We start from the raw sequence: 115,343 nt of genomic DNA, 5'->3' as shown, positions 1-115,343 counted from the left end.
GTTTGTCCATGGTGCGTCATTGGGGTTAAACACCTTAAAGATGCCGTAGTTAAAAACAACTGGCAAGATCGTATCGATATTGAATGGTATCCGTTTGAGTTAAATCCAGATATGCCACCAGAAGGCGAAAATTTACGTGAGCACATTGCGAGAAAATATGGCGCTTCAGCCGAAGAAAGTGAACAAAACCGACAACGTTTAATCGAGTTTGGACAATCTGTCGGCTTCGAGTTTAACTTTACCGACGAAACCCGAATCTACAATACTCGCAAGTGTCATATTCTATTAGACTACGCCCATTCCGTAGGATTACAAACTCAGCTTAAAATCGCCCTTTTCACCGCTTACTTTACTGATGGAAAAAACATTTCTGATACTGACATATTATTGAGTATCGGTGAAAAAGTGGGCTTAGAAGTCAATGAAATGATCGCCTACCTACATGATAATGCTGAACACGATAAGCTAGATGTAATTGAAGACCAATGGCGTGAAATGGATATTTCTGGTGTGCCAACGATTGTGTTTAACAATCAAAAAGGCTTAACTGGTGCGCAAAGCGTCGAAAGCTATGAAGAAATATTGAAGCATTATCTTGATGACGGTTCTTCTGAAAAATAACCTCTCCAGACAATAGCTACGATTCAACTGAATATTAATAGACCAATTGCACTCATTATCTGATCATTCTTGCTTGCTAAAACTCCGATAACTTCGTTATAAATTTTGATTGTAGAGTACTTATTGAATATTTATACCTTGTTCTCAAAGCTTTTTTTACGCAATTTCTGACTCGCTGATTAATTTGATTGGTATTACTTTCTTTTGACGATAAAATCCATCGCGCGGGTGGCAAACTTCCCGTAAGGCGGCGCCATAAACTTCATAAAAGAGAAATTGGCTTGATAGAACACTGGACGCATTTTGGAAAAAGTTAAAAAACCTTCGTAACCGTGATAATGCCCCATCCCGCTGCCACCAATACCGCCAAACGGTAAATCATGCTGAGCAACATGGAACAGCGCATCATTCACACTCACCCCTCCAGACAACACCGATTTTATATAACGCTCCACCAGCACCTTATCATTACTAAATGGATAGAAAGCTAACGGGCGATCACGTTGTACAATGTAATCAATCACTTCTTCCGGTTGCTGGTAAGTTTTCACCATCAAGATAGGTCCAAAAGTTTCTCTTTGTGCAATGCTTGTATCATTACGGGCATCTAAGATAAGCATCATAGGAAATTTACGAGTCGTGGCATCCGCATCCTGTTCGCTTAAGTTGATGACGATTGAACCTTTGGCTTTAACCTCTTCCACCGTATCAATTAAACGTTGGAAAGCGGTATCATCAATGATTGATGTGAAGTCTTTATGCTGAATATCAGGGCAATGTTTCTTCACCCATTTTTGTGCCGTCTTGATAAAGTCTTCGCGTTGGCTTTGATGCACAAAAACATAGTCAACATTGGTACAGATTTGTCCGGCATTGAATTGTTTAACGAACATAATGCGTTCTACGGCTTTTTTCATCGAATAATTAGGATCGATAACCGCTGGTGATTTTCCACCTAATTCAAGCGTGACTGGGGTAAGATTTTCGGCACAGGCGGCCATCACTTTACGCCCTGTTGCACCTGATCCTGTAAACATCAAATGATCAAAAGGAAGTTTCGAAAACTCAATCCCGACTACACCCGTTTCAGTGAAGAACTGGAGTTTTTCTGGTTTAAAGTATTTTGGTGTTAACTCTTTCAATAGCTCCGTTAAATGCATCGAGTTTTCCGACATTTTAACCATGGCACGGTTGCCCGCAGCAAAAGCAGCAGATAAGCCAGCAAAGCTTAAATTAATCGGAAAGTTCCAAGGCACGATAAAACCCACGACCCCAACAGCTTGTGGAATCACTCTATTTTTCGCTCCAAAATATACCGTATGATCCACTTTACGCTTTTGAACCTTCATCCATTTTTTGAGATGTTTAATGGTCGATGAAATATCATCAGCAACCGTGATCACTTCAGCAAATAAGGTTTCATGGTGAGAGCGATTGCCATAGTCTTTATTAATCGCATCAGAAATGGCCTGACGATTTTCCATTAATAGACGTTTTAAGTTTTCTAAATAGGCTTTACGCTCTTCGTAACTTTCTTGCCCATGCTGATTAAAAGCTTGTTTTTGATCATGCAGCACTTGTTGTAACATGGTTCGAACAACTTGATGACTGTCATTGGAAAATGCTTCAATTTGCTTAGCTTCAATTTGCTTAATAGTTGGATGCATTCTTTATCTGCTCCTTGACTGAATTCTTATATTCTTCGTACCTGAAGCTACTGCTTTGTTGACAGCGTTCACTCACCCCAATTACTTTGGATATATACTAATAACTATGACTACGGCTGCCACTTAGCTTTCATTTTGGCGATGGTAGTCATCTCTATATCGTGAATACTGCCATAGTTTCCTTTGCATACATGGATCACTAGTTCAACCTGACAATGCTTAGCAATCTCTTTATAGGCTTTCATTTCCCAGTGACAAACAAAGGTATTCGACACAATCACTGACTGTCCTTGTTTTAAATAGTGTGCGGTTTGTTGCTGACACCATTGATGCGCTTGTTCGAGCTTTAACGGGTTAAAACGATATTCGCCATCCGCCTCAACAAAGTACATATCTGTTTCTAAATGCACAGAGCCTTGCTCTTGAGATAATTGCTTCGCTAATGTGGACTTCCCCGAACCCGGCAAACCTCGAATAAGCATTAATGTTTGGGCGTTCTTTGATTCTGACAACGGATTAATCCCAACCTTCAAGTTGATACTTTTCGATTAAAGCATCAATATCTTCTTGAGTCGACATTTTGCCATAATTGATAAAGCCACTCTTTGCATTGCATTTTCTGCTCGATCAATTCACTATCAATCAAAGTTTTTACAGTAAAATCATTAATGGTTTGAGACATAGTGACCTACTAATATGGTCTATACCCAAAGTAATTGAAGTTGCAGTGAGGCGACAAGTGAATGAGGCCCTATGAACATAGCTCGTCTATGTGATTAGAGCGAATGAACACCGTTAACAAAGCTACAGCTTCAAGTACGAAGGGTATAAACTTCAATTTGGATGAAAAACGACATGGATAAACAACAAATCACCATCTGTGGCTGCGGCTGGCTTGGGCTTGCATTGGCAAAATCTCTGGTCCAGCAAGGTTATAATGTCTATGGCACTAAGCAATCTCATATCGACGCTCAAGCATTAGCGACCTTTGGCATTCAAGGTTTGCCTTTAGTTTTACCTGTGGATGAAAACCAGCTAAACAATCAACAGCAAACCGCTCTGCAACAGACTTTTGCCTCAGATCTACTGGTGATCAATATACCACCAGGTCGCAACCTTAATAGTGCCGAAGATTTCAAACTAAAAATACAGAGCTTATCGCATATTGCCAAACAAGCTGGTGCTAAAAAGGTATTGTTTATCAGTACCACAAGCGTTTATGCCGATTGCCAAGGCGAGATCACCGAAAACACACCAACCGCACCGAATACGAAATCTGGTCATGCTCATGTATGGTTAGAAAATTGGTTAAGGGAAGAGTGGCAAGAAAACCTAGTCGTGCTGCGTTTATCCGGTTTAATTGGGTCAGATCGTCATCCAACCAAGCATATTGTCAAACGCTATGAATCCACAGGTCAACCTTTAGAAAATGGATTAACGCCAGTAAACTTGATCCATCAAGAAGATGTAATCACCGCCATTCATTCGATCATAAATCACTGGCCATCTCAAAAAATACTTCACTTAGCAGCTTATTCGCACCCTAGCCGTGAAGAATATTATCAAGCCATGGCGAAACAACTTGGTTTACCGGCTCCGCTGTTTGTCAAAAATGGCGAAGACAATAAAAGAATCAATGCACAGCAAAGCATTGAATGTCTTGATATTGCATTAAAATATTCAGACTTACTAGCATTGAACCCTCACCAGTAGTCTAGGTAACGTAAATAGCCAATGTTGAAATAAAATCATAAAAGAGCGGCTTCGGCTTAACCGTTATATTTACCGCTTAAAATCATGACTAACGACTAATATTCACTTTATAGCGGTAATAATCTTCGTTAAAAAATAAGCTTGTGCATCAATCAATGGTTGAATTTGCCTACATTCTTGGTCAAAAATCAAACTGCAATAACCATGTAAAGATGCCCATACAAAGTGTGCTTGTAACATCACATCCTCCTGCTTGACGACACCCTCTTTCTGACATAGCAACAAAAGATCACAAAGAAATTGGAAAGACTCTTGTGAGTTCTGCTCAAGCTCAGGATCCGAAGAATATTGTAAGTTCGATAAACTAAACATCAGTTTATAATATTCCGGATATTGAGCTGCAAATTCGTAATAAGCTTTGCCAACCGCTTGTAATTTTTCTTGAGGTTGAGACTCTGGATATAAATCACTGGCTTGTTTGAGCTTTTGTGTAAAGCGAGTATAGCCCTCACTAGCAATAGCGCAGAGCAAGGCATGTTTATCTTTGAAATGGCGATATGGTGCAGTGCGAGATACACCTAACTCCGCAGCAATACCACGTAATGTAATAGATTGAATTCCATCAGATTTTAACTTTTTCACACCTGCAAGAATAATCTTAGAACGCAAATCATCATGATGATAACTCGATGTATTTTTCGAACCTTTTTTCTTCTCAATAAACTCTGGCAATGTTCGTTCCTTACTAAAAATCCCCAATAATCACTCTACAAAAAGCTGCCGTTAACTCACTCCTATTGCTCACCGTGTTTAATTAATACCCTTACCAATGTTGACACTGTCAACATTTACTTATATTTTTATTTGAGATGAACTTTATTAAGACTCAGAACATGGAAATTCACCTCAAGTAATGGCAAGTAAACACTTGCTAAGGAAAGCACCCAATGAAAATTTGTACTACAATATTCGTGATGACAGCTTCTGTCTCAGTACTCTCTGCATGCACCGAAAGTGATCCTGAACCGCCTACTACTTCTAAAGCTAACTCTTACACTACAAAGCATAATCAACCAATGGCAGTAGCTGTCTCAATTTTACACCAAGAAAACAGCTATTCCATTACTAATCGTTTTCTTGGCTTGGTTTCTGCTAGTCAACAAGCAAATTTAGGCTTTGAACGTAGCGGAAAAATATCAAGCATTCACGTACAAGTCGGTGACAAGGTGTCAAAGGGACAGGTATTGATAAAACTTGATACCGATATGTTAGAAAGTCAACAAAAGCAAATTCAGGCTCAGCAAAGTAGAATCAAAGCTGAGTTAGATTTGGCTAACAAAAAACTTCAGCGTCAAAACCACTTAAAAAGTAAAGGATTCAGCTCGGATGCAAATATTGATGATCTGACAAGCCAAATTGATGTCCTAAAAGCAAATGCCCTAGAACTTAATGAAAGACTCAAAGCAAACTTATTAGAACAAGAAAAATCGATTTTAACCGCCCCCTACTCTGGTGTGATTAGCTCCCGTTTTATCTCATTAGGTGATATTGTCACTCTTAGCTCACCTACTATCACCTTACTCTCCGATGAAAAGCCCGAATTGCATGTTGGCATTCCCACTAAATACCGCTCAGCATTGGCTAAACAGACTCAATTTGAAGTTGATATAAATGATCAACATTACTCAATTGAACGAATTAACCCCGAGGCCGAAGTTAATAAACAATCCAGAACTGTAAACTTACACTTCGAGTTGCCAGAAACTCAACATTGGATGAATGGTCAAATTGGCTACTTAATTTTTCAAGAATCACAACCCATCAGCGGCTTTTGGGTACCGTTATCTGCATTGACTAATGGCATCAGAGGGACATGGAACGTATATGTAATAGTGTCGAATAAAGATCACTTAACCACAGAGCGACGCAGCGTTGAGATTATTTACGCCAATAGCCATCAAGCCTATATTCGTGGAGCAATTTATAATAATGAAAAACTTGTCACTGAGGGACTACACCGCATAGTCCCTGGGCAAGACATTTCTATTGCCACTAAAGAGCCAGTGTTGTCATCAGTATCATCAAATCAAGGTGCATTGGAGGCTCAACAATGAAAGCCATATTAGCCAATTCTCGCCTTCTCATATTACTCATTGCTATACTGATTGTATCAGGCAGTGCCGCCTTATATTCACTACCTAGAATTGAAGATCCCATCATCAGCAATCGCTTTGCCAACGTTAACATCCTATTCCCAGGAGCAACGGCGCAACGAGTTGAAGTGCTGGTTACCGAGCCAGTCGAAACCATATTAAAAGGGATCAGCGAAATAAAAGAAATCTCATCAGTATCAAAAGACGGGGTCTCAAGTTTAACGATTGAGTTACATGACCAAGTCACGGCTCCAGAACCTATATGGTCGAAAGTTCGAGATAAACTAGATGATGCCTCAAGAAAACTGCCTTCAGGTGTGAATGAACCTATATTCAGTAGTGACCACACCTATGCATTCACCATACTCACAGCCTTAACATGGCAGCATGATAGTCCCGCTAATTTACTAACGATTAACCGTTACGCAAAAGAATTAGCAATGCAAATGCGTAATCTAACAGGTACTGATTTTGTCGATGAATATGGCAATCCCGATGAAGAAATCCTCATCAATATTCATTCATCGAATATCAGTCAGTTGAAAGCCTCAGCCTTAAGTTTAAGTCATCAAATTCAAAGTGGTGATGCAAAAAATTCCGCCGGTGAAATATTTAATAGACAGCACCGCTTTTCATTAGAATTAAATACCGCAACAGACTCACTGGATTCATTAAGAAGGCTCCCTATTAATACCACTAAAAATGGTGACATCACTCGCTTAGGTGACATTGCAACAATAAAGCATGACGCTCGTTATCCCAGCACCAATATTGCATTAATCGATGGTAAACCAGGTATTATCGTCGCCATTCGCATGCTACCAGAATGGCGAGTGGATTTATGGACTAATATCGTCAACGAGAAACTCACTCAGTTTGAACAATCCTTACCGAGTAATATCAAGCTAACACAGCTGTTCAGCCAACAAGGTTACACTGAAACGAGATTATCTAACCTGATACAAAGTATGCTGTTAGGACTTAGCCTGATTTTATTAGTTCTCCTTTTTACCTTAGGGTGGCGAGGTGCTGTCATTGTCGCAATATCGTTACCACTCACAACGCTTTCAACATTGGCAATGATGAATTTCACCGGTATTCCGATTAATCAAATGTCTGTCACAGGGTTAATTGTCGCGCTCGGGATCATGGTTGATAACACTATTGTAATGGTCGATACCATACAGAGCTTACGGCAAAAAGGGGTAACTCAATTACAAGCTTCATATCGAGCGGTTAAAGCACTCTGGGTTCCATTATTGGGCTCCACATTAACCACTGTTTTAGCTTTCGCCCCCATATTTTTAATGCCAGGTGCCACTGGTGAATTTGTGAGTGCCATTGCCATGACCGTCTCATTTTCATTAATCAGCTCTTATATCATCGCCCATACAATAATTGCGAGCTTGGCTGGTCGATTTTTCCCTCAAACAATGAAAGTAGATGGGAAAAGTATCGCATTTAAATGGTATCAAACAGGGATATCGACACCTTCTCTTAGTCATTGGTTTGCTCGATCGATTCACAGGTCATTAACCTCACCATTTAAAACCATCATTATTATGCTTATTTTACCGCTTTCAGGCTTCTATTTTATGGGGCACCTCACTACGCAGTTTTTTCCACCAGCCGATAGAGACATGTTTGAAATTCAAGTTTATATGCCACCTCAATCCACCATTTACGCTACTCAGGATACTGCTAAAGAAGTCAGCAAATTACTAAAAATCAACCCTGAAATTGAACAAGTAAATTGGATGATTGGAGAGAACTTTCCGGCGTTTTATTACAATATGCTCAGCGGTAAAATGAACACGCCTAATTTCGCCCAAGCGATGGTGAAAGTCAGTGATTATCAATCTGCCAATCGCTTAATTCCGATCATTCAAAGTCAAGTAAACAAAGCATTTCCACAAGCACAAATTCTAGTGAGAAAACTTGAGCAAGGTCCTCCATTTAATGCCCCTATCGAAGTCAGAGTGTTTGGTCCCAATCTTGACCAACTTAAAACCTACGGAGAAAATATCCGACGACTAATGGCACAAACACCATTTGTCACCCACACCAAAGAAACCTTATTAACCGGTGCCCCAAAAATAAAAGTAACCATTAAAGATGAAGCAGATATTCAAGGCTTTACTTTAAGAGGGATCGCTCAGTTATTAAATGCTTCTTTAACCGGTATAAAGCAAGGTTCTTATATCGATGGTACCGAATCAATACCCATAAAAGTACGAGTAAATGACACAGAAAGGGAGAACTTGTCTCAACTAAAAAATCTCTATTTTCCACACCCAAATAATGATGTAGGGATCAGTTTGTCGTCATTAGCCGAATTTACTTTAGTACCCACGACAGGTGAAATCCCCCACCTCAATGGCTTACGCTTAAATACGATTGAAGGCTATGTTGAATCTGGCGTGATCCCACAAGCGGCACTAGATTTATTCACACCAAAACTGAACAAATACATTGAAAGCCTCCCAGCTAACTATTGGGTAGAAATTGGAGGTGAGTCTTCAGAGCGCGATGATTCCGTGGCCAAACTAATGTCAAATTTATTAATGGTTTTCACCCTAATGTTTGTCGTAGTAGTCATCTCATTTAATTCTTTTAAACTCAGTGCAATCATCTTCTTAGTTGGGTTTTTATCATCAGGATTAGGATTATTTTCTATTTATATTTTTAACTATCCATTTGGCTTTACCGTAATTATTGGTCTACTCGGAGTGGTCGGGTTAGCCGTCAATGCTGCAATTGTCATACTAGCAGAGTTAAAACAAAATAAAGAAGCTTGCGAAGCTAATAAACCTGCCATTGTTCACGGTGTTGTATCTTGTGGTCGACATATTAGCTCAACCACCATTACTACCGTCGGTGGTTTCATTCCATTAATTCTCGCCGGTGGCGGTTTCTGGCCGCCATTTGCCATTGCAATAGCCGGTGGAACCGTACTCACTACCCTATTATCTTTTTATTTAGTACCAACCTTATTTTATCTTGCACATCGCCAGTCGAAAAAATAACGGTAAGTACCTAACATAAGCAGTGTTGAATCTGTAGATAAAGCTAAATAATATGACACAGAAGGTATATTTTCTTTATATTATGCCTAAGTGACTGACTACGATGCAGAATTCAACATGCCAACTTTGATGACTTTTATTATTGCACTACTCGGTGGGTTAATTGGCTATTTAACCCACATCCCTATTGGCGAAATGCTCGGGGCAATGCTGGCGGTTTTGATTGCCGGTCGCGTGTATCCAAAACTCTCATTTCCCAAACAGATGCTCACGGTGATTCAAATTGTGCTAGGCATCAGCGTCGGTGCAATCATCAATATCAATGATTGGTTTTCAAGTTTAAGTATTGGCGTCTTAATTGGTCTTTTATGTTGCATGACTAGCCAGATTATTATTGGCTATTTCTGGCTAACCAAACGTTGTAACTGGAGTCGTACAGAAGCTTTTCTCGGCGCAGTTCCCGGTGCTCTGGCTGCAATAATTGTGATGACCGATGCGCAAGAAAAACCATCTTATCGAGTAATTTTCACCCACTCAATTCGATTGATCTTTTTAATGGTTCTCGCCAGTATTATTGCAATATTTAATCATGCGTCAACCGAGGTTCCGACAGAGTTACTCACCCAACTACACAGCGCTTCTTATCTGCTGTTATTTGGAATTAGCCTTGCCGCGCTTGCCGCTGGAATACTACTCGATAAAATCGGCATACCGGCGCCATTTATGTTAACTGCTATGCTGCTCACCGCAGGGTTAAATTCAGTATTCCCCCAATACACTTACCAAGTACCGGAGTTCTTCTTACTGATTTCAATGACTCTGATTGGTGGCTTTGTGGGACTCAGAATGCAAGGAATTACACTGCAAGAAACCATCGATAGTGTTCGTTCGGGCGTGATGGTGACGCTACTCAGTTGCGGTGTCACTTTAGTGATGGCATTTATCTTTAGCCAACTGCTCAATACTTCCTTTTCGGTACTGGCTCTATCTTGGGTGCCGGGCAGCTTAGAGTCGATGACCGCAGTCGCCATACTTCTAGGATTAGAACCGGCTTTTGTAATGATGAATCATATTATTCGACTCACCCTACTCTATTTACTGCCAGCCTTTTTAGGTCACTCTTTGCTATCGGAAGATAAAAGAGTTTGAGGGTAGATTTACTCAGTTTGATAATTGAAGCCTTATCGCGAGAAAGGTTTGTTAATAACATTACGATTTCTGATTCACTGAATACAGCGCACCAATCAAATCAGACTGAGTAATGATGCCACATAGCTTCTGTTCAGCATCCAATACCGGAATATGATGCAAGCCGATATCAGAAAGCAAAGGCACCAGCGCTACAATATGGTCGGTATCTTTCACGGCGATCACATCCGTTACCATCAAATCCTTTACTTTATTATTCACTTCTTTTCGGTGCTTACGTTTAACCAGCATACGGTTCAAGTGTTTCAGTAATCCTGCATAGCTTGGCACGGATAAGTTTTTCAAAAAGTCGACACTAGAGATCACACCAAGCAATTCACGTTCCTCATTCACCACAGGTAACATACTGATTTTATGCTTGTGTAAGATTTTCCACGCCAAACCAAGTGATGTATCTTCCTTTACCGTGATGACATCAGCAGACATAATATCTCGACTTAAAATCTCACCACTACGACGTTGATAAGCGAGTTTCTGTGCTTGTTGGTAAATCGATTCTAATTCTTCTTGGCTGACCGCTAATACACTGTCAAAACTGTTAATCGCTTGCATTAAATCTTCGGATTGTAGCCCTAGGCGTTTCAATGGTGTGTGGTCGTTATGCAGATGTACCGGATCATAATGCGATTTAGGTACTAGCCAACGCCTTTTCATAATCAAACGATTAAGCAACTGACTGGTGATGAAAAACACGGCGATATTAATCAGAATGGGATAGAAAATATTAATCTCGACATCCATATATTGATCGGCAAGCACGGGCACTAAAGCGGTGGCTGCTGCTGGAGGATGCATACATTCAAAGATGTACATCACCATTAACACACAAGCAATAGTTGACGCAGCTAGCAAAGCTAAATCAGATATGAAAAACGTTAAAACAAAACCAATCATCGCCGATATGGAGTGACCCACCAAAAACGGCCAAGGTTTAGCTAACGGACTACTAGGAAGAGCAAATAAGATAACAGAGGAAGCCCCCATTGAACCGAGTAACACCAACATGGCATCTTGGCCTTGAACTTGCTGACTCACCAACACCACAATGAAAATAGCAATGAATGCGGTTAGTGCAACTTTCATTCGCTCAGCAAGAGGAATAGTTGAAATAGCCTGAGTACTAGCATGATTAATACCAAGTTGTAGTAATAATCGAGAAAAAACTTTTTGACTATGATAAGAAAGCTTCTGAACGAAAGAGTGCATTTAAATGTATCTATTTTTGAATAATGCACTATCTTATACAATCTAGTAACACATCATCAACAAAAATGCATACTAAACAATTTTTCATCCATTATTTCAGGCTGATTTTGTTGTAAATTGCCCTTCTCTATAAAACCTCTATTCCAGAAACCACTCGGCATTGGGATCATTATCTTGCACCCATTGCGGATTTTGTCTTGCTTCAAAATATAACTGCAAACCGTAATAATTTAAGTAACATTGTGGGCCACCTAAGTGAGAAAAATCGTCAAAAAATGCGTCTTCTTGCTGACATAATACCGGTAATGTCATGATCTGATTTTTAAGTGCCCATTGAATGGATTCCACTGTTGCCATGCCATCTCCCACGTGAACAGCTTCTACTCGGGAGTAGTCCCCAGCGAAACTGGCTTGTCTTTCGATCTCTTGTTGATCGTCAAGCTGTTGGCGAACTTCATCGAGAATTTTGTCTCGTTGGTAACCAATAATCGCTTTATTAAGTTTGGCAATTCTTAGCGCGTAATCGAGTTTTTCAGGCCCTAGCAGGTCTACTAAGCTTGGTAATAACTCTTTATCCAAGCGCAATGATTTGATCAGGTGTTCGATACAAGTATTAAGCGACATATAACGTACACCATCGAACTCAAAGCCGTAGGTTTCATCTTCACCTTCTACCGGAATACTATCAATCGCGACGGTCCAACCTTGATAAGAAAGGCGATCTCTGGCGATTTCATACATCTTCCAAGCACTTTCGCCAAAACCACCAAGTAATGCGCCTGAGAATTCAGATTCTTGCAGTTCTTGTTCGGTCCAATTTTGTCCGATAGCAAGGTGATCTGAATACTTATCCATTAAAGAACGCTTTACGTGATCTCGCACTGCCCAAATCGAAGATACGTCACTGGCGACTCGAATGGCTGCACATTCCTCACAAGCAGGGATGCTCATTGGTCCATGGGTTAAGAAGTGAATATTTTTCGGATTTCTCGGTAAATCAAAAGCCTTGGCAGCTGGCTCGCCACAAAACCAGCAGGTATGTCTGAAATTGAATGGGATATCGATGTAAGTATATTGAGACATAAGAAAAGCCTATTGAGAGACTGAAATGACAAAGGGCTGAAGTCACCTGAAAAAATGCAGGTTATCAGCCCTTAAATTTAGATCCAAGTACTGGAAATACAATACTTCTTAATCTTCAAACTCAGCAGTATGTTCCGGGCGCAATTGACGCTGCACACCAAACAAGAAATTACGTAAAATTTGATCTTTACACTCACGGTAATGCTTGTTGTCCGGCTTGCGGAAAAATGCGCTTAGCTCGTGCTTGCTTAAATTGAAATCGACCAATTTCAGCGTCTCTAAAATATCTTCTGCTTTCATATTCAATGCAATACGCAACTTCATGAAAATCATATTGTTAGTTAAACGGTTTTCCGGTTGAGGCTGATCACCTTCCCGCTTACCGCGTTTAGTATTAATTAAACCATTGAGGAAAACTGCTAGCTCTTTATCGGTGCACTTTACAAAATCCGCATCTTCTTCTTTCTTTAGCCAAGCACTGATTTGTGAACGTGAAACTTCATGATCAGCAGCAGCGTAAATGGCAATCATCTCAGCATCTTTAAAATCAAAAGCGTAGCGGATACGGCGTAAAATGTCGTTATTAGTCAAAATCGTTCCTAAGGTAAAATAGTCATTTCAATCAAAGAAGGGCTGCACATCTGACAGCCCTAGAATACTCCTTCATTTTAACAGAGTTACAGATAGCTACCTATCTATTTAATAATAAGCCCGCTAATGAGACCCCTCTTTGCAGCAGTAAACTTATAAGATCCCTGTAATGGCGATCCCTAAACCTACTCTTTGTTGGTTTTGGTTGTAGTCAATTAAGCTACTGCCATAGCCAGAAGAATATTTCGCATAGCCACGAACTTTACCCCAAATAGGAAAGGTTAAACCTAATTCAGCATAGCCTTTATGGGTCGAAAAGTTCTCACGACCTAAGAAAGAAAACTCTAAATCATTCCATTTATACACGCTAGTTAATTCAAAATGTCCCATGAAGTCTTCAATATCGGGATTATCATCACCACTTGAATCATTAGGGTCACTTTTCTCACTTTCAGGAATACGCCACCAAGGTCGCAACACAATTAAGAAGTTATCTTTAGCAAAATAAAATTGAGTATAAATGCGATTCCAACTACGAGATAAATCCTGCCTTTGTCCGTTAGATTCATGTTCTATACCCACGCCAAATGCAGTGGTGCTACCAAATGGTGTCCAAGCGGTTGGAGTCACATAAAAAAGCTCTGGTCGGTAATTGGTTTCACGAAATGGGCGAGAAATATCATCGGCATAAACCTGCCAGAATGATTTCAATGTCATGCCAAAGAATAAGCCATCGCCTTCAAACATTAGGTCCGAATAATTTAAAGGCACTTTGAAACTAATTTGAAACTCCGCTTCTGCATGCTCAAGCCCTTCCGACCAATCAGTACCTTCATAAGCCTTGTCATTGATATTATCGCTGTAAGTCATAGGTAAAAGGTAATTCAAACGGTGAGCGGTGATCACAAAAGGTTCAAAGGCAGTTTTACGCTCGGTTTCGAAACGATTAACCGCTAAGTTTTCTTGTTTGTTATCCGGCGAATCAGTTTGAGAAACCACGTCCAATTGGCATTCATCACGGATGCTTTGAACCGTTTGATCGCCTTGTTGCTGTTTAATTTTATCTAATAAACACAAATCATATCCGCTCGGCACACGATTTTCCGACACTTGACTTAATGGTTCTAGATCTTCTGCCCATACCAGTGACACACAACACACATTGAACAACAACACTTGCAGCGAGTTCAGTCTCATGACTTATCCTTGTTCAGTATTTAAAAATCAAATCAGCATATCAAGTCAGATTAATAAATTATATAAATGACCGTTATTTATCACAAAAGACAAACATTATTTTACCTATTATTAATAGGTAACTTGTGAAGTTAATCGCTACCAAAGCATGGACAGTTTTACTTCACCGTTTTTTTAAAGCAAATTAAAGTTGTAAGGCGAATAAAACACAATGGAATGTGATTAGGATTTTCCAATGAAAAATAGAAACTGGTTATTAATTGTTGCAGCCGCGACCATGACCTCGACAACCGCTCATGCTGATATGATTATTACGCCAATGGTTGGCTATACACTAGGCGGCGAAGTCAAAGACTCCAATGGCAATGAATATGATCTAAAAGGAAGCGAGAGCTACGGCTTATCCATTGAAGTGCCGGTTGAAAATGGCCAGATCGGACTATTCTATTCCTATCAAGATAATGAGTTGGACTCTTTGGATCATGACTCTTCAATCCAATATTTGATGCTACAAAGTCGCTTGAATATGCCAATCAATAATGATGCATTAGGTTATGTTGGGGTAGGTTTGGGTGGTTCTTATACCGATGTGGATTGGGCAGATAACAAGTATGGTTTTGCAGCCAGTATTTACACTGGATTAGAGTATAAATTTACCGACAACATTGCGATAACTGGACAAATACGTTGGTTAGGCACAATCGTCGATAACGACTCACAAAGTGCCTGTTATGCAAACCAAAACTCAAGCAATTGTTATATTAAATTTGAGTCCGACTGGATGAACCAATTCCAGTCTAACGTTGGTATGGTATTTCGTTTTTAAACGTTTTCTATTAAACGAACGTTTATACCCAAAGTAGTTGAAGTTACAGTGAGGCGACAAGTGAATGAGGCCCCATGAGCATAGCTCGCCTATGGCTTTCTTTCATAAAGACACAGAGGGGTGAATGAACGCTGTCAACAAAGCTGAAGCTTCAAGTACGAAGGGTATAAGCCTTATAAGCTAAATCACCATAAATATACGTCGCATGTACGGTTCGGTCATCACCTAGGCTCATTAATACGAATAGCTTCTCTTCCAAGGTTTTGGCCTGCTGTATGCGAAACTTCATTAATGTGGTAGCACTGGGTTCTAGCACTACAAAATCCGCTTCTTTTCCAACTTCTAAACTACCAATTTTATCATCGAGATATAAAGCTTTCGCGCCGCCGAGTGTGGCTTGATAGAGCGATTTAACCGGGTGCAGTTTCTTTTGTTGTAGCTGCATAATTTTGTAAGCTTCACTCATGGTTTGCATCAATGAAAATGACGTACCGGCGCCCACATCCGTTCCCATTCCAACTCGAACTCCAAACTCTTCAATGCGATTTAAATCAAACAAACCTGAGCCTAAAAATAAGTTTGAGGTTGGACAAAACGCAATCGCAGAACCCGTATCTGACAAACGCTGACATTCGCAATCCGATAAATGTACTCCGTGAGCAAAGACCGATCTTGGGTGCAATAATCCGTGGTGATCATACACATCCAAATAGCCTTCTCGCTCTGGAAATAAAGATTTCACCCATTCGATTTCTTGTTTGTTTTCCGATAAGTGCGTGTGCATGTAAACACTAGGGTATTCTTGCAACAATTTACCCACCATATCGAGTTGTTCTGGCGAGCTGGTCGGTGCAAAGCGTGGTGTTACCGCATAAGATAAACGGCCATTGTCATGCCATTTTTCGATCAGTTCTTTTGAATCTTGATAACCGCATTCTGGTGTGTCGGTGAGGTAGTCTGGTGCGTTGCGATCCATTAATACTTTACCGGCGATCATCCGTAGATTACGGCGCTTGGCTTCTTGGAAAAACACATCAACCGATTGTTTGTGCACGGTACCAAAAACTAATGCAGTGGTCGTGCCGTTGGTGGCTAGTTCATCTAAAAATATTTTCGCTACTTTAGCGGCATAATCAGGATCTTTAAAACGCTCTTCTTCAGGAAAAGTGTAGTTTTCTAGCCAATCAAGAAGTTGCTCGCCATAAGAGGCAATCATACCGGTTTGAGGATAATGAATATGGGTATCAACAAACCCTGCTGTGATGATTTTATCTTGATAGTTGACCATCTCTAGCTCGCCATTTTGCTTAGCCAGCGTTTCAACATAATCACCGACATCGGTAATCAAACCATTTTCAACCACGAGCAAACCGTCTTCAAAATAACGGTAAGCCTGATCGACACCCACTTCACCTGGGTCAGCAATCAGTTGAATAATAGAACTGCGATAACCGGTTTTAACTTGTGACATTCATTGATTCCTTTTCTTCAATCCTTTGCCTATTGCTTAGCTACTATTTTGCTTATTAGGCGCTTTCTTGCTTATCGCCCGATATTCTCATGCGCTATTTTTCATTAGCTGACCATCTAATGCTCGAGACGTTATTGGTCGTTTGGCTTCCAATGTTTCGCCTTGATAATGGGCAATTAACTCACCCGCTACTGAAACCGCAATTTCCGCAGGATGCTTCCCTTTTACCATTGAAATCCCAATTGGGCATTGCATTTTTTCAATCATATCTTGCTCAAAGCCGCGATGACTTAACCGCATATCAAACTTTTTGCGTTTCGTTTGAGATCCAATCATTCCAAAATACTGAAAACTATCTTGCGTTAAAATTTCACGCGCTAAATCAAAATCAAGCTGATGATTATGCGTCATCACTAGGTAGTAGCTATTGGCTGGCATATGCTTAATTTCACCTACCGGATCATCACTGACTCGCTTATGAACATTCGGGGCAAGCTGCGCTGGAAACTCAGCTTCACGCTCATCAATCCAAGTAATTTTGAATGGTAAGGTTTGCACAATGTTCACTAACGCTTTAGCGACATGCCCTGCCCCAAACAACACGAGATGATGTTGATTAAAACCAATTGGTTCAAAGCTCAAGGTTGCCATACCGCCACAACATTGCCCTAAGCGTGCGCCTAGATTAAAGCGTTCGATATGGATTGTATTATCCGTTTGTCCATTACCAATTTTCATCAACATTTCACGTGCCATTTTTGTGGCAAGGTGCTCTAAGTGACCGCCACCAATCGTGGCATAAAGCTCTTTGCGAGTGACGATCATCTTAGTTCCAGCGTCACGAGGCACTGAACCTTTGTCTTCCAATACGGAAACCAAAATACACTCTTCACCTTGTTGCTCTAACAAGGCGAGTTGTTGGATCCAGGAGACTTGACTACCTGGATTTTTGTGCTTTTGATGGTCGCTCATAATAATTTCCTTATTATCGTGTCTCGAAGCTAAGCTTGCACACGATAAGTATCAGTCGCAATACTTGTCGCCGACGTAGAACTCCCTGCTCTCGCCTTCTCCATTGCCCATAGCACTCGCTCTGGTGTGGCTGGCGTATCAAGGTGTACAGTGACTCTTTCACCTTCTTGAGCATTCTCAAGGGCTACCGCATGCACGGCATCTTTAAGTGCGCTCCACACTGACATGCCTAGCATAAATGGTGGTTCACCGACGGCTTTCGAGTTAAACACGGTATCTTCTGGATTGCTGCGGTTTTGCACGATATTGGTTCTAAAATCGATTGGCATATCAGCAATGGCCGGAATTTTGTAGCTTGCCGGGCCGCTGGTCATTAAGCGCCCTTTTTCATTCCACACCAATTCTTCGGTCGTCAGCCAACCCACACCTTGTATGAAGCCGCCTTCTATCTGGCCAATATCTATCGCAGGGTTTAGCGATGCACCAACATCATGCAAAATATCAGTACGTAGAATTTTGTACTCGCCGGTTAAGGTATCGACAACCACTTCTGAGCATGATGCACCATAAGCAAAGTAATAGAATGGACGACCGCGAGCTTTTTCATGATCATAATGAATCTTCGGTGTGCGGTAGAATCCCGTACTCGACAGCGATACTTGGTTGAAATACGCCTGCTGGACAAATTCAGCAAATGGGATCAATTGGTCGCGTACTTCCACCACACCATTGTTGAATATGACTTCTTCTGGGGTTACTTTGTAGTGATTTGCAGCGAAATCAACCAAACGTGCTTTAATCGTCATCGCCGCATTTTGCGCTGCTTTACCGTTCAAATCCGTACCCGATGACGCTGCGGTTGGCGAGGTGTTTGGTACTTTGTCGGTATTGGTTGCCGTGATTTGAATTTGGTCAATATCGACACTGAACTCTTGCGCGACAATCTGCGCCACTTTGGTATTCAAACCTTGCCCCATTTCTGTACCACCGTGGTTCAGGTGAATACTGCCATCGGTATAAATATGAATCAGCGCACCGGCTTGGTTTAAGAACGTTGCGGTAAATGAAATACCAAACTTCACAGGGGTTAATGCAATCCCCTTTTTCAAGATTGGACTATTGGCATTAAATTCCGCTATTTCTTTACGGCGTTTTTGATATTCACTGGTTTTTTCTAGCTCTTCTGTGATGTCGAGTAAGCAGTTATCTTCTACTTTTTGATAGTAGTGAGTGGTATCTCGCCCTTCTCCGCCGTAGTAGTTTGCTTTACGAATTTCCAGCGGATCTTTACCGAGATAGTGGGCAATTTCATCCATGATGTGTTCAATGGTCATCATGCCTTGCGGGCCACCGAAACCACGGTAAGCGGTATTGGAAGCGGTATTGGTTTTACAGCGATTACCCACTACCTTGGCATCACCTAGGTAATATGCATTGTCCGAGTGGAACATTGCACGGTCGACAATTGAATGTGATAAATCAATCGAATAACCACAATCACCTGAATTGATTAATTCTGCGCCATGAATGCGTCCATCCTCATCAAAGCCAATACGATACTGGTTATAAAATGGATGACGTTTACCGGTCATGATCATATCGTCATTACGCCACAAGCGAATCTTGGTCGGCTTTTGAGTCAAGCTCGCAATTACCGCGGCAATACAAGCTGGCGCATTGGCTTGGGTTTCTTTCCCTCCAAAGCCACCGCCCATACGACGCATATCTACCACGACTTTGTGCATCGCAACGCCCAATACTTCTGCCACCACTTTTTGGATTTCAGTTGGGTTTTGCGTTGAGGTATAAACGATCACCCCACCATCTTCGGCAGGTACGACGCTACTGGCTTGGGTTTCTAAATAGAAATGCTCTTGACCACCAATATTTAGCTCGCCTTCTAATACGTGTTTGGCTGAGGCAAGCGCACCTTGGTAATCACCACGCTGTTGCACATGGGTTTCATGTACGAAGTGTTTTTTCTCGAGCGCTTCTTTAACATCTAAAATAGCCGGTAGTGGTTCGAATTCAATCTCAGCCGCTAAGGCCGCTTTACGTGCGGTTTCCATATCTTTTGCTGCCACCGCAATGATCGGTTGGCCGTAATATTCCACGACCCCATCTGCTAATAATGGATCGCCAGAAAATACTGCACCGATATCCAACTCACCCGGCACATCTTTACTGGTGATGGCAATTTCAACACCCTCAAATTCGTAACAAGGATCGGTATTGATGCTGACAATCTTGGCATGCGCTTCGGTGCTTAAACGGCAATAGACATGCAGCTGATTTGGGAACTCTAAACGGTCATCAATATAAACCGCTTCGCCAGACACTTGCTTATCGGCACTATCATGTTTAACGGCTTTACCTACGCCGGTTTTCAGATCTTGATTATATTGTGCGAGTAGCTCGTCATAGCTTAATTTTGGAGAATGATTAGACATAAGACGTGACCCTCGTTTCAATACTATGTTGCTTAAAGTTATGACTGTTTTGCTGTGACATGACCTTGGTTTGTTGCTCTAGGAAAAAACGTAGAAGCATATTGCAGGCGGTTTTAGAGCGATATTCTTTACTGGCCCTAAAATCAGACAGTGGCTCAAAATCTTGATCTAACTGCACCATAGCTGCTTCGACAGTGGCTTTATCCCATGCTTTTCCTATTAAAGCTTTTTCACATAACTCGGCCCGCTTTGGCGTTGCTGCCATTCCGCCAAATGCCACGCGAGCATCCATCACCACATCATTTTCAATGGTGAAATTAAACGCTCCACAGACTGCAGAAATATCATCATCGATGCGCTTTGATAATTTATAGGCGCTGAAAAACTGCTGCTTATTATTATTTTCAAGATCATCAGGCTTAGGAATAATAATTTGTTCGATAAATTCAGATTCTTGCTGAATCGTTACTTTGTAATTAATAAAGTATTCATCAATTTGAATTTCTCGAACCTGCTGCCCTTTTCGTAATTTCAGGCGGGCATTAAGCGCAATAAGGAGAGGGGGCGTGTCACCAATAGGAGACGCATTGGCAACATTGCCCCCAATAGTGCCTTGGTTACGTACTTGTAATGATGCAAAGCGATGCAGTAGGTGACCAAAATCAGGGTAATATTTGGCTAGTGTGGCGTAACAATCGCTAATCGGCATATTGGCACCAATCACGATATCTTGTTCAGTTTCATGAATAGTTTTCATATCCGTAACGCCAGTAACGTTAATCAGTGTTTCAATTTCACGGTGGAATTGCGTAACTTCTAGAGCGAGATCAGTACCACCAGCGACCAGTTTTGCTTTTGGATGGCGATCATACAATTCGGCTAATTCATCAATGGTCGTTGGTGAGAAACTCGTTAAATTGCCCAATACTAACGGTGCGGTTTTGGATTCAATCTTCTCAAGTTTGGCGATGGTTTTTTGCTCAAGTTCGGCAAATTGATCAAGCAAAGGTTGGTCTGAACTTAGCGATAAAGCTGCATCAACAATAGGACGATAACCAGTACAGCGGCAAAGGTTGCCTGCCAATGATTCCATCACATCTTCTTTATCCGCACTTGGTTTGTTCTTACTCAAAGCAAACATCGACATAATAAAGCCCGGTGTACAGTAACCACATTGCGAACCATGAAAGTCCACTAATGCCTGCTGTACTGGGTGCAGTGATTGTTTGTTTTTAAGATCTTCGACCGTAATTAATTGCTTTCCGTGTAATGATGACACAAAGGTCAAACATGAATTGACACTACGGTATTGCAACTTGCCATCCACAAGCTCGCCAAGTACCACAGTACATGCGCCACAATCACCAGAACCACACCCTTCTTTGGTGCCAGTTTTATGTAACTCGGTACGTAAGTAATTTAACACTGTCATATTTGGTGAAATATTGGTTTCACGCTTCAGTGTTTGATTGAGTAAAAACGTAATCAAAGTGCTTCTCCTGTGCTCACTTATTCGCTATTGGAGAACGGTTTTTTATCGTGCCGTTTAACCTATAGCTCACTTCCTTTGCATTAAGTATTGGATTTCTTGACTCAATGGTCAAGTTTTGGTGATCACATTTTTTAAACAATTTTGCAACACTTTGATTTTAAGATATAAAAAAACCGCTGATAGACAGCGGTTTTGTTGACTACTCGATTTTTAATCAATATTACAATTCTGAAACCGTTTGATGTTGTGCTTTTGAAGCATTCACCAACAACACACCAACAACCAGAACAATAGAACCACATAATAAGAACAACATACGTCCTGTCATTTCATTTGGTAGTAGCGCCATTGCTAAGACACCAAAACCAGCAATACAAATTAATCGACCTAACATAGAACGCTGTTTAGTATCTAAATTATGTTGCTCCTCGCCGCTTGAAACAACCGGGGTATTCCAGTTTTCGAATAGTCTTTCTACTTCAACTTCACGCTCTGGAGTGCGACCTCTGTAAAAAAGCATCGTCAGTAGGAAGAAACCACCAGTAAAGACAACATGTGCAGCAAGGCTTATTGCTACTTTCAAGTCAGACCATTCACGCCCTGTTAAAGCTTGATCTAAGCCTAAAAAGCGTTCTACATCATGAGCTTGTAACGAGATGCCAAAAATCCAAGAAACGATACCGCCGACAATCAAAGTTGTCCAAGCTGACCAATCTGGTGTTTTACGGATCCACATACCCAATAGAATTGGAATCAACATTGGGAAACCAATCAAAGCACCAACATTTAGAACGATATCAAATAGACTTAAATGACGTAATGAGTTAATGAACAAACCAATTGCAATAATGATAAAACCCATTATTACGGTAGTTGTTTTACTCACCATAACCAACTCTTTTTGAGAAGCATTAGGGCGCACGATAGGACTATAAAAGTTCATTACGAAAATGCCTGCATTACGGTTCAAACCAGAGTCCATTGATGACATGGTTGCCGCAAACATAGCTGACATTAATAGGCCAACCATTCCTGCTGGCATCACATTTTGAACAAAGGCAAGATAAGCTGCATCACTCCCTACCGAAGCATAATCAGTGGCAAAGTTAGGCATAAATGCACCAACATACCAAGCAGGTAAGAACCAAATGACAGGGCCAATAATCATCAATACACAAGCAAGACCCGCTGCTTTACGAGCATTTTCACTGTCTTTTGCACATAAATAACGATAAGCATTAATCGAATTATTCATCACGCCAAATTGCTTGATGAAGATAAACACAACCCAAAGAACAAAGATGCTCATATAATTCAGATTGTTACCAACGAAGAAATCACCTTGGAAGTTACTTACAATGTTAGTGACACCACCACCTTGGAAGTAGGCTGCAACGGCACAAGTAATAGTTACCGCCATGATCACCAACATCTGCACGAAATCAGATGCAACAACCGCCCAAGAGCCGCCAGTTACAGACATCAGCATAAGCACTAAGCCAGTAACGATAATAGTGGCTTCCATTGGGATATCAAATACAGCCGCAACAAATATTGCAAGACCATTTAACCAGATACCTGCTGAAATCAAACTGTCTGGCATTCCACCCCAAGTAAAAAACTGCTCTGAAGTTTTACCAAAGCGTTGGCGAATAGCTTCAATACCTGTAACAACACGAAGTTGGCGGAATTTTGGTGCAAAATACATGTAGTTAACGAAGTAACCAAATGCGTTTGCTAAGAATAAGATAACAACAACAAAGCCATCGCTATAAGCACGCCCTGCTGCACCAGTAAAAGTCCAGGCAGAAAATTGAGTCATGAAGGCAGTAGCACCTACCATCCACCATAACATCTTACCTCCCCCCCTAAAGTAATCACTAGTAGAGGTAGTGAAAGTACGGAACATCCAACCAATCGCAATTAAAAAGAGGAAGTAGGCAGCAACAACAATAGTATCGATAGTCATTTTTTTGGGCCTTTAAAATAATTAAATTAACTGATTGCTAGACTACCTACTTCACCAACCATTTTGTAGTACAAATAACATTAAACATGATCTAGTGCATATTTTTAATGTGCGGTAGATCAATGCATGAAAACAAAAATATCAATACCTTACAAATATGTGTGAGGCAACCTTCATAAAATCAAACATTTATTGTATTACAAATATAAAGAGGATCATTTTAGGAAATATCGATGTATTGACATAAAAAATCCGATATCAAGTGGTTTTTGATATCGGATTCATCATGAAGTTAAGGTTAAGCGAGTTAAAGAAAGTTGAAACCAGAATAAATACGCCAAACGAGAATGAAGCAACTCAATCAATACAATCCATCACTTGTCGTATAAGCACTTGTTTATATTGAAGAGTTTATTTAAAAACAAATTGGCCAATAATAGTGGAAACATATCTCCTTAAGTGTTGCTTGCTGAATAAACGCCACAGCCTTTTAAGATCATTGAGATTAAAAACTGTGCTGCTTCATCATAATCTTTGCGGACCAATTTCTTTTTGTTCATCACCCGACAAATCTGCCAACCGAAGTCCGCATACGTTTGCGTCGCCGCCCATATAGTAAACATTAAGTGGTGTGGAGAAACCGCATCCATTCTGCCCTGCTCAATCCATGACTGAAACTTAGTAATGATCATTTCAGACTGCTGTTGCAATTCATCTTCAATATCTTTGGGTAAAGATTTTCCGCCCGACATCACTTCATTAGCAAATACTTTGGAAGCATATGCATGATCGCGAGAGATAATCAGTTTGGTCTTAATATATTCGGTTAACGCTTCGATAGGATCATCAAGCTCTTGAATAGGCTTGGACGATTGCAGTAAGGGCACAGTGACACTTTCAAGTACCGCACGATAAAGGTTATCTTTGGAATTGTAGTAATAATAGATATTTGGCTTAGGGATGTTGGCTTCTTTGGCAATATCTGCCACTTTGGTTGCCGCGTAGCCATATTTGGCAAAATGCTGGCTGGCCGCTTCAATAATGACGCTTTGATTTCGTTCTCTCACCTTTGCCACTTAGTCACTCCCGTCTTGTTACCAAAATCCGTTGTGATTAGTGTTTTATCATAGCGAGCGAGAAATTCATCCTTTTTTTCCAATCCATAGCTAGAAATGGAGATGTAACCAGAAATACGCTTTACGTCACTTGATGTCTTATGTGTCTGAGTATAGGAATGGGATTAAAAAGTCCCGAGCGGCATCATTACCTCATTAATCCGTCGCACACAAAACTAAGATTAATTTTTCAACCACTCGGGGCGCACTAAAGGAGACAAAAAGTGCGGTAAAAACTGAGTCCTTGCGGAATGAAAGGTTTATTCCCAAATACAAACCAAACATGCCAGTTAAATGCAAACACTCAGCTATACCCTTCGTAATTAAAGCTGCAGCTTTGTTGCCAGCGTTCATTCACCTCAATCACATAGGCAAGCTATGCTCATGAGGATTCATTCACTTGTCGCCTCGCTGCAACTCCAATTACTTTGGGTATATAACGAAAATAGAAATTCAAAGGTATCTAAAGCCGATTCCTCTAAATACCAACAATACTACTCACCACGAATATTATGTTTGCCGCGTGCTTCAATGGCTTTGATTAAGGCAGAGTGATCCCAGTTCGAACCATCCATCTCAGCACACTCGCCAAACAATTGTTGAGCGGTTGCAGTATTCGGTAGATCAAGACCTAATTGCTCAGCGCCGGTTAACGCAAGGTTTAAGTCTTTTTGGTGAAGTGCGATTCTAAAGCCTGGGTCGAATGTACCTTTCACCATACGCTCGCCATGTACTTCCAAAATCTTCGAGTTAGCAAACCCCCCCATTAATGCATTACGTACGCGCGCAGGATCCGCACCGGCTTTTGAAGCAAAGACAAAGGCTTCGGAAACTGCTTCAATATTTAACGCGACGATAATTTGGTTGGCAACTTTACAGATTTGACCTGCGCCATTATCGCCCACTAGCGTAATGTTTTGTCCCATCACTTCAAATAGAGGTTTGGCACGTTCAAAGGCCGCTTCACTACCACCGACCATGATCGTTAGCGTGGCATTAATTGCTCCCACTTCACCCCCCGAAACCGGTGCATCTAGGTACTCGGCGCCACATTCTTTAATTTGTTTAGCAAACTCTTGAGTTTCAATTGGCGCAATCGAGCTCATATCAATCACTAGTTTACCTGCTGATAAACCTTGTGCGATACCATTGTCACCAAATAGTGCATCGGCAACATCTGGCGTATTTGGCACCATAGTAATAATCACATCAGCTTGCTGTGCGGCTTCTTTACCGCTGTGTACAACGGTCGCACCACCATCGACGAGCTCTTGAGGTGGCGCAACAAAGTGGTCTGAAACCACAATCGAGTAACCAGCTTTCTGCAAGTTAACCGCCATTGGTTTGCCCATGATACCAGTGCCAATAAATGCAATTGTTGGTGTAGTCATAATCTCATCCTTAAAATTTATTTTTTATGTTCAGTAAATTCAATTACGCCATTTCTTTTAGCCAAATTAGACCTTCTTGAGTGGTCGTCTTCGGCTTATATTCACAACCAATCCAACCGTCGTAACCAATGGTATCTAAATGGTTGAACAAAAATGGATAGTTAATCTCGCCAGTACCCGGTTCATGTCGACCTGGGTTATCCGCCAATTGAACATGTTGAATTTGACCAAGATGCTCACTCAAGGTTGGCGCTAGGTCGCCTTCCATGATTTGCATGTGATAAATGTCGTATTGGAAATTCAAATTATCACTGCCGACCTTCTCAATAATGTCGAGAGCTTGCTTCGTATTGGTTAAGAAAAAGCCCGGAATATCACGAGTATTGATCGCTTCAATAATCAAGCTGATGCCATTTTCTTTCAGCGCTCCAGCGGCAAAGCGTAAGTTGCTCACAAAGGTTTCTTCTGCTTGCTGCACTGTCACGCCATCTGGCACGATACCCGCAAGGCAGTTCACTTGGTTACAATCAAGTGCTTTGGCATATTGAATCGCTTTAGTGACGCCTTGTTGGAATTCTTCTACTCGACTTGGATCCACCGCAATACCGCGATCACCCGCGAGCCAATCACCAGCCGGTAGGTTGAATAACACTTGTTTTAGCTGGTTTGATTCCAATACACCTTTGATGGTGCTAGCTTCAAAATCATAAGGAAATAGGTACTCTACTCCCTGAAATCCAGCTTGTGCTGCTTGTTCAAAGCGTTGTAAAAAATCCACTTCGGTAAATAGCATTGATAGATTTGCCGCAAACTTAGGCATATCCTTCTCCTTTTTCTGCCACTAAAAATAGATATTCAAGCATTGAAGAAACTGCCAATGTGACAGCCCTTCAATGATGTTATTATTGGTTAAAAGTAATCGCAGTTGGGGCGTCTCCTTGCTCCCCAGCTAAGCTTTCAAACTCATTAATGCCGTCGATTTCCACACCCATTGCGATGTTGGTCACGCGCTCTAAAATAAATTCCACCACCACTGGTACACGGTGTTTTTCCATCAATTTCTTCGCTTCTTCAAACGCGGCTGGTGCATCTTCAGGAGTACGAACACGAATCGCTTTACACCCTAGCCCTTCCACCACCGCGATATGATCGACTCCATAACCTTCCATTTCTGGTGCGTTTTGGTTTTCAAAAGCAAGCTGTACACAGTAATCAATATCGAACTGACGCTGAGCCTGACGAATCAACCCAAGGTAAGAGTTGTTCACGACGACATGGATATACGGCAGATTGAACTGCGCGCCGGCGGCCAATTCTTCGATCATAAATTGGAAATCGTAGTCGCCTGAAATCGCTACAATCGGACGATTTGGATCGGCCGCGCGAACACCTAGCGCAGCCGGAATCGTCCAACCGAGTGGGCCCGCTTGACCACAGTTGATCCAATGACGAGGTTTATAAACATGTAAGAACTGCGCAGCAGCAATTTGCGACAAACCAATAGTGCTGACGTAACAGGTATCCTCACCAAACGCCTTGTTCATTTCTTCGTAAACCCGCATTGGTTTCATTGGTACTTCTTCAAAGTGAGTTTTACGCAGCATGCTTGATTTACGCTCAATACACTCGCCAACCCAGCTAGAACGATCTTTTAATTTGCCTGCCGCTTGCATTTCTTTCGCCACATCTAAGAACAGCGTTAATGCCGATTTTGCATCTGACACAATGCCAAGATCTGGGCAGAACACGCGGCCAATTTGCGTCGGTTCAATATCCACATGCACAAACTTACGACCTTGGGTATACACATCAACCGAGCCGGTATGACGGTTTGCCCAGCGGTTACCAATGCCTAATACAAAATCAGACGCGAGCATGGTGGCATTACCGTAACGGTGCGAAGTTTGCAGCCCAACCATGCCTGCCATTAGTTCATGGTTATCTGGAATACTGCCCCAACCCATTAATGTTGGAATCACCGGAACATTTAAGATCTCGGCAAGTTCTTGTAACTCGGCACTTGCACCAGCATTAATCACACCACCACCAGACACGATCAAAGGTTTGTCCGATTCGGTTAACATTGTCAGTGCTTTTTCTACTTGACTACGGGTTGCGGTTGGTTGATACGGCTCGAGCGGTTCATAAGTATCAATATCAAATTCGATTTCAGCCAATTGAACATCAATCGGTAGATCGATTAATACCGGGCCCGGACGCCCTGAACGCATGATGTGAAATGCTTGCTGGAATGCTCGTGGCACTAACGCGGGCTCTAACACAGTGGTCGCCCATTTGGTCACTGGTTTGGCAATGGATTCAATATCCACTGCTTGGAAATCTTCTTTATGCAAACGAGCACGTGGTGCTTGACCGGTAATACATAAAATTGGAATTGAATCAGCTGATGCCGAATATAAGCCAGTGATCATATCGGTGCCCGCTGGGCCAGAAGTTCCAATACACACCCCAATATTTTTATCATTGGTACGGGTGTAGCCTTCTGCCATATGTGAAGCACCTTCCACATGGCGCGCTAGTACATGATCAATACCACCAATTTTTTTCATCGCTGCATAAAATGGGTTGATTGCCGCACCAGGTACACCAAATGCGATATCCACCCCTTCTCTTTTTAATACTTCCACTGCAGCTTCAATCGCTTTCATTTTAGCCATAACTCAAGTCCCTTTTAATATTGTATACAATTAAAAATACACTACCCAGTCTAGACGCGACAATTTGAATTGTGCAAATAAAAAACAAAAATATTTTTAAATAAAGTGCTTATATTGAGTTAAACCACTGCTTACAAAGCAATTAAAACTGATCCGACCAAGTATTGTACATTTTGTTTAAGTGCACAAAACGTTAAATAAACTTTGATCTTTTGTGAAAACGAGGATATACCTAGACAAGAAATAAAACATTAATGTACACAATATTGTTTAGATAAACACAAATACAAGAAATATGTAGATAAGATTCATATCAATCAAATTAATGAGTTGATCATTAGTGAGATTGGTATTCAAAACTCAAAATCACCCCAACGCTTTTGGGTTTACCCATATTGACTGCTCGTACATGTTCATAAAGGAGACGATTATGCACAGCACTGAGGACCGAGAAACAGATATGCAATCCCAGCAATCGCGCGCGATTAATGTGGTTGGTGAATTATCCACAGAACAACAAAAGGCCATTCTTTCAGAACCTGCTTTGGATTTTCTGAATGCCTTAGTGACAACGTTCAGCGCGCCATTAGAGCAAGCGCTACACCTACGACGTGAACGTCAAAAACAATTTGATGCTGGCACACTTCCTGATTTCCGTGAAGACACCAAAAACATTCGCGAAGATAAAAGCTGGAAAGTCGCTCCGATCCCAAAAACATTACAGGATCGTCGGGTCGAAATCACTGGCCCTGTTGAGCGCAAGATGGTGATTAACGCCCTTAATTCAGGGGCAAAAATCTTCATGTGCTGTTTTGAAGATGCATCTTCTCCAACATGGGAGAACATGCTAGATGGGCAAGTCAATTTACGTGATGCCAATGCTGGCACCATCAGTTACTACGATGAGAAAAAAGATAAACAATATGATCTCGTTGCAGAGCCTGCGCAGTTACTGGCTCGCCCTCGTGGCTTGCATCTACCTGAACGTCATATTGAATATAACGGCCAGCCAATCCCAGGTTGTTTAATGGATTTTGCTTTGTACTTTTTCCATAACTACCAAACCCGCGCCAAACAAGGCGAAGGTGTGTACTACTACATTCCTAAGCTAGAAAGTATGGAAGAAGCCAAGTGGTGGGATGATGTATTCCGCTTTACCGAAGAGTACTTCAAAGTAGACATCGGCACGATTCGCGCGACAGTATTAATTGAAACTCTTCCAGCAGTATTCCAAATGGAAGAAATGCTGTATGTGATGCGTGAACATATTGTAGCAATGAACTGTGGCCGCTGGGATTACATCTTCAGCTACATCAAAACATTGAAAAACCATAAAGACCGCATCTTGCCAGACCGCCACAGCGTAGGTATGGACAAACCGTTCTTGAACGCTTACAGCCAACTATTGGTGAAAACTTGTCATGCTCGCGGTGCACTCGCAATGGGCGGTATGTCAGCATTTATTCCAAATTCCGACCCTGCGGTTATGCAACAGGTGTTGACCAAGGTAGAAGAAGATAAGAACCGTGAATCTTCTAACGGTCATGATGGTACTTGGGTTGCTCATCCGAAGTTAGTGGATGTGGCAATGGAGATTTTTGATAACAAATTGGGTGGGCAAGTCAATCAAATGGATTTTGACAGCAGCCATGTAGGTAACATTACTGCAGAACAATTACTCGCGCCATGTGAAGGACCACGTAATGAAGAAGGCTTACGTAAAAATATTCGTATCGCGCTTTATTACATTGAAGCCTGGATCAGCGGTGTAGGTTGTGTACCAATCTACGGCCTAATGGAAGATGCGGCAACGGCAGAAATCTCTCGTGCCAGCATCTGGCAGTGGATTAAACACGGCGTGAAACTAGACGATGGCCAAGTGGTAACAGAGGAGTATTTCCGAACTCTGTTGGCAGAAGAATTAATTACGATTAAACAAGAAGTTGGCGAGCAACGTTATGCTCAAGGACGATTTGAAGAAACGGCCAAGATGTTCGATACCTTATCGACCCAAGACGATTTTGCAGAGTTCTTGACTCTACCGAGCTACCCGCTTCTTTGTTAATAACCACAACTTGCCCCCTCGACTTTAACCGAGCCTTTAAAAGCCGAGGGTGGTAAGTTTTATTAATGAGGATCCTGATCATGAGTTTGACACTGCAACAAGCATTAAGTATTACCCAAGGTGCGTTTAGCACCGCATTAGACTTAAAAAGTGCTCCACTCACTGTGGCTGTTTTAGACAGTGGTGGTAAACTGGTTTCCCTACAACGGCAAGACGGTTCTAGCATGATGCGGCCTGATATTGCCATAGCAAAAGCGTGGGGAGCCCTTGCATTAGGATGCTCATCAAGAAAATTGGCGCAAGATGCCGATGACCGACCAGCCTTTATTTCAGCTATCAATGTGCTAGCTCATGGTAATATGGTTCCTGTGCCAGGCGGTGTATTAGTTCGCAATGAATCAAACCTGGTTTTGGGCGCAGTTGGTATCAGTGGCGATTTATCAGATTTAGATGAAAAATGTGCTCTGGAAGGCATTTTGCATGCAAAGTTGTATTCACCTGACACTTAGATAAACTATGGTCTATAATGTACAATCTATGGACGTTGTTATTATTTGTGTTGTTAACGCCCACCACTTTTCAGCAGATTAGACCATGACTAAATTAAGTAAGTTATCGAATACCAAAATTCAAGCGAAAGCCAATAATCAAACCCAAGATGATGTGGTGTACTGCCACATCTTTGATGCAATTCTAGAGCAACGCTTACCCCCTAGCACCAAGCTTAATGAAGAATCGTTAAGTGAAATCTTTGGTGTTAGCCGAACCATTATTCGCCGTGCATTATTACGTCTCTCTCTAGAGCAAGTCGTCGATATCAAACCTAACCGCGGCGCGACAGTTTCAGCTCCAACCATAGATGAAGCGACCCAAATTCTAAAAGCACGTGAAATTGCAGAACTTGCAGTAACAGAACTAGCAACCGAAAACTGTCACCCTCAACAGATGCAAGTTTTACGTAATCTCGTGACTAGTGAAGATGAAGCAATTGCCAATGGTGATATTGGTCGTGGTATTCGTTTATCTGGTGAGTTTCATATCGAACTAGCTAAAATGGCAAAAAACGCACCGTTATTGCACTTCTTGCGCAGCCTAGTTTCTCAAACCTCACTATTGATTGCTCAGTATGAAGGCAGTAATAACAGCAACTGTTCTCAAGATGAACACACCAACCTACTCAATGCCATTGAAGCTGGTGACAAGCAAACCGCTATTCATCTAATGGAACATCACTTACAGCACATCAAAGCCAACCTGAACTTAACCGATGATGCAACCTCAAGTGATTTACATGTAGTGTTCTCAAATGTGATTCGCTCAAGAGCATAATCAAGCGTTTGCTTAGCAGCATTCAATAAAATGATTAAAGGCAGAGTTTAATCGCTCTGCCTTTAATCATTTTGTAGAGAAGTATAAAGAATCATGCTGGTTGTCTTTGGCTACTTACTGAAACTTACTTTTATACAGAAACCGAGTCAATGGCTTTGCAAATTAGCATTTAACGGATTAGCTGATATATAGGAAAGTAAAACACGAACGAAAACCAATTACTTTAATTCCGTTTAGATGCCTTGTTAGCTTTTGACAACGTAACGGCTTGATATAGCAATTCGGTTCCATAAATTGATTACAACAGATAACCACTGAATAGCAGATAATTCCTTTTCAGATAAATATTTAGCGGCCTCATCATAAACATTATCTGGTACTTGCTTAGTGCTTATTAAGGTGATTTCTTCTAACAACGCAATACTCGCTCGCTCTTTCTCGTTAAAGTAATGGGTGTCACGCCACGCAGATATAATACTTATTTTATCAAAATCAACTCTCTCTTTTTCTGCATCTCGGGCATGTAAACGAATACAAAAAGCACAACCATTAATTTGAGAAGCACGAAGCCTGAGTAAATGAGAAAAACCTATATCGATTCCAGCCTCTTGCAGTAATTTTTCGAGCTCCTTTTCCATCATCACCGCTTGTTGGTACATATTAGGGCATGCTTTACCAATATTAATTCTATCGGTCATAATAAAACTCCTTAAGTTTGGATAAAAAGCTAGACATAATGACTCCCACGAAAGTGCTATCCTCCAATGTCGTGGCTTAGCGAAACCAGAGCCATCACTCGTTTGCTAAAAAACTAAATTAGGAGGCTAGCATAAATAACGATACCACCCTTTTTATTGAGTTAGATACCCATAAATCCTTCACTCAAGTCGCACTTTTAAAAGATAATTGGAGTAAAACGCGTGAGGAATTATGGTTTTTTACGAGGCAATGTCGAACATTACGACGGAAAATCCAACTATTGTTCATACCTAATTCTGCCCCATCGCTAGCTGAACCTAGTATTTTACGGAGCAAAGTCTCTCGGCTTTGCTCTTGCTGTCAGCATGAATGCCATGCGTTGGGATCACTCGAACGAGTTAGCCGAAAGGCGAAAATATAAGGATAATAGCGACCACTATAAAATGGAGGGCTAACCAAAGAAAGAAATCCATTTCAAATATTCAGCGCGTGATAAGTAGATTCCTGCTCTCGCCTAGGCTCGGCTGGAATGACGGTTTCAAAAGATACTCACCACGGACTGATTTATTGAGATAAAAATGAAAATAGCTGCGACAAAGACTAGCTCTTCCCCTTGATAGATGAAGCCACTTGGCAGCAGAAGTTAGTATAAGGGGAAATGGGAGCTACTTTTTGAGGGATTACCAAAGCAGATTCGACTCACCAAGAATCAAGAAAACCTCTTTCGAAATTCTCGTGGAGTTAACCCAACAATATTGATAAAAACCTTTCGACATGCACTAATATCTTCATAACCTACTTGGTTAGCTATCCATTCAAATGAACGATTTGTACTTTCCAAATAGTCGCATGCATTTTGCACTCTGAGACGCTGCAAATATTGATTTGGATTGTATCCCGTCGCCTTTAGAAACCGTCTTTGCATAGTACGTTCAGTTAGGTTCACTTGCTTCGCTAATTGATGTATCGATAACGGTGCAGTATAACTTTGATGCATTATTTGCTGAACCGAAACAACCATTAAATCGCCATGAGCAAACGATGGTTTAAATTGTTGATAATAACTCTGTTCTCTATGCGCGGTGTCGATAACAAGTGTTTTACCAAGTAGGCTTACAACCCTAGGAGAGGAATATTTAGAGATAAGCTCAAACCCGAGATCTAACCAAGACATCATACCGCCGGCTGTAACTATATCACCATGATCAATTAATATCTTATTGCTGTTAAGAGGTATTTCCGCAAACATTTTGGTAAATGTGTCTGCTAACGCCCAATGGGTAGTCGCATCTCTTTTATCAAGCAAGTTAGTTGCAGCAAGAATAAACACCCCCGCACAAGCAGATGATAGAGCGGTGCCTTTAGAGTACTGCTCTCTGAGCCAATCAATAAGTTTAGCTTCAGGAGCTAAGTAATAATCATCTATGGATGCAGGTGGTAGCAAAACAACCGTATAACGACCTTCTATCAGCTCATCATGTGGAATAATGACAGGCTCAAATAAGACCTCAATCCCTTGCTCCCGACAAACTCTACTTGCAAGCAAAAACATCTCTTCAAGACCATAAACCGCTGACTTCAATACTGAAGGATATTCACAAATCCCAATGGATATTTTTGTCATACGACTCTCCATGCTTGTCGATTTTTGCCTTTTTTATGTCATTTTAACCTATAAAAAAAGTGCCGCAAATAGATCATAGTTTCCCTTAACCAACAGTAAAAACAACAGGAAATTAAAAATGAACAAAATTGCATTACTTATAATTGATGTACAAAATGATTACTTCTCTGGAGGTAAGTTTCCATTATGGAATACAGATAAAACATTGATAAACATTAAAGAAATAATTGTTAAAGCTAACCGGAAGCATGTTCCGGTCTTTCTTATCCAACATTTATCTTCGGCCCCCAAAGGAATGGCACCTTTCTTTGAAAAAGGTAGTGAAGGAGCAAATATCCACCCGGAAATAGTGGCGATATGCCCGAATGCTGAAATCATATACAAACAACATGCAGATAGCTTTTATCAAACTCATTTAGAGGAATCCTTGAAAAAGTTTGATATCAAGGAGTTACTGATATGCGGAATGATGACACAAAATTGCGTCACGCATACTGCTATATCAAAAAAAGCAGAAAAATATAAAGTTTCAATTATTGAAGATTGTTGCACGACTACAGATGCAATGATTCATAAAATTGCTTTGAATGCAGCATCACCTCGCATACCCCTGGTTACGTTTACTGAAGTGTTATAAAAATAACCTTATGAAAGTATATTGAAACATCACTGGTACTGGTTGCTAGTGAGTTTCAGCTCTATCGCACAATGGGATGTAAATGGTCTCACACATTGTCCTAGGTGAATGAAGATACAAGGCCTCACTTTCACGTCAGTATTATTAGTGTAATCGATTCCGGAATAACAAGATTGGGAGTCATTTAATCTTTAGATCATAAAATAATTAACCAAGTCAGAACTTCCATTCTAGCAAAAGAAGATCTGACTCGGTTTTATTCATTTTTAGCCGAACAACTTACTCCAAATACTTGGATTACGCTTGTCATGGTATTCCACACGAAGATCATCAACTTGGCGTAATTCTTCTTTAGCCTGCTCAAACTCACCAGCATCAAGATGCGTTTCGACGCTATCTAATGTTGTGGTCAATTTATTAAAGCCTTCTAAGTACAATTCTTGTTTTTCTGATGAGTAAGAGCCTTGTTTAGCTTGATTGACTAGCGCAGTCAGTTTTTCAACGGGCGATTTCATCTCGTCAATATTCTGCGCTTTTGCGGCATGATTAAATTCAATTTTCATTTCTTTCATTGTCGCTTTCAGGTCAACCCCAGAAGCATACACATTAGCGGTCAATAATAAGGCGATAAATGGAATTAACTTTTTCATTTACAGTTTTCCTAGTATTTAAATACAGTCAGCAGTGTAACGAAAGCCGTCCGTTAGGCACAAGCAAAAGTTACGGTTAAAAGGAGTAAGTCTCTATTTCATATAACTATTTATCTTAAATCGCCCCCAAACTTTCTCAATAACGACAACACTCAGCACGCTAATGATGGCGGCGAGGCAAGTTGAAGCAAAAACATCTTGTGGCCAGTGCATACCTAATAACATACGGCTCGTTCCCATGCTTAAACCCCATAGAAATACCATGATATTTAAGCTTGTTGCGCCAGAGAGAAGTAAGTAATAGCTGGCGATTAACGTTAAAGTAATCGCAAAAATAGTGTGGCCTGATGGAAAAGCAAAACCTACTTCATGTGCCCAGTGATGTTGCAAACTATTGGAAACATTAAGTGGTGGATTGGTATTTAATTGCTGAGGATCAGATTCACTACGGTATTGCTGCAATGCTATTTCAACATTCGCACTACGTTGCTTGTTTTCTTGTTGATAAAAAGTGCTTAAATCAATGGGAGAATCAGTTTGCTGACTAAGCCAAGTAAAATTAGGTCTTGGCTCTTCAAAGTATGATTTCAAACCATGATTAAACGTAAAACTAATTGTTAAGCCAAACAAAGTGGCAAGTACCATTTTCTGCCAGTGAAGCTTGTTCATAAACTTAAAGCTGATCGCCCAAAATACAACGACTGTTAAAATTGCATACGGAGCCGTGCCTGTTGATGTAAGGGCATAAAGTAAATTTGCAAACCAACTCGATAAATCTAACCAAGGAAACACTTGCTGGCCAGTTAACAGCAACCCACTAGGAACTACCACTAAACCTAACCATATTAACGCTAAACGAACATACACTGGATATTGAGATACCACATACACCTCTTAATTAAAAAACGGCTACACAGATAAGCTGAAACATGACCAAGCTAATAGAGTAAAAAAACACAAACGACTTTTAATAAATAATCTGCCCATATTATTGACTAGATATAAGCTTAAAGGTTTACTTTTTACTCGTAGAATTGCAGCTTCTATGTTACGAAATATTTCTTTGTTACTTATTCCATTTACTAGGGTTTGTTGAACTAGTCTTTTTTGGGAGGAATGTAGTTGCACCACCTAATCGCAGTGATGGTTCGAATAGCATGCTCATTAATACGCGTTATTTTGCCAAAGTACTGGTGCAACGATTGTGAGTGGCTTAAAGCGAGTAGTGATTAATCGATCGTTGCTCGTAATTTGAAACCAATACCGAATTACGAGCAACGAAATAAAACAGATTAACGACTAATCCAAACCGCTTCTTGCTCTACCTTCACTTGCCAGGTTTTCACTTGGATTTCCGGTTGTTCAACACATTGCCCATTCTGTAAATCAAAATGTTGTTTATACAAAGGCGAAGCCACACATGGCGTACCTTTAACATCACCGACAATGCCTCGGCTTAACACAAAGGCTTTACCAATCGGATCCCAATTATCAATCGCAAACACTTGTTCTGATGTTTGTGTTTTCTCTGATGGTAAATAAAACAAGGCAACTTGCTGATCATCCACCATAGCACCCGTACCTAGGTAAGCATTCAATTGATTTAACTCACATACTTTATGCCACATAATTAGGCTCCTACTTTTTCTGATTGTTGCTCATCCATGCTAACTTTTGATTCCGCTTGCTCCTCCGTCGCATCAATAAAAGTGGTTGGAATACGTTGTTCGCGAATGCGTTTATAGGTCATCGGCACGCCATACTCTCCTTCTTCTTTATTGATAAATGGACGGAATTTGGCACGCTTAATTGGATTCTCAACCGCGGTTTTCCATTCACACTGGTAGGTATCAACGACTAACTGCATTTGTTCTTCTAAAGCATCGCCTAAGCCTAAAGAATCTTCGATCACCACCTGTTGTAGATACTCTAGGCCACCTTCTAGATTCTCTAACCATACCGAAGTACGTTGCAATCGGTCAGCGGTTTTAACGTAGAACATTAATACTCGGTCGATATATTGGATCAGTTGTTCCTTGGTCAAATCGACAGCAAATAAATCTGCGTGACGTGGGCGCATGCCGCCATTACCGCACACATATAAATTCCAGCCATTTTCAGTGGCAATCACACCAATATCTTTACTTTGCGCTTCGGCACATTCACGGGTACAACCTGAAACCGCCATTTTGATTTTATGGGGTGAGCGTAAGCCTTTGTAGCGATTCTCAAGTTCAATCGCCAAGCCTATCGAATCATCAACCCCATAACGACACCATGTAGAACCGACACAAGATTTCACGGTACGTAATGATTTACCGTAGGCATGGCCCGTCTCAAAACCCGCTTTAACCAGCTCTTCCCAAATGTCCGGTAATTGCCCCATTTGCGCACCGAATAAATCCACACGTTGACCACCGGTGATCTTGGTATAAAGGTCGTATTTCTTCGCCACTTCCCCTAGAGCGATCAGTTTATCTGGGGTAATTTCACCCCCGGCAATCCGCGGTACTATCGAGTAAGAACCATCTTTTTGTAGGTTGGCCATAAAGGCATCATTAGAATCTTGCAAGCTATGATGGATAGGATCCAAGATATGCTCATTCCAAAGTGAAGCAAAAATCGAAGCTGCAGTTGGCTTACATAAATCACAGCCAAGTCCGTGACCATGCTCAGAAAGTAAAGTATCGAAGTCTTTAATTTCTTCTACTTGGCATAAATGGAAAAGCTCCTGGCGAGAGTACTCAAAGTGCTCACAAACATGATTGTTAACTTCCATCCCCATGTTCGCTAATTCATTATCCAGCACGGTTTTCACCATGTTGCTACAACCGCCACAACCACTACCTGCTTTGGTGCAAGATTTGAGTGACGCTAAGTCATGACTACCCGCATGGATCGCTTCTACCAAGTCGCCTTTCGTGACGTTATGACAAGAACAAATCAACGCATTATCTGAAACTTCGCCGGATAGCATAGAGGTATCAAATAATAGATGAGCGGCATGATCAGGCAGTGGCGTGTCATTCAGGTAGCATTGCAACAAGGCGTCATAATCCGTGTTATCACCGACCAAAATAGCGCCTAATAGTTTGTCACCTTCCGCATTGACCACCAGCTTTTTATAACTGCCAGCAACCGTATCTTGTAGCACCATTTCTTGCGCGCCTTGAGTCATCATTTGTGCGTCACCAATCGAAGCCACATCGACACCAAGCAGCTTTAATTTGGTGCTCATATCTGCACCTTTAAAGCTTTGCGTTGGAATGACGAAATCGCTCAATAAACGACCGCAAGCCACGCGCGCCATTTGATAACCCGGCGCCACTAAACCAAAGATTTTTTGCTCCCACAACGCACATTCACCAATTGCGTAAATGTTCGAATCATTGGTTTGGCAATCATCATTGATCACAATACCGCCACGCTCACCAATCGCTAGTCCTGCCTGACGTGCCAAAGCATCTTGTGGACGAATACCCGCAGAGAATACCAAGACATCGACTTCAATAAATTCACCATTTTTGAAATTCAAACGGTGCTTAGCGGTTTCTCCGTCAGTAATCGAAGTCGTTGCCGTATCAAGGTGAACATGCAGACCAAGTGATTTAATTTTGTCTTCCAATACCCCACTGGCACCAGCATCTAACTGTACAGGCATCAATCTTGGTGCAAACTCAATGACATGAGTATCCACGCCTAACAAACGCAATGCATTGGCGGCTTCAAGCCCCAGTAAGCCACCACCAATCACTGCGCCAGAGCTTGATTTTTCACAAGCTTGGCGAATTTCAGTTAAATCATCCAGCGTTCGGTACACAAAGCATTGCTCACGATCATTGCCTTCAATCGGTGGCACAAAAGGATAAGATCCCGTTGATAGCACCAATTTGTCATAAGCTAACACGTCTTCATCATCCATCACTAAACGTTGGTTATCGGTATCCAGTGTGGTGACTTTGCTGCCTAAGATCAGGCGAATGCCATTTTGTTGATACCAATCTTCATTGCTCAGTAATAAATCTTGATGGCTTTGACCGGAAAATACTGAGGATAAATGGACTCGATCATAAGCAACAAAACGTTCTTCACCAATCACGGTAATGGTGTAATGCTCGGTGGCATTGGCTTCCACTAAACGCTCAACAAGGTGATGCCCAACCATACCGTTACCCACGATTACCAAGTTTTGTTTAGTGCTTGGTGAGCGACTCATTACATTATTCATGGCATACTCCTTATGCGCGTTTAATATCAGAAGCGAAGGTCACTTTCGCACTACTTGATTTAGAGGATGTTGGTTTAGAAGACGTTGATTTAGAAGAGGTTGAAATTGAAGCAGATGGCTCAGATTGAGGCATTGGGTGCAATTGCTTCTCATATAAGAATTTCAATACCGATTGACGATAGCCTTGGTATTGCGGATCGTTGGCGAGCTCCACACGGTTTCTTGGACGCTTTAACTGAATATCCAACACTTCTCCGATAGTGGCAGATGGGCCGTTGGTCATCATGACAATCTTGTCAGACAGCAAGACTGCTTCATCCACATCGTGAGTGATCATAATGATGGTGTTACCTAAGTCGGCTTGAATTTTCATTAATGAATCTTGCAAGTGAGCACGGGTTAACGCATCTAACGCGCCAAAAGGTTCATCCATTAATAGCACCTTAGGTTGCAACGCTAACGCCCGGGCGATCCCGACACGTTGCTTCATACCACCAGAAATCTCATCTGGCTTTTTATCTGCCGCATGGTGCATTTGAATCAATGACAAATAGTGATCGGTTTGCTCTTTGATCCACGCTTTTCCTTTTTGTTGTTTGTGGGCGCTTTGCTTATGCGCAACTTGCTTAACTGCCAATTCCACATTTTGATAAACAGTCAGCCAAGGCAATAGTGAGTGGTTTTGAAACACTACTGCGCGTTCAGGCCCCGGGCCATCGACTTCGCGGCTATCCACAATTACGCCACCATCGGTTGGCAGAGTCAGACCCGCCACTAAATTCAGCACGGTCGATTTACCGCAGCCTGAGTGCCCAATCAGTGACACGAACTCGCCTTTTTTAATCGTTAAATCTACCCCTTTTAGTGCGATAAACTCGCCTTTAGGGGTTGGGAATCGCATGCCTAGTCGGGTTAACTCGACCATCGGACGGTAATATTTATTCTCAGGAAGAATTTCGTCTTCTTTTAACTGCTCATTGATTTTTAATGCTTCCGATACATTCATCTTATTTTCTCCATCCTGAAGATTATTGTTAAACATGTTGGTGGTAAAATGGCACAGAGTTATCTCAGTTCTTGTTTCTTATCCCATGAGATTTTCTTCTGTAGTAACAACATGCCCTTATCAAACAGTAGGCCGATAAAACCAATCACAATCACTGCCACCATGATGCGGCCTAATGAATCCGAACTACCATTTTGAAATTCATCCCATACAAACTTTCCTAAACCTGGGTTTTGCGCCAACATTTCCGCCGCAATCAAAACCATCCAGGCGATACCAATCGACAAACGTAAACCAGTGAAAATCATTGGCACAGCTGAAGGAAGAACGATGGTTTTCACATGTTGCCACCAAGACAAACGCAGCACTTTGCTCACATTCAATAAGTCTTTATCGACACTATTTACCCCAACCGTGGTGTTAATTAGCGTTGGCCAAATACAACACAGGCAGACGGTTAATAATGAGTTAATGAAAGCCTTATCAAACATAGGTTCGTCACTCACATAAGTGGCACTCACCACCATAGTGATAATGGGTAGCCAAGCTAATGGGGAAACAGGCTTAAGCAGTTGGATCACCGGGTTAAACGCTTGATATAAAGATTGATTCAGCCCCATAACAATCCCGACAGGAATCGCAATGACCGTTGCGAGTAAGAAACCCGCGGCAACCGTCAGTAAACTGGTGGCGATTTGATCAAAGAACGTCGCTTTGCCGGTATAAGGTCGAATGCGTACTTCGGCATTCGGATCTTTAGCAAGCTTGGCTTCATTACGCGTTTCTTGCCGATCGTAAAAAGCCTGCTCTTTCTCACGGCTAGCAAAGTGTTCATCCACTAAACCGGAAAACTGTTGCGCGGTTTCATAAGGCCCTGGTAAGGTTCCTAACGAAGTTTGTACTTGTTTCGCGGCTAAGCTCCACATTAAAAGAAACACCACAATCCCCACGGTAGGCAATAACCATTTTTTCGCTTGAGAAATCGAAGCCTGGCTTGAGTTGTATGGCAATAATGAAAAAACATTGTTCTTCTTTTTGGGTGATATCACTGCTGAATTCGACATAACTTTTCTTCCTTGAATTTGTTGTTCATCGTCTAGGGCATGCTGACCTTTGATGATTAGATCGTATCTTTATCTTTCAGACCGATTGGGAACTTTTCTAAATACGCATTTGGCTGCTTACCATCGAAAGTAATGTTGTCGATAAAGTGTTTTTGCGGCGCTTTAAAGCCATCACTAGAGTTAAGATCTGGGAAGTCAGAAGCTTTAAACGTGCCATCATCAATCAATGATTGAGCCGCTTGCTTGTAGATATCTGGACGGTAGACTTTTTTGGCGATGTCCATGTACCAAGAGTCCGGTTTGTATTCAGGGATTTGTCCCCAGCGGCGCATTTGTGTCAGCGTCCAGACGGCATCACTGTAATAAGGGTAAGTCGCGTTATGACGGAAAAAAACGTTGAAATCAGGGATGTCACGCTTGTCGCCTTTTTCATATTCAAAGGTGCCGGTCATTGAATTCGCAATCACAGCTTTATCGGCTCCGACATATTCACTACGCGCCAGAATGCTTACCGCTTCGTGACGGTTTTTGTTGTTTTCTTCGTCTAACCAATAGGCGGCGCGGATCATGGCGCGAACTACACGCAAGTGAGTATTCGGGTATTTTTCTGCCCATTGTTTTGAAACGCCGAATACTTTCTCTGGGTTGTTTTTCCAGATTTCATAATCGGTCACCACAGGAACACCAATGCCTTTAAATACCGCTTGTTGGTTCCAAGGTTCACCTACGCTGTAACCATGAATCGTACCGGCTTCCATGGTGGCTGGCATTTGTGGCGGTGGCGTTACGCTAAGCAACGCATCCGCTTGTAATGTTCCGCTGTTATCGCCTTTATCTGGCGCGTAAAAACCTGGGTTAATACCGCCGGCGGCTAACCAATAACGCAGTTCATAGTTGTGGGTTGAGACAGGGAAAACCATGCCCATTTTGAAAGGCTTACCTTCACTGTTGTATTGCTGAATTACAGGCTTTAATGAATCAGCTTTAATCGGGTGAGCGATTTTTCCATCGGCATCTTTTGCTAAGCTTGGTTTCATTTGTTCCCAAACATCATTTGAAACCGTGATGGCATTACCGTTTAAATCCATGCTAAAAGCGGTGATGATGTCGGCTTTGGTACCAATACCAATGGTTGCACCAATCGGTTGACCGGCAAGCATGTGCGCGCCATCAAGCTCACCATCAATCACACGATCCAGTAACACTTTCCAGTTCGCTTGAGATTGCAATGAAACATACAAACCTTCATCTTCGAAATAGTGCTTTTCATACGCGACAGCGAGCGGCGCCATATCAGTTAGCTTAATAAAACCAAAGGTAAGATCTTCTTTTTCTGGCTCTCCAATGGTCACTTTAGCTTGTGTGATTGGGCTAAAAGCCAGTGAAATTCCAACGGCAAGCAATGAAAGTGTTTTCTTCATGTACGACTCCCTGTCTACATTTTTTCAATAAAAAAGGCGCTACCGATCCTAAGATCGCTAGCGCCTTTGCTATGTATTTGTTGATGACTGACCTACCGCCATTGATAGCTCACTTCATCGATAATTTTAATTTTTCTTCTACTTATGAATAATCCAATTTCCATGCCAACTTTTTGTATTTAAGTATTTCAGTGAGTTAGCTTATATTCGAATAAATCATCATCCGTTTTGATTTTTTATGGTGCAAGTTTGCACTCGTTATATCCATACAAAAAATAGATCTACTATTAAAGGCTAATGCTTTTCCTTAGAGATTAATGTTTTCTAATGTGGCAATCAGGTTTTTAGCCACTTGGCCTAAGGTTTGGCTATTCTTCATCGCCGATGTACGAAGGGCTTGATAGGCTTGCTGTTCATCTAAATGATGCAGTTTCATTAGCAATCCTTTAGCTTGATCGACATATTTTCGGTCTTCTAACTTTTGGTTTAATTTTTGAATTACTTGAGTTTGTTTGATCGCATTTAATCGCACATTTTTGGCGTATTGAACCCATCCCAACAGACTTCCTTCCGTTGAAGTAGATAATAATGCATAGCTATTTGACCCAACAAGGTAATGAGCATCATCGTGATTAAGTTGTTGAGTTAACAGTAAAAGAGGGATTGATTTTTTATCGGAAAATTCAATAGCACACACAAGCTCAGCACAAGGCTTTTGCCAAGCCATGATCAAACAAGCATTAGGTTGGTTTAGCACTCGTTCAGGAAGCTGCTTTAAAGCGCAGACGGTAATATCTTCAAAATCTTGTGCCAGTTGAGCGCACAATTTTACCTGCTGCTCAGTACGATCACAGCAGATAATCAATGGGGTGTTTTTGGTAATTAATAAAGATTCGGAATCAAATAAAGATTGAGCCATGACGTTGCATCCTTGCAATAGTCTAAATATCACTCTTTAATACAAAGCAACATACATGCCCATCACATAAAAAACTGCTTACAAAACAACAAAATAACCCTAAAGTGGTAGGCGTGCGTTTTCTTTTAGTTCTGCCATTAACTCATCACGTAAGGCAACCACTTCCCCCACCACAATCAGCGCCGGTGTTAGCCCTTTCAAACGGATAGCCAACATAGGGAGTTCATCTAACGTTGTGATATACGTTGTTTCTTTGGCACTGCATCCATTACCGATAACCGCGACTGACGTGTTTGAGGCTAAACCAGAAGATAGTAGACCTTGTTGAATTGAGTCTGCTTGCTCAAGTCCCATATAAAAGACCACAGTTTGCCCTGAACTCACCAAACCTGACCATGAGTTAAATGCCCCTTCCATAATGCGCCCGGTCACTAAGGTCACACTACGAGAAACACTACGATGAGTCAGAGGAATTTTTGCAGAAGCGGCGCAACCTATCGCGGCGGTAATACCGGGGATCACATCATATTGAATCCCTTGTGCAATTAAAGCTAAAGCCTCCTCACCACCACGACCAAAGATAAACGGATCGCCACCTTTCAAACGAACCACTTGCTTGCCTTGCTCGGCTTGTTCAATCAAAATCTGGTTAATTTCGTCTTGCTTCAAACTCGGTTGGCCACAACGTTTACCAACATAAATTTGCTCACAATGCTCTGGGATCAAATCTAAAACTTCATGGCCCACTAAACGGTCAAACACTATCACATCGGCTTTTTGAATCGCTTGATAGGCTTTAATAGTCAACAGCTCAGGATCGTTTGGCCCCGCACCTACCAATAGTACCTTGCCCTTTTTATTTTCCCCGGATGGTTGAGCCTTGTTCATTGTTAAATGGTGAATGTCTTGCGGTGGTTCAAATCCTTCGACAACGCGACTCACTTTACGAGTATGCTTTATAATTTGATTGTTCATCGTACACTTCCTTGTGTCATTCTAAGGGTTATTGGGTTATCGAAACCACATCAATCGATTGAGATAAGTAGCCTTTGACTTCTGGAAGACAAGAGCCGCAATTTTTGCCACAACTTAATATGTTTTGCAGTTCTCTTAACCCCATATTCGGTGCTTGCTCAAGCTGATCGAGAATGTCTTGCTCAGTCACTCGAAAACAGCTGCACACCAATTTACTCACTTGTCCGCCTTTGGCGCTGAGTACAGATAACAAGCCACCTAGATTAAATTTTTCGCGAATAAAAGGTTGCAAGGATACGGCTTGCAGTTCGATCGGCTGGCTTGAAATCATCACTATTCCAATCACCGTTTTAGACACTAAAATCACAACTAGCCATGAATCTTGTTGGTCTAACACCAAGTACTGACTATTGGGATATTGTTGTTGAACTAAGCGTTGAATGTCCGACTTAGTGATCGCGTGAGTATCAGCAAATCGCCATACCCCTCGTTGATACAAGGTATTAGAACGCGTTTGATTAAAGTCTACATGTTGCAAACTTTTATAAGGCCAATGGGTTTGCGATTGCTCATCATCACTCAAATCCAACCCAATTGATAAACCATAATGACTGACTGGCAAGGCAGTAATATTCACCCGTTGCGATTTAAACGCTGGCTGTCCTGAATGCGGATCGGCGAGGCTTGCTAAACTAGCATTAACTTGGCTTTGCCCTCCAAACTTTCCTGCCCAATGCATCGACATGAAGGCTTGAGATTGGGTTAACCCTGCATCAACCGCTAAACGAGCGATTAAGCTATTTTTATTAAGAACTGTCTTATTAATATCCGCTTCATTGCTATTCGTTGCATTGCTATTCGTTACATTGTTAGCAGAACGGTTGGGGTTTTGGATTCGAACCAGTGTTCCCGTTTGCAATTGAGCTTGCTCTGCGGCAATCGGATTGAGATAAAGCGTCGGCTCCACTTCACTGGCAGCCAGATGACTGATGTGTCCGGTACGAGTCATGGTATGCCATTGGTCTCGTTGGCGACCACTATTCATCCACCAAGTATTTTCACTGTGATGAGCGATGTTGACCTCATCAGCAAGCACCAAGTTCGCTTTGCCATTGGCCGTTGGGAAAGACAATGCTTGAGTCTGATTGGCTGGGCTTTGCTTATCTTGCAATACAGGCTGACCATTTAAAGGCCAAGCTTGCGGTTGCCAATTGGCATATTCTTCATCACTCAGTTGGCTCAAGCTGGATAAATCGAATTTAAAAGGGCTGTCTCGGTTGATACCAGACAATGCCGCATATTCCCGAAACACATCCGCCGCAGATTCAAACTCAAAGCCCGATGTCACGCTATGCTTTTCGAAAACACCAAGCTTTTGGCATAAAGCTTTACCCACTTCGGCTAGCATCCACCAATCAGGTTTTGCCTCTCCCGGCGGTGTGGCAAATAGTCGTTGTCTGGTTAAGCAACGCTCTGAGTTGGTGACCATGCCTTGTTTTTCTCCCCAACCGGCCGCGGGTAAAAGCACATCGGCAAATTGAGCAGTGTCGGTATGAGAGGTAATATCGGATACCACGACATAATCACATCCTTTTAAAGCACGTCTGACTTGCTCAGAGTTCGGCATAGAAACGGCAGGATTCGTTGCAATGATCCACAAAAATTTGATCTCACCTTGCTCAACCGCGTTAAACAAATCAATAGCTTTTAAGCCGGGAGCGGTCGCAATATTCGGTGCTTGCCAAAATTGTTCAACCTGCTGAATCGATTCCTGATCAAAACCACGGTGTACAGCCAATTGATTAGCAAGTCCACCGACTTCACGCCCCCCCATCGCATTAGGTTGCCCCGTAATTGAAAATGGCCCACTGCCTTGCGTGCCAATTTTCCCCGTCACTAAATGCGCATTAATGATGCAGTTGGCTTTGTCAGTACCTGATTCTGATTGATTGACCCCTTGGCAAAAAAGCGTCATTGCGGTCGGTGATTGCGAAAACCATTGATAGAAGGTTTTAACGAATACCGGATCGAGTTTCAGTTGTTGGCTAATCGCATCAATCGAATGACTTTGTTCAGATAAGGAAGCTTTAAGTTCGTCAAATCCATTCACATATTGTTCGATAAATGATTCTTGAGTTGCACCATGTTGAATAAGGTAATGCAATAACCCATTAAATAACGGCACATCTCCGTCATTTTCAATTTGTAAGTGTAAGTCGGCTTGCTCTGCGGTAATGGTTTTACGGGGATCGATCACCACTAGTTTCACATTTGGATTGGCTTCTCTGGCTTGTTGAATTCGACGAAATAAAATCGGATGTGTCCAGGCAGTATTGGCCCCAACAATCACAATGAGATCAGTATGATCAAGATCTTCATAACTGACAGGCACGATATCTTCCCCAAAAGCGCGAACGTGAGCGGCCACCGCTGAAGACATGCATAAACGTGAGTTGGTATCGATATTGGCACTACCAACAAAGCCTTTCATCAGCTTATTGGCAACATAGTAGTCTTCGGTTAATAGCTGACCGGAGACATACATGCCGACGGCTTGAGGGCCATATTTTTCGATGGTGCGGTGCAATTTGTCTGCAATGTTCTCAATCGCATTTGACCACTCGATCTGCTCATCGTTTATTCTTGGATAGAGTAAGCGAGATGGCATGTCCAAACTTTCTGCCAATGCCGAGCCTTTAACACACAAAGCGCCTTTATTAGCTGGGTGTGCTTGATCGCCTACAATCTGGTTTTTATGATTGATTTCTACGCCACACCCCACGCCACAATACGGACAAGCTGATTTAATGCATTCCTTTGCCATACTTTTCTTTACCATAATAGGCCCTCTCGGTCAGAACCCCTGAAATAATTCGGATACAAAACGAAAAACGCCTCTTAGATCGTCATCACCAAAGTGAATCCAAATCTAAGAGGCGTCTTTGCCTGTTGCGAATCAGGTTTTCTGAATATCAAATGTTATTCATTGATTATAAATAAGCGAATTTCATGCCAAATCACAAGGCAACTATAAACAATTGTTTTAAATGGTAAAAATAATTAATTTACCGATCTTATTTTGATTCGTGCACCATTACTGTTCATTAAAAGTAAAAAATACCCCAAAGAAGGTAGCTTCAATGGGGTATCGGTTGTTCTTAATGATGAACTATTATGCTCATTCATAAAGGCATTATGTTGAACATACAACCTTGACACAATGTCACTTGAACTCGCTCCATTCTCACTTTGAGCTTTACGTTACATCAAGCAAAAGCTTATTGAACCACTTCCAATGAATCCGCATCAATAGACGTATTATTCCAATCTTTTTCCACTTCACCGCGTATAATGATGGTATTTTCTGGTGTCACAGTACGGCCAAACCAAAGATCATCATCGATCTCCACCGAAATCTCACCGGTTGCATCTTGGAACATGTAATCTTCATCACCTAAAGACATGGTTAAATTACCGGTTAGCTCAACCTTAGTATCATCACTCGCATTTAAAGCGCTGATTACATCTCGAATAATACGTTTTGATTTAGTTGGCCCCTGAAAGCCGCCTTTACTTTGCTGGGCAACAGGTGCTCCATCTGCCGTCACAAGATGATTTTCTGCTAATACTGGTGCTGTGGCAAAACTCAATGCACATACTAATAATAATTTTTTCATCAAAATCCCCTTACTAAAACTGGTTAAAGTGCTTTTCGCCCTTTCAATGACATCATCTTGCATCAACAAACGTGAAGGAAATGTGAAAACTCTTACACAATTCTGATCAGCACACCGCAACTAAAAAGTAACACTCCCCCACTCTTATTCAACTTTTTCGAACAAGTTGATGCATTTCTTATACTCAACCGCTGACCACTTCTGCACTAAAATTAACTCATTCATTATTCATTAAGCCCTTAGGTCGTTATGTCTCAAACTCAATCTCGTGAAGTTCGCTTAGTTATGCAATCTCAACCTACCTCCGATGGAGATGGGGTGAAAATCCAACGAGTTGCAGGCTTTAATAACAAGCACTTTTCGCCATTTCTAATGATGGATGAATTAAAAGCTGACGATCAAAAAGACTATGTAGGTGGATTCCCTCCTCATCCTCACCGTGGTATTGAAACATTGACTTATATGATAAATGGGCATTTTCAGCACAAAGATCATATGGGTAATGTCGGTGAATTGCGCAGCGGTGGTGCTCAATGGATGGCAGCAGGACAAGGTGTAATCCACAGTGAAATGCCAATTATGGAAGAAGGTCAATTGCATGGTTTTCAAATTTGGATAAATCAGCCGGCTCGCGACAAAATGCAACCAGCGAAGTACTTTGACTTTCAGCCGGAAACAATCACTGAGAAGCGATTTTCTGAAGGCAACTTACTGCGCCTATTAACGGGAGATTTAACAATAAATAATGAAGCACTCAAAGGCCCACTGACAGATACCGGTGTACCGGCTAGCGTTGCTGACTGGAAAGCTAAAGAAAACAGTGAAATATCATTAACGATTCCGAGCCAACATAATGCCATGATCTATGTGTATAAAGGCGCAGTAACCGTTTCGGGTAAAGCATTAAAACAATCAGACTTTGCGATACTGTCGGCTTCGAGTGAGCAAGGTGAAGGGCTAGATGAAATAAGGTTGTGCGCCAATAGCGATAGCGGTTTGCTGATTTTTACCGGTGAACCAATCAATGAACCTGTCGTGCACTACGGCCCATTTGTTATGAATACAATGAATGAAATAAACCAAGCGATCAATGATTACCAATCCGGCAAGTTTCATCAATATTAATGAGTCATTTCACGCTCATATAGATTGTGCTTCTGATTCGCATCAGCCCGTAAGGGATATAATAAGCCACTCCCTGCTTTCCCCTTATAGCAGGGATTTTTTTGTCTTAAATAAATCGATAAACACTAGATTTTCACACTAAATGTTGTGTCACTAAATTACAGGCAACTGAGGCATTCATAGCACGAATTATTTCATACATTGAATTAATTAAGCATGTGTGACAAAGATCACTATTAATATTGGACTTAGTCATAATAAGTTAAATTTAGTGATGTTGATCACAATAAATATCACCACCAGACACCACAAAAACGTGATCTATATCACGCCATGTTTTATTAAAAATGCTTGCTTTGTATTTTGTAATAAAATTACAATCAAATTTTGCTATGCAGATCGCATAAAAATTAAAAAAACGACACCTAATAGAGATACTGATCACAAAAAAAGCGTTATCAGTTCATTAATTAATTTGTGTGGTAAATTGATTATGTACTAACAATCAATGCGGTTTTCGCGAACCGTTTACAACAACAAAATAATTAAGAACATCAAACGGGAGTCGTTATGATATCACCTGATGCTAAGATCAAGATACAAAATTTTGGTCGTTTCCTCTCTAACATGGTTATGCCCAACATAGGTGCGTTCATCGCATGGGGCTTTATTACTGCCTTATTTATTCCAACTGGCTGGTTTCCAAACGAGACCTTAGCTTCTATGGTTGGCCCGATGATTACTTACCTGCTTCCCTTATTGATAGGTTATACCGGTGGTAAGCTTGTCGGTGGTGAGCGTGGCGCAGTAGTCGGTGCCATCACAACAATGGGTGTCATCGTTGGAACCGATATTCCAATGTTTATGGGAGCAATGATTGTTGGTCCGATGGGCGGCTGGGCAATTAAAACCTTTGATAAACGCGTAGAAGGTAAAGTTAAAAGTGGCTTTGAAATGTTGGTTAACAACTTCTCAGCCGGCATTATTGGTATGGTTTGCGCAATCATTGCCTTCATGTTGATTGGTCCTTTTGTAAAAGTGCTATCAAGCGTTTTAGCTTCAGGCGTTCACTTTTTAGTTAATGCTCACCTACTTCCCCTTACTTCTGTTTTTGTTGAACCTGCAAAAATCTTATTCTTAAATAATGCCATCAACCACGGTATTTTCTCACCACTAGGTATTCAACAAGCATCCGAAACAGGTCAATCTATTTTCTTCCTAATTGAATCTAACCCAGGTCCTGGTTTAGGCATTCTTTTAGCTTACATGTTCTTCGGCAAAGGTACGGCAAAACAAACAGCTGGCGGCGCCTCTATCATCCACTTCTTTGGCGGTATCCATGAGATTTATTTCCCATATATCTTGATGAATCCACGTCTAATTTTAGCCGCTATTGCCGGTGGTATGACGGGGGTATTTGTTCTGACTATCTTTGATGCGGGTATTGTATCTCCTGCTTCTCCTGGCTCAATTTTCGCCATTCTATTAATGGCACCTAAGAGCTCAATGGTTGGTGTATTGTGCTCTATCTTCTCAGCGACAGCGGTCTCATTTATTGTGGCAACACTGCTAATGAAATCACAACGAGAAACAGAAGAAGATGGTGATGAATCAGCTCTTGAAAAAGCCACGGCTGATATGAAGAACATGAAAGCTTCATCAAAAGGTCAAAGCACGACGGCAATCCAAAATGACCAAATTAATATGGCGGATGTTAATAAGATTATTGTCGCTTGTGATGCTGGAATGGGCTCAAGTGCAATGGGTGCAGGATTGCTTCGTAAGAAAGTTCAAGAAGCAGGTCTAAATATTGACGTTACGAACATGGCTATCAATAGTTTACCTGAAGGTGTTGATATCGTTATCACTCATAGAGATCTAACTGACCGTGCTCGTAAACAAGTCCCTAATGCTTACCATATTTCATTAACTAACTTCTTAGATAGTGAAACATATAATCAATTAGTGTCAGCTTTATTAGCTGAACAGCAAACCAATAATACTAATAATGTTCCAACGGAAAACATTGCGAATGCAGTAGAAGATCAAGTGGAAAATGAGCCCACTTCTGTATTCAATATTGAGGCTAAAAACGTTCATTTAGGTTTGTCAGCTAGCACAAAAGAAGAAGCCATTCGCTATGCTGGTAATCAACTTGTTGAACTTGGTTATGCCGAACCTGAATATGTTGATGCCATGTTTGAACGTGAAAAAATGGTTCCGACTTATCTCGGCGAATCCATAGCGGTTCCACATGGTACTGTTGAAGCTAAAGACCGTGTCATTAAAACTGGTATTATCATTTGCCAATACCCTGAAGGTATTCAATTTGGTGAGGATGAAGATGATATTGCCAAGCTTGTCATTGGTATTGCGGCTAAGAATGATGAACATATTCAAGTTATTACTGCCATTACCAACGCATTAGATGATCCTGATGCCATTGAAAGATTAACAACGACATCGAATGTCGAAGAAGTATTGGAAATCTTACAAGGTAATTAAGTGGCATAACTCTATATGATTTGAGGTCAGCGTGTCCCTATTAACCTGACCTCATCCTAACAAGCGTTATTTTATCGTAGGAATTTATTATGAAAAATGCAGTTCACTTTGGTGCTGGTAATATCGGTCGAGGCTTTATTGGTAAATTACTTGCAGATGCAGGTATACAAGTTACCTTTGCGGATGTTAATGCCCCACTAATTGAGCAAATCAGTCAAAAGAAAGAATATAAAGTTAAGGTCGTTGGTTCTAAATGCCAAGTTGACACAGTCACGAATGTGACAGCTGTTAATTCTGCTAGCGATGATATAATTGATCGCATTATCCATACAGATCTTGTGACCACAGCTGTGGGTCCTAACGTTTTAGATATTATTGCAAAAACTATTGCCACTGGCATCACTAAGCGTTTAGAAACTGGCAACAAAAACCCTCTAAATATTATTGCTTGTGAAAACATGGTTAGAGGAACAACACACCTAAAAGATGAGGTATATAAATATTTATCTCCTGATCTTCAAGATGAAGTTGAAAGATTAATTGGTTTTGTTGACTCTGCTGTGGATCGTATTGTTCCACCAGCAGAAGCCGACAATGATGATCCACTAGAAGTCACAGTAGAAAGCTTCAGCGAATGGATTGTCGATGAAACCCAATTTAAAGGTGAAATTCCTGATATCGCAGGAATGGAAAAAACCAATAACCTAATGGCTTTTGTGGAACGTAAACTATTCACACTCAATACTGGACATTGTATCACTGCGTATTTAGGTTGCTTAAAAGGCCATCGTACGATTCGTGAAGCCATTGAAGATCCTGAGATTTACTTTGATGTAAAACAAGCGATGCACGAAAGTGGCGAAGTATTAATTCAGCGCTACCAATTTGATCGTGAAACGCATGGAGCTTACATCCAAAAAATATTAGACCGTTTTGCTAACCCTTACTTGGTTGATGAAGTTGATCGAGTTGGCCGACAACCTATTCGTAAATTAAGCGCCAATGATCGCTTAATAAAGCCTCTACTTGGCACCATCGAATATGGAACAGAAAACACAACTTTATTGAAAGGAGTTGCAGCAGCTTGTAAATATCGTAATGATAACGACCCTCAAGCAATTGAATTACAAAAATCAATCAAAGATCAAGGAATTAAAAAAACATTAGCACATTATACCGGACTTAATGAAAACAGTATCGAAGTACAAAAAATCGAAAGTCTTTACTTGCAACTTTAATTCTAATCATCACGGGGGCTTTCCGGCCCCTCCTAACTTAGATAGTCTAATGAGCGAAAAATTAAACGAAACAGAGATCTTGGAACGATTAAACCAAGCACCCACGGTAAGAGGTTTTTTTATCCAAACCGTAGAGATACTTGATAAGTCTATTGATGCTCTCATTAAACGTATTTTTCGTAAGGATAACTTTGCTGTGCAATCCGTTGTCGGACCTTTATTGCAAGATTCTGGTCCTCTCGGCGATCTAGCGGTTCGCTTAAAACTATTGTTTGGATTAGGCGTATTACCTGATGCAATCTATCACGATATTGAAAACCTCATTATTCTACGTAATAAACTCAATAATGATGGCTCCGAATATGAATTTACCGACCCGTTCATCATAAGCAGTATTAAGTCACTTAATCTCATAGAAAAAATGACAATGGTTCCGTTGAATATTACCGAACCCGATGGTGATATCGACCTAAACTTTTACCGGATGCAACTTCAACGTCAGCAACAAGTGATCAAGTCTGGTCTATCACTGGCTATTGTTGATATTTGTGGTGAACTTCAAAAAGATAGTCCGTTCTAAACCAATTCCAACAAGCTTCATTAATACAAAAAACGATGACTATAGAAGCATCGTTTTTTGTTTATACCAATCACACTAATGAGGTAGATTTGAGAATTAATCCTTGGGGCTAGTCACCATAAATATCAAAGTTAAAGTACTGAGCGGCAATCTTATCGTAGGTGCCATTGGCGCGGATTTCTGCAATCGCTTTATTAAACGCCTCTGCTAATTGCTTATCTTGCTTACGTAATGCTAAAGCCGTGCCCTCGCCTACATATGCTTTATCTGTTACTGGCTCTCCGGCTAATTCAAACCCTTTACCAAGTGGCTTATCAAGAAAGGCTAATTGCAGCTGATCAGCATTACTAAAGGCGACATCTAAACGGCCACTATCCAAATCAAGATACACTTCATCTTGCCCTTTATAGCGTTTGATATTCGCCACATCTCCAAACTTCTCGGTGACGTAGTTATCATGAATGGTGCCTAGTTGAACACCGATATTTTTACCGGTTAAGCCTGCTTTATCCATGTTGTAGCCCGCATCGCTTTTAGCTACAAAACGAGCTGGCGTTTGATAGTACTTGTTGGTAAACAAAACACGCTTTTTACGTTCTTCGGTAATGCGCATTGACGCCATGATCACATCAGCTTTTCTAGCAAGTAACGCAGGAATTAAGCCATCCCAATCTTGAGAAATCCAAACACATTTAAAATTGGCTTCTTTACACAGAGCTTCAGCAATTTCAATATCAAACCCGGTTGGCTCGCCATCTTCATTTTTATAATTAAAAGGTGGGTAGGTAAAATCCGAAGCAAGACGCACTACTTTTTTATCCGCAGCATGAACCGTTCCGACTATCATTGCGCAGCATACCGCCGCAAGCGTGATTAATTTTTTCATCATAAATCCTTTTATTATTTATATTCTTTTAGCACTTGTAGTGTTTTCTTCATACTGCTGGCAGAGCCAATTGAAATTCTAACGCATCCTTTCACCGTCGACTCATTAGCAGGGCTACGAGCCACAATCCCCTTATTAAGCAGGTATTCGTAAAAGTTATTGCTGCCTTTAAAGCGAATGAGAACAAAATTGGTACACGATGGGTAGACTTTATCCACGATTGATAGTTGATTCACTTCATGGCTAAACCAATCTCGTATTTCGATTAAATGATCGGTTTGTGCTTGCATCTGCATTAAACCAGCGGAATCTAGCGCTTTTAATGCAATCTCGGCACTTGGGTCGGCAATTGGATATGGCGCAATTAAACGAGCGACGTAACTCATCACGCTTTGATCGGCAATTAAAAACCCCACGCGAATTGCCGCTAAACCAAATGCTTTTGATAAGGTACGAATCACGATTAAATGCGGATATTGTTCCATTAAATGCAACACACTAGTCTGTGGTGCAAATTCAATATAAGCCTCATCGACTACAACTAGCGATTGATTTTTAGTACGTTCAAGTAAAGTGAATAAGTCTTGCTGGTGTAGCGCATTACCCGTTGGGTTATTCGGGGAACATAAAAATACAATACTAGTACTTTCAAGCTCAGCTTCAATTTTAGGTAGGTTAAGTTGAAACTCAGACGTCAATGGCACGACTGCCGTTTTCACGCCCATTGAATCGGCACAAAACTCATACATACCATAAGTTGGCGGACAAACTAGAATTTGATCATTACCCGGCTGACAAAAAGTACGTACTAATAAATCAATCGCTTCATCTGCGCCTCGCACCGCCATGATCTCAACGTTATCACTGAGTTCGTTCTCACTATTTAAGTGAAATTGTTCACAATAACCACGGTAAGCTGTTGCGATATCAAACGGTAAGAAATCTGGATAGCGATTATAATGGCTATTTACTCCCTGTTTCTCATCACCATACTGACAACATGTTTCTAATTCATTGGCATTCAGCCATAGATGCTCTTGTTTATTGGTCATGCCACGCGCAATACGTCTAGCCGATTGATAAGGTATGAGTTTTTTTACCGACTCTGGAACTAACTTATCTACTAATGATGTCATACGCTTCTCTCGCCATGCATAATAAAAACAAAAACCACACTCAATTTAATTTTTAATTCTAATTTTTAGCATAAATAATCATTTTGAGTTCAGTATTGATTTTATACAAACAGAGCTTGCAATAAGAAGCGAAAAGTAAGCATACTAGCAATGAGAAAAAATCATACCTAATATCATTACTTGAGAGTGTTTGATTTTATTACGATTGATGAACAAGGTACGCTCATGTCCATTCGACTCCCTTCGACTAAAGCACTATACGCATTTGTGGTAACCGCTGAAGAACTCAACTTCACCGCTGCAGCAAATCGGCTTAACCTCACTCAAGGTGCGGTTAGTCGACAAATCTTATCATTAGAGCAGCAACTAGATGTCATCTTGTTTCATCGACACGCACGAGGTTTATCACTCACGCCCAAAGGTGCAGAATTTCTGCCTTTGGTTGAACATACACTTAATCACCTGCAGCGTTCCATCGAACACATCGCTCATGACAAACGTAAAATAAAGCTCAAAGTTCCAAGTTGCATAACTTCATGGTTACTCCCCAAACTAATGAACTTTCAACAGCAAAATCCTGAGATTGATGTTGAGCTCACCTCAACCATTAAACACAGTGTCAACTTTACCAGTGAGCCTTTTGATGCAGCAATTGGTTATGGCGATCTCGATACCTTTAGTCAACAAGATCAACAATTACAGTACCATTTATTATTTGAAGAAATTCTAACTCCAGTTTGCGCTCCTACTTTGTTAGATAAGCCCCAATCACTACAAGCAAACAGACTAGAACAACAAACATGGCTGCACGCCACACCAGAAAAATCAGATTGGAAGTTATGGTTAAAAGCGTGGGCCACCGAGCAAAACCAACCAGAGTGGGCATCATTGAAAGGAAAAAAGAATCAACATTTTGCCACATTAGATCTATCGGTTAATGCCGCAATACAAGGTTTTGGAATGGCGATTGGTGATACCATACTAGCCCAAGCAGACATAGAGCTAGGTAGGCTTGTCTCTCCATATCAGCTCAAAGTTCGCTCAGGAAAAGGCTATTACTTTATCCGCCCGAAATCACAAATCAATAATAATATCGAACGTTTAATGGATGAGTTATTAAAATAAATTAACGTCTAAAAAATAAAGTGGGGATCACCAAAATGCCCCACCAGCCCATCGAAAGCAAAGCGATCGCTAAGATAAAGCCTGAAACATTGACCGAAAAATTGAAAGTGGCGAGCATCCATTGCTGATGAAATAAATTGAAGTAAAAAGACATCGTCCACAATACGACGACAACCACAAAAACAAGCACCGAACCTTTCAATGCATGATTAAAATCTCCCCGGCTAGGAATGCAGTGGAAGCAAATTAAGCAAGCAAGTAGTAGCGTTAATGCATGTTGATGAGAAGATAACGCACTATTAATAAACGTTTCTATTACATAACCACAATAGTGCAAAACGGCGGCCGAAACAGTATACACATTCGCCACATCCACGTTCAAAACAAAAGGTCGAATGCTTGGCATGGCTAAACAATACTGCAATAACACAATCACTGAAAAGCCCGCCAATAACGGAGCGATTGCAATAAAAAATACACCTATTGATTGGTAAAGTGAACGTTGATTCCAGTTATGATCGACATAACCAAGCCGACCATCTTTTCCCATTTGAAACCAGCTTATCTTATGAATTTTATGTCCAAAGATTAATGCTATTATTGCATGTGAAGCTTCATGAATCGGTGTTCCCACCATGGCAGACAGGTAGAATAAACCTTTAGATAATGGGTTTTTGACCACTCTTGGCCCTAGCGACTTCATCAAAATTTGTTGTAAACCAATAACGAATATCACTACGGCCCAAAATACTGCTAGACCAATCATAACCTTTCACTTTCAAAATACTAAAGCGCCATTCTAACGTAGAACGATAATCAAGTAACCTTAGCGATAATAGTTACCAGGTTACTATGACTTATTGAAGTAAATCACTCGTCATCATCCACAAACACATGCCCTTCTAAAGAAGACCATTCACTTTTATGCTCTTTTATTTACATCGAATGACGGCGAACTTTTTGCAATACTTTCTCTAATTGACAGGCTTGTTAGTCATCTCCTCCTGCAAACACAGTGTAGATTTGAATTTGAGATATTCCATACGACTTGGTCTACCGTAACATCTTTCCACTCACTAAAATCAACTCTAATTCGCTTTCCACAAAAGTGTAGACTAAAGTTAAAAATGTGTTAATTACAATTAAAAACATCTTACATATTAAAATTTAATAAAGTCATCGCCATAAACCATGCTAATATTTTCTGACTTCATATTTAGTAGTATGATCTTCATCCCTAAAATATGAATTAATTCAATAAGTAAAATAACGTCTCAACCAGATTGGTTGTTATTAGGGTTACGATATTCAATGTCACATTCCGTGCTCAGCCCCAAGGCATTTAAAAAGCTAGCAGCAACTTTTCTCCTTCCATTCCCCATCATTGGATTAATTTTCTTTTTAATTGGAGAAAATCACTTAAAGCAAAAGCTGCACCGAATTTCTCATTCGTACGTCAATCAAATAACAGTGATCGCCGATGAGCTTCGAGATAAAAATTTACAAGCACTTTATAATGCAACCACTTGCCAACAAATCCAGAAAGACCTGTTATTTGAAGCGTTTTTAAGAGAAATGCTGATTGTAGAAGGCTCTAAAATAACCTGTTCTTCTAAAAGATCAGAATCGGACTGGTCAAAAATCAAGCATCAGCTACCCGCCGAAATGCTGGAAACGGGTGAATACTTAGTTGATTTTCCTTATAAAAATGGACCTGTCCGTAGCTTAATAATCGTCGATAAAGGTAAAGATACCCCTTCGCGTTCAGCCATTTCGATTATCGATCAAAGTTATATCGATGTAAGACTGGGTTTAGGCAACGATGATCGTATTATGCATTCCATCATGACCGTTTCAGGCAAAACCTATCCTGCGAATAGCTATATTAAAGATAACCACTTTCTGACGACCGCTCGTTCAGATCATTTAAATATTCAAATCTCGATTCAACCAAGTAATAAACTCACAAATGAGCTTTATATAAATTGTGTATTATTCAGCATCCCAATCTCGTTATTCTTATCGATATTTTGGTGCCTGATCAGATACTGGTACCAAACCAAAGGTTCATTATCGGAAAAAATGAAAAAAGCGATTAAAGCAAACGAGTTTTATTTGGTATATCAACCCTTAGTGGATAGTTCCACCACTAGAATTCAAGGTATGGAAGCGTTGATCCGTTGGAACAACCCAAGAACTGGTTTTATTAGCCCGGATATTTTTATTCCAGTCGCAGAACAGCATGGCCTCATCAATAAAATCACTGACTTTGTATTCGAGCGTGCATTAGACGATTGGCAACAAAACACGGTCAATGGCTTACATATTGGTATTAATGTTCCCCCTAGCTATTTATCACAAAATTCATGCTTAGAAAAATTAGAAGCATACGCCAAGCGCTATCAATCTCAAGGTCTTAAACTCGGCATTGAAATTACGGAACGACAATTGCTTGATAAATCTGATAGAGCGGTACTGACCAATATTCAAAAGCTAGGAATTGATGTCTCTATCGATGATTTTGGTACCGGATACACCTCTTTATCTATCTTACAGGATACCGAGTTTAATTACCTAAAAATTGACCGCTGTTTTATTAATACCATCGGTATCAAGTCGGTAAATTCTCCGGTGTTAAATAGCATTATTAACCTTGCCGATAGTATGAATGTATTAATGGTTGCAGAAGGAGTAGAAACCAAAGAACAAGCCGATTACCTCAAATCCCGTGGCGTTCAACTACTACAAGGGTATTTTTTCTATAAGCCTATGTCCCAGGAAGACATGTCGGTACTACTAAAAAATGATTAATGAATTATAAGAATAGGTTGATTTCCTTCCTTTTACTAATCGATGCCAAAGTTCAGTGATATAGTCACAACACGAATTTGAACAGCATTAGGTACAAGGAAGGTAAATGGAACTGTCATTAGAGATCATGGCGTTACTCGTCGGTGTGGCGGCATTAGCTGGCTTTATTGACGCGATGGCAGGTGGTGGTGGTTTACTAACCTTACCAGCGTTATTGGCAGCAGGTATTCCTCCCGCTCAAGCATTAGCAACCAATAAGCTTCAAAGCTCGTTTGGCAGTTTTTCCGCCAGTCTATATTTTATCCGTAGCGGTACCGTAAAACTGAAAACGATGTGGCTGCCGATTGCTTGTACATTTATCGGCTCAGCGCTTGGCGCAGAAGCAGTACAAATAATTAAACCTGATTTATTAATGAGTATTATTCCCGTCGTGCTGATTGCTATCTCTGGTTACTTTCTATTTTCTCAATCCGTCACCCCACATCCAGATGATAAACCTAAACTTTCTGAAGCAGCATTTGCCTTAATCATCGGTACTAGTGTCGGTTTCTATGATGGGTTTTTAGGCCCTGGTACCGGCTCTATCTTTGCAGTATGTTTCGTGGCAATTGGTCGCTATAGCTTAGTCGCAGCGACTGCCCGCACCAAAATTCTTAACTTCACTTCGAATATTGCGGCTTTATCATTTTTTATTATGGCCGGATTACCTATTTGGGAATTAGGGTTAACCATGGCAGTGGGCAACTTTCTTGGTGCACGTTTAGGCGCCAAAGTAGTATTAGGCAATGGACAAAAAATTGTTCGCCCATTAGTGATCATTATGTCGATGACCATGGCGATTAAGCTTCTGTGGGAACAGCATCAGCAATGGCTACTATCAATGCTTTAACTCGTTCATTACGATAAGTATTGGGGCGGCAGCATAAATGTACTGGGCGAAATAGAGGTTTTAGCTCATCAAAACTAAAGCAATATTTCGCCTCAATTTTTAATGTTTTAACTATCGATAATGGTACCAAAGCTGGCGCGACACCACCGAGTGCAAGTTGCGCGGCTGCGGTGTAGGAATCCATCTCCATCAATGCCAAAATCCCGAGTTGGGATAACACATCAAATTGGTAGCGATTCGCAGGATTCGATAAATCATTAGTGATAATCTGTTGAGGCAAGGCTTTCAAGGGTTTCTGGCTTACTAACACAAATGGCTCATCACACAAGCGCACGACTTTAAGCCCGTGCTTGGTGGGAATTTCGCCGGCACAAAAGCCTATCGTCGCTTTCCCTGATTGCACCCGCTCAACAATTCGAGGAGTATGGTGCGTACTGATATGTATCGCCGAGTCTTGCTTAAAATATCTCCCCATCATGCTAGATAGATACCCCGCCACCAAGGTTTCTGAACAATCTAAATGAATGACTGTGTCATCATTTAAAGTATGTTGCTCATAAATACGGCCTTGCAGCTCATGAAAAGTTGGTTCGACACTGGCAATCAATTCTTTGGCCGCCGGCGTTAAACGCACATGTCGTCCATCCGGCACTATCAACTTTTTACCTAACTTCTTTTCCAGCAAAGCAATACGCTTACTGACCGCCGATTGACTAATATACAGTTGGCTACCGACACGACTCATGGTTTTTTCATGACTCAAGACCAGCAGAGTTTCAATGCCTTCAAGTAACATATTAAATTAATGCTTATTGGGAATAGGTAGGATGATAATAACCAAGCCGCTAACTCTAATCTACAATACCAACCTAAAACTGCTCAAAGGTTTTGATGTCTTTTGATATTGAAGACTCATCTGTAGTTTTGGAGTGATGAGTCTCTAGATAGAACCAAGAGCGTAATTTAGCCGTAATTCGCCATACATATGCCAGCAAAAATGCATAGACAGCAAATACAGCAAGGAAGCTATAAAACATTATTGATTCGGCAATATTAGTCACTTCACCATAATAGCCAAATCCTGCAAAAACTATGGCTAAACTGCAGATAAAGAGTAATGTTTGAACCGAAGAAAATCATAATCAGCTCAATACTGGCTTAGGTTCAAAATTAAGTTTCCAACATGATCTCTCAAAGCAGTACTATAACAGAAGCCGATTTACACCAAGTTACTTTAATAGCAATGTAGATCGTTTAAGAAATGCTTACTTGAAGTATTTAACTCTTTAATAGATCTAGCCCCCAATGTGAATAACTCAGCGGCGGGGGCTAATACTTATATTATTTATTTTAATTAATTCAAATAAATATACATTCTTATCCGTTATTTATCATCCAATTTAATCATTAAAATAATGTGATCTTCCGATCATTTTTCTGCAAATAGGTCAGCTTTCTAATAAGCTAACATGTAATTTCATAACAAAAAAAGTAAAGATTTATCACAGCAAAATTAAGCCAATTATTATCAAAACTAGGAGTTGATGGTCTATTTAGTGATCAAACTCATATAACCCTAGATTGATTAATGATAACCATCATTTTTATATTTAGCCGCACCTTTTTTTTACAGAAAAAAGCCACACTAAGCGCAAACATGTTAACAAAGTGTTAAATCAAAAAGTAAAAGGTTAAATATTCCGTAAAATTAATAACGAAAACCAACAAAGAAACACAAAATTAACATAAATTTAACGCATAGATAACATTATCGTGCGTCTATCACAGAATTAATGTTCGTTGTTATTTTATACTTGAAATACCCCCTAACATCTAGTTATCGATTCACCCCCTATATAATAAACAAAAGGATTGATAACTATGAAAAAGGGTTTTCTCAATACTGCTATAGCTGCCATTGCATTATGTACTACAAATGTTCAAGCAAAAGACTATGAAATAGTCAATGTCGTAAAAGTTTCTGGAATACCTTGGTTTAATCAAATGAACAAAGGTGTAGAAAAAGCGGCAAGTGACTTTAATGTCAATGCGAGACAATTAGGACCATCAACACCCGATCCAGCTCAACAAGTCAAAATAATAGAAGATTTAATCGCCAAAGGTGTCGATGCAATTACCGTCGTGCCGAATGATGTCACCGTACTCGAACCCGTTTTTAAAAAAGCTCGAGAAAAAGGGATCGTTGTTCTCACTCATGAATCGCCGGACAAACACGGTGCTGATTGGGATATAGAGACGATAGATAACAAAGCTTATGCTCACGCCACTATGGATGAATTGGCAAAGAATATGAATCAAGAAGGTGGCTATGCCATATACGTAGGTTCATTGACCGTTCCATTACATAATAACTGGGCTAATCTAGCCATCGATTACCAAAAACAAACTTATCCAAAAATGTTTGAAGTGACATCTCGTATGCCTGTGGCTGAAAGTATTGAAAAATCTTATGCCGCAACAAACGACCTTATGAAAGCACATTCAGATATGAAAGGAATCATTTCTTATGGTTCTTTAGGTGGTATTGGAGCGGGACAAGCCATTAAGAAAAAACGCGCAAAAGATAAAGTGAGTGTTGTCGGGATCATGATGCCAAGCCAAGCAGCTCCTTATTTAGCGACTGGTGATATTGATAAAGGTTTCTTATGGAACCCGGCAGATGCTGGCTACGCTATGGTGGCTATTGCAAAAACAATGCTTGAGGGAAAAGAAGTCTCTCAAGGTATGACAGTAGAAGGCTTAGGCCAAGCAGATGTCGATACAGAAAATCGCGTGGTCAAATTTAACCGTATTTTAGAAGTAGATAAGACGAATGCACGTACTTTAGGCTTTTAATTCTTTATCGCTGTTGGGCAGTGCATGTAATGGCTGCCCTTTCTTTTTTGGGAAATTTTCATGTCTAATATCCCCTTTATTACATTAAAACAAATTTCAAAACATTTTGGTTCCGTCAAAGCACTCTCAAATATAAATCTAACGTTTAACAAGGGTGAAGTTCATTGCTTAGCCGGAAAAAATGGGTGCGGAAAAAGCACATTATTTAAAGTGATTTCAGGTGTTCATGCTCCGGAAAAAGGGGCATCCATAGAATTAAATGGTCAAACCTATTCACGACTCACCCCACAGCAATCGATAGAGCATGGTATACAAGTCATTTATCAAGACTTATCACTGTTTCCAAACTTGACCGTTGCTGAAAACATCGCCATTCATGATCACATCCATTGGGCGAAAGGACTGGTCAATAAAAAGACAATGGAAAACATTGCTGTCACTGCCATGAATAAAGTCGGTGTGAGTTTACCCTTACATAAGAATGTTGAAGATTTATCTATTGCAGAATGTCAGCTTGTAGCCATTTGTCGAGCAATGGCATCTGACGCAAAACTTATGATCATGGATGAACCAACAGCTTCTTTGACTAGAACAGAAGTAAATCACCTCATCAAAGTCGTTGCCGATTTAAAATCTAAAGGTGTAACTATTGTATTTGTAAGTCATAAGTTAGATGAAGTTATGGAAATATCCGATAGGATCACCGTGATAAGAGATGGTGAAACTGTCGGTACTTATAATGTGGAAGATGTAGATAGTGACGAGCTGGCTTATTTGATGACAGGTCAACGCTTTACGTTTAATCCACTCCCAGCCAATACGGTGCATGGCGACATAAAATTAGAAGTAAAAAATCTCAATAAACATGCTCAATTTTATGATATTTCCTTCTCTGTACGTTCAGGCGAAATACTTTCTATTACTGGGCTTCTTGGATCAGGCAGAACCGAACTGTGCTTAGCTTTATTTGGAATGACTCAGCCTGACAGTGGTGAAATATACATTAACACTAAAAAAGTAACCTTTAATTCTAATCGCCAAGCAATTTCTCATGGGATTGGTTATGTATCAGAAGACCGAATGACAACCGGCCTCGTAATGGAACAACCTATTAATAACAATATTACTTCTGCGATATTAAAAAAACTAAAAAAAGCATCCGGGTTATTTAACCATGCTAAGGCGAAAGAATTAGTCAATAAACTTATCTCTTCCTTATCCATTAAAGTGTCCGATCCTAATTTACCCGTGACAAGTTTATCTGGTGGTAATGCACAACGCATCTCGATTGCAAAATGGATAGCGGTCAATCCAGATATATTGATCCTTGACTCTCCAACCGTTGGTGTAGACGTAGCCAACAAAGAAGCGATTTATAACATTGTGCAAGAATTAGCAAAACAAGGGATGGCTATTATTTTAATCAGCGATGAAATTCCAGAGGTTTACCATAATAGTCATCGTATTATTGTGATGAAAGAAGGTCGTTTTACACATGAATTTTTGCCTACTCATTCTTCTGAACAAGTAATAATGGAGGCAGTCAATGCTTAACTTATCTATTCGTTCACTCACAAAGCATCATGAATTTTATTTATTTTTCATCATTGCGATAATCGTCTTACTACTCGGTATTGTAACTGAAGACTTTTTAACTCTCGGTAATATTTTTGATATGACAACGAGTTCAGCACTACTCGGTATCATGGCATGTGGGTTGTTTGTCGTATTAATTTCAGGCGGTATTGATATTTCATTCCCAGCAACCGCTGCAATTGCACAATATGTGACAGCAACTTACCTATTGAATATAGGCGGTAACTTCATCATTGCATTCACCATCGCATCAGTTGTTGGTGCGCTACTTGGTTTGATCAACGCTCTACTCGTTTACCGCCTAAAAGTGCCCTCTATCATCATTACTATCTCAACATTAAATATATTCTTTGGTCTATTAATTTATGTCACAGATGGCAACTGGTTATACGGTTTTCCAGATTGGTTTATGAATGGCGTTGAATTACTCACTTTTACAGGCAGTGATGGTTATGATTATGGATTTTCACTCCCAATCTTAATGTTAATTGCAGTGATCACTATGACTTCATTTTTAATGAAAAAAACACGTCTAGGAAGACAAATTTATGCTGTCGGTGGTAACGCTGATGCTGCAAGTCGAATCGGGATTAGTTTATTAGGGATCAATTTATTTGCTTACGGCTATATGGGGGCATTAGCTGGTATTGCTTCCGTCGTTCAAACACAAATCACACAATCAGTTGCACCCAACGCTTTAATGGGGTTTGAACTGACAGTATTAGCAGCTGTTGTACTCGGTGGTGCCAGTATGACAGGAGGGAAAGGTACACTCCTTGGCGTTATTTTAGGGGTGATCCTTTTGGCGATTTTAAAAAATGGGTTAACCATCCTTGGCGTTCCTTCCTATTGGCATACTGTAGTGACTGGCTTAATTATTATTGTGAGTATCAGCATGACGGCAATCAATGAAAAGAAACAAGTCAATCAAGTAGGAGAATGCTAATGATTAATATCTTGAAGTCGCCTATCGATAAAAACATTCGTTATTTGTTGATCATTTTACTGGGCATAATTATTACCATGGGCAGTACCGTAGGTGCTTCTTTTTTCTCCATTGATAATTGGCAATCAATGGCTTCACAGATGCCTTTGCTTGGCTTGTTAGCGCTTGCTATGGCTGTTTGTATGCTCACTGGAGGAATTAACTTATCGATCATCGCTACGACGAATGCTTGTGGTTTGATCATGGCTAGCATTCTATCAACCCAGACAGATAGTGGAATGATACTTCTGCTCGCTTTACTGGTTGGCCTATTCGCTGCAGTTTTTATTGGGATAATCAATGGTGCTTTAATCGCGTATGTTGGGGTCTCCCCTATTTTAGCCACCTTAGGAACCATGACATTAATGAATGGTTTAAATGTATTAATCTCTGGCGGTAGTGTGATCTCAGGCTTCCCAGATTTTTTATTAATAATAGGTAATGGCACTATTTTCGGGATCCCAATTCCAATGGTTTTATTTATTACGCTTGCCATTGGTTTGTGGACCATACTCGAGCATACCAGTCTTGGTCGAATCATTTATTTGATGGGATCGAATGAAAAAGCCACTCGCTTTTCTGGTATAGATACACAAAAAGCTACAATTTATGTCTATATCCTTTCTTCCATACTTTGCTGGGTTGCTGCAATTTTGATGATGGCGAAATTCAATTCTGCCAAAGCAGGTTACGGAGAATCGTATCTTTTAATCGCTATTCTCGCTTCTGTATTAGGTGGAGTAAACCCGGATGGTGGTTTTGGCCGGATCATTGGTATTACTCTGGCACTCGTTGTTCTACAAACATTAGAAAGTGGTTTCAATCTACTCGGGATCAGCAGTTATCTCACTATGGCTCTATGGGGCGGTATTTTAATTTTATTTATTTTCTTACAAAAGAATAAAGCTTAAGGGAGAGTAATATGAGTATTTACTTTATCGGAGTGGATGTAGGCAGCGGTAGTGCAAGAGCTGGTATTTTCGATACCTTAGGCAGAAAAATCAGTGAAGCGAAACGTAATATTCTTATTTTTAAACCACAAGATAATTTTGTCGAGCAGTCATCAGATAATATATGGAACGCTGTTTGTATGTCAGTTAAGGATGCATTAGCGCAAACCAATATTGATCCGATCCAAATCAAAGGCATTGGTTTTGATGCGACCTGCTCATTAGTAGTACTAGATAAGGATGGCACGCCTATTACGGTCAGCCCGAAAGGTAGAAGCGAACAAAATGTGATCATGTGGATGGATCACAGAGCCATCAGACAAACTGAACGTATTAATGAGACTCAGCATCCTGTATTAGCCTACGTTGGAAACCGAATATCACCAGAAATGCAAATGCCTAAACTACTTTGGTTAAAACAAAACATGCCAAACACCTGGTCTAAAGCAGGTTACTTTTTTGATTTACCAGATTTTTTAACATGGAAAGCCACTCACACTGCAAGTCGTTCGTTATGTTCAACAGTATGTAAATGGACTTACGTAGGACATGAAAATAAATGGGATAAACACTTTTTAAAACAAATTGGCCTAAATGATTTATTAGAAAATAATGCACAAACCATAGGTAATACCATTCTTCCTATGGGTCATCCTGTTGGTGATGGCTTAACGCCTCATGCGGCTGATGATTTAGGGTTGATTGCTGGGACAGCAGTTGGTACCTCAATCATTGATGCACATGCCGGCGGGATTGGTGTATTAGGCGCCACCGGTATCACAGGAGAAAAAGCAGACTTCAATAAGCGTTTAGCTTTAATTGGTGGAACCTCATCATGTCATATGGCCGTCTCAAAAAGTGCTAAATTTATAGATGGCGTATGGGGTGCGTATTACAGTGCAATGATCCCTAATTATTGGCTGAATGAGGGGGGACAATCAGCAACAGGTGCTTTAATCGACCATATGATAAGCTCGCACCCTCTTTATTCAGAAGCGATAGAGTTAGCCAAAAGTCAAAATAAAACGATTTATCAATTACTCAATGAAAAGTTATTAAAGCTCGCAGGAACACATGAAAAGATTGCTTATCTCACGCAAGATATGCACATCCTTCCCTATTTTCATGGAAACCGTTCTCCAAGGGCGAATCCGCACTTAACTGGCACCATTACAGGTTTAACAATGTCACAAACATTCGATGACATGGCATTACAATATTTATCCACCATACAAGGCATCGCACTAGGCACGCGACATATCATTGATGCAATGAATCAAGCAGGTTATGCCATCGATACCATCATGGCTTGTGGAGGAGGAACCAAAAACCCAATATTCCTACAAGAACACGCAAACGCGACAGGTTGTACTATATTGTTACCAGAAGAAAGCGAAGCCGTATTATTAGGTTCAGCAATGTTAGGTTCAGTTGCTGCAGGCTTTCATAGCGATATTCCGGATGCAATGAGTGCGATGAGCCGCATTAGCAAAGTAGTTATGCCACAAACAGAAAAGATGAAACGTTTCTATAATAGAAAGTACAAAGTTTTTCATATGATGTATGAAGATGACATGAAATATAGATCTACCATGAAAGAATAAAGGTAAGGGATACCATTTATTGTCTTAATCGTCCTGATTCTTATATTTTAAAAATCAGGACTTTTTAGTACGAAACTGACAAAACCTTTCGCTATATAAGTTAACCAGCAGCGTTATCAGTAAGATAGAAATGGAATAAAATAAAAGAATTACCTTTGTGCATATTCCTTAGGTGTACAACCAAACAATTTTTTAAAAGAAGAGATAAAACTGCTCACGCTACTATAACCTAGGTCATGTGCAACCAAGGTCGTGTTATATCCCTGAGAAATCTTCTCCAATGAATTCATCAAACGAAAACGGCTACGCCATTGGCGGAATGTCAATCCCGTTTCAGCTTTAAACAACCTTTCAATAGTACGGACACTTGCCCCTACCTGACTTGCCAATTGTTCAAGCAATAGAGATTGCTCAGGTTGATTAACAATAATACGGATCAAACGTTGCAGACGAGGATCATGTCCTGATGGCATATAGAGTTCCAATGCTTCCAAAGATTCAAGTTCATCAAGAGCAACCAAACCTAAGTTATGCACCCTTTCTTTTGTCAAAGAACTTGAACTTTCTGTAAGCCTGAGTATGACCTCTCGCATTAATGAACTCATCTTCAACATGACGACTTTCTCAGAGTTCTGACGAACACAAAACGAGGGATCAACATATAGATTACGGGTTTGCGTAGCCGTTTCATTACTGACCTGATGAGCATGGCCTCCCGGGATCCATACAGCATGCGTAGATGGAACAACCCAAATAGCTTTTTCACTGGCTACGCGCAAAATGCCTTTACTGCCCCAAAGGAGTTGTCCTCTGGGATGGGTATGCGGCTCAATAGCAGACTCTGCAACCATACTACGACTGTGGGTTAGCACAGGTTGAGCTGGGTCTAAAATAAAAGCAACATCACTAGGCGATAACATTGTCGTGTTAGGAATATGTTTTGACATCCTGTCTCGTTAAAACGTATCAAAAAAAGGTATTTTAGAAACAACTCAATAATATATCTATACCCAGTTGATCTTTTAGATTAACAGAACCTAATTATTATCAAAGTTCAGGAGAAAAAATATATGGTCAGCCGACTAAATATAAAGTCAGTCGCTGTAATTATCACTTTGGTATTTGCACTTATTATTAGTATTTATCCACTTTTAGGTCATTCCGAAATATTTTCTCGAAGTGCCGCTATTATCTTAGTGACCCTCGTTTTTTGGAGCTCAGGGTTCGTTCCGCCTTTTTTGGCTAGTTTGATTTTCTTTGCTTTAGTCACGATATTAGGTTTGATATCACCATCAATACTATTCGCAGGTTTTGGTTCTACCGCTGTATGGCTCATCATTTCGGGATTCATTATTGGCACAGCAATTTCCAAATCTGGGTTGGGTCAAAAGCTTGCAACACTGATTTCTCCCTACTTAACGGTCAGTTATCCGCGACTTATCACCGGTTTGGTCTTCAGTGCCATGATGCTAGGGTTTATCATGCCTTCTTCGGTAGGTAGAGCGGTGGTTTTAATTCCTATCGGCATGGCATTAGCGGACACCATTGGGCTTAAAAATGGCAGTAATGGTCGAATAGGCATTGCTACAGCCCTCACTATTTCGTGCAATATGCCTAGTTTTGCAATATTACCTGCCAATATTCCAAACATGATCTTAGCGGGTTCAAGTGAAAACCTTTTTAATATTACCTTTGGTTACACCGAATATTTGCTGCTTCACTTTCCCATATTAGGTATCGTTAAATCTTTGGTCGTTATTTGGTTGGTAGTACGTATTTTCCCTGACGAAATTTCAGCTCCGTTAATGACTAAAGACACCAACAACGAAAGTGTCGTTTCCGACCAAAAGATGCAGAAGAAAGTCGGTATTTTGCTTGCTATCACATTGTTATTCTGGATAACGGATAGCATTCACGGTATCAACCCCGCCTGGGTAGGTTTAGTAACCGCGATTATTCTCCTGTTACCTAAATGGGGGGTGGTAGAACCAAAAGCATTTAATAGCTCCGTTGATTTTGCCACAGTGATTTTCGTTGCAGGTGCCTTAGGGCTAGGAGCACTGGTTAATGAATCCGGCATTGGCTCAACATTAGGTCAGCTATTTGGGCACATGCTTCCAGCAGATCAAGACAACTCATTCCTAAGCTTCATGGCTCTGTCTATCATTTCAACGCTCACAGGATTAATCGCAACAATTCCAGGCGTGCCAACGGTATTAACACCTATGGCAGGAGATTTCGCTCAAATAACCGGGTTCTCTCTACCGGCCGTCATCATGACTCAAGTCATTGGCTTTTCGACCGTAATTTTCCCATATCAAGTGGGCCCACTAGTCGTCGCAATGCAATTATCAAAAGAGCCTCTCTCTAAGCTATTAAAAATTACCCTACCCTTGACGGCTATTACTGTTGTCGTATTGATGCCTTTAGATTTTCTATGGTGGCAACTACTAGGCTGGATAAATTAATAACGAGCTCCCGCTAATAACCACCTACCACTCATACCTTATAGAATCAAAAGTTATAAAAAAGAGCCTGATCACATTGACATGGTCAGGCTCTAACTAGCTGCTTATTAACGTCCCTAGTCCTTACACACTGCACGTGCACGCTTAGGGTTTATCTGTGTTTTTATGCGACCAGCATAGCCCTTAACATCCATGCCGTTTTTTCATGCACTCGCATTCGGTCTGAAATCAGAGCCGCAGAAGATTCATCATCAGCATCCTGAGCCGTTTTTAATATCTCACGGCAAGTTCTGATCACTTGTTCATGACTTTGCGTAAGGATTTTTACCATCTCCATTGCCGGTGGGATATCTTCCACTTCTTCAATAGAGCTTAATGCCGCTAACGATTTATATGTACCTGGAGCGACAATATTCAATGAACGAATACGTTCCGCGACATCATCGACAGCGGTTGCAAGCTCTGTGTAATGCTCTTCAAACATCAAATGAAGATCACGAAACTGTCGCCCAGTCACGTTCCAGTGAAAATTGTGAGTTTGCAGATAAAGAGTATAAGAGTCTGCTAACAAACGCTTCAGACCTTCAGCCACCGCAATACGGTCAGCTTCATTTATTCCTATATCGATAGTATCCATAGTGACTCCTTGATTGATTAAAATATCCAGCACATAAGTATAGAAAATTCTATAGAGGCTACAACAACCACTCTATAACAGTTCGTTTGGTTAAAACACCGCTTGTCGCATTAGGAATACATCTTGTCATATTTTTAACTAAAAACGTCAATTAGATAAGGGTATATTAGATTCAACTAATATAAAAAACGACTAACTGAAAAGGCTTGATATGAACAATTTATCCATAAACCACTCATCCTCTACAAAAGTAGAAAGCCGATTAATACATTTCCCTATGTCAATGTTCTCTATCGTTATGGGTCTGAGTGGATTTGCAATCGCATGGCAAAAAGCTTTGGGGACGTCCTTTCCTGTGATAACAACATTCACCAGTGCTTTAGCAAGTATCGTTATGTTGTTGGTGAGTGGCCTTTATTTATTAAAACTCTTTCGCTACCCCAATGCAGTGATTGCAGAAACCAAACACCCAATTAGAATTAATTTCTTCGCAGCCTTCTCAATCAGCCTATTACTCCTTTCTGTCGTTTGGCATAGGTTTGAATCATTTTCCTATTGCTTATGGGGTTTTGGCGCGATCGTTCAGCTATCGTTAACTTTACTGATCATGCATAGCTGGATACACCACGATCACTATCAACTTGAACACGCTAATCCGAGTTGGTTTATTCCGGTTGTTGGTAACATAATTGCTCCAATCACCGGTGCTCAATTAGGATATATCGAAGTAAGTTGGTTCTTTTTTGGCGTTGGTATTGTTTTTTGGATGGCGCTACTAACCATCATTACCAACCGTTTAATTTTTCATGCAGCTCTGCCAACACCTTTTAAACCTATGCTGTTTATCTTGTTAGCGCCACCATCTATTGGCTTTGTATCCTATAGCGCACTAGTGCCAGAACTGACTGACTTTTCCAGAGTACTTGCCTCTGTTGCACTATTCACCGCTATTTTGCTGCTGCTCAATATCAATCAATTTCGAAAAGTTGGGTTTTATCTTTCATCCTGGGCTTTTTCATTTCCGGTAGCCACTTTTAATGTCGCGCTCTTTAGATATGCTGAGCTCGCTCATTCCCCTGCATACTTTTACATGGGTATAGCAGTATTAGGATGCTTGACCCTTCTCATTCTGTGGCTTTCACTTAATACATTCAAAGCCATAAAAACCGGTGAAATCTGTAAGCCAGAGTCAGTAAATTCAAATATACAAGTGGGGTAAAGTTATGAATAAAAGTTATACCGATATTAATCAACAACAACGCAAGTTAGGTTCCGCTTTTCGAAAAGAGAGCCCGGATACACTTAACGCTTTTTTAAGTCTTCACAAAGCGGCTTTTGCTTCTGGTACTATGGAGACCAAGTATAAAGAGCTTATTGCCGTTGCGATTGCCATCAGTGTTCGTTGTGATGGCTGTATCGGTTCCCACGTTGAAGCAGCCGTTAAAGCTGGAGCTTCCAGAGAAGAACTGATTGAGACCATCAATGTAGCGATTTTGATGGGAGGTGGCCCTGCTGTAATTTATGGAACACAAGCGTTAGCTGCCGTGGACGAGTTTAGCCGATAATCAATTGTATCCGCTCTACTCAAATATAAGTAGGACGGATACATTGTGTTAACCATCATTGGAAGTTGACTCGACACATTGCTGAGGAGGAACACCAAAAAATTTGCTAAATTCTCTAATGAAGCTCGGAATACTCTTGTAGCCGACTTCATGTGCGGCGGCTTTGCTTGTCATTCCTTGTTCTATAAGATCCCGCGCCAGAATCAACTTATACCGACTTTTCCATGCTCTAAACGTCAGTCCTGTCTCTTTGACAAAGAGTCTCTCTATCGTACGCGGACTTGCTCCAACCTTAAGAGCAAGGGAGCACAATTGATGATTAAAAGAAAACTCGTTAATCAGTAAACTTAGTAGTTTTTTTAGACGAGGGTCTGTCCCAGATGGCATCCAATAAGTCGTTTGCTCTAAAGAAGATAACTCTTCTAACACCACAAGCCCCAATAACCGACTGTAGTTTTGATTGGTAGTCTCACTCACAAGCCTTTCCATAACATCTTTCAATAAACTACTGAGTTTCATTACAACGGCTTGCTCATTTCCTGAAAGAACTTCATAAAAAGGATCGACATATAAACTCAACAACACGGTGTTTGTGTCACTGGATAGCTCATGAAAGGCGTTACTCGGAATCCATATCCCGCATGATGTAGGTACTATCCATACTTTGTTACTACTAAGGATACTGAAAGTACCAGACTTAGCCCATATAAACTGTCCTCTAGGATGTTGGTGTTCAGGAACACCAGTACCTGCTTCTAGTTGTCTTTTTTCCATAAGCACGGGCTTTGTACTATCAAGGATATACGCCTTAGTGCTTGGCTGAATGTTTGTCGTGTTGGGATAGTTTCTTGTCATTTATTAGTGAGTTTTATGTCAATGTGAATTGTATACTCTAAGTATGGTAGGTCGATTATTCAACAATATACAGTGAGTCAAATAAGTCCGCTTTGTTCCTAAAGCAAATATTAGATCAGACTAGACCGTAACTTTTTCAGTAGCCAGTGATAACTGAACTGATGATAACTAATTGATTGGAAAGTGATAGAAGGGTGACCTATGTACGAACATGAAAACCAACTTGTAACAATGCCACAGTTAAACAAACCAGCACCAACATTCAACGCGAAAACAACACACGGAACATTAAAGCTAGAAGATTATAAAGGAAAATGGCTTGTACTATTTTCTCATCCAGCCGATTTTACACCAGTATGTACAACGGAATTTATGGCTTTTGCGAAGGCTAATGATAACTTTAAAGCACTCAATTGCGAATTGATGGGTCTATCTATTGATGGTGTTCATGCACACATCGCATGGGCTCGTAGCATTAAAGATAACTTTGGTGTTGAAATTAACTTCCCGATTATCGCTGACCTGAATATGAAAGTCGCAGGCGCTTACGGCATGGTTCAGCCAGGAGCAAGTGATACCTCTGCAGTTCGTGCCACTTTCGTTATCGATCCTGAAGGTGTACTACGTGCGATGTTGTATTACCCAATGAGCAACGGCCGTTCAGTTGCAGAAATTCTGCGCCTGGTTAAAGCACTACAAACGACTGATGCAAACGTGTGTGCAACTCCGGAGAGTTGGACGCCAGGTGATGAAGTGATTGTTCCACCACCTGCAACCGCTCAAGAAGCCGACATACGTAAAGATCAAGGTTACAATTACGTTGATTGGTACTTCAGTAAAAAAACGCTGTAATCCGCATACCTTAATAACGTTCAACTGAGTTTGTTGTGAACGGGTGCCTCTCGGTTCCCGTTATTTTAACCTTGAGAAACTCACTATTTTATAAAAAAGGAGGGAATATGACTCCCAACGTTTACGAGTTTTTCGATCCAAAAACCTTCACCTACAGCTATGTTGTCGTTGACTCTACTAGCCAACAATGTGCTGTGATTGATTCAGTGCTCGACTATGATCCGGCATCAGGCAGAATTTCATACGAAACGGCCGATAAACTCATTGAGTTTGTTGTGGACAGCGGATTACAAGTAGAGTGGATTCTTGAAACCCATGTCCATGCGGATCATCTAAGCGCAGCCCCCTATATCAAACAGAAACTTGGTGGAAAATTGGGTATTGGTAGCAAAATTACAGTGGTACAGAATACATTTGGCAAACTGTTTAATGCTGGCAGTGATTTTTCAATGGACGGAAGCCAGTTTGATCATCTGTTTTCCGATCAGGAAAGCTTTACTCTTGGTAATATTGAAGGATACGCAATCCATACTCCAGGCCATACTCCTGCCTGTATGGCTTACGTTATTGGTAACAGCGTATTTGTCGGCGACACCTTATTCATGCCCGATTACGGCACCGCACGTTGCGATTTTCCTGGAGGAGATGCAGCGACCCTCTATAACTCAATTCACAAATTGTTCGCTCTACCTGATGAAACACGCGTCTTTCTGTGTCATGACTACAAAGCACCAAACCGCAAAGAGTATATGTTTGAAACTACGATTGGTGATGAGCGCCTACACAATATTCATATTAAACAAGATATTTCCGAGCAACAATTTGTTGAAATGCGTGAAGGGCGTGATGCCACGCTAAATATGCCGACTCTGATTTTGCCTTCGGTTCAGGTCAATATGCGAGCCGGAGAATTACCACCAGAAGAAGATAATGGTGTACGCTATCTCAAAATACCATTGAATAAAGTCTAAAACGGAGTTGCTGTTATGCTGAAGCCAATCTATTTAACGGATTCAATGACCGTTTCTTCACAAATTCTTCCCAACGACGTAGCACCTCTAGCGGAGATGGGGTTTAAGTCGATCATCAACAACCGTCCGGACGGGGAGGATAATGGTCAGCCTTTGAATCGCGAAATTGAACGGCTAGCTGAAGAACAGGGCTTAACTTATTTTCACCTGCCAGTGACCTCTGGAAATATTACTCAAGAACAGAGGAAACAGTTTGCTCAATTCTTTGCACAGGCTCCTAAGCCTATTTTTGCTTTTTGCCGTACGGGAACACGTTGCAGTGCACTCTGGTCGATGGGTAGCGACGAATTGGGTTCATTTGATCAACGTATTGCCCAAGCCGCCAAAATGGGTTTTGACCTGAGTTGGGTTAAGCAACCCGATTAATCCAATCTCATTCATTCGATTGGTATAACTAAATTTACTTGCTTAGGATAACCAAGGCATGAAAAATTCCTGGTTGAAATAGCTGCCGATATCATCTTGGTTGCCTAATTATTCGCGTCATGATGCTACGAAAGATGGCTTAGCTACTATTATCGTCACTTTGATGCTAATTCCACAAAGCCTTGCATACGCGATGGTCGCAGGACTACCACCTGTTGTTGGTCTGTACGCCAGCATCCTCCCTCTTATCGCTTATACACTGCTTGGTACCAGTAAAACACTGGCCGTTGGTCCAGTCGCAGTTATCTCGCTAATGACCGCAGAAGCCGTTGCTCCGCTGTTTGAAATGGGGAGCCAAGGCTATATCACGGCAGCAGCAACCTTAGCATTTCTTTCCGGTATCGTGCTATTTCTGATGTCGGTACTAAGACTAGGGTTTCTGACCACTTTTTTAAGCCATCCGGTGCTTTCTGGCTTTATGACGGCCTCGGGTATTCTTATCTCTATCGGACAATTTAAACATATTCTTGGCGTACCACTACACGGGGAAAATGTAATTCAACGTCTGACCAATTTGATCCTTGCGTTGCCCCAAACTAATTTCTACACCTTGTTGATTGGCGTATCCTGCTTGATTGCCCTGATTTACGCACGCAAAAGCCTCCGACCCCATTTAATCAAACTAGGACTTTCTTCAGAACTGGCGGGGCTAACTACCTCTCTGGCGCTATTTCTCTGGCGAACCAGTCGCCCACATATTGCAGTGGTTGGTTTAATTGAGGGAACCCAACATTTTCGCAATATCCTGCGCTTTAATGTCATCCAAAGTAAAACAGTCCTCAGCCTACGAATTGACGAAAGCTTATATTTTGCCAATGCTCGCTATCTGGAAGATCAGATACCGGAATATCTGGAACAATACCCGCAAACCCAAGATTTGGTATTAATGTTATCTGGAGTAAACATGGTCGATGCCAGTGCACTGGAAAGCTTGATGTTAATTCACGACCGTCTGAACGAATCTAATATTCAACTGCATTTATCAGAAGTTAAAGGCCCGGTCATGGATAACATTCATAAGTCAAACTTCTTTGAACGCTTTAAAGGTAAGGTATATGTGAGTCAGTATGAAGCTATGGCTGATTTAGACCGTTCAATTTTTAATCACTAATTTATTGCGACTCTATAAAGGTGTGATGGACGAATTTTGCGAATAAATAGATTCCCCTTCCCTAATGAAAACTAGAGGAAGGGGAAATTCTAATGAGCCTTTTTCTCTCAGGTTATTTTTTAGAAAACGACTCTACATTAGGTGGCAGTAAAAACAGACCTACAGGATTAATACTTAAATACAAATGATCCACACTCTCAGGATCAAAATGAGATGAATTGAGCTGCAATAACAACTCTTTATCGTGCCATTTCACAACCACTTCATACATTGAGCCCATATAAGTAATGTTATCAATTTTACATTGTTGACACTCTTCACCATTAGAACTTAATAAAATGGCTTCAGGCCGAACACCAATTTGATACTGGCCTGCAGGGAAGTTTAGCGTTGTTTCATCATCTGCAGGAATTTTATACCCATTAATAATGAGGTTTTGACCGTCATACTCACCATCAAAGATATTCGCTTCCCCCATAAAGTTTGCCATAAACATAGATGCAGGATGTTTATAGAGCTCTGTTGGTGAGCCCGCTTGCATAATTTCACCATCTTTCATCACAATCACAGTATCGGAAACAGCAAATGCCTCAGATTGATCGTGAGTCACATATAACGAAGTAATATTAAATCGTTGCTGTAATTCCCTAATAGTTTCTCTCATGCTTCGACGTAAATTTGCATCTAGATTGCTTAAAGGCTCATCAAATAGCAGCACTTTTGGTTTTAATACTAACGCCCTAGCTAATGCGACACGTTGTTGTTGACCGCCTGATATCTGATCAACATATCGCTCACCAAATCCTTCCAGATCAACTAACTTTAATGCTTCATCAACACGCTGTTTAATTTCATCTTTTCCTAATCCTATCATTTTTAGGCCATATCCCACATTGTCATGTAAAGATAAGTGAGGAAATAAAGCGTAAGATTGAAACACCATACAAATATCACGTTGTTGTATTGAGGTACTGGTAACATCTTCGCCATCAATATAAATCTGGCCACTAGTAGGTTTTTCTAATCCTGCGACTAAACGAAGTACCGTGGTTTTACCGCATCCAGAAGGCCCAAGTAGAGTCACTAAGCTTCCTTTTTTAATTTCCAGATCCAAATTGCCAATGACCGTTTTATCTCCAAAGCGCTTGCAGATATTCTTCAGAACGACAAAGTTTTCATTTTTCATGTTTATATCTCCAATCTCTTATTCTTGGTTCTTAGCTTTTGAACGGGAAATTCGAGCTTCCCCTACCATATAATCAAATATCAAAATAATAGACAGCATGACCACAATCAAAATTGTCCCGTAAGCAATAGCTATCCCATATTCCCCATCTTCCACTCGGTTTAAGATATATGAGGTAGCAACTCGAGTTTCTGGGGTCACTAAGAAAATAATGGCACTTACCGTTGTCATCGCCCTTACGAAGCTATAAATCAGCGTAGAAAGAATGGCGGGTCTCAATAGCGGTAGAAGAATATTTTTAATCGTTTTAAATGAGTTTGCCCTTAAGCTTAATGAAGCCTCATCTAATGATTTATCTAATTGTCCAAGACCTGCAATTCCAGCGCGGATCCCGACTGGTACATTACGCATGACCATTGAAATCACAACAATAGCTGCCGTCCCTGTTAAATAAATAGGAGCATCATTAAAAGCAAGTATGTAGGAAACCCCCGCCACCGTTCCTGGTACGGCAAAACAAAGCATGGTAGAAAACTCAATCACCTTCTTCCCATAAAACTGCTGGCGTACCACAATATAAGCGATAAGTAGGCCAAAAAAGGCCGTGAGTGGCGCGGCAACACCAGCATAAATCATTGTTGTGATCAAAGATGGCCATGCCCCTTCACTCATACCCATACCAAAGAGATGGATATAATTTTTCAATGTTAGGCTGTAATCAACCCCCCAATTAACCGTAAAGCTACCAAAGATAATGCTGCCATAAAGCAAGATATTAAATGCCATCCAAAAATACAGTAAACCCGATACCGTATGTTTTAATAAAGTTGGTAATGCTTGGACATCTCCACGATACGATTTACCTGAAATCGTCACGTAAGAACGCTTGCCTATCCATAAGTATTGAATAACAAAAATCGCTAATGAAAAGAGGAGCAAAACACCACCAAGAGTACTGGCAGAGGCGTAATCTAACTGAGCTCCCGCAATGTAGAAATAAATCTGAGTCGCCAACACATCGAAACTACCACCAAGAACTAATGGATTACTAAAGTCAGCCAAAGATTGAACAAAAATAATCAAGAAACTATTTGCTAAAGCAGGCTTTAATAACGGCATGACGATCTTAAAAAATGTTTGATATCGATTAGCACGTAATGTGTAAGAAGCTTCTTCTAAAGAAGGATGAAGAGATTTCATTGCACCATCCAAAATCATAAATGACATAGGTGCAAAAGCGAGCACTTGGGCTAACCAAATCCCTGTAAACCCATATAACCAATTGGTTTGCTCCAAGCCAAACCAATCCACCATGATTTCAGTAATATAACCAGAACGACCTAACATTAAGGTCACTCCCAACCCGACAACAAATGGAGGCGTGACGATAGGTAATATTGAAAAAATACGGGCAATAAAAGCGGAACGAATGGCAATCCGAGTCGTATAAATTGCAAAAATTAAACCAAAGAAAGTGGCCCCGATCCCAACCGAGACGCCAAGAAAAACAGAGTTCCAGATAATCTGAATGATTTGAGAACGACCCAGAATTTCAAGAAATTGCCAAGCAACAAAATTGCCCATGTCATCTTTAAACATCGGAACAAAAATAGCGATACTTGGAAAAATAATAAAAACAGAAATTAATAAAATTATCGTGATCAAAGCACCAATAACAAAACTATCTCCACCTAGAAACTCTAAGCGAGAAAAGGCGAATGTCATGACGACACTCAGTGTAATGAAAAGTGCTATGGTCGAATAACCTAAACCTTGATGAGTATAAAAAGAACTCACCACGACAAACAACATGCATAAAGCTGAATAGCTAATATCAAAATAATGTCGAAATTTAGCATGTTTATTTTTCGGTGTAATTGGTCTTATCAGTAACACCGAAGGCAGTAAAAACCACCACCATGAAATATTGTACCCACTCCATCCCATCGCTTCATAGAACTCGTCGGATGTTGATTCAAATAGACCGTAATCTAAAGAGAAAGAAGGTAATAATACAAATGCGCATAATAATGTGAAGATCCAATAAAAAATAGGATCGACTTTTTTTATGCCATCATTTTCCCTTCGTTGTTTATCTGCTATTAATTCATTCATCTTTTGCACCAAAACAATAAGTAAACCATTTAAATCGTTATCACATACCTAAATTTGGGGTGTGTGAATTCACTCTTAAGCTTTAACTTAAAAGTCATCATTTAAATTTAATTAGGAAGTTAGGGTATGAACCTCATAAGAATGATTCATACCCTAAAAAGCAATCAGACGTTTATTCTCCCATTTTTACCACTTCGACCCACTTATTAATTAATCGCTTACGTTCATCAGATGAACCATAAGTATCCATATCGTAATTAATTAATTTTAATTTTGTAGGATCTAATGCATTAGGAGATTGTTCAGCGTGCGTATTGGTCAAAATTTGGAATGATTTCCCTTTCTTCCAAGCCAGTTCCTGTCCTTCTTTCGACATAACCCAATCGACAAATAGTTTTGCATTATCGATATTTCGAGCACCTTTAATAATACTCACACCACCAATTTCATAACCGGTCCCTTCACAAGGCGATATTAACTCTAATGGTGCACCTTTTGATTGCTCCAATGAGTAATCATGTAAAAAGCCAACCCCAATAGCAATTTCACCTCTAGCCGCATTACGTGATGGGGTGACTCCTGATTTGGTGTATTGTGAGATATTGGTATCTAAAGATTTAAAGAACTCAAAAGCTTTGTCTTCGCCCCACAATTGAATAAACGTTGCTAGTGCAGTATATGCAGTACCAGAACTCTGTGGATCAGCAATTTGAATCTCCCCCTTATATTCAGGCTTAACCAAATCACTCCAACAACGAGGGATTGGCACCCCTTTTTCTTCAAGGCGTTTAGTATTCACACCAAACCCAAGGATCCCCATATAAACAGCCGAAGAATAATTGCCTTTACGTTTTGCTGGATCTTTAAAATTATCCATTACAAACTCAAGTTGAGGCGACTTATAAGGCTGCAATAAATCCATTTCCCCTGCTTGAGATTGTGGATCAAGCGTTCCGCCATACCATACGTCAGCACGAGGGTTATTTTTCTCAGCTTCAATTTTAGCTAAGGTACTTCCTGAACCATTTCGAACAAACGATGTTTTTACATCATATTTATTCGAAAACGCTTTGGTTTCCGCTTCACACATAGCATTAGTCGCACTACAATAAACAACCAATCTTCCTTCAGCCAAAGCTTGAGGAGCCGCAAATGTAGTACTTAAAATACAGCTAGCGAGTAATTTTAGACGTAGTCCTTTTTTCATCTTATTTCCTCTTTTTATATTTATTACACAACGCCTTTGTAGGGCACGTTGCTCATTTTCACATCACTGCGAAATTTATTACGAATATAGAAATAGATAAAACAACGAAAAAATAAATAGTTAATTTAAAATGTATTTCGTTGTTGTGCCTTTAAAAAGGGTAAAATCAATAATCCAATCAATGCCGAAGAAAGAGAAATCACCCCAAAGAAACCTTCCCAGCTAAATTGTTCAATAATGATAGACAATGGATAACTCGCCAAAGCAGCACCAATATATCCAAATATGCCAACAAATCCTGTTGCCGAACCTGCTGCGTCTTTATGAGAACATTCTGCAGCCGCCATTCCGATCATCATCTGTGGTCCAAAAATAAAAAATCCAATACAAAAAAAACAAGATGATAAAACCACTAAATTGTCTATAGGCGTCAACCAAAGGGCCATGACTGAAATAAAAATACCCAAAGAGAAAATTAAATTCATTGGTGCTCGATTTCCTCGAAAAAACCGATCAGAGCCCCATCCACCAAATAAAGAACCTAAAAAGCCTCCGACCTCGAACATTGCCACCGCGGTATTAGCAGAAAACAAATCATAATGATGCCTCTCAGTGAGATATAAATTCCCCCAGTCATTGATAGCGATCCGAACGATATACACCAATAAATAGGAAGCACACAGTAACCAAATATATTTGTTACCCAAGACATAAACTTTTAAAATTTCAGAAAAGTTCAGCCCTTTTCCTTCCGCTTCTTGATGCTGTTCTAAAGCATCTTTTTTCCACTCACCCACTGGAGGAAGCCCAAGCGTAATGGGTTTATCTGTAATGCGAAAACATAAATAAAGACCGACGACCATTGCACCTATCCCCGGTACAATAAATCCATATCGCCAACCATAGGTAACCGCAATAAAGCCAATACTAATTGGGATTAATGCCCCACTCACATTCTGGCATGTATTCCAAAGAGACCACCAAAAGCCCCTCTCACTTCTTGAGTACCAACTGGTCAATAGCTTTGCACAAGGAGGCCAGCCCCAACCTTGAAAAAAAGCATTTAATGCCCAAAGCATCACAAAGGCCATCAACGAAGAACTCAGACCAAATAAGACATTAATGATCCCAGTGGCAATCAACCCCAAGCCCATAAAATAACTTGGTTTAGATTGATCACTCACAATCCCCGATACAAACTTAGAAAGACCGTAAATGATATAAAAAAGTGTTCCTAATAAACCAAAATCTGAATGCGCTAACCCCAAATCTTCTAGCATCGCTGGCATGGCAAAATTGAGACTTTTACGCGTAAAATAAAATACGCCATAACCTAAATACATCGAGAGCATTAGGTGTACACGCCAATACTGATAAGTCTCGTCTACTTTAGATGCCTCAACCTTGGACGCTACTGGGGTTACATTAAAAAACGCCATATCAACACTCTCGTTTGGATAAAAAAATGATAGTCGGTTGTTATAAGAAATGAATGAGACAAAGTTATAAATGACTAGGAAATTTTCTTAGATTGATTCTTTTTTGAATGTTTTTGTGGGCAAGTTAACAATTATACGAGTACCTTTAGGCGTACTTTCACTAGCAGAATCTATCGTCAATTCTCCCCCTAGTGCATGGATCCTTTCTTCGATACCAATCAGCCCTTGTCCTTTTGATTTCCAGCCATGGGATAACCCAAGGCCGTTATCATATAATTCAAGATAAAACATACTGCCTGAAAAAATAGTTAATTGGACCTTTGAAGCATCCGCATGCTTACTTACATTATTTAAGAGTTCTTGAACGATACGGTAAACCGTGACAGAAGTGATATCATCGAGCTTATCAGTGTAAGGACCAATCTTGAACTGGCATTCGATATTCCTGTCAGAAAAACTCATTTCATGGGCTAATTGATGAATGGCATTTTTTAACCCTAATTCATCTAATACTTGAGGTCGAAGCTGAGTTAATAATTGCCGAGTGGAAAGGTGTATACGCATCGCGAGCTGATTGATCGTCTCGGCAATATGCTGCTCTTTTTCATCTTTAGCTAATCGCCCTGAAAGCATAGATTGAATTTGAATCGCCGTAATATTTTGCCCAATCTCATCATGAAGCTCACGTGCGACTGATTTTCTGATTTGCTCTTCTATCGTCACCAATTGGCAAGCCAGTTGTTTCTTACTTACTAACTCATTCTCTAACTTATTATTTGTTACAATTAAGCGTTGTGATAATAAATACTGTCGACTAATAGCAATCCCCAACCCTAAACCGACTAAAGCTTGAGTGGTAATAAAGCTTTGAAGTTCCATTTCGCTTTCAAATGAGCCTATAACTTGTCTACCTGTCGTCAGCAAAATACTGTTTATGACACTGGCGAGCACCCCACCTTGCCAACCATATTTGTAAGCCATAAAAATATTAGGCAAAAGTAATATGAGTAAAACAATCGGTTGAAATTCTTCAATAAAAAAAAGCTCGGCGATAAGCCCAAAGCTAAAGAAAAATAAAGACCATAAAAATGCAGAAGGTCTCAGTGTCACTTCTTGATGGATCAGTGTTGGAGAAAGTGGAGACCAAATTTGTTGATATAAATAATCATAAAGTAAGAACAAAAAAGGCGTTAACAATACCCCACCAGTAATCGTCGAAACGGTAACTTCAGCAACATAATACAAGTCAATGTTTAGTGGCTTTATCAGTAAAAGAATACTCAATCCACATAACATCCCATAGGCAAGCGTGAATCCAGTCAAAGCCAATAATCGTTGCCAATAATCCTTTAAAAGCACCCAAAATCTTTGAAATAAAATGGCCACCCAATAACCAATCAAAGAGAAAAGTAATAAAACATATTCATGCCCACTTATTTCTAATAGATAGCCCACGGAACCAATCAAAAGCATTTCACACATCGTCACCCCCAGCCATAAACGTCTAGGGGATAAAGTAAGCATTGCCAGCTTTAACCCCGTAGGCAAGAGCAAGCCTGCTAATAAAAAATCTGACGTGATATATCGGCTGATATTCCATAAACAAAACCAACATATGGAATAGAAAACGCATGAAAATGCATAACTGAAACAAGATGGAATGGAGGATATGAGTGGTGAGGTTTTTTTATTAGAAGTAAACATCAACATCATGAACACTCGATAAATTTAATCAACCAACAAATGATGCGTAATAGCAAAACGGATCAAATCAACATTATTGGATAGGCCAAGCTTATTGAGTATGTTCGCTCTGTGTACATGAATTGTCTTATGGCTTATTGATAATTGGGAGCCGATTTCTTTAGTATCTTTTCCTTGAATGATATATTCAAACACCTCTCGCTCACGCTTTGTTAAAGATTCAAGAACGGAAGGAATGCCAGAAGCGTTACTAAGGTTAACCAAAGCATCAGCACATAAATATCTATTGCCACTTGCTACTACCCTAATGGCTTTAACCAATTCATTCGGCCCACATCGTTTCGATAAATAACCACTAGCACCAGCGTCTAAAGCTTTACTGACAAAAGAAGCTGAATCATAAATAGAAAGGACAATCGCTTTAAAATCGGGGTTAACTTTCCGAAGCCTTTCCAGTAGTACTAAACCACTTTCATCTGGTATAGAAATATCAATGACAGCAACATCAATTGAAGATACAGAGAGCACACGGTAGGCATCACGCGCGTTATCATGCTCACTATGCACAACAATATCTTCTTCTAAAGATAAAAGCTGTGCAAAACCAGACCGAACCATGATGTGGTCATCAATCAACGCAATTGTAATCAAAACACTAATCTTCCTTAACAAGCACGAAAAATTTTTATCCTATCAATCCTTATCATGGATTGTTCAATAAATCTTAAATGTAAAATACAGAACATCAATATAATAGACATCTATTAAATGCCAAATATTAGAGGCTAAGTAGAAATTAATGGATTTGAATAGCTCTGGAGTAAGAGAAACGAGTCGAGTTTAAAGGTTGGCTATAACACCATACTTCGTATACGTATAACTTATCCAAAAGTTTTAGCCATCGTATTTGATACCCTTGCACACCGGTTATAAAGTTCTGACCACCGAATTCAAGTATGTCGGCCCCATCACATTTTAAAAACACCTAACGTGCCGTCGGTTTCGGTGTTGTTTTGTTCTTCACTATGATTGGAATGAACGCCTCTGTCTTTATTTCTTCATAAGTAAATAGATTAATGACAACTACCTTGAAAATCGTTGAATATTTGATAGCATAGAAGACGATACTTTATATCTATATAGGAAATTATTATGAAATTAAAATTAACACTTGTTTCTGTTGCTCTATTAGCTCTTGCTGGTTGTACTGGTACGACTTACAATGCATCAAAAACTTGCTCGACAGACTACTTACTTATCCCAGCGATTTCTATCCCTGCAGCTATTGGCGCTTGTGATAATAAATAAGTAAAATTATTTTTACCTAGCTTTTAAGTTATTACATTTTTTAGATATCAAATATACATTTAAAAGCCAGCATAAAAAGTTGCCATTTCCAAATGGCAACTTTTTTTAGTGATTTATTTGTTATTTTAAAGTGATATTTACTTGTTCATCAAACGCAAACTTTTCTACTTTAGTTAACGAATTAAGAACAACAACCTTAACTAATGGATTTCCACTAAAAGCTTCATTATTTATTTGAATGACAGATTTAGGCACCACCAAATCGATCAAATAGTTACCACTAAAAGCACCACTTTCAATAACCTTAAGTGAATTAGGTAGCTTTAATTGCGTTAATCCTTTCAATGAAAAAGCACTAGAATCAATGACTTTTACTTTCACACCATCTAGCTGTTCAGGAATGATGATATTTTTATAATTTGCATGATATTTTAAAATAGTACCTGAATTTTTATCAAAATCCACGTCAGATAACATTAAAGTAGTCGCTGGCAACTGATTGTAAGCAAACGCTCCTTTACCGACTCTTTTTACGCCATCAGGAAGCGTTAAGCTTTTGAGTTTATTTTTGGCAAACGTCCAATCATCAATAGCAGTTATTGAGTTAGAAAAATCAATATGAGTAATAACATTGCTTGCAAAAGCGGCCTCTCCCACTGCTGTCACTGAGTTAGGAAGTGATAACTCAGTCAATTTGTTACTAGCAAATGCTCCTTTACCAATAGTCACAACAGAGTCAGGAATACTCACTTTTGTTAATGCATTTTTTGCAAATACCCAGGGATTAATATTGATTAATTCATTCGGGAGAACAAGGCTCTTTAAGGTATTGTTAGCAAATGCAGTATCACCAATATGGATAACAGAATTCGGAATAACAAGCTCTGTTAAAGAGTTGTTGGCAAATGCAGCATCACCAATAGTCGTCACAGAGTCAGCAATGACAATATGGGTTATTCCTTTATTTATAAAAGCATTATTACCGATAGCCGTGACTTTAACACCGTTAATAAAATTTGGAATAATCACATTTTTCTCACTAGAAAGATACCCTGTTATCGTTCCAGTATCTGAATTAAATTTAAAATCACTCGATTTAGAACAACCCGTTAAGACTAAAAAAACGACTAAAAAAGAGAATACCACCCTAAACTTCATAATTGACCTTATAAATACTAAGAATAATTATTTATGATAATAAATAAGTTAGTCATTATTTTATACCAAAAGTAATTGACATAACAATTATACCCAAGTGACTTCAAGATGCAGAATTCAGAGCTATCATCTAATTCTTTAGGCAAGGAAGATTGGCGAAGGAATGTAAGCACCTTTCAAACCAATCTGACGCGGCATAAAGGTTTGGATGAAGCTCCCGAAGGGCAAGTTAAAACAAGCTTTATGCTACGTTAAATTGAATAGAGATAGAATCACTATGATCATATTCAATTTGTCTTGCCTAAAGCTTGTTTTATTCTTGCTGAAACTCGCATCTTGAAGTTACTTGGGTATAAATACTAGTCTACCAAATCGTATAAGACTTTACTCAATAAAATTACTCTCAAATACGATTGCTGAAACTGTTGTAAAAATTATACGAAACGGTTTATTCCTGCATTAGGTGTGGAAACTCGGATATTGAATTCGCTGTATCACGGGTAAATTATAAGTAATTATTCACCCGCGAGCTATTGACGTGGATTTATACGAAGAATACTGACATCTGATAATCCTCTTTTCTCGACTATTACATTTTGATACAAAATATTTGACTTTGTTACAGGTGGCCTTAAAATGCCACCATTGATGATATTAATTATCATTATCACCGTAAGGACAAAGGTAGTTATGAATTTAAAAAAAACAGGTTTCTCATTGGCATTTATTGCCACGCTTAATATGGCGGCGCCCACTCAAGCTGCGGTCAACATTGATGCAGGTCTTCAAGAATACAAAACATTTTCAATCGATAAAATTGATGATCTTGTGACCCAAACCCAAACATTTGTCGATTATTTACATGCCGGCAAGTTAGAACAAGCTAAAGCTTTATATCCAATTGTTCGTATGAACTTTGAAACTGTCGAGCCGATCGCCGAAAGCTTTGGTGATTTAGACCCTAGAATTGATGCACGTAAAGCGGATTTAGAACCCAATGAAAAATGGACAGGCTTTCACCCTATCGAGGAAATTCTTTGGGTACAAAATACCACCGAAGGCACTGAAAAATATACTGAACAGTTAATGGCTGACGTAAAAGAGTTGCGAGCCAAAGTCTCAACAGTAGAAGTAACACCAGAATTAATGGTGCAAGGTGCCGTGGATTTATTAAACGAAGTATCAACCAGTAAAATTTCTGGTGAAGAAGAAATTTTTTCCCATACCGACCTATATGACTTCCAAGGCAATATCGACGGTGCCGAAAAAATCTATGTGATATTCAAACCACAATTAGCCGACATGGATCCTACTTTAGTTAGCACTCTTGATGACCGTTTTGCGAAAGTTAATCAATTACTTGCACAGCAAAAAGAAGGTGACAAATTCAAAGATTATACTGAACTCAGTGATAATGATATTGCAGGTTTAGCGGAAGCAGTCAATAAATTAGGCGAACCTCTTGCTCAAATGGGCATTATCTTGGAATAAATAAATGACCAGTAAACGACAAATTAAATCATCGATTGAACGTTCAAGCATCTCTCGTCGTCTATTGCTAAAAGGGGCCGCTTTAAGCGGCTCTTCCCTATTACTGGGAAAAGCATTAGCAACGCAAACGACATCAGATACCCAATCCCAAACATTACCCACAAAGCAGCAAGCGACCAACAACCTCGCACCTTATGCTGAAGGATATGTTCCATTTTATGGACAACATCAAGCTGGGATCACCACCATTCAGCAACGTCATATTTATTTCATGGTGCTGCAATTGGACAACACAGACAAGCAAGCGGTTATTCAATTACTGAAACAATGGACAAAACAGGCGGCCTTATTAACGCAAGGTAAAAATGTTGCCAAATATAGCAAAAATAAATATGTCCCACCTTCAGATACTGGCGAAGCGGATAATTTGCATCCATATAATTTGAGCTTAACTTTTGGCGTATCACCATCATTTTTAGACAAACTGGGTCTACAAGATAAAGCACCGGCTGAATTCACCCCACTGCCTCACTTTCCAAGAGACCAGTTGCAAGCACAATATACTGGCGGCGATATTTGCATTCAATCTTGTGCCGATGACCCACAAGTTGCTTTCCATGCAGTAAGACAACTTGTTCGTTACGCACGAACCTCGATGGTTTCTATGCTATGGGCACAAAGTGGTTTCAATTCCTACGACAAACAAGACACTCCTCGTAATTTATTCGGTTTTAAAGATGGCACCGCCAACGCCTTAACGTTAAAGCAAGCCGATAAATACATTTGGGCCGATTCACCAAACTGGATGCGTAATGGCAGCTATATGGTGGTTCGTCGTATTCAAATGCATTTAGAAACTTGGGATCGCACCAGTTATGGCGAGCAAGAAAATACTTTTGGTCGTAATAAAGCAAGCGGTGCCCCTATGGGACAACATCATGAATTCGATCCTATTGATTTATCTTTAACCTCAGAAAAAGGTGAACCGATAATGCCGGTTGACTCACATGTTCACTTGGCTCACAGCACAGGACAACAATTATTACGTCGTTCATTTTCTTATGTGGAAGGCATCAATACCCGTACCAGTCAATATGACTCGGGTTTGTTGTTTGTCTCTTTTCAAAAGTCTCCACAACAATTTATCGACATCCAAAATGCATTTGGAAAAATCGACAAGATGAACGAATACATTACCCATATCGGCAGTGGACTTTTTGCCTGTTTTGGTGGCGTAAAAGAAGGAGAATACCTTGGACAATCATTACTTGAAAGTTAACCCGTGCCCCCTTGTAAAACGCTTTCTTCTTTGTGTTTTAATGTTGGTGAGCTTCTCAACTTTGGCGGCGGATAAAGTCAATTTTTCGCCAGCTTATATTTCTCTTTCCGACGCTATTGGCGCGACTAAAAAGGGAGATACAATATCGGCGAAACGAGATTTACAACAAATGGAGCAATACTTAAATACTCTAGATATTGCTGATACCGCCAATAAAAAGAATGTCACTGACGCTATTATTCAAGCTAAGCAAACTCCAAGTGTTGAACAATTGACCTTGGTGTCATCATCATTAATCAAACTTGAAAAATATGTTAATCCAGTGGATTACGCGACGATGCGTAAACAATTTATTAAGCGTGTAATGCCAACTTATCAAGCAATGGCAGCAGCAATTGACCAACAAGATATGAGCCAATTGCAAACCACATTTCGAATGTTCAATCGCGCGTGGGCTAAGCGAGAACGTGTCGTGCATGAAACCAGCATGGGGCATTATGGAAAAATAGAAACTGCCCTTGCTTTATTAAATGTTGAAAAAGCAAGATCCGAACCCTCATGGGAGAAAATTAAACAACAAAGTGATGTATTAGGAGTTACCTTAACCAGTTTTAATAATGGAGAAGTGATTGCAACTAGTAATAGCGATATGACTCTCAATGACGGCATTGGTATTTTGAATACAGCGTTAAGTGATTATCAACAACAAAATTCACTGTCAGGTAATCAAGAGTTGCTAACTTTTATTCAAAACTGGCCAACCTTTGAAAGTATAGTAAGTACCCGCTCTTCTGCTCTTTATACACGAGTAGAAAATCAACTCCCATTGATCATTGCGGCCAACGGAAACCCTAAACACCAACAACAATTACAACAGCTCATCACGGATCTCTCACAATTGAACCCTGCTGGGCATTATAATGCTGTCGATGCTGCTTTGATATTATTAAGGGAAGGATTAGAAGCCTTATTGATCGTTATTGCTTTGTTTTCAGCAATGAAAGCGACACAACAAAAGCGCGGACAACATTGGGTTATTTCTGGTGCCATATTGGGCCTAATTACTAGTTTTGTATTAGCGTGGGCTTTGGTTCTATTCTTACCAACCAATATGGCTGGTCATACCAGAGAAACATTAGAAGGTATTGTCGGTTTATTTGCAGTCATCATGATGCTATTTGTAGGGATTTGGCTTCATAGTAAATCTTCTGCCGATTCCTGGAAACGGTTCTTACAAAAACAAACAACGCAAGCTTTAACTATGGGAAGTTTTCTTTCTTTAGGTACATTAAGCTTTTTGGCGGTATTCAGAGAAGGTGCTGAAACCATTTTATTTTATGCGGGTATTTTACCTAATATTGAAATCAGTCAATTCTTGTTAGGTATGACTATCGCAGTTTCCATTTTGGCCCTAGTGACCGTTATAATCTTAAAAACTTCAGTCAAGCTACCTATTCCGATCATTTTCAAAGTATTCACATGCCTGATCTATTTCTTAGCGTTTAAAATGTTAGGAGTCAGCATTCATGCTTTACAGTTAACCGGAAATATAAACATCCATGTCATTGGGTCACTGCCAACAATCAACGAGATAGGCTTTTATCCAACGATAGAAACTATCATTTCACATTTGGTTTATGTCATAATTGTTATAGGATCTATGTACTTACAAAAGAAAAAGTCAAAAGGATAATTTACAGAAATCATCCCAAAAAGATGAACAACCTGATAGGTTTTTCTGCACTGAAGAAAAATACTTTAGAAGCGGCTATACGACATTATAGAAAGATAATTGGAACAAATCACACACCAGAAAGTTTACCAATCAACAACAGGAAGTGTTAATCAGTTGTTCCATTTAAAATCGTTTTACTCACCTCGGAATGCCCAATAGCGACCGAGTCGCTTAAAGATCTCCTAAGTTGAGTATTATAACAAAACCGATATTTGTTAATAAGAACGACTTAACCAGTAAGGCTATAAAAAATAGGCTCTTGCTGGTTAGTCTTTTAAAGATGACTCTACCCTAATTACCTTTAATAATGGTCGAGTATCCAGTTAGTGGAATAAATCGATAAAAAGATAAGGACAATCAGAAGGACTGGGATCGCGAGTACCATTGCCAATTTTTTCATAATGGTTGGTTTATCAAATACCACACCGGCTTCTTCTCTCACTCTTCTATCTTCATCAAAATGCCATTTAATGGCGAAATAAGCACCAATAGCTAATACAATTAACTTTAAAGCGCCAGCAAGATACGGAAATACATTAGCCCAATTACCGTTCATTATTTACCTCCATTTAACAAATACAGCCACAATTTTACCACTGTATTGACTTAATAAAAAATTCTCACTTAAAGAACTATCTCAGCCAAATTCGCTATTCCACTGACATTCACGATGCCACTGAAAGTAACCTGTAACACCAAATGGTAGTGATTCGACGTAATGGCATAGGCACGCACATCAATCGCAAAAACTTGGCTTAGCAATCTCATTGCGCTTTACTGGTTGTAAATAAGATAGTTAACTATCATAGTTTATGAAGAAGATTAGATTTTTCGGAAAAGCTGTGCTGTTTAACATTAACTGATGAGTAAAAGAGTAATCAATCGAATAAAAGGCAACTTATCAATCTCAAATTAAGTGGGGAAAATACATGTGTACACGCATCGTTTATCATGGTGACAATGAAATGATAGTGACCGCTCGCTCTATGGACTGGCGAGATGAAATACCAGCTTGTATGTGGGTATTTCCTCGAGGTATCGAACGGAATGGTTCGGTAGGCGAAAATTCTATCGTGTGGACTTCCCGTTACGGCAGTTTGATTACTAGCGCATTTAATATGTCAAGTACGGATGGCATGAATGAAAAAGGTTTAGTCGCAAACTTGTTATGGTTAGCAGAAGCTAATTACCCAGAATACAAAGGTCAAATGCCAGGGTTGTCTGTCTCTGCGTGGGTGCAGTATGTTTTAGATAACTACGCAACGGTTTCAGAAACGGTTGAAGCTCTAAAAAAAGAACCTTTTGTGATTGTGTCGGCTGATATTCCAGGTACTCAACGTTTTGCTACTCTGCACCTCTCGATATCTGACTCTATTGGTGATAGTGCCATTTTTGAATATATTGATGGAAAACTAGTGATTCACCATAGTAGACAATACAATGTAATGACAAACTCTCCTGTTTTTAATCAACAGTTAGCACTAAACGAGTATTGGCAGCAGATAGGTGGTTTTACTATGTTGCCAGGTACTAACCGCGCCGCAGATAGGTTTGTAAGAGCTTCTTTTTATATCGATGTCATCCCCAAAGTAAGTGACACAAGAACAGCAATAGCCGGTGTTTTTAGTGTTATTCGCAATGTATCCGTTCCTCTGGGTATCCATTCAGATAACGAGCCAAACTTATCTTCTACTCGGTGGCGTTCTGTTTCCGATCATAAAAATTTACGGTATTACTTTGAAACAACCTCTAACCCTAATACTTTCTGGGTTGATATGAATGCTTTAAACTTTGATGAAAAACAACCCGTTAAGAAACTGGCTATTAATAATGGTCTCTTTTCAGGAAACATGGCTGATTCGTTTATTGACTCAGACCCTTTTATTTTTGCAGGTATCTAAATTCTAAAAATTAAAAGAGGGAGGCAAAATTAATATTTCTGAAATATTAATTTCAAGCCTCTCACTTGATGAGATCGAGTTCGGTGCGATTCCTACCATTATGTTTAGCTTGATAAAGAGCATCATCGGCACCTTTAAGGGTCGCGCTAATCGGCTTATCTTCTGCTAGCCAATGAGACACTCCGATAGAAATTGTAACATGGCCGACGACCTCAAATTTGTTTGACGCAATAGATTTACGAATTCTCTCGGCAACGAACTTAGCCTGATGTATGTCCATTCCGACTAAGAAAACGATAAACTCTTCACCACCAGAGCGGCAAACAATATCGACTTCTCGTGCCTGAGCCCTGATCATACTTGCCACACTGACCAATAAAGCATCGCCTACATCATGACCAAAGCTATCATTCACTTTTTTAAAGTAATCAAGATCCAAAGCAAGCACAGAAAATGAAATTTTTTGCTCTCGAAAGGTATCAATCGCCTTATTTAGACCTCTGCGGTTTACGAGCCCCGTCATGGGATCAGTTAAAGCATCTAGGTGCAGCTGATCAATAGTGCTGGATACATTATTTAACGTTCTGAGAAATGAGTTTTTCAAATATGACGCTTCAAAATACCAAGGCTTCACTTCATTTAAATCTTGCTTGGTAAAGTTATGGCTTTCAAAACTTTTGACTACACTGGCTAATTGCCATAAAGGTTTCGATATAAAAATCGAAGAAACCCAAATAATCAAAAATATAAGAAAACTAATTGGGAGTGACCCTATAAACATCTGCCACATTTGCTCGTTAAGTATAGGCCAAACAAGCTCTTCTGGCTTCTCTACAATAATACCCCAGCCAGCATGCTTTACGGGAGCATATCCAGAGAGCATCTCAACACCTTGCAAGTTAACGATGGCCTTTCCTCCTTCCTCTCCACTACTTACCGCTCTTATTGCTTCATTCTTAGTAAGAACTTCTCCAATTCGCGTCGGATCAGGGTGATAAATCAACGTCTGATGCTTATCGACAACATATAAATATGACCCATCTTTGTAACTATGCTGTCCCAGAATTGTTCTTAATATATTTTTTTGAGTCAGATAGATGGTTCCCGCAACATAGCCTAAGTAATCGCCGTTTTCAGAAAAGATAGGATATGACATGCTTATCAAATAATTACCAACAGGAGAGACAAATGGATCTGTGATAAGTGGCGCTTTCGCATTTAGCGATTGTAACGCGCTTTCTTCCGTTAATTGAACACCTTTCACTCCAATGGTTTCTGGTGAGACTGATATGATAACCCCGTCCGCATTCACGATTACGACAGAATTGAAAGCATTGGTTTGAGTCCTCAATCGATTCACCTCTTGCTGCAATACAAGCGGATCAAACATTTTGCGGCTGATTATCGATGCGCTGTACTCTAATTGGGATAAAGCAGCATCAATAAAAGTATCCGTCACCTCCGCCATTTTAACCGCATATACACGGTTGGACTCTATGGTATTGTTAACTACTAACTCATGCTGAACTCGATATATGGAGTGAAAAGAATTAAGAAAAGTGACGAGTACACTGAACATACCTAGACACAGAATTAATTTCCTCAGATTTAACTTATCCCTCACCTGTTTCATTTCTTTCATATACTCCATAAGTTAAATCATGACTTTTACATTCGATATAAAATACCTTGTCACTCACCGATCTATATTAACTCAAATACGTGATTCGACAACAAAACGTTAAAAATATGAAATCCCCTCTCAACCTTCAGCACCAGCAATCACTGGCTTTTTTAGAGCACGAGGGACAGAACAGAGAGATAATGAATGGACTCGAAATCTACTGAAAAATAGACCAGAGCGAAATGTAGAACAACTGCAAAGAACTCGACTGTTAATGAACGAAAATGTTGCAGACTGCTTGATTGAAGGGTAGGAATCTTTAATTGATGGCCTTACTTTACCCGATGTTAATGATAGGCAAAACGGTAAAAGAATTGCCCATCAGCATTATTTAAAACGCATTATTCCCTAGCGTCTTACCATCAATCGTTTTTCCATAATAGCCTTGGTGTTGGTGATATTGTTTGGCGTTACTTTCCACACTCCCTTTAAAACGTGGGTCTTGTGGCCTTTCATGACTATTTACGTAGGCTGCCACATCCCAGGCTTCTTGCTCAGACAACTGTACGCTTTTACCTAATGGCATATTTTCATAAATAAAATACGCTGCGGTGTTAATACGGTGCATACCAGCTCCCCAGTTATAAGCATTTTTCCCCCAAAGCGGTGGTATGTATGAATGCCCATTCTTATCTTTTATTCCCGAGCCATCTGCGCTATGACAAGTTGCACAGTTTTTTTCATATACAGAGGCCCCTCTCTCTGGGGATGGTGTTTGCTCTGGCGCCGCGATTTTAGGATAACCTCGCCCAGCCAGTTTACTTCGCTCTTCAATAGGTAATGCTTGTGCAATCGCATCGGGAAGTGGGAAGTCTTCTGCCTTACCACCGACTTGCAACGCTTTATCATCTAGCTCTGGGATCGGCGCTTTCTCCATATCATAACCATCTAATAATGCTCCCATTGATAACCAATAAGCGTAAGCACTAAGCGCAATGATCTCAGGCGAGTCATAAGCCGGTGCTTTGCCATTCATTGAATAGGTAAAGCAACCTTGAATACGGTCGGCGTAACTATTGACTTTGTCATTCTTTTTTCGATAAGCAGGATAAGCCATATAAGCGGCCCACAACGGTGCAGCATTGGCTTTTCGGCCAGCGGCCATGTGGCAGTTCACACAATTTTGATCATTACCTACGTAAGTGCCTCGCATTTGCTGAGAGTTCACGAATAGTGAGTAGCCACGTTTTACTTTGTCACCAAAAGGCGTATTTGGAATGGTACTGAGATCTCGCGGTTGCAAATACTCACCATGCTGTTGTTTTTTTACTGCTGGTAACTCAGTTTGTCGGTCAGGTAATGTGTCATTAGCAACGGCTATAGCCGGAAGAGTCGATACCACGAATAAAGAGGATAAAAGTTTCATGTCTGTTCCTAATAACGTAATGAGGCAAAGTAATAGGCAAGATTCTCGATTTCCTTATCGGTGAGATTCTTTGCGATAGACCCCATAATATTCAATGGATCACCACTACGCGTACCATGCTTCCAAGCCATTAATTGTGCCTTCAAGTAATCGGCATGCTGACTCGCTAATCGAGGAAACTTATCGACACCCATTCCGCTTGCTCCGTGACACGTTGCACAAGCCGGTATATTACGCTTCCAATCCCCTTGAAAGATTAATTTACGATAAGGACTTTGAATGTCGGCTTGATCACCACGATGTTCCAAATTAGTAAAATCATAGCTCGGAAGGTTAGAAAAATACGCCATCACTTCTTCACGATCTTTCGGCTCGCTTAATTGCTTTGCCATACCTTGCATAGTGGCATTTTTACGCTCTCCACTTAGGAATAGTTTAATTTGATTATTGAGGTAGTCTGCATTTAAACTTGCGATCATAGGGGCAATGTTGATTTGACCCATGCCATCGGTCCCATGACAACTACTACACATTTGTGCTTTTTCTGGAATGGGTGACGCAATGACATGGGCTGACGGGAGCGCCAGCAAAAAGCTTGCCACTGCTATTGGGATGAATTTTAACATTTTCACTCACATTGTTATTATTTATGAATGACATTATAAATAGTGTTGAGAGTTAAAAATATTGTGGATTACCACATATTTATATATATCCAAGCCTTCCCACGTTGTGACTAGCAAGATCATTAAAAGCAACTTACTTTTCATAGATCACGGCTGCGTTATCAACACGACCAGAGCAATCTGCGATAGAATCATGCGTTAGAAATCAGCTTTTAGCAATTGAAAATTCGAGGCAGCCAAACAAGATTTAGTGACAACTTTAGGTTACAGATATTGAGTAAATTATGATTTATGAGTAGAATAATACACGTAATCATTTGGGGGGTTGTTATGGAATCACTAACGATACAAGCCTACATACTCAGAGTATGGTCTGATATTGCACAAATTACTTTTCCTAAAAGTGATCAAGGTAATTTTGTCACTACAGAGATTCACTATCACAAAGAGTATGCACTCGCTCACTTCGAGAAAGATGACATGCATGCCGTTTCAATTAATTACCCGGTTAATTTCTTCTTTGATGATATGGGTCGTTCGGGTTGGTTAAGATTTCTTGACGACATTATGCCAAGCGGTGCAAGTCGACGTTTTTGGGTCAAACAGCTTGATATTGAAGATCTCTCTATTGAACAGCAAAACTTCATTCTGTTGAAATATGGCACTATCTCCCCTGTTGGTAACCTTCGAATAAAAGAATCCCTACCAGAGCGGACTGAGAAATCAGATTCGCTCTTGTTTGCAATTAGTGATGTTATCGACCGAGCCAGTGACTTCTTAGATTATGCCCAAGAAAGAGGTGCTGCGGCTGGCGGTGCAACCGGTGCTGGTGGTGAAGCGCCCAAGTTATTATTACGTTGTTCTAACGACGGTAAAATCTGGATTGATAGTTTTCAAGACGATATTACAAATCAAGATTTACACTATTTAGTAAAATATCCTAGAGGTGCTCGAGGGCAAATAGACTGCAATATTTTACGCGCTGAATTTTACTATTACCATGAACTAACAAACCTAGGCATCGATACCATTCCTATTGAGTCTATGCGGTTGGAAGAAGGTGCCAATTACCCTTCTCTTTGGCTACCAAGATTCGATATATATATTGATGATGAGCAGAATATTCAGCGTTATGCTATGGAATCCGTTTACTCCATTTTGAATAAAGGGCCTGGCAGCCTTCTCGACCATGAAGAGACCATTCGGCAGCTGATTTATAAAATAACGAATAGTCATATGGTTACTGAGCAAGGATTTCAATTTGACGTTCAAGGTTTTGTCATTGAATGGGTAAAGCGAGACTTGCTCAATATTCTATTTGGTAATAGTGACAATCATGGGAGAAACACCTCCTTCATTAAAGGAGACAGTTATATCAAACTCGCTCCAATTTATGACTTTGCACCAATGAAAGCCGACCCTGATGGCATACCAAGAACAACCAAATGGAAATCACCTTTAGAAGTCGGTGGTGAGTATGATTTTGATGGTATAGCAAATTCATTATCAGATTTAGTCCCTAAAGAAATATTATTAAACGAACTTAAAGAACTAGCAAAAAACTGCCTTGCTTTAAAAGAAAGGTTAGAAGAAAGAGGCGTACCAAAGCAGATTTTAGATATGCCAGCCATTGGTATGGATTTCATTGCTATAAGACTGACAAAATGGGGGCTAGTATGAGTACTAACAAAAAAAATACCAACGGTTCAAGTAATTCATCAGCAGAATCAGCACATGAGGCTATAGCTCGACTTCGCTCAAGAAATCAACGTTTAAAAACGATAGAGCAGCCACAATCCCCCATTAATAGCTCAATTGAATACGTTGAAACAGAGAAAAAGAGAGCGTCTAAACACGCACCATCAATACCTACATCAGAAAGGCAGTACAAAATAAGTGAAGTTATTCGAACCTTATTAATGGGTGAGCTAACACAAGGACAAGCCCTTAAAGAGCTACGGATCAGTGTATTAGGTGTCAAACAAGATACATTCGCCAAAATGGTTGGTGTTTCAAGAAAAACCATATCTGAGATAGAGAACGACCGTGGAGTTTTTAAAACAGATATTCTTGATAAAGCGTTTAAGCCCTTCGGACTAAAAGTAGGGTTAATACCAGTTTCTAGTAGCTTATTGCATTCCGTATTAAGTAGTCATAATGAATGATATTGAGAATAATTGTGTGCATATGCCAGTATTGGAGGGCCCAACGTTTCGTCACAAAACTTCATAAATACTCGAGTAAATCCTTATACCGAATGAAAAAATAATGTAACGAACTTATCCAGAATTATCCAGAATTATCCAGAAGAAAGATAATCTCTGTTTCCTCACTGAATTATCCTTTAGACATTTAACCAGTCAGATACAACTAAACTGGTATTAATTTGTTAGGTAAATTAGGGCAAACGTCGATACTCAGGAACGCCGTGAGTGAGGGGACTGAATTGAAATGGGGCATGCTCGTGACAGAAGTGATTGGCCTGACACGAGCGTGGACACTTTCGAGCTAGAAAGTGCCCACGGGTAAAAAACCAGCCTGTAAAGCCTCTGGACAATTTTTAGCTACCGATTCGATTTTACTCATTTAATAAATTACGGATTAGTTGATGTATGGGAAAGTAACGCAGCGTTAAGGTGTGAGCAATACTGATACTTCCGCAGACCACCTTAAACACTAAACTCAACGCATAGTGAAAATACCACGTGTTACGAATAACTCTTAAACAGTTTGTAAGTCTCTCATTCCCAAAGGTTATTGCTTACTCAACAGAAACTTACGTAAATCTCTCTCAGTACGCATAACAAACAGAATAAACACTTTATCACCGTCTTGTTTATAGAAAATACGACATGGATTAACGACAACTTCACGATAACTTAAATGTTCTAGTTCGGGTGGAATACGACCTGATTTTGGGAAAGTTTGTAGGCGTTCGACTTTAGAGAAGATCGTTTGTACTAATTGATTTGCAGCTACGATATTTTCAAGTGCGATGTATTCAGCGATATCGTTGAGGTCAGATAACGCTGGCTCAGCCCAGATTATTTCAACCATTTTGACATTTTGTCCTTGGCTTCATCATGACTTACTACTTTACCGCCAGCTAGTGCGCGTTCACCTCGTGAAATACCCTCAAGAATAGACAAACGATTTTGCATAAACTCGTAATCATCAACATCAACTAGATACGCGGATGGCTTACCATGCTCGGTAATTAACACTGGTTCTTTGGTGTCGTGGAGATCGGAGAGGATCTTAGTTGCTTGACGTTTAAGTGATGTAACTAGTTCTACTTTCATAAAAGCTGCTCCAAAGGAATACTAAAGTGATACTATTCTATCACTTTGAGTATAGCAAGCTCCATGACGGCTAACAGATAATTTTTAGTTGGGAAAACGCACTCCTAGAACTTGTAGTGCATTTAATCTAAGTGGTTTTGGGGCAGATCTGAGCTAGCCACATCAGCTAACTCGAAGATGGACAGATCTGGTTTAGCCGCCAGCACCATAAATGGTGTTGGACAGCCTTCGTCCTGGCATTTTCAACCAAAAGGCTCAATCGTAATCGGAATTAGGACTACCCCATTCATTTCCTACAGGACCGCCCAACATTCCTTGAAGCTTCCTTCTTTTACACCACGCTATCGCGATCTCATCAAATATCTCAGCAGGAATTTCAGCAGTTCTGACAAATTTGAACCGACGTTCTTTTCTGATAAAACGGACATTTATGTCAATGTTGGTAATAAGATCGTTAAATGCAAAAATGTGCGAATAAAGGATCATGCCTTAAAAAATATGACGCTGGCTACGTCTACAAGATTGATATTTGATGGTCATTTATATAATGAAAAAGTTGAATATATTTTGGTCTACTATCTTGATGGGGTGAAATATACAGCATTTATTGATTCTCATGGTTTTATTGGTAATGAATGGTCATTAGCTCCTAATAGTTTTGGTAAAAATACAGTTACTTCTGAGTTAATAGAGAAAACTCTTGAACACTATGGCTACACAAAAATATTCTCTAACTACGTTTGTTTTAAACGTGTTAAAAATGATTTTGAAGTTGCGTTTAAGAAAAGTACATAACAAATGCATCAACACGATTTTCTACACTCGGCGTTGTCAGTTTGCCTTTAGTTTCAGTGATTAAGGCGGTAAAATTCAGTTTAGTCTGTATCGTAGCAAACGTGTTATGCGGGCGTTAGAATTATAAGGTTAGGTTTAATGTATGGATAAAAAAGATTACATAATTAGGCAACTGGGAAGAACTAACAACAAAAAATATGAAGCTTATGTTGTTTCGAGAATTATTCATCGTTTAGATGACTTTAGTATTAAGTTTGTAACTCAACAATATGTAACCCGCCCTGATGGCAGGGCTCTCACTGATTTATTTTTCCCTCAATTAGGTTTGCATATTGAAGTAGATGAAGGACAACATTTTACTAGTGACAATATTATTAAAGATAAAATACGTGAACTTGATATTATAAATGCTACAGGACATGAAATTTTACGTGTAGATGTCACAAAGTCATTAGATGAGATAAATTCCCAGATTGAAGAAATTATTAACAAGATTAAAATGTTAAAGTTAAGGTGTGATTTTACTGATTGGGATATTGATGCTGAATTCAACCCTGAAACGTATGTTAAGCTTGGCTATATCTCAACATCAGATAATGTAGCTTTTAAAACTATAAAAGATGCTTGTAATTGCTTCGGACATAGTTACTTGGGGTTTCAACGTGCGGGAACACATCATCCTTATCATTCTGATACCATTCTATGGTTCCCTAAATTATTTCCAAATGGTGTGTGGAATAATGTAATTTCTGATGATGAAAATATAATCATTGAAAGGCATGAAGAAGAAGAAGAAGCCGCTAAAAAGCATGTATTAATGCACCTCGAAAACAAAGAAAAATATAAACATAAGCGGATAGTTTTTGCAAAAGTAAAAGGTAACTTAGGTGATGTTCTATACCGTTTTAGAGGCTTGTACGAACTAGACACTAAAAAGAGTAATTATCAAACTGGTCTTGTTTGGAAAAGAATAAGCACTAAAGTTGAGACTTTTCAGCAAATATAATTCTAACAGAGCGTTACTTTCCCACACGTCAACTAATCCATAATTTACTAAATTAGTAAAATCGGTAACTCAAAAATGTCCACGCTCGTGTCAGGCCAATCACTTCTGTCACGAGCATGCTCCAAAATGCGTTAGCTAGTAACCTTGCAACGGCTACAATGATTTTCTTTTTCCATATATTTTCTCATGCTACATGTTGCTAATCCTGTATAGCTTAAAATTTGATAACTTACACCAAAGTAAATTATCTAGTCGGTTAAATACAAAATTCTGAACTATAGTTTGATAGTCAGTCAAAGCCATCATTTGATTTCCTTTTAGTTCATGAAATGGGAATTCACTGAACTCAACCTAAAGGACGACAAGTTACAAATACAACCTATTATCAAACAGACGTAATTGCCTTGCATGGGCAAGAAATGTCCATTGAACATACCATACCCCCACTAGAGGATAATTTGGACTTTATCCTCTTCTAGGGATATACTTTTATTTATCCTCACTAAAGGATAATCACATCTATTTAGGCCGACCTAACGCTATCCAGAGAGCAAAAACCAATGATATATAGTCCAAAACAATTAGCCGATATGATGCTACTGATACGTCAAAAGAATGGATGGACACAATCTGAACTGGCAAAAAAAGTCGGTATCAAACAAGCGACGATCTCGAACTTCGAAAATACCCCTAACAAAACAACCCTTTCTACTTTCTTTAAGATTGTTCAGGCTATGGATCTAACATTGAGTATCCAAGAAAAATCACAGGCAGCTTCGTTAGATGAAAATGATGAGAGTTGGTAATGCAAAAACTAATCGCATACATGAATGGTGAACTTGTTGGCACTTTAGAAAAACATAAGAATGGTGCTCATACTTTTCAATATGATAAAAACTGGATAACCAATGCGGCGAGTCGCCCACTATCATTGTCGTTAAAGCTTCAATTACCAACCATCACCTCCGATGCAGTGATAAACTTTTTTGACAATCTTCTGCCAGATAGCCCTCAAGTCAGAGATAGAAAAAATAATGGCGCTGTTAATGGGCTCAAGCAACGCCATAGAAGACCGCTATAACTTCATGAGATTTCAAGTATTTCAATGGCTCATTGGTGCCACAGATGGACACGCTAAAAACGTTTCGATCTATATTGATAAAGGAGGGAGCTATAGACTCACCCCATTCTACGATATTTTGTCAGCCTACCCACTACTGGGAGGAAAAGGACTCAATATCAGAAAGCTAAAGCTATCGATGGGATTGAAAGCAACAAAAGGCAAGAAGGTTGAAATTAGTAAAATCTTGCCTCGCCACTTTTTGGATACTGCTAAAGCCGTCAATTTTAGCCAAGACACGATGCAAGAGATCATGAATGAAATGAAAAATGCCTTACCAAAAGCAATATTACAAGTAAGTGCTAGATTGCCTGAGAACTTTCCCAAGCATATCGCAAGTTCTATTTTTGATAATACTCAGAAAATGATGAAGAAGCTCTAGATCAAAACTCTTAGTTCTACTTTTTTACATCACTTGGTCCTTTTTTACATTTCCCATCTAAATCAGCTCTTTTGTGAGCCACAAACACCCTATTAGCTCGTATATGGCCTTTTAGAATATTAACAATAACAAAAAGCTCACCATTGAATTTCACCCCCTTTACTTAGACCTTTTATGGTCTTATATTTGTATCGAATAGATCATAAAGCTCAATTAAGAACCCTGACATAGGCAAGATTATGAACCCAAAAGTATTACAGCTACGCGATCAGGTAAACTCACTTGAATCTCATATGCATTCCGTTCTTGAAGAACTGTTGCACAATATCGAAGATTCCGTTGACCGTCCCATATCGACATATCCTATTTACGATAAAAATAGTCTGGTTGCTGATATGCAACGACGTAAGAAAGCAATCTCATTAGAAGAATTAGAGCTTCAAACTGATATTTCTAGTTCAACGATAAAGCGCATGCTTAAAGACCCAAGTAAAACATCACTAGATAATTTTTTAACCATTGCTAATGAATTAGGCATGAAGATATGGATAGAAAAGTAAAAGTTCTGCTGTATGGGAAGTTTTGCGGTGTACTCACCCAAGATGTGCATGGCTTTACCTTTGAGTATGATGCTTCGTATAAAGGGCGAAGCTTGTCACTGAGTATGCCACTAAATGAAAAGAGATTTGAAAGCAAAGAGTTACCCCCCTTCTTTCTTAGCCTTGCGCCAGAAGGTTGGCTGAAAAAGCGCTATTCAGAGTTACAGAAAATTGATGAAAATGATCCGCTTGGTATGCTTTTGTCAAATGGCAAAAACTTACTTGGCGCAGTGCAACTGATGAGGTTAGAAGCGTAATGTATCCTAGTAACAGAAGCCTTATCAGCTTAGTGGGTCTTAATGACACTAATCGTGAGCAAAAAGAATATAAAAAAGGCGAGATAAAAGCTCTGCTTGGTGCAAGTAAGTATCAAATGCGTTTGCCTTTTACACGTGACGAGTTTGTTAATGAGCTGCCAAAAAAACAGAAAGGCATGAGTATTTCTGGTTACCAACCAAAACTATCGTTAGCAATTAACGATAAAGATGAGCTCGGAATTGTAGAAGATAAGGCTTTGTTTATTCTTAAACCTTCGCCCACAGAGTTTCCTTATTTAGCGGAAAATGAGCATGCCACTATGTTGGTTATGAAAGCGCTTGGTTTTAATTTACCTCCGTTTGGTTTGGTTCGCTTTAGGGAACAGAACGAAGACAGCGAGCGCGCTTTTATTATTAGACGTTATGACCGTTTAAAAGCAGGTGAAGAAGCGATCCATCAAGAGCAACTAGATGCGGCAATGAGTATTAGCGAAAAGTACGGGAAGATAAAGGATGATGATGAGGGCTATATTAGCTACGAGCAAGCCTGTCAATTCTTAATCCATCATGTAGACAGTAGCTTGTCATTTAAAAGAGAGCTGTTTAATCGGGTACTCACCGCCTATTTCCTTGGTAACAATGACCTCCATTTACGCAATATTGGCTTACTTTTACCTGAAAAAGGCACAGCACAACTAGCGCCTATCTATGATTATGTATCGATAGCCCCTTACCCTGACTGCATTGCTAACGAAACCACATTAGCACTACCACTTTTAGCTAGCGAAGAAGGTAATAATGGAAATACGAGCGGTTATATTTCACATTGCACTTATACTGGCTTTGATTTTCTCACGTTTGCCGAAAATATTGGGATTAAGCCAAAGTTAGCTAAAAAATGGATTGAAGAACTTTGTGCACAAACAGAAAAGATTAAAGACATTTACCAGAATAGTTTCATGCCAGAAGCGCATATTGTAAAGGTGGCTGAATGGATTGATAGTCGGAAGAACTACTTGCTTCAACTTGAACACGTAGACATCGATTAATTCTTTTAAGGCGCAAACGTCTAATTAAACAGTGAGACTTTATTCGGCCTCGTCTATTTTAAAGTTCCATGACATGAGATCACTTAGATCATCTTTAGGGGCACGAGCAAAAACCAGCTGTTTTTTCCTGCTTGAATGACTTGTGATATTTCTTATACTACTATGTACGGCATTACAGTACACATAAGTGAGTTAACGATGAATAGCGTCAGTGTAAACAAGTTTAGAGACAACCTAAAAGCGTATGTTGAACAAACAGTTAGCCAACATGAACCTTTAAAGGTTACAAGACGTGCTGGTGACGACTTTGTTGTAATGAGCGCTGATGATTGGGAGCGAGAGCAAGAAACGTTACATGTATTGCAGAGTAATAGTTTGATGCAACAAATTGCTAGCTCAATGAAAACGCACATGGCAAATAAAGGCTATAAACCAACACAAGAGCAATTAGATGAGATCACTAATCTTTGAAGGTAAAACTTGGCTCATCTACGAGCAATTAAGAGATAAAGATAAAAAACTACACAAAGCTTTGTGCAAAATATTAAAGGAAATGTTGCGTTCAGATCCTAGCTCTGATTTAGGAAAACCAGAGCCTCTAAAACACAATTTATCTGGGCTTTGGTCTAAGCGAATTTCCCAAAAAGATCGATTGATTTACAAATACGATGATGAATATATTTATATTTTCGCCATTGGTGGACACTACGACGATCATAAGAACATATAACGTCACATTAAAGGGCGTTATTGATTAGCCAACAACACCCACCAACTCCAATCCAAAAACGCCCAACTTTAAGGGATGTTCACACCTGCTCCACCATGTTTTTTGTTCGCGAACAGCGAACAAGTTTTAAGCAAACGGAAGGATATTTTGCAAGTAATTGGTGGTAATTAGATAAAAGTGAATCTTAAACCTGATGAACTAAAATGTTTTCGTCAAATTAGATAAGTATGAAAAGTGGAGAGTAAATTGTCGACATGAAGCATCAGCTCTAACTGATTTTGGGTAAACGTTCACCGGGATAGTTTGATTTATTAAAAATGGACCTGTTCATGCAATTTCCCTGGGGGAGCGTGTGATTACACAACTATTGGGGTAACTATTGAAAATGCTTAAGCGGCAAAAAACTGTCTCAAGAGCGTCTCACGGCTGAGACAGTCGCTCGCTTAATGCTCTGTAAAATAAAGACAAAAAAGGATCTCTAAAGATCTCCCCAATAGATCTGACTACTGGGATTTCGTTATTTTTCCGCTAGCACTTCTTCAATCGCATCAAGGTACTTTTGAATAACAATTTTCTCATCAAACTCACGCTCGATTTTAAGACGGCTTTGACGCCCCATTTCTAAACGTTGCTCGTGAGACATTTGGATCATGAGATCCAATTTTTCAGTCAAGCTTTCAGTACTGCGCAAGTCACACAGATAGCCATTTACCCCGTCATCAACGGTTTCACGACAGCCAACATTGTCAGTGGTAACAATCGGTTTACCCATAGCCCCTGCTTCAAGTAACGACTTAGGCACCCCTTCACGATAAAAAGAGGGCAACACCATACAATCCACTTTCGCAATATCTTTCTCTACCGAGTCAGAAACACCTAGATAGTTCACTATCCCCTCATCAACCCACGCTTGCATTTCAAGTTCAGTGACTGCTGATGGGTTATTGACTCCAACAAAGCCGAGTAATTGAAATTCAACTTTATCACCATACTTAACTTTGAGCTCACGCGCTGATTCAACATAGTGACCAATGCCTTTGTCATAAAGCATACGAGCAATGAGTAAAAAACGAACAACACCATCACCTTCAGAAGGCTGCAAAGTAAAACGGGTTAAATCCACACCAGAACCTGGAAGACGGTCTGTAACTGTGGGACTTGCGAGCTTATGGTCTAGAAATAGCTTTCTATCATCTTCATTTTGAAAGAAGATTTTATCGGCTTTACGTTGGCTAATCTTATACAGAAAACGGGCTAATTTTGCGGTAAGCGACTCATTAATAAAGACCATACCTAAGCCGGCAATATTATTGACCGACTTAGAGCCAACAAAATGCCCAGCTAACGTGCCGTAGATATTATTCTTTGGAGTAAAGTTCAGTACCACATCGGGTTTGACGCTCTTAAAGATTTTGATAAATGAGAAAAACGTACCAATATCCTTAATAGGGTTTGTACCCCCTTGGTCAATGTTGATATGACAAAAGCTTGCTCCAAGTGATTCAAGCTTCGGTGAATAATCATCTTTAGGGGCTATAGCTACAACCTGATAACCAGCCTCCAGCAACGCCGTAATGGTGTTTCTTCTGAAATTATATAAATACCAACTTGTATTTGCTGAAATCGCAACCGTTTTCATCTAACTACCTAAACCTTATAAAACTCGCGATACCAATCAACTAAGGCTTGAACGCCTTGTTTAAGACCAACTTGAGGTTTATAGCCAGTCGCTTCGAATAAATCAGAGGTATCAGCATAAGTCTTATACACATCACCAGGCTGCATCTCGCGGAAGTTCTTTTTCGCTTCAATACCAAGCGCAGATTCGATTTCCGTGATGAAGTCCATAAGGTTAACTGGACTACCGTGACCGATATTGTAAACAGAATATGGAGCAGAACTAGAAGCAGGCGTACCGGATTCAACGGTCCAGTCGTCATTTCTTTGAGGGATAACCTCAGAAATACGTACAATACCTTCAACAATGTCGTCAATGTAAGTGAAGTCTCGCCACATATCGCCATTATTGTTTATATCAATTGTATCGCCCTCTAATATCTTCTTAGTGAAAATAAAAGGTGCCATGTCAGGACGACCCCATGGACCGTAAACGGTGAAGAACCGCAATCCAGTCGTCGGTAAGTCATACAAGTGAGAGTATGAATGTGCCATTAACTCATTTGATTTCTTCGTCGCTGCATACAAAGAAACTGGATGGTCAACCGTATCACTTGTTTCAAAAGGTGTTTTTTGATTCAAGCCATAAACAGAAGATGACGATGCGTAAACTAAATGCTTAACTTTTGAATGTCGGCAACCCTCTAGGATGTTTAGGTGACCAACTAAGTTAGAATCCGCATAGGCCATCGGGTTTTCTATAGAGTATCTCACACCAGCTTGAGCTGCTAAGTGGATAACACAATCAAACTGGTTGTTAGCGAAGAAATCAGCTACAGCTTGTCTATCCGAGAGATCCATCTTTACAAATTCGAATCGCTCACTATTATTGATCGTCAGTAGTCGAGCTTCTTTAAGATTAACATCATAGTAATCATTAATATTATCTACACCAACAACACTCGCACCTTTACTCAAAAGCACTTCAATGGTTTTAGCGCCAATAAAACCCGCTGCGCCAGTTACTAAATATTTCATTTATCAAATTCCTTCCAATAACTACCTAATAAGACATCTGCATCTTTACTTGAAAGTGGTTCCCAACCACTACCATGACAAAACGTTAGTTCTCCAAAATAAACCTTTCCATCGACGTTATACATATCAACTCGAACGTACTTAAAAGGTTTCGCTAATTTTTTTGCTAGTGAAACCACGTCAGGCATATTAATTGGAAACTCGTAGGAATCATCAACTGATTCATACTTGGGTTGTATAGCAAAATCTAACTTTTCTAAATTCTCGGAATACAGTGATCTTTTATGATTACTAAACCGGTCACTATCAACCTGAATTATTACTTTTTCCTGGTTACTATCGTCCCCTTGAAAAATATGCAATTTGTAATCGGATGGCAGAGAACCATCTTTATGCATTAATAACTCTTCCATGAGTACTTGAGGCGTTTCAAGATCATAGAAATTTTCATCAATCTTTTGTCCTATTTTTACTTTTAGGTAACGATTGAATTGTGCTGATAATGCATTTAAATCTGTTAATTTTGACTTATCAAGTACTACTTTAACATTCTCACCACCACCTCCATTACTCGTTTTGATAACAAACTTATCAGGTGCTTTGTGAAAGAAATCAGGCGTTACATGAGTTGTTTTAGCAATTAAAGGAATTAAATGTTCTTTACCAATAGTATCTTCGACGTATTTTCTCACAGTATACTTATCAACATAACGAGAGAAGCTTAATGATTGTGAATCTAACTTTCGAGCAAATACTTTTTCTGAAAATGTACTAGGAGATATAAAGTCTGGATAATACTTATGAGTTATAACAAATCTAATTTTATTATAAACATTGGGAGTAATAACCAATCTAAGAACATCTCTAGTTATATTCTTTAATTCTTTTTTCAGATTCATTACTCAAATCATCCATATTCTTCATTATATTTTCAAAGCCATTTACGAAACCATCGTAATCAAATTTATCTTTCACATATTGAGTTCTTTGATTACGACAAGACAACACATCATCATCAATCGATAGAATATTTGAAGTAAACTCATCAACAAAAGTGTCATCACTGGCTTTTGTTTTCGTAATTAAGCCAATACCCTCGTTAACTAATACATCATTAATTCCATCAACTAGAGAAGAGCAAACAAAGCACCCTGCATTAAGTGCCTCTATAACGACTCTAGGTAGTCCTTCTTTGTGACTAGCGAATAAAAAAACGTCAGATAAAGACAAGTATTCATTAACAAAAGGAGTATATGGGACTATTATTACATTATCTTTTAGCCCAGAATCGTTTATTAAATTTAACACCTCGTCCTGATACTTAATGTCAATTTCAGTAGGTGGACTTCCGATCATAAGTAATACATCACCATCTTTGTAGACTTTACCAAAAGCTCTTACAATATCTAGCTGATTTTTCCTTATACAAATACTTCCAACTGTAATATAAACTTTATTATATTTTTCTATTGTTCCTTTTATTTCTTCGACTGCGCTATAGTCCAATATTTTAAAATTAAATCCTGTATTCAAAATAGTTAGCTTTTTTTGATATCGCTGCTTTTCATTTTCTGACAGAACATCACTACAGTCACTAGATATAAGAATTATCTTATTTGAAAGGGCTGCAGCGATTGACGATATAAACTTAACTCGGTCATTTATCCTTACATACCAAGAAACTCTATCCCTTAAAACAAAAATAACAGGAAGGTAGAATAGAAAGCTGCGAATGTCATTCACACATATATAATCAGACTTTCCAATCAAGTTAATATTAAAAAGTTGCTTAATCCATAAATATATTAGCAGAAAAGGATATACAACCTTTTGGTAAAGTTTAAATTTACTTCTCGGTTTTAACAACAGTTCAGGAACAGGAAGAACAAATGAATTTATTCCTAAATCATTGGACTTCTGAGCTAACGGGCCGTTTTTAGATGTAACTAAACTAACATCCAAATATTCTTTACTATTTAATCCAGAAGCTAGCTCCAACATACTTTTTGGAGCTCCGTAAAGTCCCTTATAATAACTTTCTATAAAAATAATTTTTTTCATTAAATTAAATACTCTTTATGAATTTTTCATATTGACTCGTAATTTTCTCTAATGAGTATTTCTCGGTCGTATGATATATATCGTTATAGTTCCAAGACTTATTGATACAAAAAGACATCGCTTCTGCTAACTTTTCTACTGATAGATATTCAACTAATATACCATTATGATCATTAATTATGTCTCTCGGACCGCTTGGACAATCATAAGAAACTATAGGCGTTCTATATAATATAGATTCCAACAATACATTAGGGAACCCTTCATTGAATGAAGATAAAACTGTTAATTTTGCATTTTCATAATAAGGTTTAGTATTTTTTTGATGGCCAGCAAATGAAACATTACTCTCTATCCCAAGTTTTCTCGAAAGTTGCATTAAACTTTCTTTTTCTGGTCCATCGCCTACTATGACCAAATTATAATCAGGGAATGTATTTAAGAACAAGGAAAATGCTTTTATCGTATCTTTAACGTTCTTCTGCTTTACTAATCTTCCCACATACAAAATATAATTTTCTTTTTTAACTTCTTTGTCGACGTCACTTTTAAAACGATCTATTGGATTATTAATGACAACATATCTTTCATTAACAGAATAATTATCATCCATGTCCTTTTGTATACCAGTAGACTGGAATATATAGCCGTCGATATATCGATAAAAGGCCTTCATCAACGGACTGACTACGTATTGATACTTTTTGCTTTTATGTTTGATTGTTACGCTAAGTGTATTATTTATTCTGCTAATGATTTTTACATTATATTTAAATAATTTCTTTATTAGGAGAGCTACTAAACTGAGCTCATGATTAAATATTAAAACAGAATGTCCATTGATGTCTTTTAAAACTTTTTTCAACTTCCAAAAGCTTTTTAATGTACTCGTTTTGCCTAGGTAAACAATTTTTACTTTATCAGACACCTCATAAGAAGATCCTTCATCATCTAAAACAAAAATAGTAACATCATTTTTATCTTGAGATAGCCTTGAAGATATTTGGCAGCATACCTTTTCTGTGCCACCACCGATAAGAGAATTAATAATAAGATAGTAGTGCATTTAGAACAAATACCAAGAGTTAGAAACATTCCAAAGCAACGCAGAGTTAACACTTGTTTGGAAATAAGAGAAAAATTTCAAACCTGCATATAATAAAGGAATAAATATAAATGGAAAATAATAAAGTTTAAGCTTTTTAACGTTCAAAACACCGAACTTACATAGATCAGGAAGAATAAAAAAGAAAAGTAAAATATAAAAAAGATTAAACCTGTATGCGATGGGAATTGCAGTATACAATGGAATTATAAAAAACATAGAAGGAAGTATTCGAAGAACAACCATTGCATTAGTTTCATCTACAAACTTATCAAATTTAAAAACAAACGAAATGAAGAGAATTACAGACAGATATATGTAGTTTAAATATGATGCACCACCCTCATCATCAACATAGTGGCTATAACCAACTTTCATAAGCATCGCTTTAAAAACAAATACCATTCCATATGAAAGAACACTACCCAACAAAAACATTAGAAAACGTATTGTTTTTTTATTGGTCAGAGAGTACATAAAGTAATAATAAAATATTATCACTAATCCCCACAACCCAGTCATTTGAATAGAAGTAGATAATAGTACTATTAGAATAGCTCTTAAATAATTTTCCTTTCTAAGCTCTGGGATTATAAAGAATAATATAAAAACACTTAATATCATCCTACTGATATTAAAGCTATCTATCACAAATAAGCTTATAGCAAAGTAAGATACGATTGAAAAAACATTTTTAGTCATTAAATTGCATATCTTAAGATACAATGTCAATATGGATACTGAAAAAATAAATAGAAAAAAATTAAAATTATCGACTATAGATTTACTCAACCACATTAATAGAGCATAGCCAAATTCTATTCTTTGCTCATTAACACTAGATATATCCTTATTCAGTAAAACATTGAATATTTCTTGGTATACAATTGTATCAATACCTCCTTTCATGTGCGTGATTTCTCTCCACCCCATGATGGAAGATACCCCGACAACCATCGAAAAAAGAAACATGAAAGAAACTACATATAACTCGTTCAGCTTCTTATATTCTTTAGACTTCACATGAAGTAACGCAATTAAGGAAAGCGATAAAGAAAATACAATATATATATTCACATATTTACCCAAGTTTCATCACAACTATGTATAAGACTAGTAAAAATATTCATCATTATCATCAAACACCCATAAACTGCCTAACCACTTGTCATAATGTATTGAAGAGAATTTTTCACATCCAGAACCATGAGCAAATGTCATTTCCCCAAAGTATATTTTTCCACTAACATTATATAGGTCAACTCGAGCATATGAGAAAGGTTCTGCTAGCTTCCTAGCAATTACTACCATCTCTTCAAAATTATTAGGCTTTTTAAGGTCAGTATGAATGCAAGGTTTCTCTAGAGAAAATGGCAGCCAATTCAGGTGTTCGTCAAAAAATGAGCGTGTATGATTGGTATTTCTATCAAAATCCACATGCAATACAACTTTTGCCTCTCCAGAATTTTGTTTAAAGACATGAAATTTAAAGTCTTTTAAATCATTCGCTCCATTTTCATCATAGAGACGCTCTTCGATTAAGATCTTAGGTTCAATTTGGCTATACCACGTTTCTCCTTTAGTCGCTCCATAATCTCCTTTTAATTGACTATTTAGATCTTCAACTATTGAAGCAAGCTTATTTTGACTTATTTTATCATCAATGACATAAACAGGCCCTGAGTTATGGTTTGCTTTAAGGACTAAACCTTTATGCTTTTTTAAAAG

Annotated in this window: 102 protein-coding genes and 2 pseudogenes (2 of these 104 running past the window's edge); 47 read left to right on the top strand and 57 right to left on the bottom strand. The window is 39.7% G+C overall.

Translation table 11 applies throughout. From position 1 onward, the window contains the following. Positions 1-621: the 3' portion of a DsbA family oxidoreductase gene (locus tag ACE3G9_RS01060; protein ID WP_449218210.1), read on the top strand. Its footprint begins 42 nt before the window's first position; 621 of the gene's 663 nt are visible here — the last part of the coding sequence; its start codon lies off the left edge, out of view; the stop codon is at positions 619-621. Between the two features lie 194 nt (positions 622-815). On the opposite strand, the gene ACE3G9_RS01055 is transcribed toward ACE3G9_RS01060, so the two are convergent. Both ACE3G9_RS01055 and ACE3G9_RS01050 read right to left on the bottom strand, forming a co-directional pair. Further along, on the bottom strand, positions 816-2,288 hold the full coding sequence (locus ACE3G9_RS01055) for a coniferyl aldehyde dehydrogenase (protein WP_449218209.1): 1,473 nt from the start codon (positions 2,286-2,288) through the stop codon (positions 816-818). Positions 2,289-2,398: 110 nt separating this feature from the next. Then, positions 2,399-2,800, bottom strand: coding sequence for an ATP-binding protein (locus ACE3G9_RS01050; protein WP_449218208.1), 402 nt, complete (start codon positions 2,798-2,800; stop codon positions 2,399-2,401). A 343-nt stretch (positions 2,801-3,143) separates the two neighbouring features. On the opposite strand from ACE3G9_RS01050, the gene ACE3G9_RS01045 reads away from it, so the two are divergent. Further along, on the top strand, positions 3,144-4,001 hold the full coding sequence (locus ACE3G9_RS01045; protein WP_449218207.1) for an NAD-dependent epimerase/dehydratase family protein: 858 nt from the start codon (positions 3,144-3,146) through the stop codon (positions 3,999-4,001). Positions 4,002-4,103: 102 nt separating this feature from the next. Here ACE3G9_RS01045 and ACE3G9_RS01040 read toward each other — a convergent pair whose 3' ends face one another. Beyond that, positions 4,104-4,733, bottom strand: a complete 630-nt coding sequence (locus ACE3G9_RS01040) for a TetR/AcrR family transcriptional regulator (RefSeq protein WP_449218206.1) — start codon at positions 4,731-4,733, stop codon at positions 4,104-4,106. 215 nt (positions 4,734-4,948) lie between these two features. Here ACE3G9_RS01040 and ACE3G9_RS01035 point away from each other — a divergent pair, with 215 nt between their 5' ends. The 3 genes from ACE3G9_RS01035 (at position 4,949) to ACE3G9_RS01025 (ending at position 10,329) form a co-directional block, all read left to right on the top strand. Then, on the top strand, positions 4,949-6,115 hold the full coding sequence (locus ACE3G9_RS01035; protein WP_449218205.1) for an efflux RND transporter periplasmic adaptor subunit: 1,167 nt from the start codon (positions 4,949-4,951) through the stop codon (positions 6,113-6,115). After that, the gene (locus ACE3G9_RS01030) at positions 6,112-9,180 is read left to right on the top strand and encodes an efflux RND transporter permease subunit (RefSeq protein WP_449218204.1); all 3,069 of its coding nucleotides are present in this window, start codon (positions 6,112-6,114) and stop codon (positions 9,178-9,180) included. Before ACE3G9_RS01035 ends, ACE3G9_RS01030 begins: the two co-directional genes overlap by 4 nt. 117 nt (positions 9,181-9,297) lie before the next feature. Then, positions 9,298-10,329, top strand: coding sequence for an AbrB family transcriptional regulator (locus tag ACE3G9_RS01025; protein WP_449218203.1), 1,032 nt, complete (start codon positions 9,298-9,300; stop codon positions 10,327-10,329). 60 nt (positions 10,330-10,389) lie between these two features. Here ACE3G9_RS01025 and ACE3G9_RS01020 read toward each other — a convergent pair whose 3' ends face one another. From ACE3G9_RS01020 to ACE3G9_RS01005, 4 genes are all read right to left on the bottom strand, one after another. Beyond that, positions 10,390-11,595: an HPP family protein gene (locus tag ACE3G9_RS01020; protein ID WP_417881112.1), complete on the bottom strand. Its 1,206-nt coding sequence runs from the start codon at positions 11,593-11,595 to the stop codon at positions 10,390-10,392. A 138-nt stretch (positions 11,596-11,733) separates the two neighbouring features. After that, positions 11,734-12,678, bottom strand: a complete 945-nt coding sequence (locus tag ACE3G9_RS01015) for a hypothetical protein (RefSeq protein WP_417881111.1) — start codon at positions 12,676-12,678, stop codon at positions 11,734-11,736. Positions 12,679-12,786: 108 nt separating this feature from the next. Further along, entirely contained in the window at positions 12,787-13,269 is a 483-nt protein-coding gene (locus ACE3G9_RS01010) for a YehS family protein (RefSeq protein WP_417881110.1), read from the bottom strand. Between the two features lie 153 nt (positions 13,270-13,422). After that, positions 13,423-14,466 (bottom strand): phospholipase A, encoded by a 1,044-nt coding sequence (locus tag ACE3G9_RS01005; RefSeq protein WP_449218202.1) that lies wholly within the window; start codon positions 14,464-14,466, stop codon positions 13,423-13,425. Positions 14,467-14,701: 235 nt separating this feature from the next. On the opposite strand from ACE3G9_RS01005, the gene ACE3G9_RS01000 reads away from it, so the two are divergent. Further along, complete coding sequence (locus ACE3G9_RS01000; RefSeq protein ID WP_449218201.1) at positions 14,702-15,292, top strand: outer membrane beta-barrel protein; 591 nt, start codon at positions 14,702-14,704, stop codon at positions 15,290-15,292. A gap of 151 nt (positions 15,293-15,443) precedes the next feature. Here the strand turns inward: ACE3G9_RS01000 and guaD are convergent, their stop codons facing one another. The 9 genes from guaD to gcl all read right to left on the bottom strand — a co-directional run bounded on the left by guaD (position 15,444) and on the right by gcl (position 28,830). Then, entirely contained in the window at positions 15,444-16,763 is a 1,320-nt protein-coding gene (gene guaD, locus ACE3G9_RS00995) for a guanine deaminase (RefSeq protein ID WP_449218200.1), read from the bottom strand. 87 nt (positions 16,764-16,850) lie between these two features. Further along, positions 16,851-17,735, bottom strand: a complete 885-nt coding sequence (gene xdhC, locus ACE3G9_RS00990) for a xanthine dehydrogenase accessory protein XdhC (RefSeq protein ID WP_449218199.1) — start codon at positions 17,733-17,735, stop codon at positions 16,851-16,853. A gap of 29 nt (positions 17,736-17,764) precedes the next feature. Next, positions 17,765-20,185, bottom strand: a complete 2,421-nt coding sequence (gene xdhB / locus ACE3G9_RS00985) for a xanthine dehydrogenase molybdopterin binding subunit (protein ID WP_449218198.1) — start codon at positions 20,183-20,185, stop codon at positions 17,765-17,767. Then, a complete protein-coding gene (gene xdhA, locus ACE3G9_RS00980) occupies positions 20,178-21,674 on the bottom strand; it encodes a xanthine dehydrogenase small subunit (RefSeq protein WP_449218197.1) in 1,497 nt (498 codons plus the stop codon). Before xdhA ends, xdhB begins: the two co-directional genes overlap by 8 nt. A gap of 223 nt (positions 21,675-21,897) precedes the next feature. Then, positions 21,898-23,646 carry a sodium:solute symporter family protein gene (locus ACE3G9_RS00975; RefSeq protein ID WP_417880451.1) on the bottom strand — a complete coding sequence of 583 codons (1,749 nt, stop codon included), beginning with the start codon at positions 23,644-23,646 and terminating at the stop codon, positions 21,898-21,900. 455 nt (positions 23,647-24,101) lie between these two features. After that, positions 24,102-24,722 carry a TetR/AcrR family transcriptional regulator gene (locus ACE3G9_RS00970; protein ID WP_417880452.1) on the bottom strand — a complete coding sequence of 207 codons (621 nt, stop codon included), beginning with the start codon at positions 24,720-24,722 and terminating at the stop codon, positions 24,102-24,104. A gap of 533 nt (positions 24,723-25,255) precedes the next feature. Continuing rightward, positions 25,256-26,152 (bottom strand): 2-hydroxy-3-oxopropionate reductase, encoded by an 897-nt coding sequence (locus tag ACE3G9_RS00965; protein WP_193000825.1) that lies wholly within the window; start codon positions 26,150-26,152, stop codon positions 25,256-25,258. A gap of 43 nt (positions 26,153-26,195) precedes the next feature. Next, complete coding sequence (hyi, locus tag ACE3G9_RS00960) at positions 26,196-26,972, bottom strand: hydroxypyruvate isomerase (RefSeq protein ID WP_449218196.1); 777 nt, start codon at positions 26,970-26,972, stop codon at positions 26,196-26,198. An 82-nt stretch (positions 26,973-27,054) separates the two neighbouring features. After that, entirely contained in the window at positions 27,055-28,830 is a 1,776-nt protein-coding gene (gene gcl, locus ACE3G9_RS00955) for a glyoxylate carboligase (RefSeq protein ID WP_449218195.1), read from the bottom strand. A gap of 460 nt (positions 28,831-29,290) precedes the next feature. Here gcl and aceB point away from each other — a divergent pair, with 460 nt between their 5' ends. The 3 genes from aceB to ACE3G9_RS00940 all read left to right on the top strand — a co-directional run bounded on the left by aceB (position 29,291) and on the right by ACE3G9_RS00940 (position 32,224). Further along, on the top strand, positions 29,291-30,895 hold the full coding sequence (aceB, locus tag ACE3G9_RS00950) for a malate synthase A (protein WP_449218407.1): 1,605 nt from the start codon (positions 29,291-29,293) through the stop codon (positions 30,893-30,895). Between the two features lie 77 nt (positions 30,896-30,972). Further along, complete coding sequence (locus ACE3G9_RS00945) at positions 30,973-31,404, top strand: GlcG/HbpS family heme-binding protein (RefSeq protein WP_449218406.1); 432 nt, start codon at positions 30,973-30,975, stop codon at positions 31,402-31,404. An 85-nt stretch (positions 31,405-31,489) separates the two neighbouring features. Next, on the top strand, positions 31,490-32,224 hold the full coding sequence (locus ACE3G9_RS00940) for a GntR family transcriptional regulator (RefSeq protein WP_417880455.1): 735 nt from the start codon (positions 31,490-31,492) through the stop codon (positions 32,222-32,224). Positions 32,225-32,469: 245 nt separating this feature from the next. Here ACE3G9_RS00940 and ACE3G9_RS00935 read toward each other — a convergent pair whose 3' ends face one another. Further along, entirely contained in the window at positions 32,470-32,922 is a 453-nt protein-coding gene (locus ACE3G9_RS00935; protein WP_417880456.1) for a carboxymuconolactone decarboxylase family protein, read from the bottom strand. A 210-nt stretch (positions 32,923-33,132) separates the two neighbouring features. Here ACE3G9_RS00935 and ACE3G9_RS00930 point away from each other — a divergent pair. Next, positions 33,133-33,325 (top strand): annotated as a pseudogene (locus ACE3G9_RS00930) (IS91 family transposase); the annotation flags it as partial. 307 nt (positions 33,326-33,632) lie between these two features. On the opposite strand, the gene ACE3G9_RS00925 reads toward ACE3G9_RS00930, so the two are convergent. Next, positions 33,633-34,547, bottom strand: a complete 915-nt coding sequence (locus ACE3G9_RS00925; RefSeq protein ID WP_449218194.1) for a GlxA family transcriptional regulator — start codon at positions 34,545-34,547, stop codon at positions 33,633-33,635. Positions 34,548-34,665: 118 nt separating this feature from the next. Here ACE3G9_RS00925 and ACE3G9_RS00920 point away from each other — a divergent pair, with 118 nt between their 5' ends. Beyond that, on the top strand, positions 34,666-35,184 hold the full coding sequence (locus tag ACE3G9_RS00920; protein ID WP_417880458.1) for a cysteine hydrolase family protein: 519 nt from the start codon (positions 34,666-34,668) through the stop codon (positions 35,182-35,184). Between the two features lie 266 nt (positions 35,185-35,450). Here the strand turns inward: ACE3G9_RS00920 and ACE3G9_RS00915 are convergent, their stop codons facing one another. From ACE3G9_RS00915 to ACE3G9_RS00865, 11 genes are all read right to left on the bottom strand, one after another. Continuing rightward, a complete protein-coding gene (locus ACE3G9_RS00915; RefSeq protein ID WP_449218193.1) occupies positions 35,451-35,834 on the bottom strand; it encodes a cytochrome b562 in 384 nt (127 codons plus the stop codon). A 93-nt stretch (positions 35,835-35,927) separates the two neighbouring features. Then, positions 35,928-36,719, bottom strand: a complete 792-nt coding sequence (locus tag ACE3G9_RS00910) for a phosphatase PAP2 family protein (protein ID WP_449218192.1) — start codon at positions 36,717-36,719, stop codon at positions 35,928-35,930. Between the two features lie 407 nt (positions 36,720-37,126). Continuing rightward, positions 37,127-37,462 (bottom strand): nitrite reductase small subunit NirD, encoded by a 336-nt coding sequence (gene nirD, locus ACE3G9_RS00905; protein ID WP_417880461.1) that lies wholly within the window; start codon positions 37,460-37,462, stop codon positions 37,127-37,129. Between the two features lie 2 nt (positions 37,463-37,464). Next, a complete protein-coding gene (gene nirB, locus ACE3G9_RS00900) occupies positions 37,465-40,062 on the bottom strand; it encodes a nitrite reductase large subunit NirB (RefSeq protein WP_449218191.1) in 2,598 nt (865 codons plus the stop codon). A 10-nt stretch (positions 40,063-40,072) separates the two neighbouring features. Beyond that, positions 40,073-40,987 (bottom strand): ABC transporter ATP-binding protein, encoded by a 915-nt coding sequence (locus ACE3G9_RS00895; protein ID WP_449218405.1) that lies wholly within the window; start codon positions 40,985-40,987, stop codon positions 40,073-40,075. Positions 40,988-41,127: 140 nt separating this feature from the next. Then, positions 41,128-42,132 (bottom strand): ABC transporter permease, encoded by a 1,005-nt coding sequence (locus tag ACE3G9_RS00890; RefSeq protein WP_449218190.1) that lies wholly within the window; start codon positions 42,130-42,132, stop codon positions 41,128-41,130. 56 nt (positions 42,133-42,188) lie between these two features. Further along, a complete protein-coding gene (locus ACE3G9_RS00885; protein WP_449218189.1) occupies positions 42,189-43,553 on the bottom strand; it encodes a CmpA/NrtA family ABC transporter substrate-binding protein in 1,365 nt (454 codons plus the stop codon). 307 nt (positions 43,554-43,860) lie between these two features. Further along, positions 43,861-44,472, bottom strand: a complete 612-nt coding sequence (locus ACE3G9_RS00880) for an ANTAR domain-containing response regulator (protein WP_417880465.1) — start codon at positions 44,470-44,472, stop codon at positions 43,861-43,863. 99 nt (positions 44,473-44,571) lie between these two features. Continuing rightward, positions 44,572-45,447, bottom strand: a complete 876-nt coding sequence (gene cobA / locus ACE3G9_RS00875) for a uroporphyrinogen-III C-methyltransferase (protein WP_449218188.1) — start codon at positions 45,445-45,447, stop codon at positions 44,572-44,574. A 28-nt stretch (positions 45,448-45,475) separates the two neighbouring features. Next, complete coding sequence (locus ACE3G9_RS00870) at positions 45,476-48,271, bottom strand: molybdopterin-dependent oxidoreductase (RefSeq protein WP_449218187.1); 2,796 nt, start codon at positions 48,269-48,271, stop codon at positions 45,476-45,478. Between the two features lie 454 nt (positions 48,272-48,725). Further along, positions 48,726-49,124: a YgiW/YdeI family stress tolerance OB fold protein gene (locus ACE3G9_RS00865; RefSeq protein WP_449218186.1), complete on the bottom strand. Its 399-nt coding sequence runs from the start codon at positions 49,122-49,124 to the stop codon at positions 48,726-48,728. Positions 49,125-49,373: 249 nt separating this feature from the next. On the opposite strand from ACE3G9_RS00865, the gene ACE3G9_RS00860 reads away from it, so the two are divergent. The 4 genes from ACE3G9_RS00860 (at position 49,374) to ACE3G9_RS00845 (ending at position 54,572) form a co-directional block, all read left to right on the top strand. Further along, positions 49,374-50,249 (top strand): pirin family protein, encoded by an 876-nt coding sequence (locus tag ACE3G9_RS00860; protein ID WP_449218185.1) that lies wholly within the window; start codon positions 49,374-49,376, stop codon positions 50,247-50,249. Between the two features lie 570 nt (positions 50,250-50,819). Next, positions 50,820-52,754: a PTS mannitol transporter subunit IICBA gene (locus ACE3G9_RS00855; protein ID WP_449218184.1), complete on the top strand. Its 1,935-nt coding sequence runs from the start codon at positions 50,820-50,822 to the stop codon at positions 52,752-52,754. Positions 52,755-52,843: 89 nt separating this feature from the next. Next, on the top strand, positions 52,844-53,992 hold the full coding sequence (locus ACE3G9_RS00850) for a mannitol-1-phosphate 5-dehydrogenase (protein WP_449218183.1): 1,149 nt from the start codon (positions 52,844-52,846) through the stop codon (positions 53,990-53,992). A gap of 49 nt (positions 53,993-54,041) precedes the next feature. Then, positions 54,042-54,572 (top strand): MltR family transcriptional regulator, encoded by a 531-nt coding sequence (locus tag ACE3G9_RS00845; RefSeq protein WP_449218182.1) that lies wholly within the window; start codon positions 54,042-54,044, stop codon positions 54,570-54,572. 109 nt (positions 54,573-54,681) lie between these two features. Here ACE3G9_RS00845 and ACE3G9_RS00840 read toward each other — a convergent pair whose 3' ends face one another. Further along, positions 54,682-55,458: an ABC transporter substrate-binding protein gene (locus ACE3G9_RS00840; RefSeq protein ID WP_449218181.1), complete on the bottom strand. Its 777-nt coding sequence runs from the start codon at positions 55,456-55,458 to the stop codon at positions 54,682-54,684. Positions 55,459-55,472: 14 nt separating this feature from the next. After that, entirely contained in the window at positions 55,473-56,594 is a 1,122-nt protein-coding gene (gene hisC / locus ACE3G9_RS00835) for a histidinol-phosphate transaminase (RefSeq protein WP_449218180.1), read from the bottom strand. A gap of 225 nt (positions 56,595-56,819) precedes the next feature. On the opposite strand from hisC, the gene ACE3G9_RS00830 reads away from it, so the two are divergent. Continuing rightward, a complete protein-coding gene (locus ACE3G9_RS00830; protein ID WP_449218179.1) occupies positions 56,820-57,719 on the top strand; it encodes a LysR family transcriptional regulator in 900 nt (299 codons plus the stop codon). A 1-nt stretch (position 57,720) separates the two neighbouring features. Here ACE3G9_RS00830 and ACE3G9_RS00825 read toward each other — a convergent pair whose 3' ends face one another. Next, entirely contained in the window at positions 57,721-58,485 is a 765-nt protein-coding gene (locus ACE3G9_RS00825) for a hypothetical protein (protein ID WP_449218178.1), read from the bottom strand. Between the two features lie 545 nt (positions 58,486-59,030). Here ACE3G9_RS00825 and ACE3G9_RS00820 point away from each other — a divergent pair. Next, on the top strand, positions 59,031-60,530 hold the full coding sequence (locus ACE3G9_RS00820) for an EAL domain-containing protein (RefSeq protein ID WP_449218177.1): 1,500 nt from the start codon (positions 59,031-59,033) through the stop codon (positions 60,528-60,530). Between the two features lie 106 nt (positions 60,531-60,636). Then, complete coding sequence (locus tag ACE3G9_RS00815) at positions 60,637-61,419, top strand: TSUP family transporter (RefSeq protein WP_417880477.1); 783 nt, start codon at positions 60,637-60,639, stop codon at positions 61,417-61,419. On the opposite strand, the gene ACE3G9_RS00810 is transcribed toward ACE3G9_RS00815, so the two are convergent. After that, positions 61,370-62,215, bottom strand: a complete 846-nt coding sequence (locus ACE3G9_RS00810) for a LysR family transcriptional regulator (RefSeq protein WP_449218176.1) — start codon at positions 62,213-62,215, stop codon at positions 61,370-61,372. The two genes, ACE3G9_RS00815 and ACE3G9_RS00810, sit on opposite strands and share 50 nt — an antisense overlap. 1,085 nt (positions 62,216-63,300) lie before the next feature. On the opposite strand from ACE3G9_RS00810, the gene ACE3G9_RS00805 reads away from it, so the two are divergent. Genes ACE3G9_RS00805 through ACE3G9_RS00785 form a run of 5 tightly spaced genes read left to right on the top strand, consistent with a single transcriptional unit; the run spans position 63,301 to position 69,410 of the window. Then, a complete protein-coding gene (locus ACE3G9_RS00805) occupies positions 63,301-64,275 on the top strand; it encodes a substrate-binding domain-containing protein (protein WP_449218175.1) in 975 nt (324 codons plus the stop codon). Between the two features lie 60 nt (positions 64,276-64,335). Beyond that, a complete protein-coding gene (locus ACE3G9_RS00800; protein WP_449218174.1) occupies positions 64,336-65,829 on the top strand; it encodes a sugar ABC transporter ATP-binding protein in 1,494 nt (497 codons plus the stop codon). After that, positions 65,822-66,817, top strand: coding sequence for an ABC transporter permease (locus ACE3G9_RS00795; protein WP_449218173.1), 996 nt, complete (start codon positions 65,822-65,824; stop codon positions 66,815-66,817). The genes ACE3G9_RS00800 and ACE3G9_RS00795 overlap by 8 nt, the downstream gene beginning before the upstream one ends. Beyond that, a complete protein-coding gene (locus ACE3G9_RS00790) occupies positions 66,817-67,767 on the top strand; it encodes an ABC transporter permease (RefSeq protein ID WP_417880488.1) in 951 nt (316 codons plus the stop codon). Before ACE3G9_RS00795 ends, ACE3G9_RS00790 begins: the two co-directional genes overlap by 1 nt. A gap of 11 nt (positions 67,768-67,778) precedes the next feature. After that, positions 67,779-69,410, top strand: coding sequence for an FGGY-family carbohydrate kinase (locus ACE3G9_RS00785; protein ID WP_417880489.1), 1,632 nt, complete (start codon positions 67,779-67,781; stop codon positions 69,408-69,410). Positions 69,411-69,559: 149 nt separating this feature from the next. Here the strand turns inward: ACE3G9_RS00785 and ACE3G9_RS00780 are convergent, their stop codons facing one another. Then, a complete protein-coding gene (locus tag ACE3G9_RS00780) occupies positions 69,560-70,357 on the bottom strand; it encodes a helix-turn-helix domain-containing protein (RefSeq protein ID WP_417880490.1) in 798 nt (265 codons plus the stop codon). 123 nt (positions 70,358-70,480) lie between these two features. Between ACE3G9_RS00780 and ACE3G9_RS00775 the strand changes: the two genes are divergently transcribed. Then, on the top strand, positions 70,481-71,878 hold the full coding sequence (locus ACE3G9_RS00775) for an SLC13 family permease (protein WP_449218172.1): 1,398 nt from the start codon (positions 70,481-70,483) through the stop codon (positions 71,876-71,878). Between the two features lie 163 nt (positions 71,879-72,041). Here ACE3G9_RS00775 and ACE3G9_RS00770 read toward each other — a convergent pair whose 3' ends face one another. Continuing rightward, positions 72,042-72,515 (bottom strand): Dps family protein, encoded by a 474-nt coding sequence (locus ACE3G9_RS00770; RefSeq protein ID WP_417880493.1) that lies wholly within the window; start codon positions 72,513-72,515, stop codon positions 72,042-72,044. Positions 72,516-72,726: 211 nt separating this feature from the next. On the opposite strand from ACE3G9_RS00770, the gene ACE3G9_RS00765 reads away from it, so the two are divergent. Further along, positions 72,727-73,734, top strand: a complete 1,008-nt coding sequence (locus ACE3G9_RS00765) for an SLAC1 anion channel family protein (RefSeq protein WP_449218171.1) — start codon at positions 72,727-72,729, stop codon at positions 73,732-73,734. Positions 73,735-73,738: 4 nt separating this feature from the next. Beyond that, a complete protein-coding gene (locus tag ACE3G9_RS00760) occupies positions 73,739-74,080 on the top strand; it encodes a carboxymuconolactone decarboxylase family protein (RefSeq protein ID WP_449218170.1) in 342 nt (113 codons plus the stop codon). Positions 74,081-74,128: 48 nt separating this feature from the next. Here the strand turns inward: ACE3G9_RS00760 and ACE3G9_RS00755 are convergent, their stop codons facing one another. After that, on the bottom strand, positions 74,129-74,854 hold the full coding sequence (locus ACE3G9_RS00755; protein WP_449218169.1) for an AraC family transcriptional regulator: 726 nt from the start codon (positions 74,852-74,854) through the stop codon (positions 74,129-74,131). Between the two features lie 282 nt (positions 74,855-75,136). Here ACE3G9_RS00755 and ACE3G9_RS00750 point away from each other — a divergent pair, with 282 nt between their 5' ends. From ACE3G9_RS00750 to ACE3G9_RS00735, 4 genes are all read left to right on the top strand, one after another. Next, positions 75,137-75,787 carry a peroxiredoxin gene (locus ACE3G9_RS00750; RefSeq protein WP_417880497.1) on the top strand — a complete coding sequence of 217 codons (651 nt, stop codon included), beginning with the start codon at positions 75,137-75,139 and terminating at the stop codon, positions 75,785-75,787. Positions 75,788-75,894: 107 nt separating this feature from the next. Then, positions 75,895-76,758, top strand: coding sequence for an MBL fold metallo-hydrolase (locus tag ACE3G9_RS00745; RefSeq protein WP_449218168.1), 864 nt, complete (start codon positions 75,895-75,897; stop codon positions 76,756-76,758). A 15-nt stretch (positions 76,759-76,773) separates the two neighbouring features. Continuing rightward, a complete protein-coding gene (locus ACE3G9_RS00740) occupies positions 76,774-77,184 on the top strand; it encodes a TIGR01244 family sulfur transferase (RefSeq protein ID WP_417880499.1) in 411 nt (136 codons plus the stop codon). A 100-nt stretch (positions 77,185-77,284) separates the two neighbouring features. After that, positions 77,285-78,355, top strand: coding sequence for a SulP family inorganic anion transporter (locus ACE3G9_RS00735; RefSeq protein ID WP_449218167.1), 1,071 nt, complete (start codon positions 77,285-77,287; stop codon positions 78,353-78,355). Between the two features lie 112 nt (positions 78,356-78,467). Here ACE3G9_RS00735 and fbpC read toward each other — a convergent pair whose 3' ends face one another. The 7 genes and pseudogenes from fbpC to ACE3G9_RS00700 all read right to left on the bottom strand — a co-directional run. Beyond that, complete coding sequence (fbpC, locus tag ACE3G9_RS00730; RefSeq protein WP_449218166.1) at positions 78,468-79,541, bottom strand: ferric ABC transporter ATP-binding protein; 1,074 nt, start codon at positions 79,539-79,541, stop codon at positions 78,468-78,470. An 18-nt stretch (positions 79,542-79,559) separates the two neighbouring features. Next, positions 79,560-81,656, bottom strand: a complete 2,097-nt coding sequence (locus tag ACE3G9_RS00725; protein ID WP_449218165.1) for an ABC transporter permease — start codon at positions 81,654-81,656, stop codon at positions 79,560-79,562. A 172-nt stretch (positions 81,657-81,828) separates the two neighbouring features. Then, on the bottom strand, positions 81,829-82,863 hold the full coding sequence (locus ACE3G9_RS00720) for an ABC transporter substrate-binding protein (protein ID WP_449218164.1): 1,035 nt from the start codon (positions 82,861-82,863) through the stop codon (positions 81,829-81,831). A gap of 125 nt (positions 82,864-82,988) precedes the next feature. Beyond that, positions 82,989-84,302, bottom strand: coding sequence for an MFS transporter family glucose-6-phosphate receptor UhpC (gene uhpC / locus ACE3G9_RS00715; RefSeq protein WP_449218163.1), 1,314 nt, complete (start codon positions 84,300-84,302; stop codon positions 82,989-82,991). Positions 84,303-84,389: 87 nt separating this feature from the next. After that, entirely contained in the window at positions 84,390-86,006 is a 1,617-nt protein-coding gene (locus tag ACE3G9_RS00710) for an MASE1 domain-containing sensor histidine kinase (RefSeq protein WP_449218404.1), read from the bottom strand. Between the two features lie 24 nt (positions 86,007-86,030). Further along, a complete protein-coding gene (locus ACE3G9_RS00705; RefSeq protein WP_449218162.1) occupies positions 86,031-86,657 on the bottom strand; it encodes a response regulator in 627 nt (208 codons plus the stop codon). Positions 86,658-86,880: 223 nt separating this feature from the next. Further along, positions 86,881-87,060 (bottom strand): annotated as a pseudogene (locus ACE3G9_RS00700) (IS1634 family transposase); the annotation flags it as partial. Positions 87,061-87,158: 98 nt separating this feature from the next. Here ACE3G9_RS00700 and ACE3G9_RS00695 point away from each other — a divergent pair. Continuing rightward, the gene (locus tag ACE3G9_RS00695) at positions 87,159-87,314 is read left to right on the top strand and encodes a DUF4223 family protein (protein ID WP_417880506.1); all 156 of its coding nucleotides are present in this window, start codon (positions 87,159-87,161) and stop codon (positions 87,312-87,314) included. A gap of 120 nt (positions 87,315-87,434) precedes the next feature. On the opposite strand, the gene ACE3G9_RS00690 is transcribed toward ACE3G9_RS00695, so the two are convergent. Next, entirely contained in the window at positions 87,435-88,472 is a 1,038-nt protein-coding gene (locus ACE3G9_RS00690; RefSeq protein ID WP_417880507.1) for a leucine-rich repeat domain-containing protein, read from the bottom strand. Between the two features lie 690 nt (positions 88,473-89,162). Between ACE3G9_RS00690 and efeO the strand changes: the two genes are divergently transcribed. From efeO to ACE3G9_RS00675, 3 genes are read left to right on the top strand one after another with little or no spacing between them, the layout of a single operon-like run. Next, complete coding sequence (efeO, locus tag ACE3G9_RS00685) at positions 89,163-89,963, top strand: iron uptake system protein EfeO (RefSeq protein WP_417880508.1); 801 nt, start codon at positions 89,163-89,165, stop codon at positions 89,961-89,963. A 4-nt stretch (positions 89,964-89,967) separates the two neighbouring features. After that, a complete protein-coding gene (gene efeB / locus ACE3G9_RS00680; protein WP_449218161.1) occupies positions 89,968-91,242 on the top strand; it encodes an iron uptake transporter deferrochelatase/peroxidase subunit in 1,275 nt (424 codons plus the stop codon). Beyond that, positions 91,217-92,935, top strand: coding sequence for an FTR1 family iron permease (locus tag ACE3G9_RS00675; protein ID WP_449218160.1), 1,719 nt, complete (start codon positions 91,217-91,219; stop codon positions 92,933-92,935). Before efeB ends, ACE3G9_RS00675 begins: the two co-directional genes overlap by 26 nt. A 343-nt stretch (positions 92,936-93,278) precedes the next feature. Here ACE3G9_RS00675 and ACE3G9_RS00670 read toward each other — a convergent pair whose 3' ends face one another. Beyond that, a complete protein-coding gene (locus tag ACE3G9_RS00670; RefSeq protein WP_089138403.1) occupies positions 93,279-93,533 on the bottom strand; it encodes a hypothetical protein in 255 nt (84 codons plus the stop codon). Between the two features lie 373 nt (positions 93,534-93,906). Here ACE3G9_RS00670 and ACE3G9_RS00665 point away from each other — a divergent pair, with 373 nt between their 5' ends. Continuing rightward, positions 93,907-94,878 carry a linear amide C-N hydrolase gene (locus ACE3G9_RS00665; RefSeq protein WP_417880531.1) on the top strand — a complete coding sequence of 324 codons (972 nt, stop codon included), beginning with the start codon at positions 93,907-93,909 and terminating at the stop codon, positions 94,876-94,878. Positions 94,879-94,939: 61 nt separating this feature from the next. Here ACE3G9_RS00665 and ACE3G9_RS00660 read toward each other — a convergent pair whose 3' ends face one another. The 3 genes from ACE3G9_RS00660 to ACE3G9_RS00650 all read right to left on the bottom strand — a co-directional run bounded on the left by ACE3G9_RS00660 (position 94,940) and on the right by ACE3G9_RS00650 (position 98,554). Next, a complete protein-coding gene (locus tag ACE3G9_RS00660; protein WP_449218403.1) occupies positions 94,940-96,502 on the bottom strand; it encodes a sensor domain-containing diguanylate cyclase in 1,563 nt (520 codons plus the stop codon). 391 nt (positions 96,503-96,893) lie between these two features. Then, a complete protein-coding gene (locus ACE3G9_RS00655) occupies positions 96,894-97,928 on the bottom strand; it encodes a c-type cytochrome (protein ID WP_449218159.1) in 1,035 nt (344 codons plus the stop codon). 8 nt (positions 97,929-97,936) lie between these two features. Continuing rightward, positions 97,937-98,554 carry a c-type cytochrome gene (locus ACE3G9_RS00650; protein WP_449218158.1) on the bottom strand — a complete coding sequence of 206 codons (618 nt, stop codon included), beginning with the start codon at positions 98,552-98,554 and terminating at the stop codon, positions 97,937-97,939. Between the two features lie 330 nt (positions 98,555-98,884). Here ACE3G9_RS00650 and ACE3G9_RS00645 point away from each other — a divergent pair, with 330 nt between their 5' ends. Both ACE3G9_RS00645 and ACE3G9_RS00640 read left to right on the top strand, forming a co-directional pair. Next, positions 98,885-100,234, top strand: coding sequence for a type II toxin-antitoxin system HipA family toxin (locus ACE3G9_RS00645; protein ID WP_449218157.1), 1,350 nt, complete (start codon positions 98,885-98,887; stop codon positions 100,232-100,234). Next, complete coding sequence (locus tag ACE3G9_RS00640; RefSeq protein WP_449218156.1) at positions 100,231-100,719, top strand: helix-turn-helix transcriptional regulator; 489 nt, start codon at positions 100,231-100,233, stop codon at positions 100,717-100,719. The genes ACE3G9_RS00645 and ACE3G9_RS00640 overlap by 4 nt, the downstream gene beginning before the upstream one ends. Before the next feature lie 589 nt (positions 100,720-101,308). On the opposite strand, the gene ACE3G9_RS00635 is transcribed toward ACE3G9_RS00640, so the two are convergent. Both ACE3G9_RS00635 and ACE3G9_RS00630 read right to left on the bottom strand, forming a co-directional pair. Continuing rightward, a complete protein-coding gene (locus ACE3G9_RS00635) occupies positions 101,309-101,611 on the bottom strand; it encodes a type II toxin-antitoxin system RelE/ParE family toxin (protein WP_417880536.1) in 303 nt (100 codons plus the stop codon). Then, positions 101,599-101,856 carry a type II toxin-antitoxin system Phd/YefM family antitoxin gene (locus ACE3G9_RS00630; protein ID WP_417880537.1) on the bottom strand — a complete coding sequence of 86 codons (258 nt, stop codon included), beginning with the start codon at positions 101,854-101,856 and terminating at the stop codon, positions 101,599-101,601. The genes ACE3G9_RS00635 and ACE3G9_RS00630 overlap by 13 nt, the downstream gene beginning before the upstream one ends. Before the next feature lie 177 nt (positions 101,857-102,033). On the opposite strand from ACE3G9_RS00630, the gene ACE3G9_RS00625 reads away from it, so the two are divergent. From ACE3G9_RS00625 to ACE3G9_RS00580, 10 genes are all read left to right on the top strand, one after another. Further along, positions 102,034-102,651, top strand: a complete 618-nt coding sequence (locus ACE3G9_RS00625; protein WP_449218155.1) for a hypothetical protein — start codon at positions 102,034-102,036, stop codon at positions 102,649-102,651. Between the two features lie 142 nt (positions 102,652-102,793). Further along, positions 102,794-103,657, top strand: a complete 864-nt coding sequence (locus ACE3G9_RS00620) for an AbaSI family restriction endonuclease (protein WP_449218154.1) — start codon at positions 102,794-102,796, stop codon at positions 103,655-103,657. Between the two features lie 560 nt (positions 103,658-104,217). Next, a complete protein-coding gene (gene hipB / locus ACE3G9_RS00615) occupies positions 104,218-104,463 on the top strand; it encodes a type II toxin-antitoxin system antitoxin HipB (protein ID WP_105902588.1) in 246 nt (81 codons plus the stop codon). Continuing rightward, positions 104,463-104,738 carry a HipA N-terminal domain-containing protein gene (locus tag ACE3G9_RS00610; protein ID WP_449218153.1) on the top strand — a complete coding sequence of 92 codons (276 nt, stop codon included), beginning with the start codon at positions 104,463-104,465 and terminating at the stop codon, positions 104,736-104,738. The genes hipB and ACE3G9_RS00610 overlap by 1 nt, the downstream gene beginning before the upstream one ends. Beyond that, positions 104,704-105,159 carry a HipA domain-containing protein gene (locus ACE3G9_RS00605; protein ID WP_449218152.1) on the top strand — a complete coding sequence of 152 codons (456 nt, stop codon included), beginning with the start codon at positions 104,704-104,706 and terminating at the stop codon, positions 105,157-105,159. The genes ACE3G9_RS00610 and ACE3G9_RS00605 overlap by 35 nt, the downstream gene beginning before the upstream one ends. A gap of 239 nt (positions 105,160-105,398) precedes the next feature. Next, complete coding sequence (locus tag ACE3G9_RS00600; protein WP_089138410.1) at positions 105,399-105,719, top strand: helix-turn-helix domain-containing protein; 321 nt, start codon at positions 105,399-105,401, stop codon at positions 105,717-105,719. Then, positions 105,704-106,015 carry a HipA N-terminal domain-containing protein gene (locus ACE3G9_RS00595; protein WP_449218151.1) on the top strand — a complete coding sequence of 104 codons (312 nt, stop codon included), beginning with the start codon at positions 105,704-105,706 and terminating at the stop codon, positions 106,013-106,015. Before ACE3G9_RS00600 ends, ACE3G9_RS00595 begins: the two co-directional genes overlap by 16 nt. After that, on the top strand, positions 106,015-107,064 hold the full coding sequence (locus tag ACE3G9_RS00590; protein ID WP_449218150.1) for a type II toxin-antitoxin system HipA family toxin: 1,050 nt from the start codon (positions 106,015-106,017) through the stop codon (positions 107,062-107,064). The genes ACE3G9_RS00595 and ACE3G9_RS00590 overlap by 1 nt, the downstream gene beginning before the upstream one ends. 198 nt (positions 107,065-107,262) lie before the next feature. Further along, complete coding sequence (locus tag ACE3G9_RS00585) at positions 107,263-107,535, top strand: type II toxin-antitoxin system Phd/YefM family antitoxin (protein ID WP_449218149.1); 273 nt, start codon at positions 107,263-107,265, stop codon at positions 107,533-107,535. Further along, complete coding sequence (locus ACE3G9_RS00580; RefSeq protein ID WP_449218148.1) at positions 107,516-107,794, top strand: Txe/YoeB family addiction module toxin; 279 nt, start codon at positions 107,516-107,518, stop codon at positions 107,792-107,794. The genes ACE3G9_RS00585 and ACE3G9_RS00580 overlap by 20 nt, the downstream gene beginning before the upstream one ends. Before the next feature lie 517 nt (positions 107,795-108,311). Here ACE3G9_RS00580 and ACE3G9_RS00575 read toward each other — a convergent pair. The 7 genes in view from ACE3G9_RS00575 to ACE3G9_RS00545 are tightly spaced (at most 36 nt apart) and all read right to left on the bottom strand, a layout consistent with a single transcriptional unit that may run on beyond the window. Then, positions 108,312-109,433 carry a glycosyltransferase family 4 protein gene (locus tag ACE3G9_RS00575; protein ID WP_449218147.1) on the bottom strand — a complete coding sequence of 374 codons (1,122 nt, stop codon included), beginning with the start codon at positions 109,431-109,433 and terminating at the stop codon, positions 108,312-108,314. 8 nt (positions 109,434-109,441) lie between these two features. After that, positions 109,442-110,449, bottom strand: coding sequence for an NAD-dependent epimerase (locus ACE3G9_RS00570; protein ID WP_005384851.1), 1,008 nt, complete (start codon positions 110,447-110,449; stop codon positions 109,442-109,444). Beyond that, positions 110,446-111,348: an ATP-grasp fold amidoligase family protein gene (locus ACE3G9_RS00565; protein ID WP_025768342.1), complete on the bottom strand. Its 903-nt coding sequence runs from the start codon at positions 111,346-111,348 to the stop codon at positions 110,446-110,448. The genes ACE3G9_RS00570 and ACE3G9_RS00565 overlap by 4 nt, the downstream gene beginning before the upstream one ends. Beyond that, positions 111,314-112,510, bottom strand: a complete 1,197-nt coding sequence (locus tag ACE3G9_RS00560; RefSeq protein WP_449218146.1) for a glycosyltransferase family 4 protein — start codon at positions 112,508-112,510, stop codon at positions 111,314-111,316. Before ACE3G9_RS00560 ends, ACE3G9_RS00565 begins: the two co-directional genes overlap by 35 nt. A 4-nt stretch (positions 112,511-112,514) precedes the next feature. Continuing rightward, entirely contained in the window at positions 112,515-113,576 is a 1,062-nt protein-coding gene (locus tag ACE3G9_RS00555) for a glycosyltransferase (RefSeq protein ID WP_449218145.1), read from the bottom strand. Beyond that, on the bottom strand, positions 113,577-114,692 hold the full coding sequence (locus ACE3G9_RS00550) for an EpsG family protein (protein WP_449218144.1): 1,116 nt from the start codon (positions 114,690-114,692) through the stop codon (positions 113,577-113,579). 36 nt (positions 114,693-114,728) lie between these two features. After that, on the bottom strand, positions 114,729-115,343 hold the 3' portion of the coding sequence (locus ACE3G9_RS00545; RefSeq protein WP_449218143.1) for an ATP-grasp fold amidoligase family protein. It continues 273 nt past the right edge of the window; the window shows 615 of its 888 coding nt (coding positions 274-888); the start codon falls outside the window, past its right edge; it ends in the stop codon at positions 114,729-114,731.

It is taken from the genome of Vibrio sp. E150_018 (genome assembly GCF_053544035.1).
Note: the sequence above shows the minus strand (reverse complement) of the source record. Positions and strands in the feature narration are given on the sequence as shown.

Bases quoted from the DNA above. Each gene is read 5' to 3' on its own strand.
- ACE3G9_RS01055 (WP_449218209.1), bottom strand. From the start codon at position 2,288: ATGCATCCAACTATTAAGCAAATTGAAGCTAAGCAAATTGAAGCATTT.
- ACE3G9_RS01045 (WP_449218207.1), top strand. From the start codon at position 3,144: ATGGATAAACAACAAATCACCATCTGTGGCTGCGGCTGGCTTGGGCTT.
- ACE3G9_RS01035 (WP_449218205.1), top strand. From the start codon at position 4,949: ATGAAAATTTGTACTACAATATTCGTGATGACAGCTTCTGTCTCAGTA.
- ACE3G9_RS01030 (WP_449218204.1), top strand. From the start codon at position 6,112: ATGAAAGCCATATTAGCCAATTCTCGCCTTCTCATATTACTCATTGCT.
- ACE3G9_RS01025 (WP_449218203.1), top strand. From the start codon at position 9,298: ATGCCAACTTTGATGACTTTTATTATTGCACTACTCGGTGGGTTAATT.
- ACE3G9_RS01020 (WP_417881112.1), bottom strand. From the start codon at position 11,595: ATGCACTCTTTCGTTCAGAAGCTTTCTTATCATAGTCAAAAAGTTTTT.
- ACE3G9_RS01015 (WP_417881111.1), bottom strand. From the start codon at position 12,678: ATGTCTCAATATACTTACATCGATATCCCATTCAATTTCAGACATACC.
- ACE3G9_RS01005 (WP_449218202.1), bottom strand. From the start codon at position 14,466: ATGAGACTGAACTCGCTGCAAGTGTTGTTGTTCAATGTGTGTTGTGTG.
- ACE3G9_RS01000 (WP_449218201.1), top strand. From the start codon at position 14,702: ATGAAAAATAGAAACTGGTTATTAATTGTTGCAGCCGCGACCATGACC.
- guaD (WP_449218200.1), bottom strand. From the start codon at position 16,763: ATGTCACAAGTTAAAACCGGTTATCGCAGTTCTATTATTCAACTGATT.
- xdhC (WP_449218199.1), bottom strand. From the start codon at position 17,735: ATGAGCGACCATCAAAAGCACAAAAATCCAGGTAGTCAAGTCTCCTGG.
- xdhB (WP_449218198.1), bottom strand. From the start codon at position 20,185: ATGTCTAATCATTCTCCAAAATTAAGCTATGACGAGCTACTCGCACAA.
- ACE3G9_RS00975 (WP_417880451.1), bottom strand. From the start codon at position 23,646: ATGACTATCGATACTATTGTTGTTGCTGCCTACTTCCTCTTTTTAATT.
- ACE3G9_RS00965 (WP_193000825.1), bottom strand. From the start codon at position 26,152: ATGACTACACCAACAATTGCATTTATTGGCACTGGTATCATGGGCAAA.
- hyi (WP_449218196.1), bottom strand. From the start codon at position 26,972: ATGCCTAAGTTTGCGGCAAATCTATCAATGCTATTTACCGAAGTGGAT.
- gcl (WP_449218195.1), bottom strand. From the start codon at position 28,830: ATGGCTAAAATGAAAGCGATTGAAGCTGCAGTGGAAGTATTAAAAAGA.
- aceB (WP_449218407.1), top strand. From the start codon at position 29,291: ATGCAATCCCAGCAATCGCGCGCGATTAATGTGGTTGGTGAATTATCC.
- ACE3G9_RS00940 (WP_417880455.1), top strand. From the start codon at position 31,490: ATGACTAAATTAAGTAAGTTATCGAATACCAAAATTCAAGCGAAAGCC.
- ACE3G9_RS00935 (WP_417880456.1), bottom strand. From the start codon at position 32,922: ATGACCGATAGAATTAATATTGGTAAAGCATGCCCTAATATGTACCAA.
- ACE3G9_RS00925 (WP_449218194.1), bottom strand. From the start codon at position 34,547: ATGACAAAAATATCCATTGGGATTTGTGAATATCCTTCAGTATTGAAG.
- ACE3G9_RS00920 (WP_417880458.1), top strand. From the start codon at position 34,666: ATGAACAAAATTGCATTACTTATAATTGATGTACAAAATGATTACTTC.
- ACE3G9_RS00915 (WP_449218193.1), bottom strand. From the start codon at position 35,834: ATGAAAAAGTTAATTCCATTTATCGCCTTATTATTGACCGCTAATGTG.
- nirD (WP_417880461.1), bottom strand. From the start codon at position 37,462: ATGTGGCATAAAGTATGTGAGTTAAATCAATTGAATGCTTACCTAGGT.
- nirB (WP_449218191.1), bottom strand. From the start codon at position 40,062: ATGAATAATGTAATGAGTCGCTCACCAAGCACTAAACAAAACTTGGTA.
- ACE3G9_RS00895 (WP_449218405.1), bottom strand. From the start codon at position 40,987: ATGGTCGAGTTAACCCGACTAGGCATGCGATTCCCAACCCCTAAAGGC.
- ACE3G9_RS00890 (WP_449218190.1), bottom strand. From the start codon at position 42,132: ATGTCGAATTCAGCAGTGATATCACCCAAAAAGAAGAACAATGTTTTT.
- ACE3G9_RS00885 (WP_449218189.1), bottom strand. From the start codon at position 43,553: ATGAAGAAAACACTTTCATTGCTTGCCGTTGGAATTTCACTGGCTTTT.
- ACE3G9_RS00880 (WP_417880465.1), bottom strand. From the start codon at position 44,472: ATGGCTCAATCTTTATTTGATTCCGAATCTTTATTAATTACCAAAAAC.
- cobA (WP_449218188.1), bottom strand. From the start codon at position 45,447: ATGAACAATCAAATTATAAAGCATACTCGTAAAGTGAGTCGCGTTGTC.
- ACE3G9_RS00870 (WP_449218187.1), bottom strand. From the start codon at position 48,271: ATGGCAAAGGAATGCATTAAATCAGCTTGTCCGTATTGTGGCGTGGGG.
- ACE3G9_RS00865 (WP_449218186.1), bottom strand. From the start codon at position 49,124: ATGAAAAAATTATTATTAGTATGTGCATTGAGTTTTGCCACAGCACCA.
- ACE3G9_RS00860 (WP_449218185.1), top strand. From the start codon at position 49,374: ATGTCTCAAACTCAATCTCGTGAAGTTCGCTTAGTTATGCAATCTCAA.
- ACE3G9_RS00855 (WP_449218184.1), top strand. From the start codon at position 50,820: ATGATATCACCTGATGCTAAGATCAAGATACAAAATTTTGGTCGTTTC.
- ACE3G9_RS00850 (WP_449218183.1), top strand. From the start codon at position 52,844: ATGAAAAATGCAGTTCACTTTGGTGCTGGTAATATCGGTCGAGGCTTT.
- ACE3G9_RS00845 (WP_449218182.1), top strand. From the start codon at position 54,042: ATGAGCGAAAAATTAAACGAAACAGAGATCTTGGAACGATTAAACCAA.
- ACE3G9_RS00840 (WP_449218181.1), bottom strand. From the start codon at position 55,458: ATGAAAAAATTAATCACGCTTGCGGCGGTATGCTGCGCAATGATAGTC.
- hisC (WP_449218180.1), bottom strand. From the start codon at position 56,594: ATGACATCATTAGTAGATAAGTTAGTTCCAGAGTCGGTAAAAAAACTC.
- ACE3G9_RS00830 (WP_449218179.1), top strand. From the start codon at position 56,820: ATGTCCATTCGACTCCCTTCGACTAAAGCACTATACGCATTTGTGGTA.
- ACE3G9_RS00825 (WP_449218178.1), bottom strand. From the start codon at position 58,485: ATGATTGGTCTAGCAGTATTTTGGGCCGTAGTGATATTCGTTATTGGT.
- ACE3G9_RS00820 (WP_449218177.1), top strand. From the start codon at position 59,031: ATGTCACATTCCGTGCTCAGCCCCAAGGCATTTAAAAAGCTAGCAGCA.
- ACE3G9_RS00815 (WP_417880477.1), top strand. From the start codon at position 60,637: ATGGAACTGTCATTAGAGATCATGGCGTTACTCGTCGGTGTGGCGGCA.
- ACE3G9_RS00810 (WP_449218176.1), bottom strand. From the start codon at position 62,215: ATGTTACTTGAAGGCATTGAAACTCTGCTGGTCTTGAGTCATGAAAAA.
- ACE3G9_RS00805 (WP_449218175.1), top strand. From the start codon at position 63,301: ATGAAAAAGGGTTTTCTCAATACTGCTATAGCTGCCATTGCATTATGT.
- ACE3G9_RS00800 (WP_449218174.1), top strand. From the start codon at position 64,336: ATGTCTAATATCCCCTTTATTACATTAAAACAAATTTCAAAACATTTT.
- ACE3G9_RS00795 (WP_449218173.1), top strand. From the start codon at position 65,822: ATGCTTAACTTATCTATTCGTTCACTCACAAAGCATCATGAATTTTAT.
- ACE3G9_RS00790 (WP_417880488.1), top strand. From the start codon at position 66,817: ATGATTAATATCTTGAAGTCGCCTATCGATAAAAACATTCGTTATTTG.
- ACE3G9_RS00785 (WP_417880489.1), top strand. From the start codon at position 67,779: ATGAGTATTTACTTTATCGGAGTGGATGTAGGCAGCGGTAGTGCAAGA.
- ACE3G9_RS00780 (WP_417880490.1), bottom strand. From the start codon at position 70,357: ATGTCAAAACATATTCCTAACACGACAATGTTATCGCCTAGTGATGTT.
- ACE3G9_RS00775 (WP_449218172.1), top strand. From the start codon at position 70,481: ATGGTCAGCCGACTAAATATAAAGTCAGTCGCTGTAATTATCACTTTG.
- ACE3G9_RS00770 (WP_417880493.1), bottom strand. From the start codon at position 72,515: ATGGATACTATCGATATAGGAATAAATGAAGCTGACCGTATTGCGGTG.
- ACE3G9_RS00765 (WP_449218171.1), top strand. From the start codon at position 72,727: ATGAACAATTTATCCATAAACCACTCATCCTCTACAAAAGTAGAAAGC.
- ACE3G9_RS00760 (WP_449218170.1), top strand. From the start codon at position 73,739: ATGAATAAAAGTTATACCGATATTAATCAACAACAACGCAAGTTAGGT.
- ACE3G9_RS00755 (WP_449218169.1), bottom strand. From the start codon at position 74,854: ATGGAAAAAAGACAACTAGAAGCAGGTACTGGTGTTCCTGAACACCAA.
- ACE3G9_RS00750 (WP_417880497.1), top strand. From the start codon at position 75,137: ATGTACGAACATGAAAACCAACTTGTAACAATGCCACAGTTAAACAAA.
- ACE3G9_RS00745 (WP_449218168.1), top strand. From the start codon at position 75,895: ATGACTCCCAACGTTTACGAGTTTTTCGATCCAAAAACCTTCACCTAC.
- ACE3G9_RS00740 (WP_417880499.1), top strand. From the start codon at position 76,774: ATGCTGAAGCCAATCTATTTAACGGATTCAATGACCGTTTCTTCACAA.
- fbpC (WP_449218166.1), bottom strand. From the start codon at position 79,541: ATGAAAAATGAAAACTTTGTCGTTCTGAAGAATATCTGCAAGCGCTTT.
- ACE3G9_RS00725 (WP_449218165.1), bottom strand. From the start codon at position 81,656: ATGAATGAATTAATAGCAGATAAACAACGAAGGGAAAATGATGGCATA.
- ACE3G9_RS00720 (WP_449218164.1), bottom strand. From the start codon at position 82,863: ATGAAAAAAGGACTACGTCTAAAATTACTCGCTAGCTGTATTTTAAGT.
- uhpC (WP_449218163.1), bottom strand. From the start codon at position 84,302: ATGGCGTTTTTTAATGTAACCCCAGTAGCGTCCAAGGTTGAGGCATCT.
- ACE3G9_RS00710 (WP_449218404.1), bottom strand. From the start codon at position 86,006: ATGTTTACTTCTAATAAAAAAACCTCACCACTCATATCCTCCATTCCA.
- ACE3G9_RS00695 (WP_417880506.1), top strand. From the start codon at position 87,159: ATGAAATTAAAATTAACACTTGTTTCTGTTGCTCTATTAGCTCTTGCT.
- ACE3G9_RS00690 (WP_417880507.1), bottom strand. From the start codon at position 88,472: ATGAAGTTTAGGGTGGTATTCTCTTTTTTAGTCGTTTTTTTAGTCTTA.
- efeO (WP_417880508.1), top strand. From the start codon at position 89,163: ATGAATTTAAAAAAAACAGGTTTCTCATTGGCATTTATTGCCACGCTT.
- efeB (WP_449218161.1), top strand. From the start codon at position 89,968: ATGACCAGTAAACGACAAATTAAATCATCGATTGAACGTTCAAGCATC.
- ACE3G9_RS00670 (WP_089138403.1), bottom strand. From the start codon at position 93,533: ATGAACGGTAATTGGGCTAATGTATTTCCGTATCTTGCTGGCGCTTTA.
- ACE3G9_RS00665 (WP_417880531.1), top strand. From the start codon at position 93,907: ATGTGTACACGCATCGTTTATCATGGTGACAATGAAATGATAGTGACC.
- ACE3G9_RS00655 (WP_449218159.1), bottom strand. From the start codon at position 97,928: ATGAAACTTTTATCCTCTTTATTCGTGGTATCGACTCTTCCGGCTATA.
- ACE3G9_RS00650 (WP_449218158.1), bottom strand. From the start codon at position 98,554: ATGTTAAAATTCATCCCAATAGCAGTGGCAAGCTTTTTGCTGGCGCTC.
- ACE3G9_RS00645 (WP_449218157.1), top strand. From the start codon at position 98,885: ATGGAATCACTAACGATACAAGCCTACATACTCAGAGTATGGTCTGAT.
- ACE3G9_RS00640 (WP_449218156.1), top strand. From the start codon at position 100,231: ATGAGTACTAACAAAAAAAATACCAACGGTTCAAGTAATTCATCAGCA.
- ACE3G9_RS00635 (WP_417880536.1), bottom strand. From the start codon at position 101,611: ATGGTTGAAATAATCTGGGCTGAGCCAGCGTTATCTGACCTCAACGAT.
- ACE3G9_RS00630 (WP_417880537.1), bottom strand. From the start codon at position 101,856: ATGAAAGTAGAACTAGTTACATCACTTAAACGTCAAGCAACTAAGATC.
- ACE3G9_RS00625 (WP_449218155.1), top strand. From the start codon at position 102,034: ATGGACAGATCTGGTTTAGCCGCCAGCACCATAAATGGTGTTGGACAG.
- ACE3G9_RS00620 (WP_449218154.1), top strand. From the start codon at position 102,794: ATGGATAAAAAAGATTACATAATTAGGCAACTGGGAAGAACTAACAAC.
- hipB (WP_105902588.1), top strand. From the start codon at position 104,218: ATGATATATAGTCCAAAACAATTAGCCGATATGATGCTACTGATACGT.
- ACE3G9_RS00610 (WP_449218153.1), top strand. From the start codon at position 104,463: ATGCAAAAACTAATCGCATACATGAATGGTGAACTTGTTGGCACTTTA.
- ACE3G9_RS00605 (WP_449218152.1), top strand. From the start codon at position 104,704: ATGGGCTCAAGCAACGCCATAGAAGACCGCTATAACTTCATGAGATTT.
- ACE3G9_RS00600 (WP_089138410.1), top strand. From the start codon at position 105,399: ATGAACCCAAAAGTATTACAGCTACGCGATCAGGTAAACTCACTTGAA.
- ACE3G9_RS00595 (WP_449218151.1), top strand. From the start codon at position 105,704: ATGGATAGAAAAGTAAAAGTTCTGCTGTATGGGAAGTTTTGCGGTGTA.
- ACE3G9_RS00590 (WP_449218150.1), top strand. From the start codon at position 106,015: ATGTATCCTAGTAACAGAAGCCTTATCAGCTTAGTGGGTCTTAATGAC.
- ACE3G9_RS00585 (WP_449218149.1), top strand. From the start codon at position 107,263: ATGAATAGCGTCAGTGTAAACAAGTTTAGAGACAACCTAAAAGCGTAT.
- ACE3G9_RS00580 (WP_449218148.1), top strand. From the start codon at position 107,516: ATGAGATCACTAATCTTTGAAGGTAAAACTTGGCTCATCTACGAGCAA.
- ACE3G9_RS00575 (WP_449218147.1), bottom strand. From the start codon at position 109,433: ATGAAAACGGTTGCGATTTCAGCAAATACAAGTTGGTATTTATATAAT.
- ACE3G9_RS00570 (WP_005384851.1), bottom strand. From the start codon at position 110,449: ATGAAATATTTAGTAACTGGCGCAGCGGGTTTTATTGGCGCTAAAACC.
- ACE3G9_RS00565 (WP_025768342.1), bottom strand. From the start codon at position 111,348: ATGAATCTGAAAAAAGAATTAAAGAATATAACTAGAGATGTTCTTAGA.
- ACE3G9_RS00560 (WP_449218146.1), bottom strand. From the start codon at position 112,510: ATGAAAAAAATTATTTTTATAGAAAGTTATTATAAGGGACTTTACGGA.
- ACE3G9_RS00555 (WP_449218145.1), bottom strand. From the start codon at position 113,576: ATGCACTACTATCTTATTATTAATTCTCTTATCGGTGGTGGCACAGAA.